Below are 115,343 nucleotides of genomic sequence, written 5' to 3'. Positions count from 1 at the left end.
GATAACAAGGATAGTCCCGCTGCTTCTCCAGCAGCAGAGCTATCCTTGTTTTCATGTGTACACATCTTATATTCAAAAGTCTTCCTGATCTTCCGTAATGTCACCTATGACTCCGTTTTCCATTAAATATTCTCGAATCGCCTTGGTGCTGTTCGGTCTGGGCCATCCATCCTCCAGCAGTCGTTTTTCCGCCCAGAATAATACAATCCCTCTGATTTCCCGTTTGAGTGCATCATCTGATACATGAATAATACTATCCTTCAATATGGTTTTCATATTTACCTTCATGTCGGTTTGCAATCTGATCTTCATGCCATCACACCCTGTTTGTATGCCTATACTACAGGATATGTCCTTGCACCCGAATAGGTTTCACATTTTTAACAGATGTAAACAGGTACTCATTTGAAATACAAGTCGTTCGGATCGGTCTTCGATCTTAAATTCGTGACATACCGACAATAATGCTGGTAATGTGCTTTATACAGCTGGCCGTTTTTGGCAGGGGAATAAGTCAGATACAGCTGGCGGCGGCTGACGTTGGCTGTATTCGGACCGCTTTGATGCGGCGTGAACGAATGGAAAATAATAATGTCTCCAGGTTCTGTCTCTACGATTTGTCCCTTGGCCGAATCGATTTCAGCGATTTCCTCCGCATTCATATTACGCAGCTCGCCCAGCGTTGAGCGGAATTTAGAGTGATAGCCCGGAAATAGCTCCAAGCCCCCGTTTATCTTCGAGGCGCCATCAATAGCGACCATGACCGAAATCAATCCTTCTATCGGAAAGCCCTGCCACCATGCGGCATCCTGATGCATCGTATACCCTGTCACACCAGGAAGCTTATAAATAAGCTTGTCTTTGAACAACGTCGGTTCATCCTGATAAATATCACGAAGCGGTGATAAAATGCGTTCATCGTTTACCAGACCGTGGAATACGGCCGAAAGATCCTGCACAGGGTCGATCTTCTCGATAATGGAACGCTCTTCGATCTTACGGTAACCAACACGCAGGTTGTTCGGATCGAGATATTCGTTCAAGCTGAGCAGTCTTTCGCTATCTTGACGCCATACGGCAGCCTCTTGTTCGGAGAATACTTTTCGCAGCACGAGATACCCATTGTCGTTGTAGCTCTTCAATTGATCGTTCGTTAAATAAGCAACCTTCTTCATGCCAACACATCCTTTTCTTTTTGACTATATAGTTTTTGCTCAATTCCTGATATCATCTTACTACGTACAAACCGAGACTTACATGCAGGAACTTCTTAACATCCATATCTTTTTTTGTGCGTAACCGAGAGGAGGACAAACGATGTTGGACACAACCTTCCAAGCATCTCTGGTGCGCTGGTACAATACTTCGATTAAAAGGTCATTTATGCTGGCAGAGGATACTTACGAGAATTGGGTGTTATTGGCGGCTGATGAAGGCAGCTTTTTGTATCGGATGGGTAATGAGGAAGGACGTGCCAAATTTGGTGAGCTCCTACTGTGTCCTCCCGGTGTGACACTGTACCGCCAGGCGCTGGAGCCAATCTCTTTCCTATTCATCGAATTCAGGTGGACAGATGCGGAAGGTTGTCCTATTGTGCCTGGACCCGACGTCTCTTCCGGCAAAGTTGCCTTTCATAGAATCGATCACTACTCAGCGACGTTTTCGCGCATTCGCGAGTTTGCTGATTCGAGCATTCAGGGGCGGTTCGCTTATAAGCAGCATTTGTTGACCGATGTGTTGTACTTATGTGCCGCAGAGCAGATGGACAAGACGACTCAAATCACTGCCGCGGATCCGGTCATCCGTACCGCGGTTCGACATATCCACAATCACGCATACGAGCCGCTTTCCTTGAAGCTTTTGTCTGATCAAGCAGCCTTGAGTCAGTCGCAATTTTCCAGACGTTTCCAGACCGCTATGGGCGTCTCACCTATCGTGTATTTGACAGCTATCCGAATGCGCAAGGCGCAGAACCTGCTGTTGAATACCGAGCTTACTTTGGAAGCGGTTGCCCAGCAATGCGGCTATCAGAACGGATTTTATTTAAGCCGGGTATTTTCCAATACCTACAACATGAGTCCTTCTGCTTTTCGCAAAGCTTACCGGATTTAAGAAAATCAGTAAAACAAAACAATAAATAACCAAACTTATTTCTATTACAATACTTTTGTTTGTGTTTGAATTTGATATATTCAAACACAAACAAATATGATAAGATGTAAACAAAATCAAATAAACATTCATACGGAGGTATAAGCATGGTACAAAGTTTGTGGGAAGCGTCTAAAGCATCAGAGCAAGTCACCGGTCTGGATCAACTCGTCTATCGTTCCAATCTGATAGGTACGGATCGTCGCGTATGCAATTATGGTGGAGGAAATACGTCCAGCAAAACCATCGTCAAGGATTTCCGTGGTCGTGACGTAGAGGTCATGTATGTCAAAGGCAGCGGTTCTGACCTGGCTTCCATGAAAGCGTCTAATTTTACAGGCTTGCGTATGGAGGATATTCGTCCTTTATTTGAGAAATCGGAAATGCCCGATGAAGAAATGGTCGCTTATTTGGCAAATTGCATGATTGACGCCAAACATCCACGCGCATCGATCGAAACGCTGCTGCACGCTTTTCTTCCATTTAAACACGTTGACCATACCCATCCTGATTCCATCATCAGTCTCTGCTGCGCCGATAATGGCAAGGAGCTGGCAAGAGAAATTTTCGGAGACCGTTTCGTGTGGGTCCCTTATATTCGTCCCGGCTTCACGCTCTCCAAAATGATCGCAGAAGGCGTGCTGAACAACCCTAAGGCTGAGCTTGTCCTTATGGAAAAACACGGCCTGGTCACTTGGGGCGAAACGTCTGAAGCGGCTTACGCCCAAACGATCAAAATCATTACCGAAGCGGAAAACTTCATCGAAGCACGCATTAAAGAAGAGCAGGTTTTTGGTGGTGTGAAGCATGCAGCACTTGCTGCAGATGTACGCAGAACCGTGGCTGCACAAGTGATGCCGACGATTCGCGGCGCAGTGAGCGATGCCAAGAAGATGATTCTTTCGTTCGACGATGCCGACGATGTTCTGCAATTTGTAGGCGGACACAACTCCGCAGCATTGTCCCAGGTTGGTGCGGCTTGCCCGGATCATCTCGTCCACACAAAGGTTGTTCCCCTGTTCATAGACTGGACGCCCAATGCAGACGATATCGAAGGTTTGAAAGCGAAGCTAAAAGAAGGCGTCGCTGCATATAAAGAAATGTACAAAGCTTACTTCGATCGTAACAAAAATGAAGGCGATGTAATGTTTGAAGCTGCGCCGCGTGTCATTCTGATTCCGGGTGTAGGTATGATCAACACGGGTAAAAGCTGGGCGATGTCACAGGTTAGCGGCGCTTTGTATCACCGTGCAATAGCTGTCATGAGAGGCGCTACCGCTCTGGGTCAATTCGTATCGCTAAGTGAAAACGAATCCTATAATGTTGAATATTGGCCATTAGAGCTTTACAAATTGTCACTCGCTCCTGCAGAAGCGGAATTTTCCCGCAAAATTGCATTTATTACCGGCGGAGCTGGCGGGATTGGCAGTGAAACGGCTCGTCGTCTTGTATCTGAAGGTGCGCATGTCGTACTGGCCGACCTTAACCTGGAGGGTGCCGAGAAGGTAGCGGCAGAAATCAATGCCAAGTATGGAGAGAACCGCGCGATTGCCGTCAAGATGGATGTAACGAGCGAAGAAATGATTCAAGCTGCTTATGCTGAGACTTCCATCACCTACGGTGGTGTCGATATTATCGTCAATAATGCCGGTCTTGCCACCTCGAGCCCCTTTGATCAGACATCGTTGAAGGAATGGAATCTGAATATGAACGTGCTCGGAACGGGATATTTCCTTGTGGCCCGTGAAGCCTTCATCCTGATGAAGGAACAAGCCATCGGCGGTAACATGGTATTCATTGGCTCCAAAAATTCCATATATGCCGGAAAAAGCGCATCCGCATACAGCTCTGTCAAAGCACTGGAAGCTCATCTCGCACGTTGTATCGCTACAGAGGGCGGAGAATTCGGTATTCGCGTCAATACGATCCTGCCGGATGCGATCCTGCAAGGCTCTGCGATCTGGAACGGAAGCTGGCGCAATGAACGTGCCGCTGCCTACGGCATTGAACCCGATCAACTGGAAGAGCATTATCGTAAACGTACCACCCTGCTCGTTAATATTTATCCGCGTGATATTGCTGAAGGAATTGCCTTCTTTGCATCTTCCAAATCCGATAAAACAACCGGCTGCATGCTAACAATTGACGGCGGCGTTCCTGCTGCATTCACTCGTTAATCATTGTCTGTGCAAGTATGTTTTTAAGTGTACTCCGATGTATACAAACCAATACAATGAAGGCATGTTTACCCCTTTGTATACATCGGATAACTCATAGATTTACTATTAAAAGGAGGCTATGACATGCCGTCTGCTACAGGGGAAAAGCTTTGGATTATTCCTGATGGTTACATTCCGGAGTTCAGCTCCGGAACGTTAACCAGCCACGAATCAATCTGCGTATTGAACACCTCTTCGGAGGATGCACACATTACCATTACGATTTTTTTCGAGGACCGTCCTCCTCTTGAGGACATTCAGGAAACGGTTGCCGGTCGCCGGACCAAGCATATCCGCACGAGCTCCCTGGCTACCAAGGAAGGAACGTCTATTCCACTTGGTGTTCCCTATGCGATTGAAGTACAAAGCCATATTCCGATTATTGTACAATACAGCCGTCTGGATACGACTCAGGCCGAGAATGCTCTGATGTCAGTCATCGCTTATCCCATCAAATCCTAAGGTAGAGGAGCTTAACCAATGGACAAAAATGTTCAAGCCAATTATGAATTAGCGAAAGAACTGTATGCAGCTCATGGCATCAACGTCGATCAAGTGCTCGAACAGCTGGAAAAAGTCAAAATTTCGATGCATTGCTGGCAAGGCGATGATGTAAAAGGATTCCTTAATCGTGATCAAGATTTGACCGGTGGTATTTCCGTAACCGGTAATTATCCTGGAGCGGCACAATCCCCTGCACAGCTTCGAGCAGACTTGGAGAAAGCGTTCTCTTTGATTCCTGGCAAGCACAAAGTAAATCTCCATGCGATCTATGCGGATACAGATGAAAAGGTCGAGCTGAATGAGCTGGAACCCAAGCATTTTCAAAAATGGGTAGACTGGTGCAAGGAGCAAGGCTTGGGTCTGGACTTCAATCCGACTTGTTTTTCCCATGAAAAATCCAAGGATGGATTTACTTTAAGCCACTCCGACCCGGAAATTCGTCAATTCTGGATCGATCACTGCAAAACCTCAAGAAAAATCGGCGCCTTTTTCGGTGAGCAATTGGGTCAAACTTGCGTCACAAATGTATGGGTTCCAGATGGCTACAAGGATGTTCCGGCAGACCGTATGGCACCAAGACAGCGCCTGAAATCAGCATTGGACGAAGTATTCGCTGAAGAGCTCAATCCAGCCTATAACCTGGACGCCGTTGAAAGCAAGCTGTTTGGACTCGGCTCAGAAGCGTACGTGGTCGGCTCCCATGAGTTCTATATGGGCTATGGCATCCAAAATAACAAGCTGATCTGCCTGGATGCAGGTCACTTCCACCCGACAGAGGTTATCTCCAACAAGCTGTCATCCCTTGCCCTCTTCACCGATGGCATTCTGCTGCACGTCAGCCGCCCGATGAGATGGGATAGCGATCACGTGGTAACGCTGGACGATGAGCTGATCGAGATCGGCAGAGAATTAGTGCGCGGCAATCTGCTTGAAAAAACACATATTGGCCTCGATTTCTTCGACGCGAGCATTAACCGTGTAGCGGCTTGGGTAATCGGCACACGCAACACGATCAAAGCACTGATGCGTGCGATGCTTGATCCTGTGGAAGCCCTGAAGAAAGCGGAGCTTGAAGGCGACTACACTACACGTCTGGCATTGACGGAAGAGTTCAAGTCCTATCCTTTCGGCGCCATCTGGGATTACTATTGCGCGTCCAAAGGCGTGCCGGTGCGTGAAGAGTGGCTGGCAGAAGTAAAAACCTATGAGCAGGAAGTATTGCTTAAACGCGGAAACTAATTAACGAATAAGGGTGATATCCTTTGGGGAACATTGTCGCTTTTGATCTGGGGGCGAGCAGCGGCAGAGCGCTGCTTGGTCGCCTTACAGATGGCAAGATCGAAATCACGGAGCTTCATCGGTTTTCCAATGATCCGGTGCAGGTGGGCGACCGCTTGCATTGGGATATTTTACGGCTGTATCATGAAATTAAGCAAGGACTGCTAATCGCCAAAAACCAGGGAATTGAAGTAAACAGCATCGGCATTGATTCATGGGCCGTTGATTTTGGCTTTATCGGCAAAAATGGTGAGCTGGTTGGGAACCCTTATCATTACCGGGATCGACATACGGAAGATATGATGGAAACCTTGTTTGCACAGATCCCGGCGTCGGTTATTTTTGGGAGAACAGGCATTCAGTTTTTGCAGTTTAATACAATATTTCAGTTGTTTGCGCTCAAACAGGCTAACTCCCCTTGGCTGCAGGCAGATAATCGGTTTTTGATGATTCCGGATTTGCTGAGGTATTTCTTGACGGGCGAGATGCACAATGAGTTTTCGAATGCTACAACGACCCAACTGTTCAATCCCGTTAAAGGTGATTGGGATGCTGAGCTCCTCCGACTGCTGGATTTCCCTGCATCGTGGTTTGGCGATGTGCTGCAGCCTGGAAGTCAAGCCGGTATGCTGCAAGCATCCGTCTGTGAAGAGCTGGGCATACCTTCGATTCCCGTTTATGCGGTTGCCGAACACGATACAGGATCTGCCGTCGCAGCGGTTCCGGCTACGGATCGATCCTTTGCTTACTTGAGCTGTGGCACCTGGTCGCTGATGGGAACCGAGGTTCACAAGCCCGTCATTAATGAAATGGCGCAGAAGCTCAATTTTACCAATGAAGGTGGCGTCGAGGGTACTTATCGCCTGCTCAAAAATATTATGGGCCTGTGGATTTTGCAGGAAAGCCGCCGCGTGTGGGAGAAAGCAGGAAAATCGTATGCTTTTCCCGAATTAGTACAATTGGCCGGAGCTGCTCAGCCATTCAAGGCGTTCATAGATCCTGATGATGCCCTGTTTCTGGCTCCTGGAGATATGCCTTCAAGAATAGCCCAATATTGCCGTCAAACTGGACAGCAAGCCCCTGAAACGGTCGGTGAAATCGTTCGCTGCATTCTCGAAAGCCTTGCTCTCAAATACCGCTACGTGTTTGAAATGACGGAACGCTTGTCCGGGCAGCGGTTTAACGGTTTGCATATGGTTGGCGGAGGCATTCAAAATACGCTGCTCTGCCAATGGTCAGCTAATGCGATTGGCAAGCCGGTATGGGCGGGTCCATCTGAAGGCAGCGCTATCGGCAATATGGCCGTTCAATGGATTGCCCAAGGGGTGTTTCAGGACATATGGGAAGCGCGTCAGGTGATCCGGGATTCCTTTAGCATTATCACTTATGAACCTGAAGCACAAGATCTGTGGGCCGACGCCTATGATCAATTTCTGAAGCTGACAGGAATGACTGAATAACATTGTTTGTGAAAAGAGGGTAAGCATGCTGGTTGCGGAGCGTTATGAAAAGATTGTAGGTTTGGTCAACGAAAGAGGCGGTATCCGAGTTTCTGAGCTGAGCGAGCTATGTCAGGTTACGGAGGAGACGATTCGCCGTGATCTGGACCGCTTGGAGCAAGCCGGACGACTGCGCCGCTCGCATGGCGGAGCGGTCAGTGTCAAGGACAATCAGCAGCCGGAAATTCCATATGCTGAACGGGAAATCACCTATGCCGATGAGAAGAAACGAATAGCTCAGGAAGCGATCAAGCGGATCGACCTGAAGGATCGTATCTTGCTGGATGCCAGTTCGACGGCTTGGTATATGGCTGCCGATCTGCCTGATCTGTCTCTCACCGTATTGACCAATGCAATCAAGGTCGCAACGGAGCTGAGCAGTAAGGAAAAGATCGAAGTCATCTCAACAGGCGGCATATTAGCGCAGCGTTCCTTGTCCTTCGTAGGGCCACTGGCCGAGCGTTCCCTGGACGCCTACCATGTCAATAAAGTGTTCCTATCGTGCAAGGGCGTTCATCTTGACCGCGGCATCAGCGAATCCAACGAGCTGCAGGCCCGTATTAAGCAAAAGATGATCGGCATGGCGGATGAGGTCATTCTATTGGCCGATTCCAGTAAATTCGGCGTGCAGGCATTCACGCATGTTGCCGATTTGTCCGAGGTCGATGTCATTATTACGGACCGTCGCATAGGCAAGGAAACGCTAGAACGACTGCAGGAGCTCGGGATTAGCGTGATTACGGTGTGAGAATAGGGTTGTTCTAAAAAATCCATAGTATCCAGCCTTTTCCGAAATGTGAAAAAAGAAGCCTACGTTTTTCCACAGTAAATGTGTGAAAAACGTAGGCTCTTGTTCTTGCATATAAACCTGCTGTTTCTTAGTTCATCTATTCATTCATAGGTTGTACTGCCGGTATCGAATTGGTCTTACAGAGTTTTACTAAAAACCTGTACTTCCTGACGATGGAAAATATAGGGCGCAATTCGTTTGTTGACAAAGCGTTGGAACTGTTGATGATAGGCATTCACATCAAAGCAACCGTAAGGTATCCCCAACGCGACCTGACGTCTGATCATCCTTTGTATGAAAGGAATACCAACATGCTTGCGGTAAACATCCTCTCTGATGAACATTGAGCTCCAGTACAAAAACTGCTCATTGGAACGCTTTGCCACGATCCATCCGACAATATCTTCACCTTGGCGAAGCCACAAGCTGGCTTGCTGATCAATAGTACCGAAGCTGTAGCTTTCGAATGGAGAAAGGGCATATGGATACCAGTCCGCCCTCTTCAGTTCCTCCCATCCCCTGACAGTGATGTCCTGCCAGTCGTGTACTGAATAGCTCTTGGGCAGCGGTATATCCCGACTCCATTTGGAATGACTATTAAGTAGCAGGCAATCAAAGTGATAATGCGTCACCTCCCCTTCATCCTTCTGCCAGTCACATGCTGTCAGGGAGCTTGGGAAACTAATACTATGCCCCGGCTGCAGGGTAATCTGTAAGCTGCGGATGCCAAGCTCCTTAAACTGCTTTACAGTAAAACGGAGCAACTCCTGCTCTAAAGCTTCACTCTGATAAGGAGGCGCGATTCCAAATGAATGCAAGATCCCCAAATCGTCGATTGTCCTGATCTCAGCCAAAACTAGAGCTGCCGGAACCCCATTGATGCTTGCTCCTATCCTGATCCGGGTAGGTAGATCATCATTCTGCATGAAATAATGAATATAATCCTGTAGTGCCAGATGTTCGTAGGGCTGAATCTCCAAAGGCTGTAGGACGTATATGTCGGTCAATGGATTCACCACTTTCATCGTGTATCTGTGTATTAGACATTAAGTTGAAAAGTGACGTTGTAGAATGGATTTCTCTTTACCAACTGCATTTTATGGACTTTTGGTTCCTGTGATACCACTAATTGTTTGTTCTCTGCCGTTATCAGTATCACGCTGTGTTACTGTAAGGGTAATAGGGCCGTTTATTAATGAGTAAACTTTGGTAGAAAAATAGATAGAATACTTGTTATCTATCTCATTTATTCCAACTGTAACTTCCTCACCAGAATTATCTATAGAATTAATTCCATCGGTAATTGTTACCTTCATTTTAAACCCGGGTTCTCCAGTTCCAGTTACTGTTTTATTTCCATTATTGAGACTGACAGGAGTATTAATCGTTGGTGATTGTAATTTATGTATTTTGAATGAAGCCGATCCTACTGCAATGCTTCCACCGTTGTAAACACTATAGGTGACGCTTTGCTCCGTATACAGTTTTTGAAGAGCTGGAACGGTATAGGTAACCGAATTATTCACAGAATCCAGCACAGAAGCTGTTGGAGTTACATTAGTAGGTGTCATTTCGTCAATCGACTGTTTGAACTTAAGATTTTGGTAAATAGCTTCACTTACTGTTTCGACTGTTGTAAATTTGACGGTCACGCTACCGTTAACCGCACTAACAATAATCTTGGTTACGGTAAAGCTCGCCGTATTGTAGGCAGTTTGATTCTGATAGGACAAGCTGTACACCACACTTTGATCTGCATCTGTAAATTGCACTTCGTTCACCTTGAAGGTAACGGTGCTACCAGATGCTTCAATCGATAAAGGTACCTCAGTCGAGACTTGCCCACCATTTATGGACCGGTTAATCTTCATGCCCTTGGTCGCTTCGGCGACAGATACAGCCTTATCGAAATTAACCGTAATGGTTCCGTTCACCGCGCTAGCTGAGTTGATAACTGCATCAGGAATCTTGGCTACGGTAAAGCCCACCGTATTGTAGGCGGTTTGATTCAAATAGGACAAGCTGTACACGACGTTTTGATCTGCATCTGTAAATTGCACTTCGTTCACCTTGAAGGTAACGGTGTTACCAGATACTTCAATCGGTAAAGGTGCCTCGGTCGAGACTTGTCCACCATTTATGGACCGAATAATCATCATGCCCTTGGTCGCTTCGGCGATAGATACAGCCTTATCGAAAATAACCGTGATGGTTCCGTTCACCGCGCTAGCTGAGTTGATAACCGCATCAGGAATCTTGGCTACGGTAAAGCCCACCGTATTGATGGTAGTTCCATTCATATAGGATAGACTGTATACCACACTTTGTTTAGCAGCCGTCTGTCCCACCTCAGCCACCTTAAAGGTAACGGTATTACCGGATGCTTGAACCAGGGAAGGTACCTCAGTTGAGCCTGTTCCACCATCTATGGACCGACTAATCTTCATACCATAGGTTGCTTCGGCGACAGATACGGGTTTATTGAAGTTCACTGTGATGGTTCCGTTCACCGCGCTTACGGTACTTATCGCTGCCTGCTCTACCGGCTGTCCCGTCGTTGGGTTGGCGGCCAATGTAAAACCTGCTGATACCGTACTGGAGAGCTTGTAAGCCACTGTGTATACAATACTTTGAGCAATATCCGTTGCAGCTATTGTGGGTACACTCAGCGATACCATGGTACCGTCTGAATTCAGCTGGAGACCCGAAGGAACGATAACCTGAGGATTACTGCCTCCATACACCGATTGTGTAACAACGAAGTCTTTAATAGTAGGTGTGACCGAAGGCGCACTACTAAAGCTAATGGTAATGAGTCCATTCTGCACACTTATTCCAGGCAGCGGTGAGTCAGGATCGCGTTCTTCTCTTCCATCAGGGCGTATGATAACGGCGTCAGCCGGAATGACTGCAGGATGCGCAGCAGCGAATGTTTTAAAAGCAGACAGATTAAGCTTACCAGGATTCGCAGCCATGAATTGGGCATAATTGAGTCGGCCCTCAGGTAAATCCGCAATAAAACTGGAAAGCCCCTTCGTATTCAAGTTATTGTTCAATTGTACGAGCAGGCTTGGGTTTGCTGCTATATCGCTAAGCAGATATTTTTGATTGCCTACATAGTAGCCCGGATTGGACGGAGCTGCGAAGGTAGGTGCGGCAGTTGCTGCCATTAGAAATACAGAGGCAGATGCAGTAATAAGCAGCTTCTTGGTTGCTTTGGACATGGGTTCTCACCTTTCATTATGCAATTTAATAACGAGCTACAAACTATGCATTTACTGAACATTCACATAAAAGGATTTGAGCAATATCGAACCGTTGTAAGCCGTCAACGTCAACGTATCCCCGCTTTGTGCTCCAATTAAATTGACCGATATACTTCCATTGACAGGAATCGCATCGTTCAATTTCACAGTATTCTTCATAATTTCAACTTTGGTTACTTGAGTATTGACAGCAGCCTCGATCTTTGTCAGTAACAGCCCATCAAATATAGCTGATGTATTCGATATCCATAAAACATTGTTAGACGAGCTTTGGCTTGAACTTGAACCAGATCCTGATCCGCCGCCTCCAGCAGCGATTGTAAAAGCTGGAGCAGCTGCAGCTGCCAATCCTTGATAGGATACACTAAATACGACAGAGCCTTGACTCACTGTAGGGACAACCAGCTTAACGGTTTTGGCAGATGCATCTACAGACAAGCTGGTTGGAGTCACAATTGTTTCTGTCTCGCCATTTACAGATTGTGTGACTTTGAAATCGGCTAGGGTTGGTTCCGTAGTCCATGCCTGGTTAAATAGGACGGTAACCAAACCGTTAGCACCATTTACATTTGAAATGTTAAACTTCCCATCCGTTGGAACCGTTACAGACAGCTGGTTCAATTCCCAAGAACGTTGAAATGCAGTTGCTGCTTCAGCACGTGAAATAGGAGCAAACGGTTTAAAGGACCCATCCTCGTAGCCATTGAATATTTGCTTGCTCAGAAGAGCTGAGACGCTACCTTTAGCCCAGCTATCGATTACTTCCGCATCTTTGACTGTGAGGGTGCTTGGAGTGCTTGTATCCAGTTTTAGAAGCCTCGCCAAAACAGCCGCTGCCTCTTCTCTTGAAATCGATTGATTCGGTTTGAAGGTTCCGTCAGGATAACCTTGGATATAACCAACAGATTGTGCAGCTGATACCTGTGGATAGAACCAATCTGCAGACTTTACATCATTAAAGTTAGTGTTTGCAGCTGTTCCAGATAAACCGAAGGTTTGGTTGGCCATATTGACGAACTCTGCTCGACTGACCTGACGATCCGGTTTAAAGGTCCCATCGGGATAACCGTTAATTCGTTTGGAAGCAGCCATCTGTTCGATACTGCTGTTGGCCCAATGATTCCCTGTATCCGAGAAGCTGGCGGCAAGTGCCGTACTACCATTAGCAAGCATCATCAAAGCAAGGACATAAGTAGTAAATTGTTTTAGCTTCATGCTGTCGTTAATCCTTCTTTCTATGCAGAATATAGTTCGACATAACTCTACAAAACCTTAATAAAAATCACATCTAACTAAAGTTATAGAAAGAAGAATATCAATTCATAATAGGACAATCTGTTCACGCTTTGTTCAATTTATGAGATCTATCATGTTTTTTTATGGAAAATAAAGGGATTATCAATATTTAAATTTTTATTAAATAATGCTCCCAAATTATTTATCTTTTAAAAATTAGTATCTATTAAATCAAGTACCTATTAGGAAAAGTATCAACAGCAGCAAAGCCAGATCAGACAAAGGTGATTATTCAGCCTGTGAATAACTTTTCAGACAAGCTATCCACTTATGTGTATAAATTCAGACTCGATGATAATTGAGTTATAGATTCAGAGATTTACGATATATCCACCTGTTAATATCTAATTCCCCCTAAGAAGGCAACATACTTATCCCCTGTCTCCCAACAATCCACAAAAGCTGTCTAATTAATTAACTATAGGTACAGCGTTATTTCTAATAAACTAACCATGACTTTTACCTATTGTCTGAATTCATAACTTTTAGTTAACAACAAAGGGCAACCAGCCGCTGATACAGCGAATCCTGTTGCCCTTTGTTGTTCAAATATGTGAGAATCCTCGATAGTTCTGTGTGGATTCTGCTTTTGGGAAAGATCGTCATTTGATTTTGGGTAAGACAAACAGCCTCCTGAAATTACAGGAAGCTACGCAGTCACTTTTCCATTCATAGATGATTTAAGCTCAAGCAGGAGATCCTCCAGGTAAAAAACCTCATGATGAAGAGCACTATCTCTGAACCTGTGCTCGTCCGCGGAAGAGATAGGTGTCTTCATCGGGTTGCTATACCGCTCTCCAAGCTCAGCGACTGCCCTGCTGCAGACCTTGGCAAATTCGCGAAGCGAGAACTTGTCCTTAATCGCGCGGAAGAACTGGAGCGGCCTTGCTTCAGCATACACGCCCTCATTTTCGAAGGCCTCTATATACCGATAAGCTCCGGTTTCCTTCATAACCTCCATATAGGCAGCGAAGGAACGGTCCTCTAGCTCAACAGTAAGCATACTGACTAAGTCCATACCATGAAAACCGTAGCGCATTACGATGTCCCGAATCCGGGCTGCTGCATAACGGAGTATGGTCATGCTTGCATGATGTAACAGTTGAGCCAAACCGAGGAACACATTGCCATTGCCAAGCTGCTCTACCTCAGAAATCCGATAGAAGCTGAACAGCTGACGCAGACGAGAGACCGTTTGCGAGTAGGGGATTTTTGCCTTCGGAACCATACGGTAATGCGCACCAGGCACATGCTGAACAACGAAGGCCGGGTTGAGCACCCAATGAACAGCCCAACGGCCCAGCGAATCCTTTTCCACCGAGCATTCGAGAAATAGCCGCTGCCCATTGATCTCCAACTCAGAAAGTGAATGTAATAATTCCCGAATCTGCGCGGGGCGTGATTTATGAGTGAGAGTATACAACCACGAATGGCGTCCGAGCAGCTCTTTATCTTTATGCTTCAGCTTTTCACCATTTTTGTTCACCATATACAAATACAGCTTTTGAGCGGCAATCGGCAAATCTGTAAACGCGGCGGTGAACACCAGAGGGTGAAACAAGACAAAACGGCCTGTCTCCCGTTTAAAGGACTCCAGCTTCCACTCATTAATAATCCCGCTGCGTGAAACGGACAGGATGCCAAGGGCAATAAGCTTGTGAGCCTCCGCGTAAAATTGCTCCTTCGTGCAGCTTTCCTCATACTCCTCGGCCATCAATTGATACAGACGGTGCAGCGGACAGCCTGCCAGCGTCCCCTCTGTATTAAAACGGCGCGAGATCGTCATCATGAAACGGATAGTCGTTCCTGTGACGTGAAATTTACGCAGTGGATGGCTGTTCTTACGAAACATGACCACCGAATCGCTGGCATAGGATTTCTCCAGATTGAATAGATCGGTGAGGAAGGTATGATCTACCGAGACGGGATAAGTGCTGCCCAGATTCTTATTATCCAGCAGCAAATAGCTCTCGCTGCGGTTTACGTCTGACTTTCGCTTGGCTTCTCCCATGGGTCGATCATACCTCCTTCCGAAGACTAACTGGTTAATTTGAAAAAAAACTTTACAGGACAAGTTCAATTCATTACAATATACGGACAATCCCTTAAAAGACAAAATTTAAGCAGACCTTCAATCGCGCCGTTTTTTTGCGGATTAAGGTTGGGTGAGGTTGCTGACTGCTGGTAACAGCTGCAACCGGTATGGATTTATCGACAATATGAGTATCCAGTGCAATCTGGTGCTCGGAGAGTAAGGTTTGGCGACCTTACTTCCCAGAGAAGCCTCCGCTGACAGCGGAGGTTTTTTGTGTGATCCCCAACACTCAGGATCGTTAAACAGGATTCCAGTATTTTCGACAATACCATTTAAGATTAAGATTGGTCAATCATAGTACAGAGGTGGTTTACTTCGTAGTGCAGAGGTGTTATTTTTCGTAGTAGAGAGGTGGTTCGTAGTGCAGAGGTGGTTACTTCGTAGTACAGAGTGGTTCGTTTTCGTAGTAGAGAGGTGGTTCGTAGTGCAGAGTGGTTTCATTTCGTAGTAGAGAGGTGTTTGTTTTGTAGTAGAGAGGTCTTTCGTAGTAGAGAGGTGTTTACTTCGTAGTACAGAGGTGGGAAAAAGATCGAGAAAAAGTTACTTTTTTTCATTTTTTCGTAGTGCAGAGGTGTTTTATTTCGTAGTAGAGAGGTGTTTGACATGGACATATTAAAAAACCTCTTCGGATGAAGAGGCTTCTCGGGTTAAATAAGCAATCGTTCCTCGATCGTATCCGTCGCTTTTTGCAGCCATTCGCTCGGTTCAAATATAACCTTAACCGGCACCCGGCCCTTCTTGACGATTTCATAATTACGGATAACATCAAAATTTTGCAGCTCATCAAACGAGTTTTTCAGCATTACATAGGCTTTGTAATTATCATTCGTGTTCAGACCCAAATGATTAATCAAGGCTTCGACCTCAAGAACAAATTCGCGATCCTTTGTTTTGTTAACGACAATCAAATACAAGTTCTTTGAGGTAGGTGTGGCAAGGTCATTAAACAGCGAAATACTGATCGACACCACGTTGCCGGCCAGAAGGTTTTTATACAAATCATCGCTTAGCCTCATAAAGACCGTATTCGTGTCTCGATCGATATCGACATCCTGAAAAGGATTATGAATTTTCGTTCTTCTGCGTTTCTTAGCTTCCGCATCATAAAACTCTTCCATTACAATCGACGTTTTACCGAGGTTATCCAGGCTCGTATGCAGGGTATCGTATTCGCCGCCGTTAATATCAGCATTCACATTATGCAGCAGCTCTTTAAAAGCGAATTCAAATTCCTTGGTCTTCCCCTTTTGCTCCCACATCTTAAAAACACCGAATAAATTACGCGCGTCATAAGGCAGCAGCAGAGTTCCATTGCTATTTTGATAAAAAAGGTTTCTGAACCCGGACTTATTCAATTCGAGAATTCCCTTTTGGTTACGTCTCAGCTTTAGCGTGGACTCATTGGGAGTCGTTGAAGAAATAAATGGATGGTCAATAAAATTCCGCTCTACGCTATGGCTGAATTGGCGGTTCTGTTCCTGCTTTCTCTGAATAGCTTTTTCCAGAATCAAAATCTGCATTTCCAAATATTCCTGCTGCTCAAACAGCTCTTCATTGGGGGTGCTATGATTTTCAAGATTCATCAGGATTTTTTGGGAAATATCATTTCGAGTCTCAACTATTTTTCCTGAGATCCGCTTGAGTTCATATATCTTCTTATTAATAAGGGATGAGCTGTATCCGTTAATCTCTTCATCAAGCTGACCCATGATCATTTTTTCGTCAGATGATACCGACTTTAGCTGTTTTTTCAGGTCAATCAGCTTTGGAGCATATTTCTCAAGCACGTTAATAATCGCTTTACTCAATTCCAATTCACCAACCTTTTATATTGCTCATCTTATTGTAGTACGAGTTCGGTAATTTAACAATAAAAAAGCTGCAAGTAAAAAGGTTCCAGCCAACTTATTGCGTCAGCGGAACCCGTCATTAACATTCGTATTTCTTGATAAGTCCCTTCAAGTGATAACGCATCAACAGAGTCTGTTCGACCGGATTCATGCCAGCTGCCTCTTCCTCGGGTCCATTCCAAAATTCCATCGCAATAATGCCCTGCCATCGAAGCCCTCTTAGCCTTTTAATAATGGCATCAAAATCAATTTCCCCATGCTCGAATGGACACTTCGGCCAACCGACTGCTGCTTGTCTTGCATGCATGTGCCCCGTATAATTCAAGAGCTCCATCGTTTCCTTCTGATCATAACCGTTCACCTGAAAATGCAGAAAGTCCAGTGTATATTTTAAGCCTTCTACGGTTTGCGCCATTAGCATAGCTTGGGAGGGTACGTTCAGCAGCGAGGCTCGGCTGGGCTCGACGTGAAAGGAAATGCTACGCTCGGCTGCTATGGCCACCATTTGGCGGAGTGTATTAGCCGCGTTGTCGAATGATCGCTCATAACCCACTTCCTTGTGTAACGCTCCGGCTGACCCCATGATGCTTCGAAAACCGGCCATTTGGGCATAAGCGCAGATCCGGGCAAAGTTATCCAGCATTTTACCCCTGAGCACAGTGTCCGGTTGACTGTTATTCACACTAATTCCATCAACAGCGACAGTTCCCAGAAAATATTCGGCCAGCTTGAGATCGTATTTGGCGGTAAGCTCTTGGACAAGCTGCGCTTGTTTCTTCGGATTCTCGATAACATCGCCCTGTCTGATCGTACCGACCGAATCAACATCAATATATTCATAGCCGAGTCTCTTAATAAATGCAAAAATTTCATCCGGTGTACCGGGACCGTAATTTCGTGAGTGGCAGCTGAGCCCTATCATCCTAATTCCCTCCGAAACCGGAGTTTGCATCCAGCCTGATCTGCAGCCCCTTATTGCGCATCGACAATTGCAGTGCGTCCAATATCTCCATCACTCTTACGCTTCTCTCTCCGCTGCTGATAGGAGATTGCTTCCCTTGACGTATGCAATCCCAAAAATGCGCGTACATCGCAGCATGGGTTCTTCCGCAGGAGATCAGCGGTGAGGATTCCATAAGCTGCCCATCCTTATGCTGGGTATAAATACGTATACAGTCATCGGATTTCTCTTTATAGCACTGGTTGACATCATAGCGGATCAAGCCTGTATCTCCTTGAATGTTAACCTCATATTCGGCAGGAGCTACGGCCGATCTCATTGCCTTATACATAAAGCTGCTCCCATTATCAAAATGAACTAGCGCCAGGGAGCAATCATCCACTTCGCCAGCTTCTCTCAGCTCAAGAGGTATCGATAGATTATCATATTTGTAATAGCCGAGACCTGTTACGGATATCGGTTTTGGATCATTCAAGAAATAGAGCGCCCACTCCACATTGTGGGATGCACTCTCCATACTGATGCCATCACCGCCGATTGTTTTGCGTTTATGGTTGCCGCTGCTTCTAGAGGATGCACGTGTAATGCTAACATTGAAAACCTCGCCCAGCTCCTTATTGTCGATCATCTGTTTAAACATGAACATCTGATTTTGCAGCATGCCATTGGAGCCAACGATAAACACCTTACCACTTTGCTTGGCAGCATCCAGCACCTGACGCATTTCCTGTTCATTCAGGGTTGCTGGCTTTTCGAGATACACGTGTTTCCCGGCCCTTAAGGCATCAATGGCAATTGCTGCGTGAGTAAACGTAGGTGTACAGATGGAAACGGCATTGATCTCTTTCATCGCAAGCAGCTCTTTATAATCCTCAAAGCTATGCGGAATATTGAATTGGCTCGCAGCTTTGTCAGCCAGTCCCGGCATGGCGTCTGCAGCGGCATAGATCTGTACATCGGGATCATTCAAGGAGTGGATGGATGGAATATGCCTCTCCACGGAAACCTTGCCCATTCCGATCATTCCGAGACGGATTTGCTGTTCTTTATGCATGGTATACCCTCCTTGACATTATATGGGTGAAGCAATGGGACTTCCTTCAGAATGGTTACAATGCAGACAAATGCCGTTGAAGCCAGTCATAAGCTATGGCACCCGATACCTCGTGTTTGCCCGGATGGATGTCTTCCTCCAGCTGATCTTCTGCATGGAGTACGTGATAAATCGATTTTAAATGGTGAAGCGCTTTAATTGCGCCTGCAATCGGGAATCCGAGATCGGCTTGACCGGATTCAATAAGCAAAGGCCGAGGAGCGATAAGACCCCATATATCGGGCATTTCAGCAATATTCAGCAGATCCGGTATGTAATTATCCGAGCAGTGGGGCTTGGCCAATATACTATCCCTGTAGGTATTGGTAAACCCGCTAATGACAGCAGCGCGAATTCGTTCATCAATAGCCGCTGTTAATGCCATAACGTTCCCGCCCCCGGAGAAGCCCATACACCCGATCCTCTCAGGAGCTACCTCACGAAGGGATAATAAATAATCGACACAGCACATCATCTCATGAACACGGTAACCGGCTAACGTTTTACCAGCCATAAGCAGATTCGTGGACAATCTGAAACAGGAGTTGGCATTCGGCTCCTTGTCCTGATCCTGCATCAATCTTCGATCACCCAAGCCCAATAATTCAGGCACGATGACGATAAACCCACGCTTTACCAGCTCAATGGGATAATCCTTGTAAATACCTGGCTCGTCCTCCCTCACACTTCCGTCTGGCATCAGCCCTATAAGCTGTTTGTACCCATACCCATGACCTGGGCAAGCGACGATCGCGGGAGTAGTACCCTCCGAACTTTCTCCAGCTTGAGGTGTTACCTGTTTAGGCAGAAGTACATAACAGGGCATTTTCAAAAAATGATCCGTCGTCAGCTCGATATGCTCGCGAATATAATCGCCGCAGTCCACTCGTTCCAGGCACACAGGGTTCAGCGGAACCACGTCTCTTTGTGGCAGCACCAGCGCTTGGATCAGCCTTTCTTGTAATGCTGTTCTCCATTCACTCCACTCGGCCTGGGTGTTCGCTTTAAAGGCGTGAACATACGTCTGACGGTCGTACAGCTGTTCAAGAAATTCATCGGGATTCCACATCACAATCAGCCTCCATTTTCGCTTAGCGATACTTCCCGGTACTGTCCGGGTGTCATGCCAGTCGTTTTCTTGAAATAACGGATAAAATTTTGTGGATTGTTATACTGCAGCTTGCGAGCCATATCGGTGATTTTCATCTCCGTTTCGGTCAGCCATTTCTTGGCAATATCCATCCGGTAGGCAAGCAGGTAATCACTAAAATTGATATTCATGCTTTTCTTGAGTGCACGCCGGATATAGCTGGAATGGTAATTGAGCCGCGAAGCGCATTCCTCCAGCGTCAGCTCACGGTCATACTCGCTCTGAATGATTCTTACCACTTCATTGGATATTTTGTGGTAAGGTGCTTCTTTACTTTGATCCATCGTTTGAATAATCGGTTCAATAATTTGCTGCATCAGCCACTGCTCGATTTCCTGAACGGTATTCAGGCGTTTTAGCTGCAGGTATAACGGAATTGCATTCGTATCCAGGGAAGAAATAGCGGCATCCTGCTGCTCTGGAATATACAGCAGATCCATCAGCAGCTTCATGAGCCAGTTCTGCATCTGATTATGGGTGAGTTCACGGTTGGACAAAATTTGCAGAAACTCCATCAACAGCACATGTGCGCGTTTATCATCGGCGAATTTGACCGCTTCGACCAGTTGCTTCTCCAGATGCTCCGGGAAAAACACCATTTGGGTTTCCGGTTCCTCATTCTCGATAAACAGAATCGTTTCGGTATCCTTCGTAATCCGGTATTTTAATGCATCAAGACCCTCCGCATATGCTTTGGACGTCAGGTCGTAGGTGATAAAAGGCCGACTGATACCCGCACTGACAGGAAGATCGAGAAATTTCAATACATTTTCCTGGACCTGCTTAATCGTTGCATACATAAAATCCTTGAAAGCATCCGGTGAATCGTGATTGCTGCTAATGACGGTCACCTGTGATTGATCGATGACGACGGGATTCAGACGATGCTCCGCTGCAACCGTTTCCTCCACAATATTGCTGATCGCAAATAATAGCAGATCACGGTCGTGCTCACTATAGCGCGTTGTCTCCAGTGTATCGATTTGTATGGCTACGACTGCCAACCAGCGAAATTGCTGCGAGTAGCCGAATAGCTGCAGCTGCTCCTCAATCTCTTTACCTGTTAGCTGACCTTGAACCAGCTTGTAGATCATAAATGGCTTTAGTTGATGTCTCAGCATTTGAACATGGCTGGTCATATGCATATTATTCTGCGACATGGTCTCCATCCGACGTTCGATCACCTTGAATTCGTCCTGCGGCACCTGAGTATCCCCGGGCTCTCCAGCGACAGCCGTCTTCTGATACAGACTGCGCAGTGGGGAATACATCTTATTGGCTCCCTGCAGGGAAAGTATAATAATCAGGATGAGAATGATCAGGCAAGCCCATATAGTTGCCCATCCGATAGCTTGTGATTCCCGTGTGATACTGTCAAGCGATACAATAGATAAATAGGTCCAGCCATTATACGACGATTTGCGGAAGGTGAAGCCATACTCCTCCTTGCCGATTTGTCCGATCCGGTAGCCGTTCAGTTCGGGGGTCTGCAGTATATTTTGCAGCAGCAGCGAATCACGAAGACCTTTATCCACTTCGGGCAACAGATCGGTCGCGAGTATATTCCCCTGCTCATCTACAACCATCAATGAACCAAGCTCACTGCTTTTGGGCAGTACCTTGAACAGCTCCTGATTGGACATTTGGGTCACCAACAGGGCGGCAGGCTTGGCCGAATAGCTCGGAAAGCGTTTCACCAAATATATATTCGTTTGCGCCTGGGCTTCGTCCTTGCTTGCTGTGGTTTCAGTCATCCATTTGAAAGGTCGATCGATACCCGTGAATAAGGCAAGCCTACCTGTGTCCGTAAATTCATCCAGCTTGGCGTAGCCCTTATTGCTGATGATCCAGTTCTGATCGATGCTGATGAGTTGAATATCGCGGATACCGAGTTCATAGATCTGAATACGCTGCAAGGTTTCCAGAACCTTATCGACAAGCGGAAAATCTCTGGCCTGAATGGGCATCTGGAGTACATCACTGACCGGCTGTGCATTGACCAGCTGAAAGATCGAGAAGTCAATAATTTTCAACGTGTTTTCCAGCTGAATTTGGGTTTGATGCAATAATTGGTCATTACCCTGCAGCACCTTGTTTTCAATAATGTTGGAGGATTTCATATACGAAAAAATACCTAATACCATAACGGGAATGGCACCAAGCAGCAAACATAACATAAATAACTTTACGTGATAGCGGGATAACTTCAGCTTCATGACGATCTCACTTTCCTAAGTCAATTCAAACGTTCAATCTGCATCCATTATCGCATTATCCTTGATGAAATCCTATAATCATTAGCGCTACAATTGATGGAAAGAAGAGGAACCTATCGGCTCCTCCCCGGAAAATCATTTATTTTTTGAGTGATTTGTCATATTCTGCCTTGTATTCAGCCATAACCTGGTCGCCGCCAATTTTTTGCCAGTTGGCAACAGCTTGCTCAAAGCCCTTTTCATCGAGCTCGCCAATAATGAATTTGGTTCTTGCGTCGGACATCACCTGATCCAGCTGCTTGCCTTTTTCCATATAGGTTTTGGAAAGAAGTGGCAATGCAGGATTCGGAACCGCAAATTTCTCATTGTCGGCAATAAGCTTGTTAAACTTGGTAACGGCCGGATCGACATTGCCCGGAAGTGCCTTGCTGCCATCAAATACCATTAATTGGAACAGCGTATTATATACTTCATCCGTATACACCTTCTCGTCGATACGAATGGCTTTACCGTTATCTACCTTGTAATGCTTGCCTTCGATCCCCCAGTTCATCAAGGTTTGAACCTTCTCGTCACCTAATTTGTCAATAAACGCCAGAACCTGCTTCAGCTCTGCTTCTGTTTTTACACTTGTTTTCGGGATCATAAATACGCTGTTATAGCCGCTTCCTGCCTGCACCTTAACACCGCCCGGACCGGTTACATTAGCAACTGTATCCAGCTTGGCGTTCGGATTGGCTTTGAACAAATCGGTAAACCGGGCATTCAAATCATCATAGGCTCCGATGTAGACGCCTGCTTTTCCTTGATTCACCAGCACGGTGCGGTCCTTCACAACAGGAAAATCACTGTTCATCACTTTGTCCTTGAACATTTGCTGAATCATTTTCAGACCATCCATATACGGCTTCGTCATAAAATCAGGTGTCATCTTACCATCCTGATAGGCCCACAAATTCGGTGTTCCCATAGCTGCCAGCAGATGAAGAATTAATGAGCTGTTGGAGTCAAAAGAGATCCCGAACGTGTCATTCTTGCCATTCTTATCGGGGTCATTATACGTGAACGCTTTGAACACATTGAGCAACTCATCGATCGTTTTGGGCTCCTGCAGTCCCAGATTGTCCAGCCAGTCCTTGCGGATAATAATCCCGTTTCGCGCAATAGCCCGCCAGCGATAAATACCGTACACTTTGCCTTCTATAGAAATATTGGATAAGCGGGCCTCATCCAGCGTTTTCAGATTGGCATAATCCTTCAGATAAGGACCCACCTCCCAGAACAGACCTGCCTTGGCCGCTTCAATAATTGCCGGATTGCGGTCGTCCTTCACAAGCAGCAGCTTCGGTAAATCACCAGCCACAGCAATGGAGGCGGTTACCTTCTCACTATAGCTGGCACTCGGGACCCAGGTTACGTTCAGCTTGGTGTTGGTATATTCCTGAAGCAGCTTCATCGGCTCGCTGTCCATTTTGGGCGGCTCTGCTGTTAAATACTGGTTCATCATCGTAATTTCAACCGGACCGGTCGCTGCCGCTCCTCCTGACTTGGACTCTCCGCCATTTGCACATGCAGAAGTAATAGCTAAGGATAAAGCTCCGGCAGCCATCAGACCTTGTTTGATGATACGTTTGGTTTGCATGAATAAATTCGCCTCCTGAAATGGTCAAGCTCATAATAGAGTTTCATTAAATAATTAACGGAAAACGTCAAGCGTCGACTCCATAAGCTCCTCGTCCAGCTCAATGCCGAGGCCTGGTCCTTGCGGCACAAGTATATAACCATCCTGTACCTCGAAAGGCTGCTTCAAGTAGCGCTCTCGTGTGCTGTTCGTTTCTATGTTGTATTCATAATAGCTGCTGCATTCCGGTGAGCTGGCAGCCAAATGGATCGCTGCAGCAAAACCGATGCCCTTGGTTGTATTATGCGGCACATAATGAATGCCGAATGCACGGCACAAGGCGGCAGCGCGTTTCGCACTGGACAGCCCTCCGCATTTGACCGGATCGGCAGCGTACAAGTGGCAGGCTCCCTTGCTTATAAAATCACGGAACGTAAAGATGCTCCAATCCTGCTCCCCGACATGAATCGGTACGGGCAGCGTGTTAGCCAGCTTGATATAGGTGTCCACATCATAATAAGGACAAGGCTCCTCAAAATGATAAATGTTATATTGCTTAATTCTGTCAAACAGCTGAACCGCCTGAATATACGTATACGAGCTGTTGCCATCGATCATCAGCTTGCAATCCGGGCCTATCGCTTCCCGTGCGGCCTTAACCTTGCGTACATCATCGTCCAGATCGACGGGCAGTCCTGTACCGTAACGCGGCCCCACCTTGATTTTGACGGCTTTTACCTGAAGACGGTCTATCGCATCACGAATCTTGACGGCTTCTTCCTCATGCGTCAGGTCGCGGCTCATACTGGACGCATAGAGAGGGATACGTTCACGATATAGACCCCCAAGCAAATTATACACGGGTTGCTTCAAATAGCGACCTTTCAGATCCCATAACGCAATTTCCAGACCACTATAAGCGGCTGCCAGCAGCTGGCCGGATATTTTGTAATTTCTCCTAAGCACAATCTCCTCAATCAGTTCTCCCTGAAAGGGGTCCATTCCAATCACATAGGGCTTGATGACGGTGTTCATAATTTGCAGCAGCACATCAGGCCGCATCGGACTGGACTCACCGAAACCGTAGACGCCTTCATCGGTATCCACTTTAACATAGAACAATCCCATCGGTTTTGTATAGCAGGTAATATTGGTGATTTTCATGATGCCCTCCCGTTGTATTGGATGATTCCCTAGCCTTTAACAGAGCCGAGCAGGACCCCTTTGGCAAAATGCTTTTGCAGAAAAGGGTACACAATCAAAATCGGAACCGTTGAGACGACGATAACCGCCATCTTGATGACCTCACCAGGGGGTGCTACGTAATCACTGCCCATCTCTTGTGAATCCCCGATCCCGCCCTGTGACAAAATAACGATTTGGCGGAGCCACACTTGAATGGGCCATTTGGAACTGTCATTGATATACAAAATCGCACTGAAAAATGTATTCCAATGGCCAACCGCATAAAATAACGAGAAGGTAGCCATAGCGGGAAGCGAAAGTGGCAGCACGATGCGCACCAATATTTGAAAATCGTTGCAGCCATCAATCTTGGCGGCCTCTTCCAGCCCATCCGGCAGCTGCTGAAAGAAGTTTCTTAATATAATCAGGTTGAAGGCACTGATCGCCCCGGGAATTAACAAGGACCAGTAGCTGTTCAGCAGGCCAAACGATTTGACGACCAGAAAGGTTGGAATCATGCCCCCACTGAACAGCATTGTGAACAACACGAGCAGCATAATTGGACCGCGACCCATAAATTCGTTTCTCGCCAACGGATAAGCCGTTAATGTCGTGAACAGCAAATTGATCAAGGTGCCTGCGACCGTTATAAAAACCGTTACGCCAAGGCTCCACATAATGGTATTCGTTGAAAAAATATAGCGATAGCCATCCAGCGAGAACTTCGTTGGAAATAACACAATCCCGCGCTGCATCAGCTCCTCTGAAGCTGTTAATGAACCTGACAATACAAACAGGAAGGGCACGATGGCAAACAATGCGAAACCAATCAGAATCACGGAATTGACAATATCAAATACGCGTGAGCTCATTGAAGGATGAATCATGACAGCAGCCTCCTTTCCGAGTTAATATACACCTTGCTCGCCTATTTTCTTGGCTGCTTTATTAGCGGCAAGCACCAGGCACAAGCCGACAAGTGATTTAAACAGACCGACAGCGGTGCTGAAGCTGAACTGCCCTTGCTGAACACCATTGACGTACACATAAGTATCGAACACTTCGCCAACTTCACGGTTCGTCGAATTGAGCATCAGGAAAACCTGCTCGAACCCGGTATCCAGAAAGCTGCCGAGCCGCAAAATGAACAAGATCACAATGGTACTGCGAATCGCTGGAAGCGTAATGTGCCACAGTTGTCTCATTCGGCCCGCGCCATCCATTTTGGCGGCTTCATAGAGCGTAGGATCGACCCCTGACAGCGCAGCTAGAAAAATAATCGTTCCCCATCCAGATTCCTTCCAGATGACCTCCAGAATGATCATAGGTCTGAACCAGTCGTTGGACATTAAAAAATTAATTTTGCCGAAGCCCGCATTGACGAGCATATTCGTAAATATCCCACCCTCGGATGAGAAAAAGGTGTACACCATGCCGACAACGACGACCCACGATACAAAATGGGGAATATAGACGGCGGTCTGAATGTATCGCTTGAACCATTCCACGCGCAGCTCGTTCAGCATCAATGCGATTAATATTGGGATTGGAAAGAAAAAGACAATATTATAAATCGCAAGCACAAACGTATTTTTTAGCAGCAGCCAAAATACCGGATCATGGAAGAAACGATCAAAATGCTTAAAGCCGACCCAAGGACTGTTCCAAAACCCCCGATAAGGCAAATAATCCTTAAAGGAAATCATGACCCCCCACATCGGTAAATATTTAAATATGGCAAAATACAGCAGGCCCGGTGTGACCATCATGTATAAATAACGACCTTTGATAAGCCGACTCCAGAACAAGCTTGCCTTATGGCTCAAGCTGTTTGCTGTACCGTTCGCCACTTGTGTTTTCAAATCCAACGCCTCCTTTCTGATACGTACAATTTAAGTTGAGGCCAATACATCCTCGATCCGAATTGGACGATTCTCCTTAACGGATCTCCATACCGCTTCTCCCGTTCCAACCGAATAGGCGCCATCTATCGAGCCTGACAAAATATCATACGGACGCTTCGGATCGGGACCGAGAAAGATATCCTCCAGGAGCGTCGGGTCCCCGCCTCCATGCCCACCCTGTCTGTGAACGACATGAATGGTTTCCTTAGAGCCAAACAATGGAAAGTAATCGATCATCTGCACAGGGACTGGGAATGGTACTCTGCCGGAGGAATGGTATTCCATCGATTCAATACGGCCTTTAGTTCCGTTAATCGCCAGCCGGTAGCCTTCATAAGGCAGTGAAAAGTTGACTGAATAGGTGAGCAGCGCTCCGCCATTATATTTGACGTTAACCGAATAGGTATCCTCGATATCAATTTGTGAATCGTAGATGCAGGCATCAGAGCGGTATTCGCTGTAAGGAGCTTGAGCATCTACGGTGCCGACAGCACCGATATGATCGTCTGCTACATGAACCTCCTTGCTACGTGAGGACCAGCGCATATAATAATTGCAATCGGGCTTCACCTCACAGGTCGCGCAATGGCGTCCATCTTCTTTTTTCGGATTAAGCTCGCCATCAGGGCCGTAATAATTAAGAGCGCCGAAGGCAAATACTTCTACCGGCTGCTGCCCTGTCCACCAATTGACCAAATCGAAGTGATGCGAGCTTTTGTGAATCGATAATCCTCCTGAATGCTCCCTGACCCGATTCCACCGTTTGAAATAGCTGGCTCCATGGTACGTATCGATGTACCAATTCAGATCGACGGATGTTACCCGCCCTACCTTTCCTTCCAGCACCAGTTCCTTGATCCGGCTGTGAATAGGAGCATACCGGTAATTGAAAGCCACCGTTACCTTCCCCTTGCTCTTGGACTCTGCATCCATAATACGCCTACAATCAGCCCCAGTGGTTGCCATCGGCTTCTCGGAAAGCACATCGAGATCGTGCTGCAGCGCCTTCAAAATATAAGTGACATGCGTATCGTCACGCCCCGTTACAATAATGACATCAGGCTTCGTTTGTGCGACCATTTTATCGAAAGCATCGGCTCCGTATTCCGGCACACCGGCAAGCTCCGGGTATTTGCTCTTACATACTTCAAACCTTCTGGAGTCAATATCGAGCAGCCCAACGATCTCTGCTTGATTGGAAAATGTCGAAAGCATCGGTCCGATGAACATTTTCAGGCTTCGATTGCTTACGCCGCAAATTGCATACTTTTTTTTCATTCAGCACCTCATTCTTGATATTGGGTTGGATGATACCGACGCCCTGTCGGTGAAGCTGACTTCTGAATTCATTATTTCGAATAACCGGATAAATAGATACAATCCCGACAGCGACAATTGTGGTGAATCCTTATAAACCGTATGGTTGTTGGTTATTTGAGCGCTTATAATCTTTAATGCCCACTTTTATAATCTTTATAGAACACGACAAAAAGAGCAGCCTTCAACGGCTGCTCCAGAAATATTGATGGATTATTCCATTATGTATTTAATATGTATACAACTGTCTAACTATCCAATTAAACTATTTAACTGATCAGAGCAGCTATAATAAGTGAGCATCCCAGACTGAGACGTGACCCGAGAATCGCGACGGATACGTTACCCATTTGTATTTCCTTGGCGACCTTAAAAGGGGTAATCCATCCAAACAAGTAATAAGTCACAATCTGGGCAACAATAGCGACCAATCCCCAGAGGATCAGCTCCATAAGATTAGCAGAATGATAAATAGCTGAGGCCAGCACGACGCACAGTCCGATCATTTTCCCACCGAGATCGTGAGCGGATGCTTGCGCTGCATTCACCTTCGTTACATCTGTACTAGTCCCTTCCTTGATCAGCTTCATTTCCTTGTATGGAGTAATAATTAGAAAAATACCCAGTCCTGCGCCAATAAGTCCCAAGGTCGTTACCAAATATAATAAAAAATTAGATACTTGCTCCCACGTGATAATCAAACTCAGATCCATATCCATGTTCCTTTCCTGTTTCAGCATCATAGCCGTTAATCCTTGAGGCCGACTGGCAAATAAAACGACTCATTCCCCGTTATTTTATTTCCTAATCGTAATAGTACAGCGGAAGGAGTCCCTCCGATAATAAAAGAACGCCATAGCGCACTTCCTGTGTAAGGGCCGTTTAACGTTTGAACTGTGATTTGGGGAAGCTCTACCCGTTTCTGATAAACCATCGGCTGATCACAGTATTCATCACTGTCGTTGTGTTCTGCGATGGTTCCGTCTGCGTCATAGAGCGTAACCGACCCGCCTTCCCTGCCGTAGATCGGCTTTTCTACATAAGCATGCTCACCGATAAAGCGATTCTCAAAATACGTCGGCAGCATATAGCGGGCAACCCATTCATGCTCTTCCTCGCTAAAAAAAACACCAGTTTCGTGAAGACTCCAGATGAGCGCCAGGAGAGCCTTCGTCTGACACAAAAATGCGCTCGGCGGGTTAATAATACCGACCTTCCCTCGTGCAATCAAATCGAGGGTATGCGCTCCTGTCGGATAACCGTCCTCATCGGTCTCAATAGCCAGCTTTTCCAAGGCATGATGGCGCAGCATCATAGGTACAGGTGTTAAATAATCGCCATCTACAAAATACAGATTATCCTCATACACCCTGAGATCGGAGAGCGGAACGAATCGGCCGTTTAGTCCTGATTGCTGCAATAAGTAGCGGGTCGTAGCCGCATCCTCTTCATGCCAGTCGAGCGAGCAAAAAGCGATAGGCTCCGTGCTGTAAGCCAACTCACCGTAGCCCTCCAGCATACGTTGAAATGCTAGTGGGAAATGCTGCTCACAGCCTTCATTCGGATTAATCACGCCGTGGTGGCGGCATACGTGCCCATTGACATAATAGGCTTCTACAATTAAAGACGGAGTGTCGGCATTAAACTCGATCAGCTTGATGCCGTCCGTTGTCCATGCCAGATCCAAAGCTCCGTAAACCGTTGCAAAAGCAGCTGGAAGCTTGATACGAACCGTCTGCAAAGCCTCAGCGGGAATTCCCATGGCCAGCAAAAAGTCATCCTCTGCCTCCTGCAGCACGGGATAACATTTGTGGAAAATACGCGCAAGGCGATCTGTCGCCTCCTGTAGCTGTTCATGTTCAACCGAGGTGATAAGATGAATGTCAGCCAGCGCGTATTCCGATTCATACATAAAGTCCCACGTAAATATGCCCTCTTCACGCAGCGGATTATAAATCGAATTTCTGAGTTCTTCGTAATTCATGCAGGCTACGCCCCACCCTTCATCTAGCTCTTAGCTGCTTGACCCTTTGGATCCTGAACTGCTGGAGGAGCTGCCAATTCCACCCTTGGCGCCGGAGGATCCGCTGGATATCCCGTTGGATGAACCGGATGACGCTTTAGGTGCTGATACTGACTTGCTTCCCGATGAAGAGCTGGAAGAAGGAGCAGTAGACGCAGAAGAGGTGAACGAGCCGGAGCGCTCAGTTGTCGTAGGCGCTGGCTTGCTGGTCGTTGCAGGTGCAGTTGTAGTCTTTGATTTGCTGTCAGCGACAGGTGTTGTGCTTTTGGCATTACTGTTGGCTGCCGTATTATTATTGGGCGACGGAGCTGCCTTGTTGGATTGCAAAGCTTTCCCGGCTTTAGCGGCTCCGATTGCTGCAGCTGCGGCACCTACGGCAAGCCCCGCCAAGGCTCCGGTAATTAATCCTGAGGATACGGCCGATTCCCGGCCATAATAAGTACTTCCATTGTAATTGTACACATAGTTTCTATCCACGCTGGCTCCTGAGTCATCGCATTGGTTATCGCCATTATCGTCCTGGCAATAATCCTCTGCGGTGCCGCCATATGGAATATCATCTGTGCTTGCTAGCTCCGGTATCTCTTGTATCTCTTCCTCGCCGGATACCACGGCCTCCTGAGCGGTCTTGTTGGCTAATGCAGCGGTGTTGGCGTTTGGGGGAGTCTGTCCACACCCCACCAAGGCCGTAACCATGAATACGGAAACCATTAGCGCCGTTTTATTCATGGGAGGAGTCTTTTCTGTGTGTGTTATCGTTTCTTTTTTTGGCTGCATCGTTGGTCACCTCAATCGTTGGTTCTCGCATAATAAACGAACATTTTTCGATCCTCATCAAGCTCGAAGGATGTTTTATTCCACTTGCGTCCATTCAGCTTGATCGTTTCCGTTTGCAGCAGCAGCAGAACCTCAAGCAAGCTGCTGTAATGCTTTACATGAAGGAGCGGATAATCAGCAGCTTCATCTGCAAATTGTCGTATTTCTACAACGAATTCTTCTTCCTGCATGCTTTCCGGTTCGGACTGCTCTACCGCTGTATCCGTTGGAATCACATAGATCAGATGAACACCGTCTTCCTCTTCCGTACGATGCCGTTCATATATCGTTCCACCGCGAATAAACCAATCGGAATCGTTGCGTACTAACAATTCATCGATTGAAATAGGATCATAATGACATATCATTTCTGCAGGATTATGTAGTAAACGATATTCCAGTCGGGCCATGCCCCGTTCCCCCTCTAATATCCTTTTCTGTAAAAAAATTAACTCGGATTTATTCTACTATAAATATCCAAAATAATCTTGAAATTATTTTAAAATGACAAGCATGAACTCACTTTTTGTCGATAGCTCATTATACGATGAAGACACCTTTCAGTTTCCAAAAAAAAGACTGTCCCAAAGTCATCATTCTGACCTTGGAAACAGCCTGTCCTTACCCAATCGATTATTTAAATACGTCACTGACATCTACGGTATAAATATGACGATTCCCTTCATGCGTGGAGTCAAACGATAGCGCGGTTCCGGCCCTGTTCCACCTTGGATGCAAATCGCAGCGGAAATCTCCGTTAATATGGGGGTAGGAATAGAACGAACCGAGCGTCACACCCTTCCTGTTGATCAAATCATATACATACAGATGACGATAGCTGTCCTCATCGGGGTAGCTATCATACAGCATAATAGTCCTGTCCGGCGAATAGGTGCAGTGGCCATCCCTCAAAAAGTACTGCTGATCCAGCAGCGTAACCTCGTGTGTTTGATCCTTCAATTCATACAATTGAACACCCGCTGTCGAGCCTTCCAAGCCGCTCGAATAAATCACGAGATGCTGTGGATCACGCCAATGATAATGGGATGCATAAGCATAATCGGACAACAGGAATAGATCAGAGCCATCATGCTTGGCTGTCAATATCGCCGTTTTCCAACTTTTACCATTTGCAGGAAAATTCCTTACCAAACAAACAAATCGGGTTCCATCTGTATTCAAATTGATGTGATTAATCATAATCTTCTGATCTTCGCCTGCAAAATAGCCCTTGGTAAAGTCCCAAATCTCCTGTAAGGACAGCACCAGCTTGCTAATGCCTGTATCCAGCTCAATCCGGAATATTCCGTCCTCCACAGGATGCGGCATATCTACGAACGGATCGGGAGTCCCCTCATAGCCATAGCCCGGGCGAAAATCATACATCCGGAAGAAATTAACGCTCAGCGCATATTTTCCCGTTGGATCGACATTCACTACAGGTCGCTCCAGAAATCTTGACTCCTTGGTGTGGACATTCATTACCACGCCTTTAATGCCGTCATCCGTCTGCTGATTGAAAATAATTTCATCATTCGGGGCCAGCGGATGCCACTGCAGCATCGTTCCCTGCTGAAAATTCCAGGCTGTCGTTTCCGCAAGCGGGATTTCCTGACCGGTCTCCACGTCAATCATGCCCAATTCAGCAATATCCTCGCTTGTCTGCAGGCGATCCCAAAATTTCACTTTTGTATACAAGTGATAACGGTCATTCCCGCTCCACGACGGATTATCATAATAACCGTAAAAGTAATGCCCTTCACCATTCGTTAATCTGTGTACATCCACCGACAAGTTTTTGATTTTCTCTATCTCCATTTGTAAAGCCTCCGTCTCCTCATGGTTCAGCATGAAACGCTGTCTATTCTTTCAAAGCTCCAATCAATACACCCTTTACAAAAAAGCGCTGCACGAACGGAAATACAAGCAATAACGGCGCTATAGCAGCCACCATAACGGCGAATTTCAGCGTAAGTGCCACCAGCACACGACCATCACTGACGTCCCCCATCATATCGGTGTTCTGATCAAGAATAAGAATTTCTCTTAAATACACCTGAAGCGGGAACAAATCACGCTGACGCAAATAAATAAGTGCGTTAAAATAGGCGTTCCAGTGCCCTGAGCCATAAAATAAAGCGATAACGGCAATAATCGGCTTCGACAGGGGCAAAGCAACCTTTTGGAAAAAAGTAAATTCGGTTGCGCCATCTACCTCGGCAGCATCGCGCAGCTCCTGGGGAATGTTCATTTCAAAAAAGGTTTTGGTAATCAGCAGATTCCAGGTCGTCACAGCACCCGTGACAATCAGCGCGAGACGTGTATCGAGCAGTCCCAGTGACTTGACGATCAAATAAGTCGGAATCATGCCGCCGTTGAAAAATAAAGTAATCACGATAAAAAACATGATCACCTTTCTTCCCGTCAACTCCTGGCGCGATAAGGCATAAGCAGCCAGCAGGGTTACCGTTACGTTCAAAGCCGTACCACAGACGGTATAAATGATGCTGTTGTAATAGCCCAGCCAAATCGTACCCGTGGACAGCAGCAGCTTGTAGGCCCCCAGCGTAAAACCGACCGGAATGATCAGCATCGGATTCGCTATGACCTGAGCCGGATCACTGAAGGAGGCTGAAATAATATACAGGAACGGATATATGAACAAGACTGCGGTCAATACCAGCAGCACATAAATGGCCACGTCCGTCCCGTTTGTTTTTTTTGATATACGACTCATCTTACATCCACCCGCTTTCAAGAGATTCGGTTACCATAGAGAATAGCCGCTGAGTCGCCGGGCCAACCGATTGCACACAATAATAAAGACGAACGTCAGGAACGAATTGAACAAACCTACGGAGGAAGCAAAGCTGTACTGCTGCTGCTCCAGACCGGCTCTATATACATAGGTGCTCAGCACATCTGCCGTTTCATAGGTAGCAGTGTTGTAGAGCAGGTATACCTTCTCGAAGCCTACATCCATCACGCGCCCCAAATCGAGCAGTAGGATCGTAATAATCGTCGGCTTGATGCCTGGAAGCGAGATATGCCAGATTTTATCCCACCTACTTGCTCCATCCATTTCTGCGGCTTCATACAGGCTCGGACTGATCCCGGTCAACGAGGCAAAATAAATGATTGAGCTCCAGCCAACCGTCTGCCATACGCCTGAAGATACATAAATCGTTCGAAACCAGCCTGGATCACGTAAAAAGTCAATTCGTGTGCCGCCCAACAGCTCAATAATTCCGTTAACAAATCCTGTCGAAGGCGACAAGAAGTTAACAATCAAGCCCGCTACAACGACCGTCGAAATAAAATGGGGCAAATAGCTGACGGATTGGATCACATTGCGAAATTTCGAATTTTTCACCTCATGCAGCAGGATTGCAAACACAATGGGAATCGTAAACCCGAACACAATCGTATATAAACCGATTAGCAGTGTATTTCGAACCAAACGGAAAAAGTAGATGGAATCGAAAAAGGCCTGAAAATGCTTGAAACCAACCCACGGACTGCTCGTCATTCCTTTAAAAGGATTATAGTCCTGAAAAGCAATTAGCGTGCCGTACATCGGCGCGTAATGAAATAATAAATAATAGATAGCAGCTGGAGCGATAAACAGATACAAGACCAGGTTCCGCTTCATTTTATTTCGCATCCACATACCGGATTTGCGCTGCACTGCGGTATTTTCCAAGATTCATGCACCTCCCAGGCTCACAGGCGTGCAGGAAGGAACGATCCGTCCTGCACTTGGCCTGATTTCACCCTATTTACGTTCGTATGGTTGCTGCATTACTTAAGCGCAGCGATGAATCGGGCATAAGCCTTGCCATACAACTCAGCCAGCTTATCCGAGCCGATCTTTTTAAGTCCCGCCTGGAAGGCGTCATATTCACTGAATGGTTTCTTCCCGCGAATAAAGGCATTCATATTTTCATCGATATACGTGTTAATATCTCTTTGAAGCGTTTGCACCTCGTTCAGCTCCTCCTGGGTAAAGTGAAGTGCAGGAACCTTCTTCTTGCCTGCGTACTGCACGGCCAGTGCGTTGCCTTTCTTTCCTTCGTCGCTGAGCGTAGCCAAATAATGCTCAGGAATTTGTGCGGAAGGCCAGCCGCTGACATACCCGACATACGTATTCAGATATCCGAGAATATCAAGCTTCGGATCGTTCGCCACCTTATCTGTATAGGTGGGTACACCGTCCTTCATCGTGTACGTATCGCCTTCTGTACCGAAGTACAGCAGCGTAGCTCCTTCCTTGGAATAGAAGTAATCCATCAGCTTCGTTAGCTCTACCGCATTTTTGGTTGTGCTGGAAATGGACACGCCACGACCAGGATCGATTTCATTATGTCTACCGAGAATATTGCGTTCCCCTGTTGGTCCTTTGGGAGCCGCTAGTGCGTTAAAGCCAGGAGTTTTGCCCGCACCCTGCAGCATTTTGTTATATTTGGTCAGGTAACCTGCATTCGAGCCGTAGATGAAGCCGGACTGCTCATTCATAATTCTGCCGTCACGCACATCACCTTTCATTTTTTCGTATTCAGGGTCCAGCAATCCCTCACTGTACAGCTTGTTCAAATATTGCAAGGCATCCTTGTAGCGCGGATCGGTCGGACCGTATTTGATTTTGCTGTCCTCTACGAAGAAATCATCGGTGCTGTTCGGACCTCGGCTGCCTACGCCAAACGCCCAGATAATCGGGTTCGGATTGTCGGTGAAGGGGATCTCATCCGCCTTGCCATTTCCGTTCGGATCCTTTTCTTTAAACGCTTTCAAAACCTGATACAATTCATCCGTCGTTTCCGGAGCCTTCATCCCAACCTTTTGCAGCCAATCCCCGCGGATCATATATCCTGCAAACGCTTGCGTACGAGGGTCCAGCAGCAGCCTCGGGAAGAAATAAATATGCCCATCAGGTGAGGTGATTTGACCTTTTACCGCTGGGGTGCTATCCAGAATCTTTTGGAGATTAGGCGCATTTTTCTTAATCAAATCCTCCAACGGCTGTAGTGCGCCTTGACGGCCGTACTGATCAGCCAGCAGTGGATCGATATGTCCGATAATATCTGGAATTTTACCTGAAGCCATGATCAGACCCAACTGCTGCTTAAATTCATCTGCTGCCGGGGCGGCTGTCGTTTCCCACTTCACGGAAATATTCGTTTTCTTCGCAATTTCCTTCCACAGGATCTGATCGCTATAGCTGCTGACTCCCGTTGAGCCCGGTGCAGGTATAAAATCAGTCCAGCCTGTAACTGTTAACGGTTTATCGGTAATCATCGTACCCGTGCCTGCTTGAGGTGCAGCAGTGTCCCCAGGCTTCGCAGCAGGCGGATTGCTGCTTGTGCATCCAGCTAACACAGTTGTAGTTGAAAATACTAGTGTCACGACTAACAGAGCAAACTTTTTAGTAGACATGTTCATCCTCCTCATAATGATTAAGCAATTCCCAATTGACCCCTGATTGTGGTTTGATTAAGATAGCGTTTACATGAAAAACTCTGTATCACTTCCCTTTGCACATTTAGACGCGTTTGAAAAAAGGTTGTATAATCACGCTGTTTCACATTGGATGTGGCGTGTCTTGATAGTTAGATTATATATGGTTTCAATCAATCCCACTATTGACAATCAGATCAATTATTTGTATATTTCGCTCATATCATTTTTTCGGGGGAGGCTGCTCAGATATATGGAAAATAATGAGAGCTTTATGGTGTATAACGTTGCGGAGCCTTATCAGGAGGTGAATTTTTACAACCGTGCCCAGAATTGGTTTATGCCCGAACACCATCACACCTACTACCAGTTTATTTGGGTAATTGATGGGACTTTATTGTTTACGATAGGTGGAGAGGAATATACCTTAACACGTGGAAAGATTTGTATTACACCTCCGCTGCAGCCGCATTCATTAAGATCGACCACCGGTTATTGTCAGTTCGGTATCAATTTGCAAACACCCAAGGATACCAAGGGTATGATTGGCCTGCTGGATGCCTACATTCCGGATTTTATCATTATCGATTACTCGCATAATCTCGATCTTCTGCCTGTACTTGAGAAGGAATCCAGAGGGTTCACCAAGCTCTCGAAAATCAAAATAGCGAATATTTTGGACGGCCTTATTGTTTCCTGCGTGGAAATGATCATGAATGGCAACGAAGTTAATTTCAAAAATCATTTGTTAACGTTTCTGAATAAAAATTTGAACCAGAAAATCACACTGAGCGATGTGTCCAAGGAGCTTGCGATTAGCCAATCCCATTTGGAGCGGCTTGTGCGGAAGGAATTTGGCTGCGGCGTGATCGATCTCTATAATCAGCTTAGAATTAATAAGGCTTGCTCTTATCTGAGTGCTTCCTACTATACGATCGAGAATATTTCTGAGCTGCTCGGCTTTTATGACACCTCCCACTTTTCCCATTTTTTCAAGCAAAAAATAAAAATGACGCCAACCGAATATCGCAAGCATAAAAACTGGACCAAATAGCTAGAGGCGTTTCAATCGAAAAAAGAGCCGATGCCATGAACGATGCATCAGCTTGTGCTGGTATAGATTCAACTAATTTAAAATCGTTTGTGTCACATATTGATTGAACTTTCGATACTGCTCCACTTCGCGCTCATGCGTGACTTTAAAATCTGAAGCTTTTTTCGTACGAGCCTTCAAGGTAATATCAAGTCCCTCCAGCTGTAAATAATAGCGGGTTGCAATATGATAATGTCTGCCCTCAAACAAGCACGAGGCACCCAGATAGTTTTGGATCAATTCGGCCTTCTCAGGCTCCTTGTCCCAATGATCTGTCAGCCATGAATACAGATTAGGCTGGAACGTCGCCAGCATACCGCTGTATCCTGCACCACCTGCTTGCATCGTTTCAAGCACATGCGGATTATTGGCGACAAACACTTTAAGAGGCGTGCCCTCTACGGCTTTAATCTTCGCTTTGATTTGTTCAATATTGTTGCTGCATTCCTTCATGAAGCCGAATCGGCCCGTTTCACCGCACCATTTCATTAATTCCGGAGACATCAGTCTATGGTAGGGATTAGGACATTCATATAAACCAAAATCCACATCTGGGAATTGCGCCAATATCTTCTCGGCATTGGCCTTCCATACTTCGTCGTCCTCATGCTCTTGAGCGAGGCGGTTCGTTACCAGCACAAAAGCGTCCACACCGGTTGCCGATATTTGTTTAATTTCCTCCAGCTGCTGCTGGAACGATTCGGATACATGCCCTGATGCCACAACAGGCACTCTTCCAGCCGCCTTCTCTTTGACAAAACGTGCAACCTCTACCCGCTCTGCCAATGAAAGCTGAACCATGTCACTGGATTGGCATACCGCAAACAATCCATGGACGCCATTTTTGATATACCAATCTATTAATTGCTCAAGTGCGATATAATCAACCTCATTGTCTTTCGTATACGGGGTTAGCATTACCGGCCAAACGCCATTAGGTACTTCCTTCGCTTTTACACTCACTTTAACTCCGCCTCTCATCTCAATTTTAATTAACCTTTAATTCCTGTTGTTGAAATACCCTCCACAAAATATTTTTGCAGCGAGAAGAAAATAATCAGGCTGGGCACAAGTGCAAGCACCGACATCGCAAACAGTGGTCCCCAAGCCGATTCTCCTGATGAATCCATGAACAGTCTTAAACCGAGTGGAACCGTGAACAGCTTGGCCGAGTTCAGATATAGCAGCTGCGTAAAAAAGTCGTCCCATGTCCAGACAAAGGTGAACAGGGCGGTCGTAATCAGCGCTGGCGTGCATAGCGGCATAATAATGCGCCAATAAATCTGGAACGGCCCACAGCCATCGATTCTTGCCGATTCATCCAGCTCCTTGGGAAGTCCACGTATGAACTGGATCATCAAAAAGATGAAAAACGCTTCGGTTCCGAGCCACTTGGGAACAAACAACGGGAAATACGTATCGATCCAATCCAGATTGCGGAACAGCACATACTGTGGAATGATCGTCACATGGTGCGGCAGCATAATCGTCATCAACATCAGACCGAACCAAAACTTTTTCAGGATGAAGCCCATTCTGCCAAAAGCAAACGCCGTCAGGGATGTTGACACCAGATTGCCGATTACACACAAGGCACATACGATAAAGGAGTTAATAAAAAAGGTGCTGAATTTGTTTTTGGCAAATCCCGCCCAACCGGTCGTGTAATTGGTTAATGTAAACTCGGTTGGCCACAGACCCGGATCAGAGAAAATCAGATTACTGGGCTTAAATGAGCTGGCAATCAGCCAGGCGATCGGATACAGCATGATGACACCGAGCGAAACAATCGCAAAATGAAGCAGCCAAGCCCGATTTCCGAGACGATCAGTCATTGTCAATTACCTCCATCCCCGTAATTTACCCAGTATTTGGATGAGAGGAAAATCAGTGCGGTGAAGATCGAAATGATAACCAGCAGCACCCACGCCATTGCAGAAGCATATCCCATTTGAAAAGAAGTAAAACCTTTCATATACAAATACAGGGTATAAAATAACGTCGAATCGATCGGTCCGCCCGTGCCTCCGCTAATGATGAACGCCTGCGTAAATGATTGAAATGCTCCGATGATCTGGATCACAATATTAAACAGCAGCACTGGTGTAAGCAGCGGGATCGTAATATTGAAGAACTGGCGAATTTTCCCTGCTCCATCCACTTTGGATGCCTCGTAATACTCATAAGGAATTTGCTTCAGCCCGGCCAGAAAAATAATCATTGAAGAGCCAAACTGCCAGGCAGCCAGCATCGAAACCGAATACAGTGCATATTTGGGATTAGCTACCCAATCCGGCCCCTGATAACCGAACAGACTGAGCATAACCTGGTTGACGGCACCGTCTGCACTGAACATCTTGCGCCACAGCACGGAGATTGCTACGCTCCCCCCAAGCAGGGTCGGGATATAATAAAGCGTACGGTATATCCCGAGTCCTCTTAGACCCATATTGAGCAGCATGGCAATCGCCAGCGCAAAAGCAAGCTTGAGTGGTACCGATGTAAATACAAAGGTGAACGTTACCTTTAAAGCATTCATATAATGGACATCATTCGTGAACATAGTCCTGTAATTGTCCATTCCGATCCATTCCGAGGGCTTCAGCATGTCATATTTGGTAAAGGATAAATACAGCGAGCTGAGCATCGGCCCGAGCGTAAGCAGGAAGATTCCAATCAACCATGGCAGGAGAAAAAGGTAAGCAGCACTATTTTCCTTCCAAAGCCTCCGCAGTTTGTGCCCTCGCCCCTTATTCGTAGCAACAATCGAATTCAACACGGTTCCTCCTCATACAGTTTTGATCATCACGCTATCGCTTATTTCTTGACCGATTTTTCAAAGGCATCTACAACTTCCTGCGCAGCCTGATCAATGGTCGCTTTTTTGAAGTAAACCTTTTGCGAGGAGCTGACAACGGCATTGCCAAACTCGGTACCGTTAGGGAGATCCTGATCCTTAGGTCCAGCTTTGGAGATATAATTTTCAAAATACGCGTAGAATTTTTTCTCTGTCGGATTCAGTGTCTGCTTCATCATGTCACGAACGGCCGATGAGTTGGGAATACCACGTTCACTGCCCAGAACCTTGGTTGCTTCCTCATCATTAATGAAGAAATTAATGAACATGGCGGCTTCCTTCGGATGCTTGGATGTTTTATTAATCGTCCAGAATTGGCTGGGGTGAACCCACAATCCATTTTTGGCTCCTGGTCCTCCGGACGGCAGTGTTGTAATCTGCAGCTCATCCTTCATCCCATTTTGAAATGCCGTTAATTGATTCAGCCAGCTCATCAGAAATACGGTTTTGCCTTTCGGGAATATGGAGGTGTCTACGGACAGATCGGTAAAAGTCGCCGATTCTTCCGGCGTTGGAAGCAATCCTTCACTGCGCATCCGGTCCCACATCGTGTACCATCTGACCACATCCGCTTTATCGAAGCCTGCCTTGCCGTCCTTGTAAATGGTTTTGCCGGTTTGGCGCAGGAAATAATTCATATAAAGCGAATATCTCGATTGATCGGCAAATGCATAATAGCCGGGTCCCAGTGCTTTAACTACTTCCTTCCCATAAGCTTCATACTCTTCCCATGACAATGTATCCTTAGGAGGCTCCATACCTGCTTTCTTAATCAGATCCGCATTGTAAAACAATCCGATTCCATTTGTACCCAAACTGATGCCATAGAACTTTCCATTGTCTTTGCCCGGCTCCAATAAAGCAGGATCGAATTTATCGAGATTGATTTCTTTGTTGGTCACATAGGGTGTAATATCCAAGGCTGCGCCACGGGCCACCAAATCGGTAATGCCCCCGACATTAATTAAATCAGGAGCGTTCCCTCCGGCAATCTGGGTATTCAGCTTGTCGGAAAACCCGTCAGTGCCTGAGTATTCCGCGTTAATTTTAATGTTCGGATATTTTTTCTCGAACAGCTCAATGACTTTCAATGTGCGCTCGTGGCGTCCTGCTGTTCCTGACCACGTTGCGCGCAGCTCCACCTTTTCATTTTTATTATCCTTGACAGGGGCAGTACCTTGACCCTCCGTCTGTGGATTCGAGCAGGCGGATAACGCAACCAACACAATGGACAACAATCCAAATACAAGCTTTTTCCCTTTCTTCACAGCTAATCCCCCTTGTCATATCGTTATTATCGATCTACGGACTTTTGTATTTCCTTCGTAATCGTCTCACCGCCCAGTTGGTTCCACTGCTGGACGAAGCTATCGAAGCTATCTAGTGGCGCACTGCCGATTATAATTCGGAGAAAGGTTTCCTTCTCCAGCTTTTCGAGCGCTGCCCACTTGGTTTCCATCGTTGTCGTCAAGCCGTAAAATTCGCTGTACACTTTATCCATCGGCGTGTCCACGATAGCCTTGGCACCGTATGCTCTCGCATGGGCGCTGACCCAAGCATCCAGGTTTTTCTTGGGGTGCTCACGGTCAATGATCATGTTTTTGTAGCTGCTCTGATATTGAGGCGCAAGCTTATCCAACTGATTCCTGCCCTCCATAACCTCCAGCACAGCCTTGTAGGAACGCTGCACGGAATCGGTATAATCCAGCAGCAAATCAAAGGGATAATAATGCCTGGGCTGTACATGGTTAGCTTCCTTGTAGGTTTTCAAGGCTTGCAGAGCAGGATCCATATCACTGCCATAATTGGCTATATAGCTGTCTACCCGCTCGTACTGCGTGAATTGATTCAGTAAGCGTACGACAGCTTCCGGATTCGGATACCCCTTCCTGACCACAAGATAACGGTCCGTAATCGGAGCCATATGGGTGACGAATTTTCCACTATTATCAAGCGGAGCGGCAAAAGCTTTCCATTCTGCTGCCATATCCTTTTTCACGGATTCCCGTAGAGGGCCGCTCGGCGCATACCAGGGGCCAAAGAAAATACCGGCCTTATTATCGGCAATCGGTTCGTTAGGGTCCTGACGCAGTACAAATTCAGGATCGATAATGCCGGCCTTATACCACCCTGCCAGCATTCCTAGTGCCTGCTTCGTTTCCGGGGCGACCGAGCCGTAATAGATGTTCCCTTTACGATCCTTTAACCAGTTTTTTGGAAATGATCGGTAGGCGCCAAATACGGAATCCAAGCCATTCATATTCGGTCTTGCACCCCATACGATCACTTTATCTACCGGAATCCCTACCGTATCCGATTTGCCATTGCCATCCGGGTCTTGTTCTATAAAAGCCTTCGCGATGGCGGCAATATCGTTTAACGTTGTGGGAGCGGGCAGCTTCAGCTTATCCAGCCAATCCTGACGTACCCAGACGAGTGACGGGCTATCCGCTTCAACCGCAATGTTGGGTAGAGCCATTAGCCTTCCACCGAATGTAGCATCTCTTGTCGCAAGTCCTTGGGATGAATCATACATTGCTTTTACAAGCGGTGATGCGTATTTGGGAAACACCTCCGTCATATCAGCCAGCATATCGCGATCAACCAGAGCACGCAGCTGTTGACGATCCACGACCATCGCATCCGGCAGATCGTTCTCGGCAATCGATACGTCCAGCTTGTACCTGTAAGCATCGCCTTCATTCCTGACCTGCCAGCTGTGCACAACCTGTATACCAGTCTTGCTCTGGAAGTAACGGGACCAGGGATTGTCATCATAGTTATCGCCCTGAGCCAGCCTTCCAGCTTCATTAGGAATCGAAAAACCGATCCTCAGCGTGATGGGTACCTTGTATTTGCCAAAGGCCAGGTCTTCTCCTTTCATTTCACCGTCTTGGCTTACCTTGTCGCTCAGTTCCGCACGGCTTGGTGTATGATCGGGGCTGCATGCCGACAAAGCCAGCATCGTCGCCAATATTAAGGAAAACGGCTTCACTTTCATATAGGTCCCCTATCTACTGTGCTGATCCTTGCTTGCTTTATCATCATACTAGATCCAACCCCAGCAGCGGGATAGAAAGCGGTATCATAACATGGATTTCTCGTCCACACTTTGTGAACGAAATTCAACCCTCATCGAACCATTTTCCCTTTCGGGCCATTCGATACTCGGTTGGCAGCAGACCTGTTTTGTCACGAAACACCCGGCTAAAATATTTATCGTCGCTAAAGCCAACAGCTGCTGCGATTTCGTAAACGGCCTTGTCACTGGATTCCAGCAGCCTTTTGGCCTGGTCTACCCGCAGGGCTCGTAAATAATCGCCAAACGATTCTCCTACCAGCTTCTTGAAGCATTGACTGAAATAGCTGCGGCTCATATTCACTTCCTTGGCAACTGCCTCCTGAGTCAGATCGCTTCCCAGATTATCGCGCATCAATTGAATAGAACGGATCAGGCTTGTCATCACTTCCGCCGTTACAGACAGCTCGTAGGTTTTCAGCTGTGCATAAGCAGACAGCTCTGCCGTCCAGCTTCTCCACTCATACCAGTACTGATTTTTCTTTATCGCCGCGATGAGCTGTGGAGCGTTCTTGTGCCAGTGAAAAAGCGGTTCCCAATCGGTTAATAACCGCTGCATGGACAGACGCAGCTGATAGAAGTCAGGGTGGACAGCTTCAGTTTCCTCCAGCAACCGCTCCCATTCGGATTTATTCAAAGCCCATCTCAGATGCACCCAGTTCGTTAAGCAGGACGCTACAGCATGAGTCCGATTACTTCCATACCGCCGCTCCAGATCGGCCAAGGTTGTTCGCATCAAGCCGGTTCCGGGTCTTACCGTATAGAAGACTCTGTTATGCAATGCCTGCGCGAGTAATCCGGACACGTTCTCAATCGATCGTCCTTCCAGGCCTGTTATGTACATCCCCTGCCATCGACGCAGCGCCATGCCTTCCACCGTTTTCACTAACTCATCATAGGAATACGACTGGCGAAGTGGCAGCGACCACAAATCCGGTGCAATCTCGATAATCCGGTTCTTACGGATAAAGGGCTGCTGAAGCAGCTCGGAACCAGGGGGTACCTCATCCAATGAGCAAAATACAATGGCGGCATGCTCAGTATAAATTTGGGGATGAACCTCTGCCTGCCGATCCAGATGGTATTTCTCCTCGGTATGAATACGCTCTACGATCCGGTCGATGGTTTGCTCCAAATTTTCCATGTCCAGCAACGTTTTGACCAAATAATCGATAGCTCCAAGCCGCAGCGCATCCTGAATGAAATTAAATTCGTGGTGGCACGTAAGGACGACCGTCCATATTCGGCGGGGCAGCAGATTCACCTGCTGAATCAGCTCGAAGCCCGACATGCCTGGCATCGTAATATCGGTAATCAGCAAATCGATATCCTGAGTTTTCAGCATGTCCAAAGCCGTCTTGCCGTCCGCCGCTTCCCCTATAATGTCAATCCCGCGGGATGACCAATCCAGCATCGAAATAAAGCCTTTGCGCACCAGTCTCTCATCATCTACGACTATCGCTTTAATCATCAAAATCCTCCTTAGACTTAATCGGAATGTCGATCCGGATAACCGTGCCTTTATCGACTACACTGTCGATCGACATCCTGCTCGCATCGCCGTAATATCGTTTAATGAGACGGCTCACATACTGCAAACCGATCCCCAAACCTCTTTTTAAATTTTCATTGCTTTCAGCCAGCAGCTTGCTGAGCGTCGCATCGTCCATGCCCTGACCGTTATCTGTTACTTTCAATATGAGCCCGTCCGTATCATTCTTATGAATCGAAACTTCAATATAATTATTTCTTTCACCATTGCCATGATAGATTGCATTTTCCACCAACGGCTGGAGCAGGAACCTTGGCATGGCTACATGATTGACATCTGAATCCACCTGCAGCCGCAAATCAAATTCATAATCATAACGAATACGCTGCAGCTCTATATAGTTGTTCAACGCATCGACCTCCTCCTGCACCGTGACAATCATACTTTGCTTACCGAGATTGTAATGCAGCACCTTGACCAAGAGCGTGACCAATCGATCAATCTCTTTTTGACCATTCATTCTGGCCAGCCATTGGACCGTGTTCAGTGTATTATGCAAAAAATGCGGGTTGATCTGGGTTAACAGCTTCTCGACCTCCAGGCGGCTTTTTTCCCTGCCACTCTCCTCAATTTCGGCGATCAGCACATTGATCTTCTGCTTCATTTCCTGAAAATTAATTAAGAGGTGGTCGAATTCCTCAACTCTGGTAAATTGGACGGGAGCATTGCGGTTCTCTGCCATATAAATAATTTCCTTATTCAGCTTTTTCATCGGCTTGTATACCGTTCTCCAAATAATGAGCGCAAGCAGCAGCGCAAACAGGGTCGTCGCTACGACAAGCAGCGCAATCTTGGTCAGCCACGCATAAATCTCATTATTGAAGGCCGTTTTCTTGACGGCAATAACGAGCTGCCAGCCCTGCTCACTCATCGTATGAAACAAAATATAGCCTTTGTATTCGCTCTCGTTATCTATCGCCTGTAGAATAGGCACACTGTCTGCTTCCGTGAACCCTTTTTCATTTTCCATGTAGGTAACCTCCCCCCGTGCATTGATCAAAAGGTGGGAAACCTCGATACCATAAGTTTCATTATTTAAAATTTTGCGAAATAAATTATAATTAGTTTCCAGATACACATATAATTCGAGGTTCTCCTTCGTTTCCAGCCTGCGGAGCGAGGAAAAAACAATATTATCGCTGCTCTTGTACATCGTTTTGTGCGGACCGTAATATACGGCACCCTGGTATTCGGTAAAATGCGGCAGCGTTGTGATGGATCGGCTCGAATCCACCTGTAAATTCTCAAATTTGTACGGCTGATCGGAACGAGGATCATAATAGAACATCATTCCCAGATTCAGATTCGTATAGCTGATCATATTGATCTTGTCTTTAATGCTTGCCCCCATGTTTGCTTTGTCATAAAAATCGCCTTGAGTAGAATACAGTTGTACATCATTTACTATTTTTCCATCTATTGCAAGCTGCTTGGAGGCAAAATCCAGATTATTCAGGACATTCTCGAGACCGATTCGTTCCTGCTTGAGGGTGGAATAAATCCCATTTTTGATTTTATTTTCAAGAATCGAATAAATACTTCCATAAGTAATAACCGTCAGCAGCAGCATAGGCATCAGGCAGGCTATAAGTAAATAAATGACCAGGCTTCGTTTGAGTGATTTTGAGGTTAAACGTGCCAGTACATGTCCTGCCTTTATCATCATATCCTTCCCTCCTATCATCTTTAATCTTATTGGACAAAGGTTCCCTTTCTATAATGGTTATCGTAGTGGTAGTTTTTTTAAATGTCAACGATAAAACCATTTCATCCTGAAACCCGTGTACATAAACAAAAAACAGCTATCATCGGATAAGAATCCGTTATGACAGCTGTCTACAATTGGTGAATCGGGTAACCGATGCTATGATCTACAATAATCCATATATCAATGGTGCCAATGCTGGCCGAGCAGCTTAAGCGCACCCAGAAGCGATGCTGTATACGGATGTTGGCTGGAATTCAGCAAAGCTGATTGTATAAGCTCCACCATCCGCCCATCCTTCATGACCAACACATCCTCACACAAGCTTGGAACCAGAGAAAGATCATGGGTAATAAATAGAAGTGATAATCGCTGCTCCGCTTGCAAGGACTGCAATAATTCGATGATGGTATGCTGATGAATCACATCCAGATTGGATACGATTTCATCACACACGAGCAGCTTTGGCCTCACGATTAATGCTTTGGCGATACAAGCCCGTTGATATTGTCCACCGCTTAAATGACTCGGAACCGAGCTTAACAAAGGTTGCGGTAGCCCGACCTTGGCTGCGTATTCGTGCACAAGCACCTTTCTATCGTTTTTCCTGAGCTTGGTCAAATGGCACAAAGGCTCCTCTATGCTTTGGAAAATGGTCATCCGTGGGTCAAGTGAGGCCGCTGTGTTTTGGAATACAAACTGGATTTGCTGATACCAGCTCTTAAATTCAGCTGTCTTTCTCTCCGGTGCTGGCACCCCATTGAAAAGAATCCGGCCGGATGTCGGACGCTCCAATCCCATAATGATTCGGGCCAGTGTGGACTTTCCGCTCCCGCTCTCGCCGACAACCGCCAGAGAACGACCTGTTTGCAAGGTGAAATGAATATCTTCAAGAATCGACTTAAACGCGATCCGCTTGCTTATATGCTGGATGTCTAGCATGACTTATAAGACCTTCTCCTTTGGTTCCTCTTATACAGCCTTAGGTTATCAAGAATTTCGAACGGTATTCCCACAGGGTTCGGGTGTACGCTTGCTGGGGGTGCTTCATTACATCCTGTGCGTTTCCTTGTTCGATAATAGTCCCTTGAACCATCACCGCAATGGTATCTGCGATATAGTTGGCGACTAGCAGATCATGCGTAACGAGAAGCAGGCTCATCTCACTCTCGGCAGCCAACCCTCGCAGCAGAGTGAGAATGTCCGCTTGTGTGGTCACATCAAGAGCACTTGTCGGTTCATCAGCGATCAACAGCTCCGGTCCAAGCAGCAGGGCCATCGCAATCATCACCCGTTGATTCATGCCTCCGCTTAATTGATGAGGATAACGCTTCATCAGTACATCCGCTGGCTTTAAACCAACCTTGTCCAGCATCCGGCAGGCTTGTCGTTCGGCCTCAAGCTTTGTAATCGAAATATGGCTTCTCAGCAGATCAACCAGCTGCCTGCCGATAGGAATAGCGGGATGTAGTGCTTGTTCCGGATGTTGAAAGATAATCCCGATATGCTTGCCTCGAATCCGCTGCCACTCCCTGCGGGTAAAGGGAACGGTATTCGTACCTTTAAATAATAGCTCTCCTGTGAGATGAAGTTGATTCGGGAGCATGCCCAACATCGCTTTGAGCGTTAATGTTTTCCCGCTGCCGCTTTCGCCAATCAGACAAAACGTCTTGCCTGTATGTAAAGAAAAGCTAATGTCCGACACCAGCGTTTGATGATCCTGACTTGTAATCGACAGCTTTTTCACTTCAGCTATAACCGCCACCTGCAGCCTCCTTTGACGTTTACTTCAGTTTAAACCGCCTGCGCAGCATTTCACCGCATAGTTGGAAGGCACAGGCTGTCAGAAAAATAACGAAGCCTGGGAAAAATCCCATCCAGGGTGCAATTTGCAAATAATTTTTCCCATCCAGCAGCATTGCTCCCCACTCGGGTGAAGGAGGCTGAGCCCCGATACCAAGAAAGGACAGACCGGATAAGGTCAGAATGACCCGGCTTACATCCAGAATTAACATCGTCAGCACTTGCGGACCGATATTGGGCAGGACATGGACGATGATGGTCACAAGACCAAAGGAGCCGCTTACCCGGCTGGACAGGATGTAGGCTTCTTTTTTCACATCGTGAACCAAACCGCGGATCAGCCGTACATATTTCGCCCACCAGGACAAAATAATAGCCAAATATACGTTCTCGATGCCAAAACCCAAAAAGCCGACAATTACAATCGTGAGCAGCAGATTCGGTAAAGCGACAAAAATGTCCGTAATACTCATCAACAGCATATCCAGCCGGTTTCCGAAATAGCCGCTTAGCGTCCCCATCAATAAGCTAATCACGATAACGATGCCTAATATGACAAACACCGGAAACACAGATTGACTAATACCCGCAAGCAATCGGCTGTATATATCCCGTCCCAAATAATCGGTTCCAAACAAGTGCTCAAGGCTCGGTGCTTGCAGCTTAGCGCTATAATTAGTTGCATAGGGATCATACGGGTACAGCCACGGTGCCCATATGCCAACGGCTATTAACAGAAAGATAAATAGGATAGCTGCTGAACCTATTTTATGATGCGTGATAAATAAGCTCAGTTTTCCCACCTCTGCTTTTCTAATTGAATTCGCGGGTCAGCCCAATAATAGCAAAGGTCGGTAAAAAAATTCAAAATAAAGATGGCAGTCGCCAGCAGCAGGGTACAGCCTTGAATGGCCGGGAAATCCCGGCGGTATATCATATCCAGCATATAGGTGCCGATTCCCGGAAAGCTGAACATATTTTCTATGATGATCGCCGCACCAAAAAAACTGGGAAAGCTGCTCCCTATTATCGTAATAATCGGCACCAGCATCGAGCGAAATAAATAGGATGGATACAAAATCCGCCTTTTCAAGCCACGGGCAGCAGCAGCTTCCATATAAAAGGCCCGTTTATATTCCAGCGTCAAGGACCGAATCATGCGGATAAAATAGACGCTTTCGATAATGCTGATTGCCGTCACAGGAAGCACATAATGGCGTAACGACCCGCTGCCCACAATGGGAAACAGCTTCCACATGACACCAAAGCCAAACATCAGCAGAATGGCCAGCCAGTACAACGGAATCGACAATCCCAGAACAGTGCCTGCGTAAGTTACCCGATCCAGCAGCGACTGTTCGCGGAGTCCGATATGAATGCCAAGCGGAACCGAAATGAACAGGGTAACAACGAAGGAGCTGAGCATTAGACGAATTGTCGGTGCAAGACGCGTAACGATCTCCTCTGTAACCGGGATACTTGATATATAGGAATTGCCAAGGTTGCCCTGTACAAGCTCATACAGCCACCTGAAATATTGAACGGCAAAGGATTGATCCAGCCCCCACTTTTGCTGTAAGGCTGCGATTAATGCCCTATCAGGGGCAGCCCCAAGGTCCTGCAGGAACAGTGCGGCCGGATCTCCTGGAGCCATATGCATGAGCGTAAATACAAACAGGGTAAACAAAAGCAGGGTGAGAATCAGCACAACGAACCGATTCAACAGATAGCAGGTCATTTATTTTCCCTCAATTTGCAGCTTATGCCATTGGACAGGATCATCTTCAATCGTACCAAAGGAGAAACCGGTGATTTTGCTGCTATGTATAAAGGTTTGCTTCATGTAAAATAGCGGGACGGTCATCGCTTCTTCGTGAATACGGGCAAAGATTTGATCAAACACAGGCTGCTGCTTCGCTTTCACATGGGTTTTGGCTATGCTGTCCAGATAACCGTTTAAGAGATCATCCTGATAAGCAACGGCTGGCACCTTGTCTGTTTTATAAAATAGCGATGACAGGAATCGATAAGGTAATTGGGCATCCGTATAAGTTCGATAAATCATCAGATCGTATTCTTTGGTTTTCCAGAGCGTGTTATAGTAAGCAGCTCTCTCCTGGTTGAGAATATCTACCTGTATGCCGATTTGTTTCATATTGTCCTGAAAAATTTCGGCCATCTCTTTCCATTCCGGGTATTCGGTCGTTTGAATGACCAGCTTAAGCTGAATCGGTCTGCCATTTTTCTCATACAGCTTCTTGCCAGCGTTCCATATATAACCTGATGCCTCGAGCAGCTGCTTGGCTTTAACGGGATTATATCCATATGCGGGCTGATTGCTGTCCGTGACAAAGGCGACATTTTTCTGAAATAAGCCTCTGACCTCAGCGCCCTTTCCATTCATCATTTTGCTTGTATCGGTTCCATAATTGATCGCTTGGCGAATGTTTTTATCTGCGAGAAACTCATTTTTTTGATTGATGACAAGAAAATAAGACATCGTACTGCTGTTGGTTTCGATTTTGAAGTTCTTGTTGTTCTCGAACAACGGGATGTTTTCAAGCGGCAGGTTGCCCATCTCACCACCAGCCAGATCAACTTCACCATTTTGCAGCGCCAGCACCCGAGCCTGCGGGTCTGTAATGACCTTCAGAACTAGCGAGTATGGCGACGGCTTATCCTTCCAGTAATGCGGATTGGCTACCAAGACAGTTTCGGTTCCTTTTTTGTAGCTGCCTACTTGCCATGGACCTGTGCCAATGGCCTTCTTGAACTCACCCTCTACAGACCCACGTGGACTAACAGCATCCAGACTCATGATCCGGAAGGGACGCGCTTGGCTCAGCTCCAGCAAGGTTTGAGGAGCGGTCTCCTTAAAGGTGAGTATGGCCGTGTACTTGTCCGGTGTTTCGATCTTAGCCAGTTTCTGTGAAATTTCTAATGGCGCATTCGCCTCCTGCTTGACGGCACGCTCTAAGGAGAATTTGACTGCTTCGGAAGTCAATTCATTACCATCCGAAAATTTCACATTTTTCCTCAAATGAAAGCTGTACGTCAAACCATCCTCAGCTATATCCCAGGATTCCGCAAGACTTGGCGATAGCTCACCCTTCCCCTGATAATCCAGTAGTGCATCATATACAGAGGCATGTGCGTGTCTGGTGCCATTATAGGTGGCCGCATCCAGCTTGTCTCCCATGGAATCCTGCGTAGTGGCGATAGTGATCGTTGTGGGGCTTTCAGCTTGTGCGCCTGCTGCCTTGGGATCAGCTATCTGGGAATTCGAGTTATCCGAGCAGCCTGATAACGCCATAAAAACCATAATTGTGAATAGCATGATGTTAAATCGTGTATACATGTGTACGCCTCCTATTATTTCTTGCCTTTATTATTAATCGTAAATAATACAATTAGCAAGTTATTTTTTAGAGAGCGATTACAAGCCATGATTCGTTATGAGCCAAATCGAAGGTGACCGCCATTCATAATATTAACGTTTGACAGTAATTATTACAATTAGTATAATGATCACCATTCGCAAGCATTTATGAACAAAGCTCATTCAATCATCGCAAAGGGGGCGAATATGTATGACTACAGCCAGTGAACAACAGTTAGCTAAAGAACACCGTGCCTATTGGGATAAGGGGGCGGATATTTATGACGGTATTATACATAACGAGTTTACGAACGGGGCCTACGAAAAGTGGGAGCTCATCATTAGCCGACTGCTTAAGGATAAAAAGGGGCTGAAGGTGCTTGATGTGGGTACCGGACCGTGCTTTTTCGGTATACTCCTATCGCGATTAGGCCATCATGTGACAGCCATCGATTCTTCACCGGAAATGATTGCAAAAGCAAAGAAAAATGCGGCACACTTTGGATGTCCTATCCAGATTATTGAAACGGATATTTTTGAATTTAATCCTGTTGAGCCGTTCGATCTGATTATCTCCCGTAATGTGACATGGTTTTTGACGAATCCAGTTAGAGCTTATCGGAATTGGCATTCCTGGCTGAATGAAGGTGGAGATGTGATCATTTTTGACGGGAATTGGAATTTGTTTTTGACCGATCCCAAAGAAGCTTACCTTCAAAAACTGGCTCAGCAGGAGGCTGTTGAACAGGGTTATATTCCTTATCGTACGGAGGATGAAATTGCCGAAGGTCACGAATTCGCCTTGGCTCTGCCGCTCAGCTATGTAAAAAGGCCAGTGTGGGATGTGGATATGCTGAAGCATATCGGCTTTAAGCAGGTTCAGGTTTGGCAGGGCTTCGATGCAGACATTCAGAGTCATGCCGAGCAGGTGCTGAATCAGCATAAGCCTATGTTTGCTATCACCGCAACCAAGTAATACAGATTTCCAAGATGACAAAAAGATCGCCAGCCTTCTATAAGGGGATGGCGATCTATGGAGTTAGGCCGCGGAAGGGAAATCGAGCGTGAACACGGCCCCGCCCTCTTTACGATTACGAGCCTTGATAAGACCGCCGCAGCGCTCAACGATGGCGCGGGAGATTGCCAAGCCTAGTCCATTCTCCCCTCCCTTGCCTTTCACAAAGCGATGAAACAGATACGGAAGCAGGTCCTCCGGTATTCCTGATCCATCATCGATAATGGAAATTTCAACTCTGTCCTGATAGATCCCGGCATGAATGCAGATATGTTTGCTTGCATACCTCGTCGCGTTCGCAACCACATTCAACAAAGCCTGCAGCAGCTTATCCCGATCAGCCGCAATCGCCATTGTATCCTGCTTACCTTCACCGTACACGATTTCCAAACTTAATCCTTTTTGCACCAGCAGCGGCGTGATCCGTTCAATCGTTTCCGTCAGCATATCCTGCACGTTAACCATTGACGTCTGGAAAATATTTTCCTCGCTATCCAGCTTCGCCAGCAGCGTCATTTCGGTGATAATGTTTTTTAACCGGCCGCTCTCACTGAGGATAATGTCGAGTCCTTTTTGAACGCTTTCCCCTTCAAATATACCGTCACGGATACCTTCCGCATATCCAGATATGGACATTAGTGGAGTTTTGAGCTCATGTGATGCATTCTGGAAAAATTGCTTCTGTACCCGGTTGTATCTATCCAGTTCTTCAGCCAGATCATATACAGTATGGGCAACGACACCGATCTCCCCACCGGCATGGATCAACTGAACCTCAGAAAATCGGCGTTCCTTCACTTTTTTTAATTCCTCTCGTAATCTCATCAACGGTTTAATCAGCTTCTTGGTAATAAATAAGCTAAGCAGGAACATCAATATGCCTCCAACCCCTAATACGATGAGCAGCCTTCCAAACAGCGCCTGTTCAATAGCTGTAATTTTACTAACCGGTGTAATGAGGGTCAATGTACCTTGGGGAATAGCGTTTACTGTGGCTATAAAGCGGGCGTCTCTCCCTTCCCATATATTTTGCAGGCTTGGGACGTTCGTAGTTTCCTGCAGGGTAGTATCAACTGTAGTGGCAGCTCTCGTTAAGCTCAACGGGCTAACCGCAGTGACTGCATTAACTGCTTTGAACCCTGTAATCGAGGTAGACGAAGCAGCTGGGAGTGTGCCGGACACTATATTTCCCATATTATCTGTGATGATAGCATCAACGCCTACTATAGGGACAGCGGCTATGGCAGCAGTGCTGCTCGATAATAGCCGAGGAGTCACGTTAACTGCTGACACACCTTCGGTCAACTGATATGCTTCTTGCTCCAGTGTCTCTTGCATTTTCCAACCCACTGCATGCATATCATCTTTTTGTGCGCCTATAAAATGGTCCAGCAGTACAAAATGAATACTGATCGCAGTAACAGTTAGCACAAGAACAAGCAATATCCCGAAAGCGAGATTAATTTGATGAACCAGCTTCATATTTCAACTCTCCTCCATCCGTTCTCAGGCGATAGCCATGTCCCCATACCGACTCGACTGGCAATTGACCGATTTTTTTGCGTAGTCGTTTGATCAAATGATCTACAGCTCGCTCGCTTCCAAAATAATCGTCTCCCCACACCATGGTCAGCAGCTCGTCTCGTGTAAAAGCGCGATTCGGATGCTCGACTAATGCTTTAAGCAGCTCAAATTCCTTCAGCGTCATTTCCACTTCTTCCCCCTGCCAAAACGCGCGTCTTTCTTCCAGCATCAGCTGCAGCTGGCCGACTATGATCTGTGGCAGCTCTGCGGCATTTTTATTTGCTTCATTCGTGTTTTTCTGTTTATGTCCTCTTTGAAGCTGCCTTTTGACGCGGGCTACCAGTTCACGTGGACTAAAGGGCTTGACCAAATAATCATCACTTCCCAGCTCCAAACCGAGAATGATATCGACTTCAGTGTCACGAGCGGAAATCATAATGATTGGCACCTCGGCTTCATTACGAATCTTTCTGCAAAATTCGTAGCCGTTCATCCCGGGAAGCATAATATCCAGCACCCACATATCCGGAGGGTTTGTTCTCCATAGCTCCCACGCCGCCTCCGCCGTTTCCAATCCAATAGTTTGGTAGTTTTCCTTTTGCAAATAGGCCTCCACAAGATTACGTATATGATGATCATCGTCTACAACGGCAATCAGATAGTTGTTCAATGATATAACCTCCTATCAAGTCTCTTCTACTATTATAACCAAGACATCGATGGATAGGGGAGAATGCCATTGTTTTTCCACAATTTAACCAATCTTCTGCCACACCTGAACACTAGAATAGAACTTGTAAGACAAAACAAACCAAGGAGTGTTGAATCTTGAATCACAAACTGATCGTTAAAAAAATTGCCCTGTCCACCCTACTGCTGTCCGTTGCTGCCAGTTCTGCCTATGCGAGTGAATCCAGTCAGACCACGACAAGCCCTTCCCAAACATTGACATCATCAACCCAATTTCAGGCTGTTACTGCTACTACTGCCGTTAAGCGCACTGATCCTGTGGAGCTGGCTGCAACTTATGCGCCGGATACGGTGAATGATTGGAAAAACACTTTAACTCAATACCATGAAGCTATTCAGAAAAAATTCGGAGCCGTACTCAGACAGGCTACCCCTCTGGATAGCACAGGGACAAACTTAAATATCAGTTCTGTTCGAGTAATTGACCCGACCGATACGAAGGAGATCGCAGATGGCCAGTTCACGGAAGTTCTGACTCTAGGCGAGCTTACGGATCCAACAGCCAGCACTGATATCAAGGCCGGGGTAGCCTTAGCTGTTGCTGCTATTCCTGCTCTTCCAACTCTTCCAGCTGATGCAGAGACATCAACTTTCTCCTCTACCGAAGCCAAGAACACTGTAAGTGTCGCTGCTATTTCTTTAGATAACCCTTTGTTTAAAGGTGAGATGGAACTGCAAAAGGCTGCTGAATCCAAGGATGCTGAAGCGATCAAAAAATCACTAGGCAAGCTTTTGGGTCTTTACAAGGAAGAAATTGTGAAATTGGGAGCTAATAAATAATAATTAAATAGAGGATTTGCACGTAATCAAGAAATGATACACATCATATGGAATACAAAGAACCATCATCTCCACTCTGAAGTAGGGATGATGGTTCTTTGACATGTAGATCAGAAATGACTTCTCATAAAATTAATAGTATCTATTTCCCAGCTCAGTCGCCTTTTGCAAATAACGATAGAACGCTACAGCAGCTTGGGCGCGAGTAACTTCCTGTTTTGGATTGAAGCTTCCATCCGAAAGCGTCATAATCCCGAGTCCAATCACAATGGCTGCTTCACCACGGTTCTTGAGCAAGCCCGCGTCACTGAATTTGTCACTGAAAATATTGGCATAGTCTGTCAGTTTTTTATAACCAAGCGCACCTACGATCAATTCAGCCATATCTTCCCTATTCATAATCTCCTGCGGATTGAAATCCTTGCCGCGCTGAATGATGCCGCGGTCAACAGCGTTCTCCACGTAGGCAAAGAGTGGTGATTCATTTTTCACATCTTTGAAGGATGCTGCGCGCTCCGCACCATAATAAATACCGGAGCGTCCCCCGTTCATGGCGATAACGAGCATTTTGACCAATTCACCGCGCGTTATGGAAGCGTTCGGACTTACTTTTCCGTCTACGACATCCAGCGCCTGGTAATCCAGCATGATTTGCAGCTCTGTTTGTGCATAATGACCTTCGATATCCGTGACATGTACCTTTTCCAAGCTCATGGCTTCACCGTTTGAGCTATTTCTCCATTGACCGGTTACGGCATCGAGAAAATAACTTTCGCCACTATATTTAGATTGCAGTACATAAACGAGCTTGGCCTCTTTATCGGTTGTATCAGAGCCTTGCGGCAGCTCTCCAGCAGCCATCATAACACGAATTTTCTCGATAGGCATAATCCCAAACCCTTGATTCGATAGCACATAATTAAGCTTGATCGTATAGGGAGACAGCAGCAGCTCCTTCGCCTTATTAAGATCAATAACACTTGGCTTCTGCTTCGGATAAGCAACGTTAGAGAAATTGAACTGATAATTCGTGATGTCTCCCGTCACTTTATCCACAGCCAGATGCACGTTTTCATAATTCACATACACACCGTCTATCATTCTCTTGAAAGGTATGTCCCAGGCGGTCATCATTTTTCTTTGCTCAGCTGGCATATTCACCAAATTGGCCATTGCTGCTGTGTCCAGCACTAACTGGTCGGTGTGCGCGGGCAGCTGCTTTTTAACGAATTCGATAGCCTTCGCCTTCGCCTCGTCCACGGTTACCTTCGGTTCAACCGGCTTTTGATCTCCATAAGGTGTATAAGTATTACGGCTAAAGTTTGTAATTTCTCCGGTTTTGCTGTTGACTGTAGCCCAAACATTGATTCCCGCTCTAATGTTGGAGTCTGCACTCTTCTCCTCATTCCAGCGAAGGTTCCAAATGGACTGCACCTCACCCGTTACCGGATTGGTCGATTCGTTATAAGAAGCGTCCTCGAGCTTGACGCCATCCGGCAGCTTAAACGTGGAGGTGACTTTTTCCAACGCCTGTTCCTTGGTCAGGTTGAGATTGCTCGCAGGCGGCGCGCTTAAAGGTGCATCCGTCAAAGGCTTTTCAGGCTCTTGGCTGACGCTGGCAGCGGGTCCTTGCTTCCATACTTCTCCTGTAGCTGCATTCAGAATTGGGAGCTCCATCGTATACGCAACGGCTGGCTTTCTCTCGCCCTTCGCTTCGTTCAGCATCAGATAATTCAGCTTGGGAGCGAGCTTGTCTCTGAAGGCTTTGGCGGCTGCTTCTTCACTGATCGGTGTTGCCTTCTCGAAGGTCGAGCTCTCATCCCAGTTAAAGCTGTATTGGGTGACAACGCCGTCCCCATTCACCTGAATATTAATACCGTTCTGCGGGAAGGGAACACCATTATGCGTGCGGTCATATCGGATTGAATATTGGTAAGAGCCATTCAGCGGCGCCTTAAGCGACTGCTCCAGAATGTCGTTATACAGCAGCTGCTCACGCTCATCCGGGTTCAGCTTGGCAATCCACTCCGCGGCAATGCCCTTCGCTTTCTGAAGGTCTACTTTAGGAGGATAACTCGGTTTATAATCGGGATCATTGCTGTACGAATAATATTCCATCAGCTTGCCGTTCAATCCGTTAATGGTAATGTTCATATTGCCGATATTTTTGTTATCAACAAGCTTGCGAAAGCTTATGTTCCAGTTAACTATTCGATTCCCGTTGAAGCTGTTGGAATTTAGATTTACCGATTCGACCGTATAGCCTTCTGGTATCGTTACATACGATTTAGCCAGCTCGATCGCCCGTTCTTTGGAGATTTTTGCATCTCCTGGACTAGCCTCGGAGCCGCCTGGCGGGATTAACATTGGTTTGGAGCTCATGGCTGCAGGCACCGCTTCATCTGCCAGTGCCAGTGGGACATTGGAAAGTAATAACATCGATACAAGTGCTGCCGTGCTTGCGTTTTTGCGTATCCTCATCATTCATTCCTCCTCAAAGTGCATTACCAATAAATGCTTAATTTTTAAGACGGATCATGGACGTAAAAGGTTGCTGCAAAAACAAGGAATTTTTTACTGCTGAAATAAAAAAAGCTCTTTCGCAAATGCTGCGAGCAGAGCCGTTTGTTTACGCGAGTTCCAAGGAAGCCCAATCGACCGTCGCGGCTGGCTTCCGTCGAATACATGCTTGCAGGATTAACGCGGTCTTTTCGTGAAAATTTGAAAGGTGACACCGAACTTGTCCGTAACCATCCCGTAAGCCGGACTAAAATAGGTCTCTTGCAGTGGCATAATGACTTGACCATCCTGCAGCAAGGCATCATAGATGGGTTTGGATTGCTCCCTCTCGTTAGCCGTAATGCAAATCGTAACCTGATTACCCAACTGACAGGCTTGATCTGGACTAAGATCAGCCACATACATTTCTGTTGTGCCGACTTGTAAGACGGAGTGTGCCACACGTTGCTTTTCTTCGATGGTCAGTGGAAATTCGGGGTTATCCGGACCTTCTCCGATTGTTTGTTTAAAAAGGACTTTGGCATCCAATGCTTTTACATAGAATTCAATAGCCTCGCTTGCTTGTCCATCCAACATAATATATGGGATTATTTGCAGCGTCATCATGAAACAGCTCCTTCGTTTCTCATTTTTTTAGCCCCGCCTGTTCAACTGGGCTTGATTTCAATGATAATCGATAATAGTGACAACTATTGTCATAATTAATTAAATAATGGAGCTTGCGTAACATAGAGACGGCTTGTTTCTTCCCATATTTGGCCCGGTGCCAATCCATAGAGGCCGATATCATGCTCTGGCAGCTTGACGTTTGGTGCATTGACGAGGTTAATCTGCGGCTCTGGGCAAAAGAAGCCTTCCTTGGCAAAGTTATTCCACACCATCCATTGCTTGTAGGAGGTTCCGACATCATAAATCAACTTAATACCCTGCTTGGCATCCGTCAGTTCCATCCGATTGCGTCCGTCCTGAGCTTCCGCTGTGTAATGATTATCCATGACCTCATTGAATGGGTAAACACCCTCATCACGCATGTGCTCTTCTTCCTGGCTGAGTGATTGGAAACGCCCTGTCGGAAGCATACGATCGTTTAGCTCCCACCGACGGCCAATCGTCAGTTTGACACAACAATCCGTGGAGGCTCCTTCCGATGTGAAAGGCGCGTTGATCGTGGTATGAAACGCAAGCAGGCAAGGCATCGCTCTATGACCATCGTTACGTATGATAACGTGTTGGAGAAGACCGTGCACGCTTAATACATAACGAAGTGTGAAAGTGAAGGTATAAGGAAAATGAGAATAGGCGGGATGGGTCTCATCCACACGAACCGAGACGACCACGTAGCTTTCATTGGCAGTACACCCATAATCGTCTACGGTCCAAGGTGTATCATACAGAAACCCATGGAGATGATTATTTCTGGATTGCTCGTTGATCGGCAGCTGAAGTGTCGAGCCTTCCCACGGAAATCGGCCATTTTCATAGCGGTTAGGCGGAAATAACACGGGGACACCGTGATTAAGCGGACGCGCTTTAAACGCAGGCATCTCCTCCTCGGAGGGCTCACGCAAAAAACGGAAGTCCCTTTTCGTATCGCGAAAAGCAACCAGGTTGCCGCCTATGTTCGGCAGCATGATCGCTGCATATTTCCCGAATTTCAGCCATATAGCGGGTTCTCCATGAAAAGTGCCTTCCCAAGCAGCGCTATCAGACATGATTATCCTCCTTTTGCTGTAAGCAAGCTGTGACAAAAATGCCACTGGTTCCGTAATCATACTATTAAGAGCTCTGCTTTCTTTCAATAGACAGAGCTTTTACGGTAGTCGCGGGGTGAAACCGCAAATTTTTGCTTGAAGGCCCGCTCAAAGTAAGGCAGCGTATTAAAGCCGGAGGCAAAACAAATATCGGTAATCGGAAGAGTTGTCGTACCAAGCAGCGATTTGGCAAATTGAAGCCGTGCTTCCTTAACATAGACTTGAAAGGGCATCCCTATCATCCTGCTGAAGCACTCACTGAAATAGTTGGTCGATAGGCCGCAATAAGAAGCAACTTCCTCCAGGGAAAGGGTTGTACGAAAATGATGCTGTATATAAATTAACGATTTGCGGACTCCCTCATGCACCGCCGTATTGCCCGCCCATTGTGGCGTATCGATAGCCTGTCGGCATTTGCGTGAGAGATCGATCAGCAAGCGCTCAATACTGCCTTGCACAATGAACTCACTATCTGATCGCCAATTGTGGGCTTCTTCCCAAATTCGTTTGTAGGCCTGCTCAATAAATTCACACTCTTCAGCTTGAAATAGACAGGAATGAACAGAAATTCCCTCGAAAATGTGGGGCATCAGCTCATCTCGAATAAACCTGTTCGTAAAAATCAAATTATAAATTTGCAGCGGTTGACTTGAGTCCGGTACGATTTCGTGAAAATCCGCCGGGGTTAACAAAAAGGAATGACCTCTTGAAATCGGAATCGGATTCCCGTTAAGTATATGTGTTCCTGCTCCGGAACGTACAAATGCCATTTCAAAAAATTCGTGCCAATGCGTCCTCACTCTATGCTCAATCAACGTTTGATAAATACGAAAGGGGGACGGCAGAATCATAAATTTTTCATTCGTCAATCGCTCTGGTCCAATGAAATCCTCATCCATCCCTATATCCCCCATTTCCAATAATTATGCTTGCTGCTTATACTGCTGCTCGAAGTAAACACGTATCCATTCATTCACGTTCCATAAATCGATGATCGGCTGTCTTGTGTAAGGCAGTGTTGGCATGTAGCCGGGAGGGCCGAATTCGGGTGTGAATGTCATAAACGAATTGCCCTCGGCCAGTCGTTGTCGGTAAATCTCCAGCCACCACCCCATGTGCGCATTAAGTTCGGCGGCATATTCGGGAGCTGCCGGGTCCGATACCTGTGGTCCATGACGATGGCCAACCCGGCCATGAATATGGATGGCTCTGGACATCGCCAACTCCAGATTGTCCAACTGATCACCCAACAGGCTTTCACAGGTACAGCACCAATGGCTGAAATCAGCATTGATTTTTAAATCAGGGAAAGCCTGAAGCAGCTCGGCCGTCGTCCAGGGTGTAAACATCGCCCGACCTCGATGGGTTTCATGCGCGAAGGAAATGCCAGCTTGCTTCTCGATGGCAAGCGCCTGCTCGAAGAAGCGGACATTTTCTGCGAATTTCAAGCCATGTACGGAGCTGTGGCAATTTATGAGAATAGGCTTAAACTCGATCGCTCTTGCCGACAGCTCGGCAAACTCGTGATAATGGTCTCCACTATAAGTGGCAACCTGGGCAATATATTCGAAGTTGTACTGCTCCAGCAGCTCGCGGAATTCCGTTTCATGGTCACGGTCAGGCGGCGGACACTCGATGCCGGCATAGCCGGCATCAGCTGATTTTGCGAATAAACTGGCTAGAGGTTCCTTATTTCCCCAAGTCGCTTTGAACATTTTAAGCAGCATGGCAATCTCCACTTCTTTTAGGCATTCTCGTAACGGTTGCCGGCCAGGTCTATTCCGCGTGCCAGCCAAATTTTGAAATCAGGTGAGTTCTTCTCTTCAATATATTTAGCATCTGTGGCAAAATAACGCATCGTGTAACCGCAACGTCGGTAAGGACTCGTGTTGGGCTTGGCGCCGTGCATAATCCGAGAATCGTGAAGCGAGCATTCACCAGCCTCCAGCTCGAAGTATATGGCATTCGAGTCATCGACTTTTTTGATCTCTGTAGCAAAGATGTTCTCGTCCTTATCCACAGCTTCATATTCCGAAAAACCATTGTTGTGTGTGCCCGGAATAACCCGCATGCAGCCATTCTCTTCCGAGCTGCGATCAATCGCCAGCCATACGGTCACCAGTTTGTCGAATCGGCTTAACCGGCCGTTCCAATAGGCGGAATCTTCATGCCATGGCGTCTGTTTGCCGATGAAAGGCTCTTTGCAAATAAAATGGCTGGACCATAGCGCGATATTGGGCCCAAGAAGCGGCTCAACCAAATCCAGCACCTCATCGCTCAGCAAAAATTTAAGCAGCCTTTCATCCCGAAAATGAGGTGTATCCAGCTCACTGTTCAATTTGCGGCCAACCAGCTCCCATTGCTCTTCAAAGATTTGTTTCAGTTCTTGCTGCTTTTCCTGACTGAATAATGGCTTCTTGTATAAATAATAGCCATTTTCTTCGTAAAAAGTAACCTCTTCTTTGGAAAGCAATGGATTCGTTTGTGCTGACATGGTTGTGATCCTCCCTAAATGTGTTGTAGTTAAGCATGACAGACCGTGAATTTCACTAGTCAGCAGTGCTTGTAGGTACAACTTTAGTATAGGTGATTGGGGGCCACAGCTTCTATTCTTATCTACGGAAAAACTATGCTTAATTTCGGCATCTGCATCAGCTCTTACTTGACGCTGCCACCTGTGAGGCCCTGCAGGAAATATTTTTGTACAAACATAAAGATGACCAGCAGCGGAACACTCGCCATCAGCGATAATGCCATCAATTGATTCCATTGTGTCGTAAACTCGCCGATCAGCATACCGATCCCCAATGTTAAAGGCCGGGAAGAAATATTTTGGGTCAGAACTACAGCGAATAAATACTCATTCCAGGCCAAAATAAACGTATACACACCCGTAGCGATCAAGCCCGGCAGGCAGGGCGGTAATATAATCTGAAAAAAAGTTCGGTAAGCACCGCAGCCATCCATCGTTGCAGCTTCATCCAGTTCACGCGGAATGCTGTTCACAAAGTCTCTCATCATCAACATCGAGAAAGGCAGTGCAAAGGAAGTATAAGCAAGAATCAACGCTGTATACGTATTGTATAGGCCCATCCGAGAAATAATAAGGAAATAAGGAATACATAACAAAACCATAGGGAACATCTGGGTCAACAAAACATATAAAATAATAAAACGTTTCCCTTTATATTGGTAGCGTGACAAACCGTATCCCGATAAAGCAGACAGGAATATGCACAGCAGCGTAACGGCAAAAGCAACAATATAGCTGTTCAGAAACAAACGGATCATGTCCGGTTTGGCAAATATTTGCTTGTAAGCATCCAGGTCGGGTGATGGCGGCAGCAAATTGAGCGGAATCGAGAACACCTGCACATTCGTTCGCAGAGAAACCGAGAGCATCCAGAGCAGCGGTACCATCACGAGGAAAGTCAGTAATGAAATTAGTGCATACAAACCAACCCTGCGCATATTCATCTTATTTGCCCTCCTTGGTTAACGAGGCTCTCAAGTAGAGACTGGAGATAGCTATCATCGCAATAAGCATGAAGATGGCAGTTGCAGAGGCATGCCCAAAATCCAGGGAACGGAAAGCGTCGGTATATACATACGTCGATAATACTTCAGTTGCATTCACCGGACCTCCGCCCGTCATCAGGAACACAAGATCAAAGGACCGGAAATGCCAAATAATTTCGAGCGTAATGATCGTAAACAGCAGATCCTTGATTTGGGGAATGACAATAAATACAAAACGTCTGAACCGATTTGCACCGTCCACTTGTGCCGCTTCTATAATATCATCAGGAACGGTTTGAAAAGCCGCCAATATCATCAGCATGGCGAAAGGGAAGCTTTTCCATGTATTAGCCAGTATTAATCCAATCATCGCGAATCTTTCGTCGCTTAACCACGCCAGACTTTCGTTAATGAGCCCTACTTTCAATAGAAACCAGTTCAGTAAACCAAATGGTGATAACAGCAGCATCCATACCGAACCGACGACAGCGCTGGATAACAGCCATGGGAACATCAGAACCGAGCGAAAAGCGCCCCGTATCTTGACATTAATTTTCTGATTGAGTAATGCAGCGAATATTAATCCGGATAACATAACCAATACTACGGTTCCAAAGGTATACACCAATGTATTTTTTAAAGAATGCCAGAATAGAGGGTCCATCAGCACATACTTGTAATTGGACATGCCTGCGTACACCGGCAGTGCCGGATTCCGATAATCAAACAAGCTCATGGTAACAACATCATATAAGGGGTATCCCGTAAGCAGAATTAAAAGGATCATCGCCGGAAAAATAAACGAGAGCCTTCGTACATAACGAATGATCGGTTGTTCTCTCATAAGGGAAACTCCTTTGTGAAAAGATAAGGGGCCATCAGGCCCCATTTATTTATACTTGTCAAATACTGCATTCCAACCCGTCGCTGCATCGTCCAACGCTTGCTGGGCTGTCTTTTTATCAGTCAGATAGTTTTGAATCTCATTGATCATGATTTTTCTCATTACCGTACTTTCCGGCAGTTGAAGATCGGGATTAATCGGCTTGAGACTCTCATTCTGATCCGCAAACACTTTAAGCAGCGGATTTTTTTGAATATAATCGTCCTTCAGGGCAGTTTTATTGTGCGGGAAGTTGTTGGTAGCTTTCGCCCACGCGATTTGTGTAGACGGTTCCATCATGTAGGTCAGTACTTTCCAGGCGGCGTCCTTGTTCTTGCTCTTGGACATCATGCCGATTGCGCCTCCACCAGCAATCGTGGCGCCAACCGCGCCTTTAGGCATCGGTACAACGCCAAAATCCAGATTCGGATTAGCGGTTTTCTGAATCGCAATTCCCCACGGCCCATCAAACATAAAGGCTGTATTCTCGGCACTGAAATTCGATCTTTTCTCTTTTTCTCCGGCCGACAGCTCACCTGGGGTAGCCACCTTGTCCGTCTTGATCAACCCTTTGTAATACTCCAGCGCTTTGACACCTTCTGGAGAGTTAAACACCGCTTTATTGTTCTCCGTCAGCTTGCCGCCAGCTTGCAGGATGAACGGCCACAGCTCGGTGTTAATCGTGGATGGCGGCTCGGATGCCATGTTGCCTGTAAAGGCAAATTTGTTTTTGCTGGCATCAGCCAGTTTGATGCTGGCACTGCGGTATTCGTCCCAGGTCGTAGGAGGCGTCAGATTGGCCTCCGCAAGCTTCTTTTTGTTGTAGAAAAGTGCCGTATTTCCTGTGATAAAACCCATACCATAATGCTTGCCCTTCCACGGACTCCAGTAAGGACCTTCATTGCTTGTCTGAAATTCCTTGGGCATCGCATTGTAGTAAGTATCGAGAGGCTCGGTAATGCCAGATGCGGCAAATTCAGCTACCCATGGGGAGGTTAGCAGAATGAGATCGGGGACATTGCCTGCGGCATGCAGCGTTACGAGTTTGTCATGCATCTGGGAGAAGGGCATGTCCTGAATATCCAATTCAATATCCGGATTCTTGGCTTCAAACCCTGCTTTTAAATCATTGAGCGGCTTTTCACCAACCTCGCTTTTCCAATACTGCAGCCAGGTGACCTTTGTTTTGGCTTTGCTGACACCAGCTGCTCCGGTGGATGGGGCTGGATTATTGTTGTTAACAACCCCGCTTGGGGCTGAACAAGCAGAAAGAATAAAAGTAGTGCAGGCAAGCATGGCAATAAGACGGCGTTGATTCTTTATAAATGTCATAGATAAAAGCTCCTCTCGTTTCTAAAGTTCCCCTTGTCATAAAACCTCATGCCATAAGTCTGAACGCGCTGCCAAAACCGAGCCGCTCACCCCCCTTCAAAATTAACGTGAGCCTAACCCGCTCCACATTGACCCTCAATTCAAGCTGAATACCAGCCCCGGCTCCTCCTGATCAATCAGTGGCAGCAGGTAATCGACAAAAGCAGGTGTCGGCATATGTCTGCTAGCATCCCAGTATGACGTTGGGAACGTTTTCTCTTTGCCTGCGAAATCGTCCAGTTGTGCCCATTGAACTCGGCTTACGTAAGGCGAGCTTGATTGCCGCTCCAGAGTGACCATCCCGCCGGAATAACCCGCCAGTGCATAATCAATGGCCTTGTCGCCAAGCAGCAGCGATTCTTGGTAATCGACTCTGGAGACAAAACCCGAAGCGATTCGAAATAATGAATTCGGTACGGTGACTCTTGTCGGAATTTTCAGCTGACGATTGATGTACTGCGACAGCCTGAAGCCGATACCTGCATTATGTCCGCGAATGGGGTCCTCTGTGGCATATGGGTCTTTGGCCAGATGGTTCACCTTCATGTGATCCGGTACAATGACGATAATGCTCCGTCCTTTACTGCTGAAGGTGTTGTCCACATCGGCTAGAAAGGCATCGGCATCAATCGGATCGTCAGGCAAATAGACCAGATCCGGGTAGTCGGTTTCCTGCTTCTTGAACAATGCACTCGCCGCAGGCAGCCATCCCCGATTCCCACCCATAACCTCGATAATTTCCACCTTGGATACTGTTTGCAGGGACAGCATATCGGCTGCAAACAGCTGCACCGTATGGGATAGGAATTTGGATGCGCTTCCATAACCGGGGCAATGATCCGTTCCGTCCAGATCATTATCGATAGTTTTCGGAACATGAACAAATCGGATATCCTTGCCCATAGCGCTCGCATACCGATGCAGCGCCAATACCGTTCTGGAGGACCCATTGCCGCCAATATAGCAGAAAATCTTGGCATTCACTCGCTCCAGCTCATCAATGATTTTGGCGTATTCTTCTTCAGCCAGCGGATGCCTTGATGTGCCCAATATGGCCCCCGGCTGCTCCGATGCCTTACAAATCTCAGGCAATTTCTCATTTAAGCGGATCAGCTTATGATTCAGAATCCCTTGCAATCCGTTAGGCGTTCCATAAACGGAGCCCACCTGATCATGCTTTAATGCCTTCTCCACTGCTCCTCGCAGCGATGCGTTGATAACAGGTGTAGGTCCCCCTGATTGACCGATAACCACATTCATTTTATTCATCTGCAGATTCCCTTTCCCGAGCTGCAATTAATAACTGGCACTGCTTTTCCAGCTGTTCTTTCGAACTAGGCTGAATACCATCATCGACAATAATAAAGTGCTCCTTGATAAATGGTGATATATGAATCGTACTAATTGAATTGACCTTGGTAGAATCTACCAGCCAATAAATCTGCTTACCGGAATTCAACAGCTGCCTCTTGACCTCTGATTCCAGAAAATCGTTTCCGGAAAAGCCTTTGGTTAGTGAAACCGCTGTTACCCCGATGAAAACCTTGTCAGCATGAATCTGCATCAGCATCCGGTCCATAATCGGATTGACGAGCGTAGTGGTTTTAGAACGAAAAATGCCGCCCGACAAAATGGTCGTAACACCTTCCCTTCCCTCCAACTCCTCTGCAATATTAACGGTTGTCACGATTGCCGTGACTCCTCTTTTTCCATGCAGGTGCTTGGCGAGCGACAGGGTTGTCGATCCGGCGTCAATCAATATCGTTTCGTCATCCTTAACAAGCGAAGCAGCCAGCTTGCCGATGGCTCTTTTCTCCTGCTTTTGAATGGCTGCCTGATTATAAAACCTCCGGTTCAGAAAATTCGTATCCTTCTCAACCTTCTCGTTCTCCAATAATTTGGCGCCCCCGCGAATGCGGATGATTTGGTTGTTATTGTCCAGAAGCTCCAAATCTCTTCTCACCGTTATTTCTGATACCTGAAGCTCAGCAGCAAAATCAGTAATACTGATCGTATTCTTCTGTTTTAGCAGCTCCAGAATTTCCTGATGCCTTTCGTTTGGAAGCATATCGATTTCACCCTCGCTCTTCAACTAATAAATGAAACAATATTGATCATTAATTTTCATGATAATAATGATAATTTATGATATCAATATTTCATGAACGTTTGTGATATGGATGATAATTTTGTAACATTTGTCTTTAAAATCGATTATATAGCCATTTACCTCAATTGTAAACGCTTTTTTAATAATTAATCTTCTTCATTTCCTTTTTTATATGGTTCAATTCAATAAATTACTGATATTATATGATAATTAATTTCGTATAAATGACTATATTTATCACGATATTATCACAACAAGAGCGATTAAATTGTAAGGCTGTGAACAACAAAACCTCCAGATTCCACTTTCAAAGTGGGTCTGGAGGTTCGCGGTCAAGAGTAGATAAATATTTTTGTCGGGCACCTCTCTCTATTGGACAAACCTTACATGAATCGCTGCAGTCACGCCCTTTCAGCGACGAGTATGCGACATAGCTTACCCAAATCCTCTTTCATTTGAGGTGAAATTCCCTGATCCGTTATCAGTGTATGGTTAGGTAAAATTTTGGATATATGAAAGGAGGCAATAAATCCGAGCTTGGAGGAATCTACAAGCCAATAGATTTCTCTCCCTGAGTTGACCAATATTTTTTTGACATCGGTTTCCAGAAGATCATTGTCCGTAAAGCCGTGCGACAACGAAACTCCGGCCACTCCGATAAACACTTTGTCAGCATATATACTTGTCAGACTTTGCTCAATGAAAGGGCTGATTAATGTCGTTGTGCTTGAACGGAACACCCCCCCGGTGATAACCGTCACTACACCTTCCTTACCCTCCAGTTCCTCGGCAACGTTGATAGCCGTCACTACTGCTGTGATCCGTTTTCTTCCATCAATATGCTTGGCCAGTTGAATCGCTGATGAACCGGCATCAATAATGATCGTTTCATCCTCCTTGATCAGCGACGCGGCCAATTTGCCAATCGCTATTTTTTCCTGCTGATTTTTGGCAAATCGGTCGGAGTAGCGATCATTCAGATAGGCTGTATTCGGCTCAGGCTGTTCTTCAACCCACTGAGCGCCACCGCGGATTCTTACTAGCAGGTTCGTATTGTTATCGAGAAATTCCAGATCTCGGCGAGCCGTAATTTCCGATATTTGCAGTTTCTCGGCGATTTCGGCAATACTCAAGGTTTTGTGTATTTTCATCATTTCAAGTATTTGATTATGTCTTTTCTTAATAATCATTACCATTCAACCTCTTCTTTGCCATTGTATTGGTATTTCTTTATTAGACATGATCACTTCACTTATCATTGTTCAATTGTAAACGATACAAACATGATATGTAAATGCTCTTATTTTGATAACTTTTGATATTTTAAACGCTATTTTTTCATTATTTTGTTGCTAAATTTGAACTGTTGAATTATTATTGAGTTGAAATTGCACATTTAGTCAAATTTTCGATCAGGATGTGATATTTTTGGTAGACAAATGATCATCATATTACCATTTTATCAAAGCAACTGTTTTTTCGAACATAAGTTATATCGAGCTGATATTAAATCAACGGAGGAATCATCCTATGACTAATCTTGTACCTATGACTCACTTCTTACCGAAAGCTAAAGAACAAAAGTTTGCCGTCGGACAATTTAACCTGATTACCTTGGAATTCGCGCATACGATAGCGGAAGTAGCCGAAGAAGAACAATCACCGGTTATATTTGGTGTGGGTGAACTGGGTATTCGCTATATGGGTCTTGAAAATGTAGTATCTATTGCGCAAAATGCAGCCCGTCAGGTAAGTGTTCCCGTGGCTCTGCATCTGGATCACGGCAGCAGCTTTGAAGTCGCGATGAAATGTATCCATGCTGGTTTTAGCTCTGTGATGTTTGATGGGTCCAAATACGATTTGGAGGAAAACATCCGCATGACCCAAAAGGTCGTAGAGGCGGCACATGCGGTTGGCGTATCTGTCGAAGCTGAATTGGGCTCTATCGGTGGTACGGAAGACGATCATACGGTATCTGAGGAGGATGCCCTGCTGGCCAAGCCCGATGAAGCGATCTATTTCTGGAAAGAAACCCGAGTCGATGCCATGGCAATGGCCGTAGGCTCTGCACATGGGATGTATAAAAAAGAGCCAAGGATTCGCTGTGATAATATTCGCACCGTTGCGGAAGCTATTGATGTATCGGTTGTGCTTCACGGAGGATCAGGTATTCCAGATCAACAGATTGTTGATGCTATTCGTTCCGGTATTGGTAAAATCAATGTCAATACAGAGAATCTGGTTGCCTACACCGCGGCAGTACGTGAATTTCTTCAATCGGACAGCGAAATCACGGATCCAAGAAAATATCAGGGGTCGGCGCGTGATGCAATGAAAAATATCGTCAGAAATAAAATCAGGCTTTTTGGCAGTAACGGTAAAGCTTAGGACGCTCCAATTCTCGATTAGCCTCCCGTGGATGCTTAGCATATCTGGAATACGTTGTGATGACATAGCGGCTCCTCAGTAAAATTTTTACGATTTATTACGAACCGATTATGACATTTGCCCATACAATAGGGACAAATGACTATATTATCATAAGCGGAGGTTAACATTATGGATGATCGTGCTTTTGGATTGGGAGGTTTCGGTGGATTGGAAAGTCTTGGTGGTTTTCGAGGAGGGTTAATTGGGCAGCCATCCTATAACCGACCAGATCCTCGTGTTCGATTGTTCCCTTTTTTCTCTCTTTCATCTTTTTCCTTTCCCTTTTTCAGAGGAGAAGATGACCGGGACGGCAACTATTATGCTCAGCATCTTAGCCAAGAAGGAGAAAGCATGGAGCAAATTGCGCAGATGTATAATGTCCCCCAGCCTATTCTTGAAGCCATGAACCCACATATTCAAAATCCTAATGATATTGCTCCAGGAAGCACTGCCTATATCCCTCGTCTGGATAAAATGCATTGCACAACCATGTATGTGCAGGAAGTAGTGCCTGTGAATGCGGCACAACCAGCCTCATTCCGGGAACCAGAGCAGCAAACCATGCCCTATCCGGGAATTCCCCATATGTACGCGCAGGGACAATATCCGAATTTGAATTATCCCCCAGCCTTCTCACAGCAGTTCTACGGGGTACACCCTCAAGCTGGAGGCTATTATGGCCCGCATGGCGTGGGTTTTCAAGCGGGTGGTCATTTGGGCGGTCATGGCGTCGGTGTGCATGCCGGTAGTAATTTTGGCAGCCATGGCCTTGGTGTGCATGCCGGTGGGCATCTCGCTGGTTATGGTACGGGTGTTCATGCTGGCACTCATTTTGGCAGCCAAGGTGTTGGCGTTCAAGCAGGTGGTCACCTGGGTAACCTTGGTGCCGGTGTTCATGCTGGCACTCATTTGGGTCATGGTACTAACGGTCATGGAGTAGGTGTGCATGCCGGTGGTCATCTGGGCGGTCATGGTGCTGGTATCCATGCTGGCAGTCATTTTGGTGGTCATGGAGTGGGTGTCCATGCTGGCGGTCATTGGGGAAACCATGAGGCAGGCGTTCATGCAGACAGCCAATTTGGCAGTCATGGCGTAGGCGGTCATGTGGGAGGCCATATGGGTGAGCACTCCAGCGGTCATCATCATGGCCATGAAGGCGGTAATCAATAATCATATACATTAAAGGCGCAGGGCAGACCGAATAGCTATTATTCGTCTGCTCTTTCGTCGATGCCTACTAATGGTTGAAAAGTCGCAGATATCCACGACTGAATCTACTCGTTATCAAAATCACCGTTAACCATTTTTTCTTTTATTAATTCTAGCGTTCTCAAGCTGCCTAACAGGTAATGCTGCTTTTCCTTCGTTTCGAGCAGGCTAACCGGTGTATCGTTAATTCGTTGGATTTTTTCCTCAAGCCAAGCTACAAATGTTTCCTTGTTCATTCTGTGTGCCTCCAGATTTGATGGGATTTATTTTATAATAATATATCACGACTGTTTTCAAATGAATAGAAAAGGCAAAAACTGCCCTCTGCGGTTGCAGGCAGGACAGTTGGTTAAGGCTTGCATGGACGCTCTTATCCTTGAGCGACTGCGTTGGCATCCATATGAAAAACTTCCCACAGATGACCGTCGATATCCTGGAAGCTCCATCCATACATAAAGCCTTGGTCCATCGGTTCCTTGGAAGGTTGTCCTCCAGAATTTAGAGCTCTGTTGACAATTTCATCCACTTGTTCCTTACTGTCAACAGATAACGCTACAATAACCTCTGTGCTTTTTGCTGTATCAGAAATTTCTTTATTCGTAAAGGTTTTAAAAAAATCTTCAACCAACAGCATGACGAATATGTGCTCACTGACGACCATACACGTTGCATTTTCATCGGTAAATTGGGCGTCGAATTCAAATCCCACTTTAGTAAAAAAATCGACGGATTTATTCAGATCTTTAACAGGTAAATTAACAAAAATTTTATCTGCCTTAACTCCCATAATGGCTCACCCCAAAGTTAAATTTTTCTGCATGTGTAAAGCCCAAGCCCGAGCATGCAGGTTATACTCGCATTCACATTATAGCATTGTAAACGGGATCTTATTTCTTATGGATTGCTATTTTGGGGTTTGCTAGAGCACTGACATACTGTCCCCCTATGGACCGTACTTCTGCTGAAGACGTCGAATTTCATCAATTAATTCCCGTCCTATTACAGCTTCATATTGTGAATAGATCGGTTCCCAGGCGTGCCTCCATTCAGTCCGTTCCGTAGGATTCAGTGTATAAATCTGGATATTCGATTCTTTCCTTATATCCTCAAGCTGCTTTTCATTGAGTTGATAAGCCATTTTATTTCCCCATAATGTCGCTTCCGTCATGGCCTCGCGAAGCGCCGCTTGCAGATCGGGCGATAGCTTGTGCCAGAAGGATTTATTCATCAATACAGCGTAGCCAAGGTAGCCATGGTCACTTATCGTCATGTACTGCTGAACCTGGAAAAATCGCTTGGAATATATATTGGAAATTGAGTTTTCTCCCCCGTCTATAGTTCCATTTTCCATCGCTTTGTAGACGTCGTTAAACGGCATTTGGGTTGTTTTGACATCAAACAGACGAAATTCGGCATCGAGCAATTTGCTTCGCATCGTTCGGAAATGCAGTCCTTTAAAATCGGATGGATGCACAAGAGGTCCCTGATTGCTCGTAATCTGCTTAAAACCATTATCCCAATAGGCCATACCAACCATATTAACCTGCTCTAGCTGGTCGAATAGCACACGTCCAATTTTACCGTTAAAAGCTTCTTGCACGGCTTCATGGGTCATAAAAGCATAGGGCAAATCAAGCGCCATCCATCCGGGCTGAAGCACGGATAAATTCGGGAAGGACGGTGCGATCATTTGGACATGACCCTCCTGTAAAGCTTTAATCTCATCAATCTCCGTATATAAGACGCTATTCGGGTATACTTCGATCTTGACCCGATTATGCGTCTTTTCTTTGACCAGCCGGGCAAACTCCTGCGCAGCCAGTCCTTTAGGCGTATTCTCCGCTACGACATGACTGAATTTAATCACGATCTGCCGGTCAAATCCGACCTGCTCGTCATCATAGACAGAAGGCCCCGCAAATAAGGTCGGGTAAAAACCGATCAGCCATGCAGCCGTCAGGCCCAATACAACAATAACTACGATTCCTGTTACCGATCTCATGCCTGTACCTGCTTTCCGGGCTGCTTGTCTTCCTCTCTATTGTATTCATTGGTATACAAAAATCAAATCATTCGTTATGTACAAGAGATCATCCAGCATTATTCTTGCTATAGCGTTTAAAAACATTTATTGTATGGGGGTAGTTGATACGAAATTGTAGGGGTGCCGGACGATGCTGCAGCGTTTGAAAATTAACTGGAAAATCGCCTTTCTTTCGTTCGGCATCGTGGTCTTCTCCCTGCTGATCGGCGGGACCATTCTCGTTGGCTCGATCATCAGTCTTAAAGAAGACGAGCTCGGACGGCGCCTGCTCGTCACAGCCCGTACCGTCGCGCAAATGCCCGAGGTAGCGGGCAGTCTATCGACTCCCCAACAGAAGGATACGTCGATGCAGGCAGCGGCCGAGCGGATCCGGATCATTAACGATGTGACCTACATCGTGGTGATGGACATGAACCGAATGCGGCTGACGCATCCGGTTGAGAGCAATATCGGGACCTATTCCAGAGGCACCGATGAAGGACCTGCCTTTGCCGAGCATACGTACATAGCGAGAGCCAAAGGAGAGCTGGGCACCGCGCTGAGGGCATTCGTGCCGGTTATGAATGCCGATGAGCATACACAGGTCGGCGTTGTGCTCGTCGGACAGCTGCTGCCCAGTGTGGGTCAGGTGCTGCTGGAGCTGAGCGGTCAGGCTTATCTGATTCTGCTCATCTCTCTGGTGTTTGGTATTTGGGGCTCCTGGCTGCTGGCGCAGCATATCAAAAAGCAAATGTTCGAGCTGGAGCCTCATGAAATCGCTCAGCTTTTAACCGAACGAACCGCAACCTTTCACGCCATGCATGAAGGGGTTATTGCTATCGATAAACATGAACGCATTACCATTTGCAATGATCCGGCCAAACAAATGCTGAACATTCAAGGCGAAGTTATCGGACGGATGATCCGCGAGGTCGTCCCCGACACAAGACTTCCGGAAATTCTGGTGCTGAATCAGCCTATATATAATAAAGAACTTCAGATCGGTCATGCAGTCATTATGAGCAACCGTGTCCCCATTACGGTCAAAGGACAAACCGTCGGAGCAGTTGCCATATTCCGAGATCGGACCGAGGTTGCGCAGATGGCGGAGGAGTTGACAGGCGTCCGGACTTTTGTCGATGCGCTGCGTGTCCAAAATCACGAATACATGAATAAGCTGCACACCATAGGTGGTTTAATCCAGCTTGGCAGTACGGATAGAGCCTTGGATTATATTTTCGAGATTACAGAGCAGCAGGTCGAACTGACTCAATATTTGACTCAGCGGATCAAGAACGATAGCTTGACAGGCTTGCTGCTAGGCAAAATCAGCCGCGGTAAAGAGCTGGGCATTACGCTTGAAATAGATCGGCAGAGCCATCTGGAGCATTTGCCGGAACGAATCGATGATCATGATTTCGTGATCCTGATCGGCAATTTGGTAGAAAACGCCTTTGATGCGCTGGGAGGCATCCGAGCGGACAAACGGATTTTCCTCAGTATTGAGCAGGATGAAGAGGTGCTGTCGATTTTAGTTGAGGATAACGGCTGCGGCATCGATAGCGCTATTCAGGAGAAGATTTTTGAACAGGGCTTTACGACCAAAGGGTCGGGCGGCAGAGGAATCGGCCTTTATTTAATTGCAAGCATCGTTCGTAAAGGGGACGGCAGCATCGTAGTCGACTCAAAACCGGCTGAGGGCACCTCGATCTTTATCTCTTTTCCTATGCGATTGTCTCAGGAAACCACCGTGCCAGGCGTTAACTAGGAAGTGCTTACAAGCCAAATAAGTAAAGGAGGCGTCATACACGATGAGTCAAAGGATCATGAAGGTGCTGCTTATTGAGGACGACCTGATGGTGCAGGAGGTCAATCGGCAGTTTGTGGAACGAGTCGATGGTTTCCGGGTTACAGGTGTTGCAGGCTCAGGATTGGAAGGGATTGAACAGCTTCGTGCGCTGCAGCCGGACCTTGTGATCCTTGATATTTTCATGCCTCTGCAGGATGGCATCGAGACACTGGCGCAAATTCGCAAGGAGCAGCTGTCCGTAGACGTCATTGTCATCAGCGCGGCCAACGATCAGCGGACGATTCAACGCATGCTGCAAAATGGAGCTGTGGACTACATCATCAAACCGTTTAAATTTGATAGGGTCAAGCAAGCGTTGGAGCATTACCGCGTGATGAAGGAACAATTCGAGGCCGAAACGACCGTATCTCAGAGTGAGCTCGATCGGCTGCTGTTCGGAACCTATAGACGAGGTAGTACGGCCAGTGACCCTGTACAGCACCAAGACGCCACCTCCGCTCTGCTTCCGAAGGGACTGCAAGCTGTTACGCTGCGCCAGATTGTTCTATTTTTGAATGAACGGTCTCGGCCCTTGTCCGCTGAAGAAGTCGCTGAAGGTGTAGGTATCGCCCGGGTTACTGCTCGACGATATCTCGAATATTTGGAAAAGAGCGGCAAGGTTCATCTTGATCTTCAGTATGGACTCGGCCGTCCGGTCAACAAATATATTTTATCCGGTTTGAAGCGTTAAGCCCTCCGATCCATAAACCGTTAGACGAAGAGCAGCAGGATGCCCATCCGCTGCTCTTTTTCGTGACCAAAAAGACCAAAACCACCAATATGGTCAAATGATTCACAAAACATTTTGTAAGCGATATCATAAAGCCACAACAACAACAGAGGATGTGATCGAATCTAATGTCTATACCTTCAGGAGCAACCACAAGCATTATTTTACGGCTGGAAATGAATAAGGAAACAACGTCTTTCGGCCAGATTGCAACAGCTATCAGCGATGCTGGAGGCGATATTATCGCCATCGACGTCAATCGCTCGGATAAAACAACGACCATTCGTGATATTACCGTCAATGTGTACGATCACAAACATACAGAGCTCATCGTGCAAGCGGTTGGCGCCGTTACAGGCGTTAAAGTTGTTCATGTATCCGATCAAACCTTTCTGCTGCACATCGGTGGCAAGATCGAAATGACTCCGAAGACACCGATTAAAAACCGCGATGATTTGTCCCGGGTCTACACGCCTGGTGTAGCCAAAATTTGTATGGCCATACACGAGAAAAAATCCCGCGCCCATTCTCTGACGATCAAGCGCAATATGATCGCGGTCGTATCTGACGGATCTGCAGTGCTCGGCTTGGGCAACATCGGACCCGAAGCAGCGATGCCGGTTATGGAAGGTAAAGCCGTGCTGTTCAAACAATTTGCCGGCGTCGACGCGTTCCCTATCTGTCTGGATACTCAAGACACGGAAGAAATTATCCAGATCGTGAAAGCGATTGCACCATCGTTTGGTGGCATTAATTTAGAGGATATCTCATCCCCGCGCTGTTTTGAAATCGAGCGTCGACTTATTGAGGAGCTCGACATTCCCGTATTTCACGACGATCAGCATGGCACCGCAGTCGTTCTGTTGGCAGGACTGCTCAATGCCGTCAAGCTGATAGGCAAACGGCTGGAGGATTGCAAGGTTGTCATCTGCGGTATCGGCGCTGCTGGAACCGCCTGCTCCAAAATGCTGCTGGCCGCCGGTGTTCGCAATCTGATCGGTGTAGATCGTGCCGGAGCTATTGTCAAGGGCGAGGTTTACGAGAATGAAGCGTGGCAGTGGTATGCAGAGCATACGAACCCCGAAAGGCTTAGCGGCTCACTGTCAGAAGTAATTCGCGGTGCGGATGTATTCATCGGCGTATCCGGGCCAGGGGTTCTCAAGGTCGAGGATATACAGCGCATGGCAGCTGATCCCATCATCTTCGCGATGGCGAATCCAACACCGGAAATTTTACCGGAGGAGGCAGAGCCTTACGTCAGAATTATGGCAACCGGTCGCTCCGACTATCCGAATCAAATCAATAACGTGCTGTGCTTTCCTGGTATATTCCGTGGAGTACTGGACTGTCGGGCTTCCCGGGTTACGGAGGAAATGAAGCTTGCTGCTGCGAAAGCGATTGCCTCGGTCGTCACGGACGAGGAATTGAACGAATATTACATCATTCCAAGTGTATTCAATCATACCGTCGTCGAACGCGTTCGTGATGCCGTCATTCAAGCCGCATATGAAAGCGGTGTAGCCCGCAAAACGGTCCGTCCTGACTCTTCAACAACAACAGCAAAACCTTACCAATAACCCTTTTAGAGAAAAGAGGCGTAATTCCATGCGAATTAATTTTAAAAACCTTACGGTCCAGGTCTTATGTGCCATCGTAATTGGTATACTAATCGGGCAATTTTTCCCCGCCACAGGCGTCGAATTGAAGGTGCTTGGAGATATTTTTGTCAAAATGATAAAAATGGTCATTGCCCCCATCGTATTCTTCACGATTGTCATCGGCTTCGCCAATATGGGCGATATGAAGAAAATAGGCCGCATTGGAGGCAAGGCATTACTTTACTTTGAGATTATTACAACCTTCGCAATGGCCATCGGCATCGCAGTGATGTATATGGTCAGCCCAGGATCAGGGATGGATATTAGTAAAGTCGGTAAAAGCGCTGCAGAAGTCGCCAAGTATACGAAGCAGGCTGCAGAAACTCCGCATGGGTTTATGGATTTTCTCGTTAGTGTCATTCCGGACAGCGCAGTTGGTGCATTAGCTAGAGGTGAGATGCTTCCTGTCTTGTTCTTCGCGGTTCTGTTCGGGTTGTCCATGGCCGGATTAGGCGAGAAAGCGAAGCCGGTAACTGTATTTTTTGAAAAAATGAATGAAATCTTTTTCCGGCTTGTCAGCTTGATCATGCGCTTCTCCCCTATTGCTGCTGGTGGCGCTATGGCTTATACAATCGGTAAATTCGGTCTCGGTTCCTTGTTCTCGTTAGGCAAAATGATGGGTTCGGTTTACATCACCATGTTTCTGTTTATCGTAGTCGTTCTAGGAACGATTGCACGAATTTATGGCTTTAGCTTATTCAATTTATTAAAATTTATTAAAGAGGAAATTTTGCTCGTACTTGGTACTTCCTCTTCCGAATCAGCACTCCCGCGTTTGATGCAGCGTCTGGAGCAATATGGCTGCTCCAAATCGGTAGTAGGTCTTGTTGTTCCTACCGGCTACTCTTTCAATCTGGATGGAACATCGATTTATCTGTCTATGGCTGCATTGTTTATCGCTCAGGCTTATGGAATCGAATTAACCTGGGTTCAAATTTTAACCGTGCTTGGCGTCCTGATGCTGACCTCCAAAGGCGCAGCAGGTGTTACCGGATCAGGCTTCATTACTTTGGCCGCTACTTTGGCCGCTGTACCGGGTAATGTGATTCCAATCGAAGGTATGGCTCTGCTGCTCGGCGTTGACCGCTTCATGTCTGAGGCCCGTGCAATCACGAATCTGATCGGTAATAGTGTAGCAACGGTCGTTATTGCCAAAAGCGAGAATCAGTTTACAAGTCCGCAAGCAGCAGCCCCTTCTCTATCCACAGATCAAACAACTTCAATGGGAATAAAAACGGAGCCTCTTTCTCATCTTAATTAAATGTATGAAACTAACTGAGCTGATACCTGTAAGTAGAGAGCTTCCATGTGGAAAGCTCTTTTTATTTCTCTGTGATATTTATCATACCTGCTTACATGTCAACATGGTAAGATATACAAATCAACTACATAAGGAGTGATTTCGATGATCTATTCAAAAATTGTTGTTGCCTATGACGGCTCTGAAATTTCCGAAAAAGCACTGGATTCCGCGATAAAGCTGGCCAAGCTTAATCATTTTTCCCACCTAGAAATCATACATGTCATCAATATTCCCAAATATGTTGTAGGTGAAGCGGTTTACATTCCACCCGTGGAAATCAATAGCGATTACTCTGAACAAATCACGACCCAAATTCAACAATTGCTGCTAAACCCCGATAATACGCATATTGAATCGGCAAGGCAGTCCAGCCCAAACCATTCTTGAATATGCCGAAGAAGTGAATGCTGATCTGATTGTTATCGGCAGCAGAGGCCTTAATGCGATTAGTGAGTTTATTCTGGGCAGCGTGAGTCACAATGTCGTGCAGCATGCCAAAATTCCAGTATTAGTTGTTAAATAAGAAGCACCGCGAGGTGCTTCTTTTTACTTATTGCTTTGAACGAGATGTAAATCCTCTTATGGTTCGCTTTACTTTGGCAATTGATCGGTGTTATCGAATTTGTTTTAATAAATCTTCTATCTCTTTTCGCGACATGGTTTGCGCACCGGCCATAGTAACCACCGCATCCAACAGCAATTCGGACCTGCGGGGATCAATTTCCTGATCATAATAGCCAAAATAATTACTCGGATCTTTTTGGATAAATTGGACATAATCATAGATCGAGGGCTTCATATGGCTAGGCGAAAGCGGCAGCTCTTTAAGTGTAGAGAGTTGGCCGCTGGCCTCGACGAACTTCTTCCTTTCCTCCATACTCAGCATATAGGAGAGTACCTCAAAGGCAGCTTGTTGATTACTGTTTTTGGAAATCGCCCAGCCGGAGGAGCCGCCATAATAAACAGTACGATCACCTTTACCGTGAACCGTCGGAAAGCGAAAATAACCGATATCAGGGTTGCTCAGCATCTCTTCGGCAGCCCAATCACCTTGCAAATACATCGCCGTTTCGCCGTTCAAAAGCATGTTCTCCGCCGTCTTCCTATCCACCCCCAGAAAACCCGGTTCAAACATTTTTTTCTTCACCAATTCTCGAAATAGCAGGGCTGCTTCAATAAAGCTGGGGTCGGTAAAATCTCCCGTACCCTTAATCGTGTGCTGATAGGAAGTAGTTCCTCCCAGCCTGTTGGACAGATAAGCGTACCAATTAAGCAGGGGCCACCTTTCCTTACCGGAGACGCTAAATGGCGAAATCCCTTTACTTAACAGATTCTCGGCAGCGAGTATCAGCTCATCCCACGTTTCCGGAGGCGTGATCCCGAATTGGGCAAACAGGCGCTTGTTATACCAAAACATGACGTGACTGGTAGTGTGAGGAAGCCCGTAAAGCCTTTCATAATAACTGGAATTCTGCAGCGCTTCCGGATAAAATTGCTTCTTATACGCGGGCTTCTCCTGTATCAAGTCAGTTAAATCGGCGACAATCTGGGAGTCGACCATATACTTAAAGGATTCCCCTGTCCAATAATAAAACAAATCCGGCATTTTCCCTGAAATGGCTGCCACTCTAAGCTTGGCTTTATAGGTTTCCCCCTCGTAAAAATACGGTACGATCTGAATATGAGGATGTGTCTGATTAAAGCTCTGAATGCTTTCCTTGACAACTTTCTGCCGCAGGTCATTGGTTTCCTGGTTCCAAAACGTAATTTTAACGGGTACTGTAGGAGCGGGAAACTCAGCTTGAGGTGTCTGGGACGCAGACGAAAGACAGCCTTTGCTCATGATGGTCAGCAGCAAGGAGACCAGTAGTACGGCTAGTACCAATAACTTAGGCTTACGCGTTCTCATCACGGTCGCTCCCGCTCTTCTCTTGAATTTTTTTTCTGTCGTTGCGATATTCCTTCGGAGTCAAGGCCTCCGCTTCACGGAATACTTTCACAAAGTATTTGGACGAACTGAATCCTGTACGCTCGGCAATTTCGTATATTCTCATATCCGTCCCAAGCAGAAGCTCTTTAGCCTTCGCTAGCCTCTGACTGGTGAGGTAGTCGCTGAAGGTTTGTCCGGTTTCTTCTTTGAAAAGTACGGATACATAGCTCGAATTCAAATGAATATGCTCGGCAACGTCCCGGATACCCAGAGAAGGATTCGACAGCTCGGAAGAAATAAAGATTAACGCTTTGCGGATTGAATCATTGTGCACCTGCGGCATGGCAAGTGCAGAATCCGTATGCGATTGTTTCCACAGCTTTCTGGTTTCAAATGCTTCTTCCACCGCTGCAATCAGGCTTTGGTATTCAACGGGCTTCAGGATGTAGTTCACGGCTCCCAGTGCCATTGCTTTGCGGGCATACTCAAACTCCGCATAACCGGTTAGCAGTATGGACGTCGTCTCCAGTCCCTCCTTTTTGAGTCTTTCGAGCAGTTGAATACCATTAAGACCCGGCATCCGTATATCCGTAATCAGTAAATCCACGGGATGAATTCTTCGGTATTGAAAAGCCTCCAGACCGTTTTCCACTGTGTGTAAATTCACTTTTCCTTGTGACCAGGTTTGTAATGCTTTTAATACACCATTTCGGGTAGGCAGCTCGTCCTCAGCAATGAGAATGCAAGGATATTCAGACATTGCGCTCAACTCCATAGGGAAGATAAAGATCTAAGATTGTACCTCGATCGGGACTGCTTTGAAATTGAATTCCGTATTCTTGACCATAATACAGCTTGATTCGTCGTTGTACGTTTAACAAGCCCATACCTGAGGAAGAGGACGATGAGTGGGGGTCTGGCTGATTATGGACCTCCAACTTTTGGGTCAAGGCTGCAAGAGTTTCTGTGTCCATGCCAACTCCATCATCCTTTACCTGAATGCCTAACAAAGACTTACCGTCCCTTTCCACATTTCGGATTGATACCAGTAGGGAGGATGCACCAACCTTTGGTTCAATACCATGCTGGATAGCGTTTTCAACGAGTGGTTGTATCAACAGCTTGGGCAGCTTGATATCGTAGGGAAGCGGATCGATATGGAATTGCCAATGCAGGCGGTGACCTATCCGGTATTTCATAATTTCCATGTAGCGTTGGCAATGTTCGATTTCGGCATTGAGGCTAACCCAATCATCATTGCTTCCTGCATTAATGGTATATCGGAACAGCTTGGATAAGGCAATAACGGTTTGAGCCCCTTCTTCCTCCTGCTTCTCTATCAACGTCCAGTATAACGATTCCAGCGTATTAAACAAAAAATGCGGATGAATTTGGGCCTGCAGCATTTTGATTTCTGCCTGATTGTTCAGACGTTCCTTTTCGTAAACCGTTTGCACAAGCTGATGCAGCTCTCTGACCAGATTGTTGTACGAGATGTTAAGCTCATTCATTTCAAAGTTAAAATAGACCTCGTCATTTTGCTGCGGCAGAGCAAATACAGGGATACGCATTTTATTTCTGAGCCTGCGGATCGGCTTCGTTATGATGCTGGACAGAATCCACAGAAGCAGGAGACACAGTACCGCACCGATAACAAGCGCCCACAGTAAAGCCTGCTTTAAAACCAAAAGGCCTTCGGTTATCGTATCAAGTGGTACGAGCATCAGAATAGACCAGTTGGTCTCTGTTGATTGACGAACGATTTTCAAATAGTCCGTACCTTGTATTTGAATAATCGAATGCGCTCCTTGCGCAGCCGTGCTTGTCAGAATCGCCGGATCGACCGAATCCAACAGTGAAGGGGCACTTGAGGCCACAAGCTGTGCATGCCGATCGAACAAATGCATCGTGCTTCCCTTGACTGTAGGAAATTCCGTATTGAAAAAGTCAAGCAGCGAATCCGTAACCCGGAATACTGCGTAACCTCCCCTTCCCAAGTAATCATCCTCCAGGCGGATCTGTCTCACGGCAAAAAGATGCCCGCTTTCCTTGCGCTGCATTTCCGCCCATATCAATTGGCCTTCTTTGATATTTGCGAAAGTAGCCGTTTCCAATCCGATCCGTTCCGAAATATTTTGGTTTTCCAGCGGATATAAGGGTTCATCCCCTGCATACAGCTCAATGCCTTGAATCAGCCACGATAAAGCCATCAAATTATTCAAAATCGGGCGGACCGACAACTTCTGATCGATCGTGAGCACCTCTCCTGTCTTCGCTTTATATAATAGCTGCTGGATTCGGGCATCCGTCACCAGCTGCAGGCTAAGCGAATCGACCTGAGCCAGAACTGCATCAAGCCGTGCACTCGCTTGCTTCGCCGTTTCCCCCACATAGGATTCGGCATTACGGATCAGCAGATCCGATATGGAGCGATATACAAGCCCCCCTGCAACGGAAAGCACGACGACCATAACCAGCAGGAAGCCAAGTAAAATTTGCACTCGGGTCCTGTTCAATTGAAGATTTGCTATCATCCTGTACATGTCCAACACATCCTTTAAACACAAAGAACCATTTCCTATATTACACTATAGGGATGGTCCGCATGCAACATATTGAATTTAACAGGTTTGTTTCTCGCAGGATCAGCCCTTTACGGCGCCGGCGGATAACCCTTTGACTACCTTTTCCTGAGCAACAAAATAAGCGATCAGCAGCGGCAAGGAGCCGAGTGTGAGTGCAGCCATAATTCCCGGAATATTGACCGAAAATTCACCGTAAAAGGCGCGTAGTCCAAGCGGCAGCGTCATCTTGGCCGGTGTTGTTATAAGAATCAGACCGAACACGAACTCATTCCATATATGAATAAAATTATAAATTCCTATCGTTGCCAGAGCCGGAGACAGCAACGGGAGAATGATTTTCCAAAATAATTGGGGCTGGGTCGTTCCATCCATAATGGCCGCTTCATCGAGCTCTCGGGGAATCTCCCGAATAAACTGTGCCAGGATGATAATGGAGATCGGTAGACTAAAGGAGATATAGGGACCTGCCAGCGCCCATAACGAATCGTACAAGCCGATTTCTTTGGTAAGAATATACACCGGAATTAGCGTTGTGTGAACCGGGATCATCATGCCAGCAAGAAACAAATAATAAATCGGACGGTTGAGCTTGAATCTCATACGAGAGAGTGGAAAGCTGACCATCGCTGACAACAGAATAACGGCGGCTACGCAAAAAATCGAAATCATCAGGCTGTTCACAAAATAACGGTCGATCCCCAGTTTAAAAACAAGTCCATAGTTTTCAAGCACAAAGTTGGTCCATAAGGACGCGGGATTCTGAAAAAAATAAGTCTGTGTTTTCAATGAGGTCGCTATCATGTATACAAACGGATATCCGGTAAAGACCAGTAATACGAGTGCAATAAGATAAAGCCCTGCACGCTTTATCATGGAAAGCATTGTGATCATCCCCTTCTTTATGCTGTATTGTCCCCGATTATCAGGCTGTCTTATCGCGGGATCTGTCGGCCGCCAGGATGATGAGTGCAACCACAAATGCGATGGCGAACATCGTAAACGAAATGGAACTGGCATAACCCATGTTAAATTTGGAAAAGGCCTGCTTGTACATATAAGTTGCCATGAGCTCCGTACTACTGGAAGGGCCGCCCGCAGTCATAACAAAAATCAGGTCGAAATATTTTAACGATCCAATTACAGATAACACCGAGGATGTGATAATTGTCGGTTTAATCAAGGGAAGCGTAATGCTCCAAAACTTTTTCCAACCGCTGCATCCATCGATTTCTGCTGCTTCGTAAATTTCATCGGGAATTCCCGAAATCGCTGCACGAAATAAGATCATATAAAACGGCGTATATTGCCAACAAATCGTCACGATTACCGCAATAAAAGCAGTCTTCGGGTCGCCCAGCCAGCCATTTTGCCACGAGCTAAGCCCGATAACCTCCAGCAGCTTGTTGACAATACCGAACATCGGATCATAGATGAATGTCCACAAAATTCCGACTGCCACGGTAGACATGAGCAGCGGCAGGAAGTATACGGTACGAAATATACGCATGCCTCGAAGTGGGGCAAATAAAATGAGCGCCATGATGAGCCCAAGTGGAATCTGCGTTACCACAGAAGCGATAACCAGCAGCATATTATTAGAAATCGTCATCCAAAATACTTTATCCGACAACAATGTACTGTAATTATGGAGAGCTATAAACGTTTTTTCAGCCTGAATGCCGTTCCAGTTAAATAGACTGTAATAAAACGTCGCAAAGATAGGATAGATTACGTAGACCAGATAAATAAGCAGCGTCGGGCCGATAAACCTTAGTAAAAACAGGTTGGTTCGAAGCTTGTTCTGTCTGCGGATCTGCTCGGTCGAAGTCGTGCCGCTCCCTGTCGGAGCAGAAGTCGCTGTAGGATTACTGCTGTTCATGGGAAGCTCCTTTCTCTTCTGGTGTGTTACCGGGAAGGGGAGGCATCCCTCCCCCTGATCAGTATTAATCACCCGATTTATTTTTTCAGGACTTCTTTGGCTTTCGTTTCCATCTCTTTGGCTGCAGCAGCCGGTGTCATCGAATTACCAAATAAATTCTGGGTTGTATCTTTGTGCAGCTCGGCAAGCTCAGCAGGCAAGGTTTGGTCATAGAAGGTCTGCATGGAGGTTGCTTTGCTCAGCATATCATTGAGTTCTTTGGCAAAAGGATCGGAATAAGTAACTCCTTTAACTGCCGAGATTGTGCTCGCCTGATCCGCCATTTGCTGTGCAAGCTCCTTGGAGGTCAAAGCTTTAACCAGCTCAATCGCTTCGGCAGGATATTTACTCTTGGCAGCTACTGAGAATACAGGAGATACGCCCCCTACCAGATCGGTAACTTTACCTTTGCCGCCAGGTATTGCAGGGAATGGGAACATGCCTACTTTTTTCTCGAAATCAGGTGATTCCGCACGAATGTTATTAATGTAGGAAGACGTTTGCATTTCCATAGCCGCTTTACCTGTGTACATCAGCTGACGGGAATTTCCAGTGTCGTACTGAATACCGTTAAATCCGGGATTGAAAGCGCCGCGTTTAACCAAATCCTGAATCATCTCTCCGGCCTTCACATAAGTTTCGTCATCAAAGGTACGTCCCTTTCTTTCGAAGGCTTCGTTGAAGATTTCCGAGCCACCTAAACGGTTAGCAAAATACATCAGGTAGAATGCCGCAGGCCATTTGGTTTGGTTGGCTAGTGCGATAGGAATGATGTTCTCTTTCTTCAGCTTATCGATGATCGTAAGCAGTTCATCATAGGTTTGTGGCGGTTGTATGTTGTATTTGGCGAAAATTTCTTTATTGTAATAAAAGGGAACGACGGACATGGCAAGTGGTGCACCATATACCTTTTTATCAAAGGTAGCTACATCCAGGCCAGCAGTCAAAAACGCATCGCTGCTGATTTTGCCAGTCAGGTCCAGCACTTGGTTAGCGCTTACAAATTGCTTCAACCAGCCGCCGCCCCAGGAGTGAAATACATCCGGTGGATTTCCGCCGCCCATTGCTACGGACAGCTTCGTCTTGTAAGGGTCGTTAGGAATTTGAACCGCTTCCACGTCTACGTCAGGATGATCCTTCATAAATTTTTGGACGGCCGCTTCAATAAGCTCCTTCCGTTTGCCTGTGTCAATATACCAGAACGATAGCTTCTTTTTCTCACCAGCTTTAGCTGCAGGAGCAGGCTGGGTCGGTTTGGCATCTGGTGCTGCCGGTGTCGCAGGTGTTGTCCCACTCCCACTGCAGGCCGAGATGACAAACAATACACACACGCAAAGCATCGCAATCCACTTTTTCATTTGTATACCCCTTTCAAACTTGTAATTTGTTTACGCTTTCATAATATCATCGATCCTGATCATTAAATAAGGCACTCTGATATGCTAAAATGCCAATTTGATTGGAAATGTAAGCGTTATTAATTAAAAAGCAAAAAATCCCCTTCGTCGACAACTACCTTCGTTATCAATCGTAAGGGGATCCTATTTACTTGAGTGCCATCCGCTTGCTGTACTCGAGATTGATTTCATCGGTAATCCGGGTATAGGTCGGATCTTTCCTAAGCGTATCTACAAAGGTATCCCATTCCTGCATGGAAATTTTCCCGATGATGGCTTGTACCTTCGTATCGGCAATTTTCTTGTTGTAGTCGGCTCCTACTTTAAGCTCAGTTTGGGAAACCAGACCAATCGCAGGGTCACCCGTAGATAACTTTGCTTTTTGTTCAGCAATTTTCATGTTGCGCTGGTATATTTCCTTGGGCATCCCTGCCGCGAACTGCCACAAATCCAGCACGGGCGTACTGAACATTTTACCCCATGTAGCCGTTCCTATGCTGTCTGCAAATGCTCTATCGTTAGCGATTTTCAGACCGTCAACCACCGTATAATGCACACCCTTGATCCCGTAAAGCGTTAAATCCAATCCTTCACCACCGGAGCCATAATCAATAAACTTGAGAATGGCTTTCATCTTCTCCTCAGGTACGGTCTTGGGAATAGCCAATACACCGTTAAAGCCGGTAGTCTGCGTTACGAATGCTTTACCTCCTGCTTTGGGTGCCAAGGAAAGCATCGGGGTCCACTCGACCGACGGGTCCTTCTTCCATTGCTCCATCGTATATCTGAACAACGCTTCCGGTGTTTCCGAGGTCAATCCGGCTCTACCGCTTGTAGCGAGCTCCCAAAACTGATTTTCCTTCAGCACAGGGAAATCGTATGGAATCAGACCCTCGACATACAACTTGTTCAGGTAAACGAGTGTCTCTCTCATTTCCGGCTCCAGTATCATATTGATCAGCTTGCCGTCTTGTTCCTTCCATTTACCAACGGTTCCCGTAAATACTTCTTCAATAACACGCCAATCCCGCATCGTATAACCAACCGTATTTTCTTTGCCGTCCGGTGCCTGGTCTTTAAAAGCCTTGAGCACGGTGTACAGCTCATCCATATGAGTTGGCATCTTGAGACCTAATTTATCCAGCCAATCCTTTCGGATCGAGGCAAAACCACCCCCATTCAAGGGACGTCCAGCCGGAACTGCAAAGGATTTTCCATCAATCTGCGTATGGTTCCAAATCTTCGGGTCCAGTGCCATCAGGTTCGGATAATTTTTGATATAAGGCGTCAAGTCCCAGAACTCACCCTGCTTCACCAATTGAAGGAACAGAGGTGTCGTGATATTCGGGATTTTGATCAAATCGGCAATATCACCGGTAGCCAAAGCCACATTGACCCGATCCGCGTAATCGCCGCTAGGCACCCAGACTACTGTAAGCTTCGTATGGGTTCTTTTCTCAAATTCCTTCAGTACCGGATTATCCGGAGATGGAGGCTGAGCTATCGTGTAGTCCGCCATGATTTTGATATCGGTCGGCTTGCCAGAGGCTTGGGACTCTTCACTGACATGGACTGCAGGAGCTTCTGACGACGGAATGGAGCAAGCAGCAAAGAAAGACAAGGCAACCCATGTGGATACTAGAAACAGGGGCCGTTTATGGAGTATCGTCGTTTCACTGAATTTCATTGTGAATTCCTCCCATAAGATGAACGCAGAACTTATAAACGGGTGACCTGCTGCCAGATTGAAGGCTCCACCGGGATTCCATGCTCCAAATTATACTGCCGTCTGACAAGTGTATCCTCACCGGGGTATCGAACCGTACTGTCCTCTTCAAGTGGCGCAGCTCCTTGTAAATCAAGAATCGCCTCATGAATCCGTTCGTTAATGTAGTCAAGGTTAGGAAATGCACCGATATCAAAAGCCATAAAGACTTGCGATACGCTATGCTCAACGGGCAGCTTGCCAATCTCATGAGTGGATTGACCATCGGCAAGCATTGCAGCCATCAGATCAAGCACAAGCGCTAAGCCCGATCCTTTCCAAAAGCCGATAGGCAGTGGCCTTCCCGACTCCAGGATAGCGGATGGATCTTTGGTCAGGTTACCAGCCGTGTCATACCCGCCATCAACAGGAAGCTGCGATCCAAGCAGCTTCTTCGTATTCAGCTGTCCATAGGAGAATTGGGAAATCGCCATGTCCAATACGATAGCTCCTTCTGCCCGTGGCACTGCAAATACAATCGGATTGTTGCCAAGCTTTCTTTCGGTGGAGCCCCACGGGGGCAGATTGGGCATCGTGTTGGTCCAGCAAATCCCTGCACAGCCTGCTTCTACAGTCTGCCAGCCATAGCTTCCGCCACGCATCCAATGATTTGTATTCCTGAGAGCCACACAACCAATGCCATGCTGCTTGGCCAGAGCAATCGCCCTGTCCATGCACAAGCTGGCATTGAGATTGCCCGGTCCAAGATGTCCATCCCACCTCTCCATAGCCCCGAAGCTATGGATGCATTCCGGTACAGCATCGATATCGATATAACCCTTATCCATATATTCGATGAAAGATGGAAATCGATTCAGCCCATGTGAGTACACCCCATCGAGACTGGCCTCGGCAAACAGCGCTGCACACTGTTGTGCCCGTTCTTCAGTGAAGCCCTTGCCAAGCAGCACGCGTACAAATTGATCCATCATCTCGGAAAAAGGAACTCTCAGCATGATCCAAAAACCACCTTTTCATCTGTATATAGGTTTCCGCTTATTTTCCTTCATTAATTTGTTTTATAAGTTCCAATGCTACCTTCGGTTTACGATCATAGGTCAGTAATCCGTTAATTTCCTGCTCGACATCGGTCAGCTGCGTGTAACAAAAACCTTGTACGACCGGCGATTGCAGCAAGGGCTCCGTAACCGATTTATAGCGTTCGATAAAATCCTCATCGCTTTTGGCTGCTGAATAGCCCCAGCCTTCCCAATCGCTTTTCTTGAATGATATGCCGCCATATTCCGACACATGGATCGGAGCGCCCTCATAAGGATAGTCAGGCACATGAATCCAACGGTTGGCTGGCTTTGCCTGAACTGCATTTTCGACGGTACGGTATCTTTCTACGAGCACTTCCCGGCTGCTTTCGTAATCATGTATCGTGCAAATATCGGATTTAATATGCTCCCAGCCATCGTTAGAAATAACAAGTCGGGTGTCATCCAAGGATTTGGTTAAATGATACAAACCAAGCGCGTGCTGCTGCTGGAACTTGTCCACCAAAATATTCGGTACGCCCCAGCTTTCATTCAATGGCACCCAAGCCACAATGCAGGGATGATTATAATCACGTTCGATAGCCTCTTGCCATTCCGAGGTGATGCGACGCACATAATTTTCCGAATATGCCGCGGCATTCGCCATCTCTCCCCACACGAGCAGTCCCAAACGGTCACACCAATACAAGTAACGCGGGTCTTCGATCTTCTGATGCTTGCGTGCTCCGTTGAAGCCCATTGCTTTAGTCAATTCAACATCCTGTTTGATCGCATCATCCGTTGGTGGTGTCATAATACCGTCCGGGAAATAACCTTGATCGAGCACAAGCTTCATATAATAAAAACGGTTATTCAGGCATACCTTGCCGTCCTCGATAGCTATTTTGCGCATTCCAAAGTAGCTGTTTACGTGATCAATAACTTGATCGCCATCTAGCAAGAGGAATTGGATATCATATAAATTCGGTTTCTCTGGCGACCACCAGCGACCTCTTCCATGATCGTTAAAATCGTGCAATCCAACACGCCGCATCAGCTCCGACTCTGTGACTTTAACGATCTCTTCAGCTACCGGAGCTCCCTTAAAGGATATAATTGTCTTCAACCAAAGATTATCGCTTAGTCGTCCTTCAATAAATGCCCTGATTTTAATCTCGTTCGAATCGATGTAAGGGGTAAGCTTTACCTTGTTCAGATACGTCTCGGCCACAGGCTCTAACCAAACAGTTTGCCAAATGCCTGTAGTTCGGGTATACCAAATACTTGCCGATTTCTCCTCCCAATATTGTTTGCCTTTGGGAAGAGTCTGATCCTGGCTGTAGTCTTGAGCCTTCACGACGATTGTGTTCTCATTACCCTGCAGATGTTCGGTAATATCTACTGAAAAAGGGGTATGCCCACCTTCATGAACCTTCACCAACTGGCCGTTTACCCAGATCCATGACATATAATCAACAGCACCAAAATGCAATACGATCCTTTTGCCGACAAAGGCGGCGGGTACAGTGAAGGCTTTACGGTACCAGACCGTATCATGAAAACCCGTATCTCCAATGCCGCTCAAGCTGCTTTGAAAGCAAAAAGGAACTTGAATTTTTTGACTAAAATCGTGCGATATATTCCATTTTTCAAGGTTCCCTACCTGATGGTCATCAAATTCAAATTCCCATTCCCCATTTAAATTAAGCCACTCAGACCGCTCAAATTGTGGACGTGGATAGTCTTGTCTATACGGCTGCACCGTCATATTTATCACCCTTATCTCATATTGTTAATACACAATGTACATTGCAATACTACAATATAAGTGTGGAAATGTAAACCATTGGACAACATCCTTTTTTTCAACCTTCCCTCTTCATAGCTGAACAGGTCTCACGGCTACCCCTGCGCATGCTTTTCCCGATACTGTCTTGGTGTCAAACCTTCGCTTTTTTTGAACATACGAATGAGGTAAGAGGGCTGATAATGCAGCAGCTCTGCGATTTCATTGATTTTCATATCGGTCTTGCACAGCAGCTCCTTACACTTTTCAATACGCAAACGAATAATCGTGTCGATAAAGTTCGTGCCGTGGATTTGTCTGAAGGCTTTACTCAGCTTGGAGGAGCTCATCTGCAATTGGTCTGCATACATCTCCAGAGAGACATCCATCAGGATTTCCTCTTTAATCTGCACGAGCAGCTTATCGATCATCTCCCGCAAATTACCGTCATAGGTCATGGACAATGTTTTGATAAAAGGGTGGATCAGCTTGTACTGGAACCAGTCTACGATCTGATCCGGCTCGGATAACAGCATCAGCTGCTCATACAGATGAACCCCCTCATACAAAGCATACATATTCACATCATGCTTGATAATCGTGTCATGCAGGGTGCCCAGCAGCTTCATCATCCCTTGATGAACCATCAATTCGGTACTGTTATCCCCTTGCAGCTCCTGTATAAACAGTCGAATTAAACGTACTGCTTCCTCCTCCAGACCGAGGCTGACCGCATGTACGATTTCTCTTTCCAGCTCGGAGGGGAAGTGCTTCGCACTGTTAGGCTCTATCATAAATTGATTCATATCGAGCATTTGATTGGACGTATGAAGATCCCGGAAGCGCAGCGCTTTACGCGTCTGCTCCAGTACATTCGGCATATCCACCAGCGAATCGGATATTTTACTCGTGACAATCGTCACCTTCATTCGCAGCACATTATTAACCGCCGCGATATAATCATGGGCAAGCTTGTTGAGTACAGCCTTGATTTCCTCATTCGTAATGCTGCGATTCAGAACAAAAAACACACCGACAGATAGATCCTGAAAATTAATCACATGTACCATATTCAGCTGCTCAGAGCACAGCTCCAATATAATGTTGGAGGCGGCGAACGTAATCAGCTGCGAATCCCGTTCCGAGAATTTGTCACCGAGCTCGGATATCCCATGCAGCTGCGCCACCATAACCGCAAATCTTTTATCCTCTGCATCCCAATCCAGCTGCTTCATCTTGTCAATGAGCTCCGATTCTGTATGCGTATACAAATTACCCTGCAAAAATTGCAGCAGGAAGCTCTCTCTTAAGGTTGGTATGGATTCCTTGATCTGCATCGCAAGGGTCTGCTGTTCCACCAGCTGCTGATTCCATTGATTCTCAATGTAGGTGACCTCATCCTTTTCATCCGATCTGGTAGGCTTGGACGATTCGAACAAGCTTTTCAAGCGATAAATCGGATCGTAAATTTTGTTGGAGGCGAACCACGATAGCAGCAAGCCGACCGTCAGGCCGAATAGGCTAATCCAGAGAATTAATCTCGACAGCGAAGTGACCGGAGCAATGATTTGCGACATCGGGGTTGCCGAGACAAACGTCCATTTGCCGCCGAGCTTGGATATTTTCCCGTAGGATACGGTGTAGCTTTGACCTTGCCAGTCAAATTTAAAGGTATGATCGCGAAGATCCTCCTGGGCGATCCGGCTTCTTACCGCATCCTCAAGCGTGAGTTCTTCCTTGGAAAGTTCATTAGTGTGGGGAGTAGTTAAATAATCACCGTTCTCATTAATTAGGAAAGCAACACCTTCTCCGGAAGCCAATTTTTGCACCATCGTATTTAATTTAGCTTGATCCAAATAAAGGATGAATGCCCCGTAGGAATCATACATTTGACCACCAGGAAGTTTGACCACAATAGCCTTGTACAGGGTATCGGAATAACCCGGTTTTCTTAACGAATAGTTCCAGTAGATAGTACGCTCTTTTTCCAATAAGGATCTTAATAGCTTCCTGTCATCCTCCGACTGAACGGATTGAAATCCAAACTCATCTCCAATAAGCTTATTGGCATCGCGTAAATATAAGCTCACTCCACCAATCAAGGAATTCGATTCCCTCATCAATGTAAACGATCTCATTAATTCATTCGTCTTTTGAAATTCCATAATAAAATCCATCTGCTTAAGCGACTCATCCATGCTTCGATCAAAAGCAAGTCGCACCACCGTATGCTCCAGGTTGGATAAATAATCCTCCATGTGCTGAATCGACTGGCTCAGCTGATTCTGATGGGCCTTATTCACTTCCATTCCAATACGATCCGTTCCGATATAGTAAAGAATAACACTGATTAATGCAATAGGGATGCATGTGATCAGCAGGACAATACTTAAATTTTTCCAATAGATTGACCCTTTATGTTTGCCCTTTGGCCTGCTCATCGGGACATTTCACATCCTTTAGTTGATGGGGCCCAATCGCCGCGCACCGATCACTGCTTCTGCAATTAATTGCGTATGTATAATATACATTGTATATTTTGTATATGAAATAATCAACAAAAGGTTATACGAATTCAAGATCGCTGACAACGCAAAAAAACTGCTGCATCCGATCAGATACAGCAGCTTCCATTAAGCGTCCCCATCCATTCCAATTGCACATTGACCACTCACCGTTGCTGCTACCAACTAAGAGGCAAGGGGTCACCCTTACCTCTGAACAAATGAACTCGTACTCAGCTTATTTTTGAGCCAACCGATTTTTGTACTCTGCATTGATTTCTTCCGTAATTTTGGTGTAGTTGGGATCTTTCTTAAGACTATCTACGTATTTATCCCAGTCATCCAATGAAATTTTGCCAATAATCGTTTGTGTCTTCATATCAGCAATTTTTTTCGTATAGTCTGCCCCCATTTTAAGCTCTGTGTCGGAAACTAAACCAATAGCCGGGTCAGGCGTGGAAATTTTCGCTTTTTCTTCAGCCAGCTTCATGTTGCGTTGATATACCTCTTTGGGCATTCCGGCTGCATACTGCCACAGATCAAGAACAGGTGTACTGAACATTTTACCCCAGGAAGCGGTTCCCACACTATCGGCTACAGCCTTATCATTCGCAATCTTTTGGCCGTCAACAATGGAATAGTGAACATCCTTGATGCCATAAAGGGTCAAATCCAGGCCCTCGCCGCCCGAGCCGTAATCCACGAATTTCAAAATCGCCTTCATTTTGTCTTCAGGTACGGTTTTGGGAATCGCCAGCACGCCATTAAAGCCTGTTGCTTGCGGTACGTAAGCTTTGCCTCCGGCTTTTGGAGCCAGTGAAAGCATCGGTGTCCATTCGACCTTCGGGTCCTTCTTCCATTGATCCATCGTGTATCTGAATAAGGCTTCCGGTGTTTCCGATGTCAGTCCCGCTCTGCCGCTTGTAGCCAGCTCCCAATACTGATTTTCCTTCAGCACAGGGAAGTCCTGCGGAATTAAACCTTCCTTGTACAATTTACTCACATAAATCAGAGCTTCCTTCATCTCCGGCTCCAGCGTCATATTGACGAGCTTGCCGTCCTTTTCCTTCCATTTGCCAACAGTTCCGGTGAATACCTCTTCAAATACACCGGAGCCGCCGCGCATAGTAAAGCCGGTTGTATCCTTTTTACCGTCAGGTGCGTTGTCCTTAAAGGCCTTCAAAACGGTATACAGCTCATCCAGATTTGTCGGCATTTTCAAGCCCAATTTGTCCAGCCAATCCTTACGAATCGAGAAGAATCCGCCGCCGTTCAAAGGGCGTCCTGCAGGAACTGCAAACGATTTTCCATCGATCTTGGTGTTATTCCATATTTTCGGATCTATGGCCATCAGGTTTGGATAGTTTTTGATATAAGGTGTCAAATCCCAGAATGCTCCTTGTTTGACCATTTGTCGGAACAACGGGGTTGTAATATTCGGAATTTTAATCAGATCGGCAATATCGCCAGCAGCCAGCGCCACGTTCACGCGATCCGCATAATCTCCACCCGGTACCCAGGTAACCGTCAGCTTCGTATTCGTTCTTTTTTCAAATTCCTTTTGTACCTGATTGTCTGGCGATGGAGGCTGCGCTATCGTGTAATCCGCCATCACTTTGATTTCCGTAGGCTTGGCTGGAGCTTTGGGTTCTTCCTTACCGGCTGCTGCTGGCGCAGACGCAGGTCCAGGTGAAGGTGCTGGTGACGAGCAAGCTGCGGCAAATGAAGAACATACGACCATCATGGATACAAATAACAGAGTCCGTTTTTTAAGTAACTGGGTTGTTGTTAATTTCACTGCAAATCATCCCCTTAAAATTAGTTTAGCTTCCTGGTTTTATCTGATGTGGATAACTCACTTGCTCTAATTCGGGAGCTTGAGTTTACACTGCCCAACCGCCGTCACGTAGCTTGCTTTCATAAAGGTCCGTATCGATGTGCAAACCGAAGCCCGGTGTAGAAGGCACAGAGATTTTGCCGTCTTGAATGGTGTAGCCGGACGTATCGATACCCTGAATTTGCGCTTCATCCCATTCCACGAACATAAAGCCTTCGATGGCTGGATATACTTGTGCCGAAGCAAAGTTTCCATAGAAGCCACCATAGTTGTGCGGGGCCGCTTTCACACCACTGGCAGCCAATCGCTTCGCCAGCTTCAACCAATTGACAATGCCGTAATCCTTCAAATCGTATTGGATGGCATCGATCAGGCCTTGCTCCGCCCATTCTACAATCGGTCCTGCCGCCAAGCCTTCACCGTCGGTGATCATCACATCGATCTCCTCCTTAGCCAACCATGCCTTCAAATCACGGTACAGCCGATCATCTTCGTGGAACGCTTCCTCCATCCACAGCAGGTTGGCATGTGCCGTTTCTTTCAGAACATGCTTCGTCAAATTCAGGTTATAGCCGTTATTCGCATCGATTGAAATGTTGCATGCCGGGCCGACAACCTCGCGGATGCCGTTTACAATCGCGATATCCCGCTTCGTGCCTTCCATCAAGTCCATGTGCATCGCACCACGGCCAACCTTGATTTTAAAGCCGCGAAATCCTTCGTTATAGCCCTGCATCGCTTCCTCCTGCAGCAGCTTCACCGCATCTGCTTCAGAGCTCAGGTGCAGATCATCAAAATACAAGGAAGTATCATAGCAAGCAACGCTCAAAGGTGTCGATTGGCCGCTCAGCAGCTGATACACCGGAATGCCTCTTACGTTCGCTAACCAGTCAAACAGCGGGAATTGGATGCTTTGAAAACGGTCCTTGATCCATTGATCCTCACAAAAGATTTCGCCTATCGGAGTCCCGATAAACGCTGCTGCCGCCTCGCGGGAAACACGGGACCAGCTATACCCCGCGATGCCGCCAATCGTAATACGTACCAAGGGAAAGCTGACCTCTTTACCATGTACCCCCAGTCTTGCATTGCAGCCCGCCGTTCTGCGGCGTTCACCTTTCATGAGTACCTGCTCAATTTTCTCAATACGCCATGTGCTGTCCAAATCCGAAAATTTTTTCATTTTCATTTGCTCCTCTGCCATTTGTATTTATATGATTGTTGGTGTGCCGGATCGAGGTGAGCCCTGCTGCCGATGCGGGATTAAGCAACGACAAGCCAGCTGCACTTAACCTTTGACAGAACCTAACATAACACCCTTCGTAAAATGCTTTTGCAAAAACGGATACACCATCAGAATCGGCAAGGTTGAGATGACGACAGCAGCCATTTTGATCGTTTGCGTAGGCAGCTGCTTGTCTGATGACATTTCCACGGCTGACGCCCCACCCATCGCGGTATCGGAATCGATCAGCATGTTGCGCAGTACAATTTGCAGCGGTACCTTCGTAAAATCATTAATGTACAACACCGCACTAAAGAAGGTGTTCCAATAAGCAACTGCGTAAAATAAACCAAATGCAGCAAGCGATGCAGCAGAAAGCGGCAAAATGATTTTGAAGAAAATGCTCAGGTCGTTACAGCCATCAATCATGGCAGCTTCCTCCAGCTCTACCGGAATACTGTCGAAGAAGCTCTTCATCAAGATGACATACCAGCCGCTGGTCAATACCGGAATAATGAGCGCCCATACACTGTTGATCAGACCCAAATCACGCACCAGCAAATATAGCGGGATAATCCCGGGATTAAACAGGATCGTGAACATGACCATGAACATCATCAGCTTTCGGCCTCTCAGCCTTTTGCGGGAAAGTCCGAATGAAAAGGCCGAGGTTACCATCAGGCTGAGCAGCGTACCCACCGTTGCCAGAAAAGCACTGACACCCGTTGCCCGAATAAAGGCGGATGTGGACATCAAATATTCATAGGAGCCCAGGCTCCACTTGCTCGGGAATAACACAAAACCGTATTTATCGATATACTCCCGTGGCTCTGTGAAGGAAACCACGAAAACGTAATACAAGGGGAACAACGTAATGATGCCGATGATGACCAGCAGCACAAGGTTTGCCATACTGAACAGGCGGTCGCCTAAGCTTTCTCTCATAAGGGGTGGCTCCTTTTTAAAATAAGATGGGATTGCGAGATGCTGGACAAAGAACAAAGGGATAAAATGCGGTGAATCGGTTGTCGCTGTGCGTCCGAAGTGTTCCTCCGATTGCTGTTGTTCCCGGATTTTATTATTGTATAAGGGATCTATCGGTGAAAATCCGGGAACAAAGGCACCGCTCCGCTATCTCCAGAACACCACGGACGCTCCGCTGCGTATTCACCGCATTTTGCGGCCCTCTAGGCCGCAGGGCGCGAGGCGCAGCTTATTTTATAAATATCGCTGAAGTTAAAGGGCATTTATTCAATGGGTTAGCATTGAATATTGATTAGAGCAATGCCGTTATGCGTTATTTGCATCATATCCGCATTAGAAGAGCACTCTTCTGCTGCATTTTCTAAGCGCGCGCTCTTGTAACGATGAAGAACATCGTTACAATTTGCGGTTTATACTCCTTATAACGATGTTTTTCATCGTTATGGAGCCGACCGGAGGTAGCAAGCAAGAGAAGCCGAATGTGATATTGAGCGATAGGGGCTGAAAAGGTGTACATCATCATCAGTTTTTTACAAATGACAGCTTCACAACTAGTAAGCTGTCATACGCTGATTATGATTCTGCGCCCTTTTTGTTCTTACCAAGATACATTACGCTTGGCGAATGTATCTCTCCCTCTACCCTCTCCTTATTTGGAGCGTGTTCAAAATGAACAGCGGAGGAGAAGGGGTGTGCTGTAGGAGCGTAGCGTTCGCCTTTGAAATCGTGAATATACCGCTGAATATAATAACCATTCACGATTTCAACAGCGACCGGAGGCATACCCCTTCTCCATAGCGATCAACATTTTGAACATACTCTTTTTGAACACGCTCCAATGTTTCAATATACACCTTCTTCTCCAAACCGCTTGGCGAGCCAGTTGGCACAAACAACAAGCGTCAAGCCAATTACCGATTTGAATAGTCCAACAGCTGTGGTATAGCTGAATTGACCCTGCTGAATACCGTTACGGTACACATAGGTTTCAAAAACATCGGCGACATTCGCTACCGCTCCATTGGCCATCAGGAACACCTGCTCAAAGCCAACATCCATAATATGACCTAAGCGGAGAATCAACAAAATTATAATGACGTTGCGAATGCCCGGCAGGGTCACATGCCACATTTGCCGAATCCGGTTGGCCCCGTCGATCTTGGCTGCTTCATACAGCTGCGAATCGATGCCTGTGATCGCTGCGAGAAAAATGATCGTCCCCCAGCCGGTATCCTTCCATATATTTTGTCCGGTCAATAGTCCCCAGAACAAGTTCTCACTGGTCAAGAAAGCAATTTTTGGAAGCCCCATGTATTCCAGCATCAGATTGATAATGCCGTTCGTCTGCGATAAGAGCAGGAACGTAATCCCCGCAATGATGACCCAGGAGAGAAAGTGCGGCAGGTACACCACAGACTGAATCACCCGCTTAAAATATTTGTTGCTCACTTCGTTCATGCAAAGGGATAGCACAATGGGCAAGGGAAAGAAGAAGACCAGACTCAGGAGACTTATCATCATCGTGTTGCGAAAGAGCAAGTAGAAGCTTGGGTTCGTGAAAAAGCGGATGAAATGCTCGACACCGACCCAAGCGCTTTTGAATATTCCCATATAAGGGGAATAATCCTGAAAGGCGATGATGATCCCCCACATGGGGTAGTATTTGAAAACAAGAAAATACAGTACGCCTGGCAGAACCAGCAGATATAAGTACTTATCTCTTTTCAGTTCGGCCCACAGCGAGGCTTTGCTTTTACTTTTGGAAAGCGATTGCGAGATTGATTTTGTCGCTTGCATATCCATGAAGCCTTCCTCCTTAAAGTGTTCTTTGGTGTGAATCGATTAGCTTATGCCCTTACTTTAGGATAGAGCTTGCCGAACGTGCAATAATAACAAATTATTACTATGCCTCTGAAAAATTTCCGGCTATAGTCTTTTTTTGAAATCACGCAGAGACTGGAGATAAAGCTGTTAAATTGAGCACTCTGCGCAATTATCTTTTTTACAAATATCAATTACAGATACAAAATATTAGTTGCAAGCATTTTGTTTTATCCCCCTGTACCTTACACTTGGAGTATAACAAAACGGAAATCGCAGCCCTTTCAGGAGAGGCGATTCGGTTTTGAACTTTAAAGGAGGGCATTACTTATGACTGTTCAAGTTCAATTCGAAAGGACCACTCCACTTACCGAAGAGCAAATTGCACAATACAAGGAGGATGGATTTATTATCATCAAAGGGGGCTGCTCCGACGATTTGATCCACACCTTCAATGCTCATATACATGCTATCCGCTCATCTGATGAGATGCCGGATTGGGCCAAGCCCAAAAAGGGCAAAGAGTTCATCGATGATAAAGACCGCTTCTCCGTTCGGTTATTTAACCCACACCTCCATGATGGATTTTCACTTCAGATGATGAAGCTGCCCATCGTTCGCGGGTCACTGGCGCAGCTGCTCGGAGACGAGGCCACAGGCGTTCAAAGTATGTATTTTTATAAGGAACCGAACTCCCCCGGGCAAGCGGCACATCAGGATTATTATTATATTCGCAATGAGCCGAATACTTTGACAGCAACGTGGATCGCGATGGAACAGGTCAATGAAGAAAATGGATGTCTATGGGTCATACCAGGATCACATAAGCTGGGGGTTCTCTCCCATGGAGCTGTCAAAAATTTGCAGGAGCACGAGGCGTGGACTGACGAGGTTGAGGACGTTGATTTAAGTAAAGAAATTCCGATCATCATGGATCAGGGGGATATCCTTATTTTTGACAGTTTGCTTATCCACTCTTCTACCCGCAATCGCTCGAATCGTTGGAGGCGTTCTTACGTGTGCCACTATATCCGGCATGATTCCAAGATTGAAAGAGAGGATTTAAAACGTAAAATATCTCTTGTATAATAGGAGGTAAATACGCTTTTACGAGGGCAGGGATCGGGATGATCGAACAATCAGGGACGGAAGCGACTCCGTCCTTTACTGTTATTAAAACATACGGAGGCAGTGTAGTTTACGGTCCCGGTGGGGCGTATGGTCCACGTATTCAGCAGGATTTGCAGCTCGTGCTGCTGCATTCAGGCGCCATGACCGTGGAAATCGACAAAGTCAAACATCAGGTGCCCCCTGGACATGTGGTGCTTCTTAAACCCGGACATATGGAAAATTTCGTGTTCGCGGAAAAACGGGAAACCTGGCATCGCTGGATCGCTGTTTCAGTTGAGCCTCTGGATGGGATGGCGATCAGCTTCATGGATTCCCTCCCTCTCTTCATTCCCTTATCCGAAAAGATGAATCAGCTAACAGACATTATACGATCCCTGCAAAGCGATGGGGTGCAGCAAGACGAGGAAGTAATCCGAACATTGGGACGACCTGCGATATTATTATATTTGGCAGAATGCAGCCAAGGGAACATCAATGACAGAAAGCATCCTTCCGTACTGATTGCCAAGGAGGAAATTCATAAGCGATATGCTGAGGATCTGACGCTAAGCAGCCTATCGAAGGTTACTAAACACACCCCAGAGCATCTGATTCGTTTATTCCGACGTGATGAAGATATGACGCCCATCCAATATTTATGGAACTACCGTGTCAAGCAGGGAATTGACTTGCTGCGCAGCACAGGCCTACAGATTGGAGCCGTTGCTGAACAGGTAGGCTTCAAAACCTCCTACCATTTTGCCCGAACGATCAAACGACACTCTGGAAAAACACCAAGTGAAATTCGAAGAGAAAGCTATAATCATGTGATCCCACCTGGTTAACCTTTTATAGCCCCGGTAGCAAGCCCACTGACAAAATATTTTCGACCCACGACACTTAACAGAATGAGCACGGGAATGGCCATCAGGCAAGCTCCTGTAATAGGTGTGGCATAGTCCTCTTTATAAGGGTTATTCATGGTCGTTATTCCTACAGCCAGAGTCATCTTTTTCTCTGATATCAAAAAGATGAGCGGACTTAAATAATCATTCCACGACCCCATAAACTGTAGTAGACCGACAATACCGATCCCACTCATCGATAGTGGAACTGCTATACGCACGAAGGTGCCCCATTCCGAGCTTCCGTCTACACGCGCACTCTCGTACAGCTCCTTAGGAATTGCATTCATAATTTGCCGAATCAGAAAAATATTTATCGCCGATATAGCACCTGGGATGATCAAAGGGTAAAAGGTATCCAGCCATCCCCAGTTACGAAACATAATAAAGGTCGGTACAAGCGTCATCTGGGATGGAATCAATATCGTGGCAATAACGATCATGAATAGAACCTGTTTACCTCTAAACTCATATCGCGAAAATCCGTATGCCACCACAGCATTAAATATCATGGCTAATACAGCCACACTGACTGCAATAAAGGCCCCATTCAAAAACTGCGTCCAGAAAGGGAGCTTCTGAAAAAGAAGAGCGAAATTATCCAGTGTAGGATTCAGTGGTATGGGATTAAGTGGACTGTTGACGATGTCATCATACGTTTTGAACGAGGTTCCCACCATGAAAAGAAAAGGTACACTAAATAGAAAACTCAGGATGATAAGCGTGGCATATATGGTTATACGATTCATTTTGGTGGTCAGCATACTATCATCCTCTTCGTGTTCACGTTGTAAATTGGCTTCATAAGCATCTGCCTTACTTCCTTTCCTGAAACATTCGTAACTGAAGCATCCCTATAGCTAACAAAATAAAGGTGAACACATATCCAATGGCTGAAGAATAACCGAAATTTTGCGAGCGGAATGCCTGTTCATACAAATACATCGTTGGAAACAGCAGTGAATTATCAGGTCCTGAGCCTCCACCGGCCAATAAATAAGCTTCAGCAAACATGTTGAACGAACCGATAATCGCTTGAAATACAATAAATGTCAGGATCGGACGAAGAAGCGGAAGCGTGATACGCCAAAATCGTTGAAATAAATTGGCCCCATCCATCTTGGCTGCCTCAATTAATTCGCTCGGGATATTTTGCAAGCCAGCCAAGAAATACAAAATATTAATACCCAAATATCTCCATGTTGAGAGAAGGATGAGGGCTGGTATCGTCCATCTCGGATTTTCAAGCCAGGCTATCGAACTCATCCCTACAAAGGAGAGGATCACATTCAAACTGCCAAACTGCTTATTGAAAATAAGGCCAAATACAATGGCAACCGCTACAGCGGACGTCATATTAGGTGTGAAGAAAAAGGTGGCAAACAGTCCCTTTCGCTTCTCGACAAACGGTTGGTTAATGAGAAGCGCTACGCCGAGTGCAATCGGAAGAATAATAAACACGCTGCCACCGGTTAGCTGAAGACCATTCCACATCGATTTCCAGAACTTTTCGTCCTGAAGGACAAAGCCATAATTTCTGAATCCCACAAAAGTCAGCTTACTGACTCCGGCATACAAGCTAACCCAGAAGCCGTACACAGTCGGATAAAGGTTGAATACCGCAAAGTGTATGAAAAATGGGCTAATAAACAAAAACGGTGCCAGCTTTAACCAATGCGATGGTTTTATAAACAACCGTTATTCCTCCTTTAAGCAGAAGCAGAAAAGGGGAGCATGGTCCCCTTTCCCAGCTTTATGTTATCAGCCGCTTGCTTCCTGTTTCTTGATTTGCTGCTTCAGCTCTTCCTCGACTTTTTGCAGGAACTGCTCTGGTGTCAATTTCCCTTCAGCATAATCGAACTTGAATTTATCCCAGGCCTGTGTGAATAAGGCTCGCCACCAGGCCTGATTTTGATTAGGTGCTACGGCAACAAGCTTTCCGTACAGCTCACCTAAATCCTGCCCATTAAAATATTTCGTATATTTACTTTGCTCATGAAGTCCTTTTTCATTAACAGAGGTGAGGAGAGCCGGAAATAAATTAACGATTTGAAAGCGTTTTACCGACATTTCAGGCGTTAATTGGGCGGTTTTCATAAACTCCCAGGCCAAATCCTTGTTTTTGGCAAATTTAGAAACCATTAGTCCCGTTCCACCCCATACGGATGTAGGGACCGACTTGGCACCACCCAATGGAATCGGGACAGCAGCCCACTTGCCGCTCAGATCAGGAACGTTATCCGCCAGCTGGTTTACCCACCAATCGGGGCCAAAGGCCGCAATGTAATTCCCCTTTTTGTATTGATCCCAGAAGGCTGGACCATCATAAAAGTTTTTATCCATGATACCGTCTTTCTCCCAGTTGTTCATGCGCTTAAGCGCGGTGACTCCTTCAGGCGAGTTAAATCCGATCTCTCCCTTGGTAGTAACAATGTCGCCGCCCTCCTGCTTAATCAGCAGCTCAAAATAGGTTTGCTCACTGTTCGTTTTCGTTGCCGGGGACGGTGGAAATATGTACTTTTTATCACCTACCAGCTTTTTTGCTTGTTCTGTAAACTGATCCCAGGTTTTCAGCTCCGCAACGTTAATACCTGCCTGGTCGAATACATCCTTGCGGTAATATAAAGCAGAAGCTGTTGCAGCATGCTCAATACCATACTGCTTGTCATTGACCGTGTATAAAGCTTGGCGGCCCTTGGACATCACTTCTGACAAATTGTCACGTTTAAGGTAAGGATCAAGCGGTTCAAATGGAATATCTCCGCGAATGAATTTGGGGAACTGCCCCTGCTCGATATCGATCAGATCGGGAGAACCTTCTCCACCGGATTTGGCAATGATGGTATACTTATCTACCAGAGCATTCCCGTCCATCAAATTAATGTCAACCTCAACATTAGGCTGTTTTTTCTTAAATTCTTCTTTTACCGCTTCATAAAAACGTTTGTGTGCCTCAGCGAAAACCCATAACGTCAACTTTTTGCTGCCTTTGTCGTCGGTCTTGGCATCTGCTTGATTACCTGCTGGTTTAACGTCGTTAGCCTCCGGGGCTCCAACATTTGGCGTACAGGCACTCAGGAATACGAGCAATCCCACTAGTACAATGAAACCTGATTTTTTCATGATTCACCCTCCATATCGTTTGCTCAAGCTGCAGCCATCCTGCGAAGTATAGGTCTACCCTCATTTTATTGTATTCGCTTCCATTTTAAAATGGACGGACTTCATCACTTTTGTATCTATAATTGATATATGACAGCCTCAGCTTGAATTCCTTACCGTACAACAAAAAGAGCAGGCGAATGATAATATTCGACCTGCCCTGACGGCTTTCCCTACATGTAACAGAATCAAGGCCGTTCACAGCCACAATGGACTGGAGAACGGCCTTGGTTCGTTTGTTAGTTCTTATCGATTTCCTTAAACTCGATCGTTGCCCCTAATTTGGCAACGGAATCAAAGTAAGCGTAACGCTCCTTACCTTTTTCCTGCTTATGGAAGGCAGGCATTCCCTTGCTCTCCATCAGCTCAATATGCTCGTCGAAGCCATCAATATGAAATGTCATAAAATGGATGCCGGGACCGTGCTTTTCTCTAAATTCCGTCCATGGGCTAAGCTCATCGTAAGGCTCGATCAATTCCAGATAAATCGGTTCCAATGGAATAATAGCCGTCCGGCATCGTGCATTCCGATATTCCCCCCTGTACCATACAAAAGGGGTATTGCCGCCCTCTGGTGCAGCAGCAGCTGCTGGTGCCTGAGATAACTCTGAATCGGTTGGTTTGGGCTTGGGTGCTCTCATCTTGGTCGGGTCAAGCTTGAACAATTCCACATAATACTGGAACGCTTCCTCCAGATTGTCCACGACAACACCCAGCTTGATGATTCGGTTATTCGATATTTGTTCCAAGTCAGACACTCCCTTTGATTAGGATTTGGCTTGCGGTGATTCAGGATCAAGCTGCATAAACTCAATACGGTTTCCATCGGGGTCTCTAACCCAACACTGCCAGTTCAAATCCGCCCCCATCTTGGGTTCCACATCCAAAGTCAATCCTTTGCTCTTCAAATGGTTGGCGATTTCGTGAATGTCGTTGACCTCCAGGCACAGATGGTTATAGCCTTTCGTAACTTTGGTGTCGTTGTCGACGCCCTGTTTGCCGTTATAAAACAGCTCGATGAATTGTAAATTAAGGACCTTTAGATAAACGATCCACGGCTCGTTTTTGTCATTTTTTAATTCGAAGCATTTTTGAAACCCAAGCACGTCACAATAAAATTGCAATGATTTTTCCATATCGATTACGTTGTAGGCTGTATGGCCGATTCCTTTAAACATGTGAATAACCTCCGCTTTTTTGAGTTTGATTTTGTGATTACAGGGTAAAGCTATGGATGGTGCTCTGTTATTTGATAACAAAGAATTCCCTTGGACGACTTATACGGCACTCACCTCCAGCAATAATAAACAGATGACTCAGCCTTTTACCGAGCCGTCGGAAAGTCCTTGTACAAAGTACTTGCTGCACAACAGGAAAATGATCAGCACAGGTACCGAAACCAACACGGAAGCCCCCATCATAGCCCCCCAATCCACTACGAATTCTCCGCTAAAATGAGTGATGCCTATTGGCAGGGTTCGCACGGTATCGGAATTCGATAAGTTTAATGCGAACAGGAACTCCTCCCATATATGCAAGAAAGCATACACGCTCACAGCGATAAGTCCGGGTGATGAGACTGGCAGAATGATCCGAAATAAGGCGCCAATCGTGGTGGTGCCATCGATTTTGGCTGCTTCCTCCAGCTCCCTCGGTACGGTCTTGAAAAACGAAGTGAGCATGATCACCGACATCGGGATCGTCAAGGCAACATTGGCAATGATGAGGCCTAGATAGGAGTCAATTATTCCGATTTTGGAGAAAGTCATATAGATCGGCATAATAATGACAACACCTGGCATCATTTGACCATAAAGCAATCCGGAAGAAAGCTTCTTCGACCCTCTGAACCTGAATCTGCTGAATCCGTAGCCCGCCAGAATGGCAATAACTAACGTGATTAGGGTTGCGCTGCAGGTTACCACGATACTGTTCAGGAATGCTCTTGGAATTCCGCTTTCAAACAACACCTTGTGATAGTTCGTTAAAGTAGGATGCTGTACCGTAATCCGTGGCGGGATCGTGAAATTTTCGTTCATCGGCTTGATGGATGTGATAAACATCCATATGGCCGGGAACAAGCCGAACATCATAAGCCCAATCAGGAACAGGTAACTTAGGATGGCTCTTCCCAATGGTCGGGGTTCACGCTTCATGATCAGCCATCCTCCCCCTTCATAAAGAGCTTCATATACACAAAGCTTAAAACGGCTGTAATGATAAATAAAATTGTACTGGCTGCTGCAGCAACACCAAAATTGTAATTTTGAAAGCCTGCTTTATAAATAAACAGGGAAAGAATTTCTGTTTGATGAGCCGGGCCGCCCTCTGTCAGCACGTATACAAAGGTAAACGCATTCATCGTCCAAATGGTGAGCAGCAGGATGACGGACATACATGTGGAGGAAATATGCGGGATCGTCACCGTTGTGAATTCCCTCCATCCGGTTGCCCCATCGACTCTGGCTGCATTCTTCAATTCCTTTGGAACCGATTGCAAAGCGGCCTCAACCATAATCATGACCAGCGGATACATCTTCCACACATTGACCAGAATTGCGGAAAACAATGCAGTATGCTCATCGGATACCCAGTTGATGCTGGTAGACAGGATACCAAGCGATTTCAATATATAATTGATAATGCCAAAATCCGCATGGTACAACCATTTCCAGACATTCACGCTAATAATGCTCGGGATCACCCATGGGACCATCAGCACGATGCGAATCACCGTTTTCCATCTGATAAAATCTTGATTAATCACAACGGCTGCAGCAAACCCAATTAAAAACTGAAAGACTACACTGCCAATCGTCCATAAAAACGTAACATAGAGCGATAGAAGAAACTCCGGATTTTTAAACAGCTCCACATACTGCGCAATACCGACGAATGTCCAGCTGTCCGTGTAGATATCACTTTTATTAAAGCTTAATACGATCGTATACAGCAGAGGAAAGATCATGATAAGAGCAATAATCAGTATGGCAGGAAAAACGAACATCGGACCCGGACTACGAATATTTTTCAAAGCTTGCACATGGTTTACCTCCTAACATCCAGCGCGTCTGCATGAATCGACCGAAGCGGAACAGTTACAATTCGATAACTATTATTTCTTTGCCAACAGATCATCGATTTCTTTGGATGCATTTTTCATCGCTTCCTCTGGTGTGATTTTACCGGAAAGGGAGCTCTGGATTTGATTAAATACACTTTGTTTAATTTGGGTCAACTCTGGAATTTGCGGTAAAGGCTGAGCAAAGGCGAGTGCGTCAACAAACGCTTTTGTTTGTGGATCCTGATACTTGGGGTCCTTGGCAGCCGATTTTCTTGCCGAGAAGGTAATGCTGTACTTAGTAGATATTTCAGGCGTTGCCAGAAAATTAATGAATTTCCACGCAGCCTCAGGATTTTTGCTCGAATTGGTAATAGACGTACCCCAACCGCTAAGAATTGTTTTACGGGTTTGATTGGCCGGAACCATCCCAATTCCGAGATCAATGTTCGCATTGGCTTGTTTAATTGGCGCTACATCATAAGCTCCCGACATGTACATACCGATTTTGCTACTGGAGAACAAGTTGCGGTTTGCGATATTATCGTTTTGCAAAATGCTGTTCGGTGTTACCTTATGTTTGGTGGACAGCTCCACATAGAGCTTAGCCATCTCAACGGCAGCAGGCTCATTCAGCATCGATTTGGTGTTGTCGGCGTTAAGAATACTGCCACCATTGGATTGGATCATGTTAAATAATTGAGTTGTTAAATTTCCGAAATTAGTCCCGACCAGGCCAATGCCAAATACGTCTCCTTTCGTTATTTTCTGTGCATCCTCAAGCACCTGTTTCCAGTTTTCCGGTGCCTTGGCGGCATCTATGCCTGCATCTGCAAATAATTTTTTGTTATACAAAAGACCATGTGTTTCGGCACGATAGGGAAGCGTATAAATTTTATCCTTCACTTTGGCCGATTGGATCGAGCCGTCAAAAAAGTCGGTTAAATCCACTTTATCGGTTTGAATATAACCATCCAACGCTTGAAGTCCGCCTATCGTCGCAAACGGAGTGACCCAATCCAGGTTAATATTAATGACATCCGGTCCGTTTTTCTGTTTGAGAGCAATCAAATATTTATCAGACATGCCGTTATCGGGGTTATACTGGGCATTGATTTTGATGTTCGGATTTTTGCTTTCAAATTCTTTGATGACACCGGGAGTAATGGCTTCATTCCAGGCTGCATCCCAGAAAGTCAATTCTACCTTCTTGTCAGCGCTTACACCATTGGCAGCATTATTATCTCCGCATCCGGCCAGAAGCGATCCTAACATACCGATGGCAGCCCCCGTCACACTTAGCTTCTTCAGATTCAACATTGTGGTTTCCCCCTTAGTTTGGTACATAAGTTTTCAAGCAGTACCTGTGGTACTTTTCAAAAATAGACTCCTATTTGATGCCAACCCTTATGCAAATCACTCCTTCCCATGCTTGCCACCTAATTAAAGCGGCATTGGTTTGCCCAGATGATTAATGAAAGCTATTTTACTTGTAACCGTAATCTTTTTTTCGATGATATTATAAATTCCTTCGGCTGCAGCTGCCGGTTCGCTGGGTGCCTCTTCTCCACCCATATCTGTCTTCATCCAACCCGGATGCACGGCATACACGGTTATTCCTTGATCCTGAACGTAATGCCGCAGCCTCTCCGTGAACATGTTCAATGCAGTCTTGGACATACTGTAAGGATAGTTCGTACTGAATGCATTAATAATGGTGCCTGCTTCCGAGGAAATATTCATTATTACTGGTTGGGTGCCTGCACCGATGAGTGGCAGCAAATGTTTGACCACCCGCATAGGCCCGAATGTGTTGATTTCAAAGCTGTGGCGAACGAGATCAAAGTCCAGCTCTTCGATAGTTTTTTCTCTTTCCAGCATAACGGCCGCATTATTGATGATGGCATCCAGAGAGTCAGTCGTTTTGCGGATCTCACTGCTTGCCTTTCTTACTGAATCTTCATCCGCGACATCGATTTCAATCAAATGAACCCGATTGGGATATTGATTATGCAACGAATCCAGCATGGCAAAGGAGTCCGCTGATCTTACGCCTGCGTAAATCGCATATCCTCTATGCAGTCCCTCCACCGCCAAGCAATACCCTAATCCCCGATTGGCTCCTGTAATAAAAATAGTTTTCATGGCTCGCTCCCGACACTTTATTTTAGATTTGGACGCGCGTTTATTTATGGACAAGAAAAACTATTACTATCGGTGCTGTCCCCTGTCTCTATGATGCGCAAATGTTCTTTGTAAACGGATATTTTCAGGATTCATCCCTTTCATTACCTAAACCTTGTGAAAGCGCGTTTATAAATGGGTGTAAAAGAATGAAGCTGTTTACTTACTCTTCTACTCTTTTACAGGATTCTCTTTCGACCAGTTCCAAATCGAGCGTTACTTTTATCGACTCGTTGGCAACACCATTTTCTACAGCCTCAATCACACTTGTAGTAATCCCAGATATAAACTCCTTAAAGTTAGAACGAAACGTAGTTAACGCAGGTTTGTAATAAGCGCTCAGCTTCTGATCATTGATTCCAATAATGGAAATATCGTCGGGAACCTTTAATTGATGATCATTAGCGGCACGAATCGCACCAAAGGCAATGCTGTCATTTGCTGCAAATATCGCTGTCGGTAAATCGGTTGAATTTCTAATCAAATTGTCCATCGCCTCATAGCCGCCGGATTCGTATTGACCATGCATGATCCAATGCTTCTTAACCTCCAAGCCGTGATGCTGCATGCGATTCATAAAACCTTTGAACTTGAAGCTAGCGGAGGCTCTGCTCATTGTACTATTGATAATCCCGATTTTGGTATGGTTTAAACGGACCAAATAATCCACAGCTTGCATAGCGGCCCCTTCATTATCGAGGTTATATACAATTCGGTTAGGCTCACTGCGTCCGGGTAGAACCTGATCTAATATCCCTACGATAAACCCTCCGGCGATCAGCTCCTCAACGATAGGCTCATGATTTTCCGCTCCAATAAATATTCCACCGGCAATACGCTCCTGATAAAACACTTCTTTGACATTTTTTATGTTCTCAGCTGTACTCAAGTCCCGAATTATATAGGCCAGTACATTATATCCAAGAATGGAAGCGTTCTCGATTATGCCTGTAATCAACAAATTGGCGGAAGAATCTTCGCTAAAGTGAGATTGATCGATAAAAAATAAACCTAAAGTTTTGGTCTTTTTGCCAGCCAGAATTTGCGCCGATATATTCGGAAAGTAATTATATTGCTCGATGACCCTCATGACCTTTTCCCTTGTTTTGGCCGGGACATTAGGGTAATTATTGATAACTCTGCTTACTGTACTTCTGGACACACCTGCAATTTCAGCGATTTCCTTGCTTTTAATATCCAAGTTTCTCAAAATGCCATCAGCCATTCCTGTTTTTTGTGGACGCGCGTTTATTCTTGGATTCAACTTATCATATCGATTCATCTCTGTCAATGGGGAACCGCTTTCGTATTTGCGGATTTGGGTGCAGCCCATTTACAGCAAAAAGGGCAGTCGAATAATCGTATTCGACCTGCCCTCGTATTCAATTGATGAGACGGCGTGCGCCCCAATAGTGCTCATCATAATAAGGTGTACCAAAAAAAGTGCTGATTTTCACTTCACGGGTGCCCATAGTTCCCGCCTGAAGAACCTGATTATTGCCAAGATAAATTGCAACGTGGGAAACGCCGCTCGTATAGGTGCCCTGCAAAAATACAAGATCGCCTTTACGAAGATCACCTTTATCTACAGGTGTTCCCATTTGACTCAGCAATGAAGAAGAATGAAGAAGGTCAAAACCGTTTTGATTAAACGCATATTGAACAAAACCGGAGCAATCAAATGCCACATACGGGGTGTCGCCGCCAAACACATAGGGGGTTCCAAGCTGCTTCATCCCTGTCGCAATGATAGCATCCGCTTGGGCTTCCCAGCCCTTTGCTTGCGATCCTGGTAGATTGATAGAAACACCGGCATGCACATTTTGTGGATCGATCTGCGGATTAGCAGCGATAAGGTCCGATACATTCATATTTAACTTCTGTGAAATGCTCCAGAATGTGTCGGAATCTGTGGCAAGGTACGGATTTGTTGATGCCGCGGAAGCTGAAGCTATACCGCCAAATAAAAGACTCCCGGCCAGTACAGTTGAAATGACAAACCTTTTCATGCAATTCCTCCTAAAATTTATTCCTGTCACATACAAAGTCTATCAAAATATAGTAATAGAAAGTATGTGTAAATTATGGAAACCAAACCATGCACAACAAAATGCCGCCAACACACCACGACCGCTGCTCCCCTATTGTGTTTAAAAATGGTATTTATTGACGATATTATTAGTTATTCTCGATGAACATACAACTCTAAGGACTGCTTGTCCGTCTATATTAAATAATGTCTACAAATCGAGTCTGAGAGCCTTTACATATGAACATAGTTTGGTATGATCGGATAAAGGGAGTGTCTATTTGCTATGAAGCTTATGAATAACAAATTTACTTTTCTGCTGGTGCTAGTAAACATGGTATGGTTGGGTGGTTGTTTCTACCATTCGTCAGAACCCTCCATCGCGTCCCTTCCTTCCATACCTTCCCTCCCAACCAAATCTTCCGAGGTGGCCGCGCCTATCATTGCTTCTGCTGTCTTGAGCATACCTGCAGCTGAAACTGCTTTACCCGTACCTGAAGAAGCCCCGGCTCGACCCGAGCCTGAACCTCCAGAGTATATGCTTGAAATTAAAGGGAAGTCCAACCAGCTAACTCCCAAAGCTTTAAAAAGCATGACAGAGTGGCGTGAGAACATAATTACTTTTGCCCGGAAACATCGTGACAGCGTCTACATCAATGGGCCTGACCGAAATAGGGTCGCTCTGACCTTTGATGATGGTCCTGATAACGTCAATACGCCTGCTATTATCGATTCATTGAAGAAATATGGGGTTAAAGGAAGCTTCTTTTTTGTAGGCGAAATGGCCAAAATCTACCCGGGGGTTGTGCGCCATGCATTCGATAATGGAAACCTGGTGTTAAACCACAGCTACAAGCATGACAATTTAACCCAAAAAACCAATCATCAAATTCAAGCGGATCTCAATCAAACTGACAAAATCATTGAGGATATAATCGGCAAGAAGCCTGCTCTGATGCGTTCCCCGTATGGGGATACCGATGAGAAAGTAGTCGCCGCTGCAACCGAAACAGGTCATAAGATCGTTCTATGGTCGATAGATACATTGGATTGGTCTCAGCGAGAAAGTGATAATATTGTTCATAATGTCATCGATAATATTCGAAATGGCGACATTATTCTCATGCATTCCACTTCAAGAACAAACGAAACCGCCAAGGCCGTGCCGATTATGATTGAAGAGCTGCAAAAACGAAATTACGATATCGTTGATCTCGAAACCTTGCTAAATGTGCAAGCATACCAATAATCATCTGGTTATGCATACAGATACAATAAAAACGAGCCTGCTGAAAGACTGCGAGGCTCGTTTCGTATGCAATGGATTCAGCCGCTCCGGTTTCACCCGTACTTATAGGTAATGCCATAGCCGCCTTTTGGATATACCCAAGCGATATTATCGGATGGACAAGCAATCCGACAGGTGCCGCATTCAATACAGTTCTCAAAGGCTACTGTCGTAATCTTTAGCTTTTTCTCCCACTCATAGACGTCAGACGGACAAAAATAATTACAGTCCTTGGTCTTGCAGCTCAAACAGGTTTCCGTTTCTTTAATGACCAAATGGGACTCCGTATCGCATTTATAACGGATCGTAAATAGCTTTTCAGAAACATTACAGCTCATCCGTTCATCGCCCTCCAACCTTTATAGCCTAATTTCATCAGATTCATGGTGCCGCCGGCTGCATCTTTAATTAAATTAACAGCCATTTTCTGTTTATCCGCTTTAGGGATGCCGTCAACTAAAAACATATTATATGCCGCTTCATTTAATGCCCGGGGCAGCTTATCGAATAACAGCTCGGGATTTTGTTCTTTGAGAAATTGGTGCATGCCTTTGTACTTTTTCAAATCCTTGTGTACAAAAGAGCTGCGGATTTTCTGGTCATAAGCGTTCAACGAAGCTGCCGAGAAATCACCTCTGCCTTTAGCTTCAATAATAGCCTCGCCTGCCAGGCGACCCGAAGTCATCGCCAGATTCGTGCCTTCCCGATTTACAAAGTTGACAAGTTGAGCCGCGTCTCCACATACACACCAGCCATTTCCAGAAAGTGGAGGTATCGAATGAAAGCCTCCTTCGGGGATCAGGTGACCCGAATACTCCTTGGTTTCCCCGCCCTGAATTAATTTGCGGATCATCGGATGCTGCTTCACGGCATCCAGGATGGCATAAGGCTTAACCTTTTTGTCCCGCAGATGATTGACCATGACCCCAACGCCTAACGAAATGGTTTCCTTGTTCGTGTACAAGAATCCCATCCCCGCCATGCCAAGCGAGGTTTCACCCATAAATTCAATGGTGACGCCTTCGTCTCCTTCAAGACCGAAGCGATCCTCGATCTTTTCCTTGGGCAAGGAGATGATTTCTTTAACCGCCAGAGAAACCTCATCGGGCTTCCATTCCTTGTGAATGCCCATCGCCTTACCGAGCAGCGAATTTACACCATCCGCTATGACTACGACATCCGCATACAAATTGCCGTCATCCCGATCGGTCTTAACTCCCACTACCCGGTCGCCCTCGCGAATGACATCCAGTGCAACTGTTTCATAGACGGGCAGAGCCCCCGCAGCAAC

The 115,343-nt window shown here is 46.2% G+C and carries 100 protein-coding genes (1 of these 100 running past the window's edge); 20 read left to right on the top strand and 80 right to left on the bottom strand.

Features of this window, described 5'->3' with window-relative positions; genetic code table 11:
- Positions 1 to 72 precede the first annotated feature (72 nt).
- Together BK127_RS08105 and BK127_RS08100 are read right to left on the bottom strand one after the other, a co-directional pair.
- Positions 73 to 312 carry a hypothetical protein gene (locus BK127_RS08105; RefSeq protein ID WP_076229510.1) on the bottom strand — a complete coding sequence of 80 codons (240 nt, stop codon included), beginning with the start codon at positions 310 to 312 and terminating at the stop codon, positions 73 to 75.
- 89 nt (positions 313 to 401) lie between these two features.
- On the bottom strand, positions 402 to 1,175 hold the full coding sequence (locus BK127_RS08100; RefSeq protein WP_076229509.1) for a phytanoyl-CoA dioxygenase family protein: 774 nt from the start codon (positions 1,173 to 1,175) through the stop codon (positions 402 to 404).
- 142 nt (positions 1,176 to 1,317) lie between these two features.
- On the opposite strand from BK127_RS08100, the gene BK127_RS08095 reads away from it, so the two are divergent.
- The 6 genes from BK127_RS08095 to BK127_RS08070 all read left to right on the top strand — a co-directional run bounded on the left by BK127_RS08095 (position 1,318) and on the right by BK127_RS08070 (position 8,399).
- Positions 1,318 to 2,112, top strand: coding sequence for an AraC family transcriptional regulator (locus BK127_RS08095; protein ID WP_076229508.1), 795 nt, complete (start codon positions 1,318 to 1,320; stop codon positions 2,110 to 2,112).
- 146 nt (positions 2,113 to 2,258) lie between these two features.
- Positions 2,259 to 4,328 carry a bifunctional aldolase/short-chain dehydrogenase gene (locus BK127_RS08090; protein WP_076229507.1) on the top strand — a complete coding sequence of 690 codons (2,070 nt, stop codon included), beginning with the start codon at positions 2,259 to 2,261 and terminating at the stop codon, positions 4,326 to 4,328.
- A 126-nt stretch (positions 4,329 to 4,454) separates the two neighbouring features.
- On the top strand, positions 4,455 to 4,832 hold the full coding sequence (locus tag BK127_RS08085; RefSeq protein ID WP_076229506.1) for a sensory rhodopsin transducer: 378 nt from the start codon (positions 4,455 to 4,457) through the stop codon (positions 4,830 to 4,832).
- 18 nt (positions 4,833 to 4,850) lie between these two features.
- Complete coding sequence (gene rhaA, locus BK127_RS08080) at positions 4,851 to 6,113, top strand: L-rhamnose isomerase (RefSeq protein ID WP_076229505.1); 1,263 nt, start codon at positions 4,851 to 4,853, stop codon at positions 6,111 to 6,113.
- A gap of 23 nt (positions 6,114 to 6,136) precedes the next feature.
- Complete coding sequence (locus BK127_RS08075; protein ID WP_076229504.1) at positions 6,137 to 7,612, top strand: rhamnulokinase; 1,476 nt, start codon at positions 6,137 to 6,139, stop codon at positions 7,610 to 7,612.
- 25 nt (positions 7,613 to 7,637) lie between these two features.
- Positions 7,638 to 8,399, top strand: a complete 762-nt coding sequence (locus BK127_RS08070; protein ID WP_076229503.1) for a DeoR/GlpR family DNA-binding transcription regulator — start codon at positions 7,638 to 7,640, stop codon at positions 8,397 to 8,399.
- A 179-nt stretch (positions 8,400 to 8,578) separates the two neighbouring features.
- On the opposite strand, the gene BK127_RS08065 is transcribed toward BK127_RS08070, so the two are convergent.
- From BK127_RS08065 to BK127_RS07960, 22 genes are all read right to left on the bottom strand, one after another.
- Positions 8,579 to 9,448: a hypothetical protein gene (locus tag BK127_RS08065; protein WP_076229502.1), complete on the bottom strand. Its 870-nt coding sequence runs from the start codon at positions 9,446 to 9,448 to the stop codon at positions 8,579 to 8,581.
- A gap of 90 nt (positions 9,449 to 9,538) precedes the next feature.
- Complete coding sequence (locus BK127_RS08060) at positions 9,539 to 11,665, bottom strand: hypothetical protein (protein WP_076229501.1); 2,127 nt, start codon at positions 11,663 to 11,665, stop codon at positions 9,539 to 9,541.
- A 51-nt stretch (positions 11,666 to 11,716) separates the two neighbouring features.
- Positions 11,717 to 12,922: an S-layer homology domain-containing protein gene (locus BK127_RS08055; RefSeq protein WP_076229500.1), complete on the bottom strand. Its 1,206-nt coding sequence runs from the start codon at positions 12,920 to 12,922 to the stop codon at positions 11,717 to 11,719.
- A gap of 730 nt (positions 12,923 to 13,652) precedes the next feature.
- Positions 13,653 to 15,014, bottom strand: a complete 1,362-nt coding sequence (locus BK127_RS08050; RefSeq protein WP_076229499.1) for a hypothetical protein — start codon at positions 15,012 to 15,014, stop codon at positions 13,653 to 13,655.
- 731 nt (positions 15,015 to 15,745) lie between these two features.
- Entirely contained in the window at positions 15,746 to 16,906 is a 1,161-nt protein-coding gene (locus BK127_RS08045) for a replication initiator protein A (RefSeq protein WP_076229498.1), read from the bottom strand.
- Positions 16,907 to 17,027: 121 nt separating this feature from the next.
- The gene (locus BK127_RS08040) at positions 17,028 to 17,870 is read right to left on the bottom strand and encodes a sugar phosphate isomerase/epimerase family protein (protein WP_076229497.1); all 843 of its coding nucleotides are present in this window, start codon (positions 17,868 to 17,870) and stop codon (positions 17,028 to 17,030) included.
- Between the two features lies 1 nt (position 17,871).
- The gene (locus BK127_RS08035) at positions 17,872 to 18,963 is read right to left on the bottom strand and encodes a Gfo/Idh/MocA family protein (RefSeq protein ID WP_076229496.1); all 1,092 of its coding nucleotides are present in this window, start codon (positions 18,961 to 18,963) and stop codon (positions 17,872 to 17,874) included.
- A gap of 55 nt (positions 18,964 to 19,018) precedes the next feature.
- Complete coding sequence (locus BK127_RS08030) at positions 19,019 to 20,071, bottom strand: alpha/beta hydrolase family protein (RefSeq protein WP_076229495.1); 1,053 nt, start codon at positions 20,069 to 20,071, stop codon at positions 19,019 to 19,021.
- A gap of 5 nt (positions 20,072 to 20,076) precedes the next feature.
- On the bottom strand, positions 20,077 to 22,368 hold the full coding sequence (locus tag BK127_RS08025) for a helix-turn-helix domain-containing protein (RefSeq protein WP_076229494.1): 2,292 nt from the start codon (positions 22,366 to 22,368) through the stop codon (positions 20,077 to 20,079).
- Positions 22,369 to 22,507: 139 nt separating this feature from the next.
- Positions 22,508 to 24,010, bottom strand: a complete 1,503-nt coding sequence (locus BK127_RS08020; protein ID WP_076229493.1) for an extracellular solute-binding protein — start codon at positions 24,008 to 24,010, stop codon at positions 22,508 to 22,510.
- Positions 24,011 to 24,064: 54 nt separating this feature from the next.
- Entirely contained in the window at positions 24,065 to 25,153 is a 1,089-nt protein-coding gene (locus BK127_RS08015; RefSeq protein ID WP_076229492.1) for a mandelate racemase/muconate lactonizing enzyme family protein, read from the bottom strand.
- A 29-nt stretch (positions 25,154 to 25,182) separates the two neighbouring features.
- Positions 25,183 to 26,061: a carbohydrate ABC transporter permease gene (locus BK127_RS08010; protein WP_076229491.1), complete on the bottom strand. Its 879-nt coding sequence runs from the start codon at positions 26,059 to 26,061 to the stop codon at positions 25,183 to 25,185.
- A 21-nt stretch (positions 26,062 to 26,082) separates the two neighbouring features.
- On the bottom strand, positions 26,083 to 27,000 hold the full coding sequence (locus BK127_RS08005) for an ABC transporter permease (RefSeq protein ID WP_372237348.1): 918 nt from the start codon (positions 26,998 to 27,000) through the stop codon (positions 26,083 to 26,085).
- 66 nt (positions 27,001 to 27,066) lie between these two features.
- Positions 27,067 to 28,356 carry a Gfo/Idh/MocA family protein gene (locus BK127_RS08000; protein WP_076229490.1) on the bottom strand — a complete coding sequence of 430 codons (1,290 nt, stop codon included), beginning with the start codon at positions 28,354 to 28,356 and terminating at the stop codon, positions 27,067 to 27,069.
- A 308-nt stretch (positions 28,357 to 28,664) separates the two neighbouring features.
- Positions 28,665 to 29,138, bottom strand: a complete 474-nt coding sequence (locus BK127_RS07995) for a DUF350 domain-containing protein (protein ID WP_256711224.1) — start codon at positions 29,136 to 29,138, stop codon at positions 28,665 to 28,667.
- Between the two features lie 5 nt (positions 29,139 to 29,143).
- Positions 29,144 to 30,379 (bottom strand): glutathionylspermidine synthase family protein, encoded by a 1,236-nt coding sequence (locus BK127_RS07990; RefSeq protein ID WP_076229489.1) that lies wholly within the window; start codon positions 30,377 to 30,379, stop codon positions 29,144 to 29,146.
- 30 nt (positions 30,380 to 30,409) lie between these two features.
- Positions 30,410 to 31,195: a hypothetical protein gene (locus BK127_RS42955; protein WP_144026404.1), complete on the bottom strand. Its 786-nt coding sequence runs from the start codon at positions 31,193 to 31,195 to the stop codon at positions 30,410 to 30,412.
- Positions 31,196 to 31,206: 11 nt separating this feature from the next.
- Positions 31,207 to 31,644: a hypothetical protein gene (locus BK127_RS07980; protein WP_076229487.1), complete on the bottom strand. Its 438-nt coding sequence runs from the start codon at positions 31,642 to 31,644 to the stop codon at positions 31,207 to 31,209.
- Between the two features lie 223 nt (positions 31,645 to 31,867).
- Complete coding sequence (locus tag BK127_RS07975; protein WP_076229486.1) at positions 31,868 to 33,052, bottom strand: TolB-like translocation protein; 1,185 nt, start codon at positions 33,050 to 33,052, stop codon at positions 31,868 to 31,870.
- Positions 33,053 to 33,095: 43 nt separating this feature from the next.
- A complete protein-coding gene (locus BK127_RS07970) occupies positions 33,096 to 33,971 on the bottom strand; it encodes a carbohydrate ABC transporter permease (RefSeq protein ID WP_076229485.1) in 876 nt (291 codons plus the stop codon).
- Between the two features lie 30 nt (positions 33,972 to 34,001).
- Positions 34,002 to 34,937, bottom strand: a complete 936-nt coding sequence (locus tag BK127_RS07965) for an ABC transporter permease (RefSeq protein WP_256711223.1) — start codon at positions 34,935 to 34,937, stop codon at positions 34,002 to 34,004.
- Between the two features lie 98 nt (positions 34,938 to 35,035).
- Entirely contained in the window at positions 35,036 to 36,667 is a 1,632-nt protein-coding gene (locus tag BK127_RS07960) for an extracellular solute-binding protein (RefSeq protein WP_076229483.1), read from the bottom strand.
- A 274-nt stretch (positions 36,668 to 36,941) separates the two neighbouring features.
- Here BK127_RS07960 and BK127_RS07955 point away from each other — a divergent pair, with 274 nt between their 5' ends.
- Positions 36,942 to 37,742, top strand: coding sequence for a helix-turn-helix domain-containing protein (locus tag BK127_RS07955; RefSeq protein ID WP_076229482.1), 801 nt, complete (start codon positions 36,942 to 36,944; stop codon positions 37,740 to 37,742).
- A gap of 72 nt (positions 37,743 to 37,814) precedes the next feature.
- On the opposite strand, the gene BK127_RS07950 is transcribed toward BK127_RS07955, so the two are convergent.
- The 12 genes from BK127_RS07950 to BK127_RS07895 form a co-directional block, all read right to left on the bottom strand.
- Positions 37,815 to 38,744 (bottom strand): dihydrodipicolinate synthase family protein, encoded by a 930-nt coding sequence (locus BK127_RS07950; protein ID WP_256711222.1) that lies wholly within the window; start codon positions 38,742 to 38,744, stop codon positions 37,815 to 37,817.
- Between the two features lie 29 nt (positions 38,745 to 38,773).
- Positions 38,774 to 39,616, bottom strand: a complete 843-nt coding sequence (locus tag BK127_RS07945; RefSeq protein WP_076229480.1) for a carbohydrate ABC transporter permease — start codon at positions 39,614 to 39,616, stop codon at positions 38,774 to 38,776.
- 2 nt (positions 39,617 to 39,618) lie between these two features.
- Entirely contained in the window at positions 39,619 to 40,557 is a 939-nt protein-coding gene (locus BK127_RS07940; protein ID WP_256711221.1) for a carbohydrate ABC transporter permease, read from the bottom strand.
- A gap of 41 nt (positions 40,558 to 40,598) precedes the next feature.
- Positions 40,599 to 41,906: an ABC transporter substrate-binding protein gene (locus tag BK127_RS07935; RefSeq protein ID WP_076229479.1), complete on the bottom strand. Its 1,308-nt coding sequence runs from the start codon at positions 41,904 to 41,906 to the stop codon at positions 40,599 to 40,601.
- Between the two features lie 26 nt (positions 41,907 to 41,932).
- Positions 41,933 to 43,639: a type 2 periplasmic-binding domain-containing protein gene (locus tag BK127_RS07930; protein WP_076229478.1), complete on the bottom strand. Its 1,707-nt coding sequence runs from the start codon at positions 43,637 to 43,639 to the stop codon at positions 41,933 to 41,935.
- 124 nt (positions 43,640 to 43,763) lie between these two features.
- Positions 43,764 to 45,188 carry a helix-turn-helix domain-containing protein gene (locus BK127_RS07925; protein ID WP_076229477.1) on the bottom strand — a complete coding sequence of 475 codons (1,425 nt, stop codon included), beginning with the start codon at positions 45,186 to 45,188 and terminating at the stop codon, positions 43,764 to 43,766.
- Positions 45,181 to 46,935 carry a sensor histidine kinase gene (locus BK127_RS07920; RefSeq protein ID WP_076229476.1) on the bottom strand — a complete coding sequence of 585 codons (1,755 nt, stop codon included), beginning with the start codon at positions 46,933 to 46,935 and terminating at the stop codon, positions 45,181 to 45,183. Before BK127_RS07920 ends, BK127_RS07925 begins: the two co-directional genes overlap by 8 nt.
- 222 nt (positions 46,936 to 47,157) lie before the next feature.
- Positions 47,158 to 47,916: an ABC transporter ATP-binding protein gene (locus BK127_RS07915; protein WP_076229475.1), complete on the bottom strand. Its 759-nt coding sequence runs from the start codon at positions 47,914 to 47,916 to the stop codon at positions 47,158 to 47,160.
- 40 nt (positions 47,917 to 47,956) lie between these two features.
- Positions 47,957 to 48,739 (bottom strand): ABC transporter ATP-binding protein, encoded by a 783-nt coding sequence (locus tag BK127_RS07910; protein ID WP_076229474.1) that lies wholly within the window; start codon positions 48,737 to 48,739, stop codon positions 47,957 to 47,959.
- Positions 48,740 to 48,758: 19 nt separating this feature from the next.
- A complete protein-coding gene (locus tag BK127_RS07905; RefSeq protein ID WP_083689159.1) occupies positions 48,759 to 49,580 on the bottom strand; it encodes an ABC transporter permease in 822 nt (273 codons plus the stop codon).
- Positions 49,568 to 50,515, bottom strand: coding sequence for an ABC transporter permease (locus tag BK127_RS07900; RefSeq protein WP_076229473.1), 948 nt, complete (start codon positions 50,513 to 50,515; stop codon positions 49,568 to 49,570). Before BK127_RS07900 ends, BK127_RS07905 begins: the two co-directional genes overlap by 13 nt.
- Positions 50,516 to 52,135 carry an ABC transporter substrate-binding protein gene (locus BK127_RS07895; protein WP_076229472.1) on the bottom strand — a complete coding sequence of 540 codons (1,620 nt, stop codon included), beginning with the start codon at positions 52,133 to 52,135 and terminating at the stop codon, positions 50,516 to 50,518. It lies immediately after the preceding gene.
- A gap of 232 nt (positions 52,136 to 52,367) precedes the next feature.
- Between BK127_RS07895 and BK127_RS07890 the strand changes: the two genes are divergently transcribed.
- On the top strand, positions 52,368 to 53,132 hold the full coding sequence (locus BK127_RS07890; RefSeq protein WP_076229471.1) for a class I SAM-dependent methyltransferase: 765 nt from the start codon (positions 52,368 to 52,370) through the stop codon (positions 53,130 to 53,132).
- Positions 53,133 to 53,195: 63 nt separating this feature from the next.
- On the opposite strand, the gene BK127_RS07885 is transcribed toward BK127_RS07890, so the two are convergent.
- Both BK127_RS07885 and BK127_RS07880 read right to left on the bottom strand, forming a co-directional pair.
- A complete protein-coding gene (locus tag BK127_RS07885) occupies positions 53,196 to 54,653 on the bottom strand; it encodes a sensor histidine kinase (RefSeq protein ID WP_076229470.1) in 1,458 nt (485 codons plus the stop codon).
- Complete coding sequence (locus BK127_RS07880; protein ID WP_076229469.1) at positions 54,631 to 55,365, bottom strand: response regulator transcription factor; 735 nt, start codon at positions 55,363 to 55,365, stop codon at positions 54,631 to 54,633. Before BK127_RS07880 ends, BK127_RS07885 begins: the two co-directional genes overlap by 23 nt.
- 158 nt (positions 55,366 to 55,523) lie before the next feature.
- Here BK127_RS07880 and BK127_RS07875 point away from each other — a divergent pair, with 158 nt between their 5' ends.
- Positions 55,524 to 56,225, top strand: a complete 702-nt coding sequence (locus BK127_RS07875; RefSeq protein WP_076229468.1) for a hypothetical protein — start codon at positions 55,524 to 55,526, stop codon at positions 56,223 to 56,225.
- Positions 56,226 to 56,357: 132 nt separating this feature from the next.
- On the opposite strand, the gene BK127_RS07870 is transcribed toward BK127_RS07875, so the two are convergent.
- The 12 genes from BK127_RS07870 to BK127_RS07815 all read right to left on the bottom strand — a co-directional run bounded on the left by BK127_RS07870 (position 56,358) and on the right by BK127_RS07815 (position 69,569).
- Positions 56,358 to 58,706, bottom strand: coding sequence for a YcdB/YcdC domain-containing protein (locus BK127_RS07870; protein ID WP_076229467.1), 2,349 nt, complete (start codon positions 58,704 to 58,706; stop codon positions 56,358 to 56,360).
- Positions 58,707 to 58,922: 216 nt separating this feature from the next.
- On the bottom strand, positions 58,923 to 59,348 hold the full coding sequence (locus BK127_RS07865; RefSeq protein WP_076229639.1) for a VOC family protein: 426 nt from the start codon (positions 59,346 to 59,348) through the stop codon (positions 58,923 to 58,925).
- Positions 59,349 to 59,446: 98 nt separating this feature from the next.
- Complete coding sequence (locus BK127_RS07860; protein WP_076229466.1) at positions 59,447 to 60,457, bottom strand: aldose 1-epimerase; 1,011 nt, start codon at positions 60,455 to 60,457, stop codon at positions 59,447 to 59,449.
- An 83-nt stretch (positions 60,458 to 60,540) separates the two neighbouring features.
- Positions 60,541 to 61,395 carry a helix-turn-helix domain-containing protein gene (locus tag BK127_RS07855; RefSeq protein WP_076229465.1) on the bottom strand — a complete coding sequence of 285 codons (855 nt, stop codon included), beginning with the start codon at positions 61,393 to 61,395 and terminating at the stop codon, positions 60,541 to 60,543.
- 24 nt (positions 61,396 to 61,419) lie between these two features.
- Complete coding sequence (locus tag BK127_RS07850; RefSeq protein WP_076229464.1) at positions 61,420 to 62,223, bottom strand: sugar phosphate isomerase/epimerase family protein; 804 nt, start codon at positions 62,221 to 62,223, stop codon at positions 61,420 to 61,422.
- Positions 62,224 to 62,240: 17 nt separating this feature from the next.
- Complete coding sequence (locus tag BK127_RS07845) at positions 62,241 to 62,990, bottom strand: phytanoyl-CoA dioxygenase family protein (protein WP_076229463.1); 750 nt, start codon at positions 62,988 to 62,990, stop codon at positions 62,241 to 62,243.
- A 164-nt stretch (positions 62,991 to 63,154) separates the two neighbouring features.
- Entirely contained in the window at positions 63,155 to 63,973 is an 819-nt protein-coding gene (locus BK127_RS07840) for a carbohydrate ABC transporter permease (RefSeq protein ID WP_083689156.1), read from the bottom strand.
- Between the two features lies 1 nt (position 63,974).
- Positions 63,975 to 64,859, bottom strand: a complete 885-nt coding sequence (locus BK127_RS07835) for a carbohydrate ABC transporter permease (protein ID WP_076229462.1) — start codon at positions 64,857 to 64,859, stop codon at positions 63,975 to 63,977.
- Between the two features lie 45 nt (positions 64,860 to 64,904).
- Positions 64,905 to 66,230, bottom strand: a complete 1,326-nt coding sequence (locus BK127_RS07830; protein ID WP_076229461.1) for an ABC transporter substrate-binding protein — start codon at positions 66,228 to 66,230, stop codon at positions 64,905 to 64,907.
- 135 nt (positions 66,231 to 66,365) lie between these two features.
- The gene (locus BK127_RS07825) at positions 66,366 to 67,538 is read right to left on the bottom strand and encodes a diphosphate--fructose-6-phosphate 1-phosphotransferase (protein ID WP_076229460.1); all 1,173 of its coding nucleotides are present in this window, start codon (positions 67,536 to 67,538) and stop codon (positions 66,366 to 66,368) included.
- On the bottom strand, positions 67,531 to 68,337 hold the full coding sequence (locus BK127_RS07820) for a DeoR/GlpR family DNA-binding transcription regulator (RefSeq protein ID WP_076229459.1): 807 nt from the start codon (positions 68,335 to 68,337) through the stop codon (positions 67,531 to 67,533). Before BK127_RS07820 ends, BK127_RS07825 begins: the two co-directional genes overlap by 8 nt.
- Positions 68,338 to 68,780: 443 nt before the next feature.
- Entirely contained in the window at positions 68,781 to 69,569 is a 789-nt protein-coding gene (locus BK127_RS07815) for a DeoR/GlpR family DNA-binding transcription regulator (protein ID WP_076229458.1), read from the bottom strand.
- Positions 69,570 to 69,909: 340 nt separating this feature from the next.
- Between BK127_RS07815 and fba the strand changes: the two genes are divergently transcribed.
- Positions 69,910 to 70,767 (top strand): class II fructose-1,6-bisphosphate aldolase, encoded by an 858-nt coding sequence (gene fba, locus BK127_RS07810; RefSeq protein ID WP_076229457.1) that lies wholly within the window; start codon positions 69,910 to 69,912, stop codon positions 70,765 to 70,767.
- 171 nt (positions 70,768 to 70,938) lie between these two features.
- The gene (locus BK127_RS07805) at positions 70,939 to 71,979 is read left to right on the top strand and encodes a LysM peptidoglycan-binding domain-containing protein (protein WP_076229456.1); all 1,041 of its coding nucleotides are present in this window, start codon (positions 70,939 to 70,941) and stop codon (positions 71,977 to 71,979) included.
- Positions 71,980 to 72,083: 104 nt separating this feature from the next.
- On the opposite strand, the gene BK127_RS43615 is transcribed toward BK127_RS07805, so the two are convergent.
- The 3 genes from BK127_RS43615 to BK127_RS07795 form a co-directional block, all read right to left on the bottom strand.
- Positions 72,084 to 72,254, bottom strand: a complete 171-nt coding sequence (locus BK127_RS43615) for a hypothetical protein (RefSeq protein ID WP_179097418.1) — start codon at positions 72,252 to 72,254, stop codon at positions 72,084 to 72,086.
- A 134-nt stretch (positions 72,255 to 72,388) separates the two neighbouring features.
- Positions 72,389 to 72,805, bottom strand: coding sequence for a VOC family protein (locus BK127_RS07800; protein WP_076229455.1), 417 nt, complete (start codon positions 72,803 to 72,805; stop codon positions 72,389 to 72,391).
- A gap of 156 nt (positions 72,806 to 72,961) precedes the next feature.
- Positions 72,962 to 74,020 (bottom strand): DctP family TRAP transporter solute-binding subunit, encoded by a 1,059-nt coding sequence (locus BK127_RS07795; RefSeq protein WP_076229454.1) that lies wholly within the window; start codon positions 74,018 to 74,020, stop codon positions 72,962 to 72,964.
- Positions 74,021 to 74,192: 172 nt separating this feature from the next.
- On the opposite strand from BK127_RS07795, the gene BK127_RS07790 reads away from it, so the two are divergent.
- The 6 genes from BK127_RS07790 (at position 74,193) to BK127_RS44695 (ending at position 80,104) form a co-directional block, all read left to right on the top strand.
- Positions 74,193 to 75,809, top strand: coding sequence for an ATP-binding protein (locus BK127_RS07790; RefSeq protein WP_076229453.1), 1,617 nt, complete (start codon positions 74,193 to 74,195; stop codon positions 75,807 to 75,809).
- A 43-nt stretch (positions 75,810 to 75,852) separates the two neighbouring features.
- Positions 75,853 to 76,581: a response regulator gene (locus BK127_RS07785; protein ID WP_076229452.1), complete on the top strand. Its 729-nt coding sequence runs from the start codon at positions 75,853 to 75,855 to the stop codon at positions 76,579 to 76,581.
- Positions 76,582 to 76,748: 167 nt separating this feature from the next.
- Entirely contained in the window at positions 76,749 to 78,197 is a 1,449-nt protein-coding gene (locus BK127_RS07780) for an NAD-dependent malic enzyme (protein ID WP_076229451.1), read from the top strand.
- A gap of 28 nt (positions 78,198 to 78,225) precedes the next feature.
- A complete protein-coding gene (locus tag BK127_RS07775) occupies positions 78,226 to 79,539 on the top strand; it encodes a dicarboxylate/amino acid:cation symporter (RefSeq protein ID WP_076229450.1) in 1,314 nt (437 codons plus the stop codon).
- 144 nt (positions 79,540 to 79,683) lie between these two features.
- On the top strand, positions 79,684 to 79,968 hold the full coding sequence (locus BK127_RS07770; RefSeq protein ID WP_256711220.1) for a universal stress protein: 285 nt from the start codon (positions 79,684 to 79,686) through the stop codon (positions 79,966 to 79,968).
- A 13-nt stretch (positions 79,969 to 79,981) separates the two neighbouring features.
- Entirely contained in the window at positions 79,982 to 80,104 is a 123-nt protein-coding gene (locus tag BK127_RS44695) for a universal stress protein (RefSeq protein WP_256711219.1), read from the top strand.
- 90 nt (positions 80,105 to 80,194) lie between these two features.
- Here the strand turns inward: BK127_RS44695 and BK127_RS07765 are convergent, their stop codons facing one another.
- The 14 genes from BK127_RS07765 to BK127_RS07695 all read right to left on the bottom strand — a co-directional run bounded on the left by BK127_RS07765 (position 80,195) and on the right by BK127_RS07695 (position 100,289).
- Positions 80,195 to 81,490 (bottom strand): ABC transporter substrate-binding protein, encoded by a 1,296-nt coding sequence (locus tag BK127_RS07765; protein WP_076229449.1) that lies wholly within the window; start codon positions 81,488 to 81,490, stop codon positions 80,195 to 80,197.
- Positions 81,477 to 82,271 carry a response regulator transcription factor gene (locus BK127_RS07760; RefSeq protein WP_076229448.1) on the bottom strand — a complete coding sequence of 265 codons (795 nt, stop codon included), beginning with the start codon at positions 82,269 to 82,271 and terminating at the stop codon, positions 81,477 to 81,479. Before BK127_RS07760 ends, BK127_RS07765 begins: the two co-directional genes overlap by 14 nt.
- Entirely contained in the window at positions 82,264 to 84,027 is a 1,764-nt protein-coding gene (locus BK127_RS07755; RefSeq protein WP_179097417.1) for a cache domain-containing sensor histidine kinase, read from the bottom strand. Before BK127_RS07755 ends, BK127_RS07760 begins: the two co-directional genes overlap by 8 nt.
- A gap of 129 nt (positions 84,028 to 84,156) precedes the next feature.
- Positions 84,157 to 84,969, bottom strand: a complete 813-nt coding sequence (locus tag BK127_RS07750) for a carbohydrate ABC transporter permease (RefSeq protein WP_305954286.1) — start codon at positions 84,967 to 84,969, stop codon at positions 84,157 to 84,159.
- 49 nt (positions 84,970 to 85,018) lie between these two features.
- Positions 85,019 to 85,975 carry a carbohydrate ABC transporter permease gene (locus BK127_RS07745; RefSeq protein WP_083689152.1) on the bottom strand — a complete coding sequence of 319 codons (957 nt, stop codon included), beginning with the start codon at positions 85,973 to 85,975 and terminating at the stop codon, positions 85,019 to 85,021.
- Between the two features lie 77 nt (positions 85,976 to 86,052).
- Positions 86,053 to 87,372 carry an extracellular solute-binding protein gene (locus BK127_RS07740; RefSeq protein WP_076229445.1) on the bottom strand — a complete coding sequence of 440 codons (1,320 nt, stop codon included), beginning with the start codon at positions 87,370 to 87,372 and terminating at the stop codon, positions 86,053 to 86,055.
- A 187-nt stretch (positions 87,373 to 87,559) separates the two neighbouring features.
- Positions 87,560 to 89,098, bottom strand: coding sequence for an extracellular solute-binding protein (locus BK127_RS07735; RefSeq protein WP_076229444.1), 1,539 nt, complete (start codon positions 89,096 to 89,098; stop codon positions 87,560 to 87,562).
- 32 nt (positions 89,099 to 89,130) lie between these two features.
- Positions 89,131 to 90,132 carry a 3-dehydro-L-gulonate 2-dehydrogenase gene (yiaK, locus tag BK127_RS07730; protein ID WP_179097416.1) on the bottom strand — a complete coding sequence of 334 codons (1,002 nt, stop codon included), beginning with the start codon at positions 90,130 to 90,132 and terminating at the stop codon, positions 89,131 to 89,133.
- 40 nt (positions 90,133 to 90,172) lie between these two features.
- Positions 90,173 to 91,924, bottom strand: a complete 1,752-nt coding sequence (locus tag BK127_RS07725) for a glycoside hydrolase family 2 protein (protein ID WP_076229443.1) — start codon at positions 91,922 to 91,924, stop codon at positions 90,173 to 90,175.
- 134 nt (positions 91,925 to 92,058) lie between these two features.
- Entirely contained in the window at positions 92,059 to 94,383 is a 2,325-nt protein-coding gene (locus BK127_RS07720; RefSeq protein WP_076229442.1) for an AraC family transcriptional regulator, read from the bottom strand.
- Between the two features lie 301 nt (positions 94,384 to 94,684).
- Positions 94,685 to 96,244, bottom strand: coding sequence for an extracellular solute-binding protein (locus BK127_RS07715; protein WP_083689151.1), 1,560 nt, complete (start codon positions 96,242 to 96,244; stop codon positions 94,685 to 94,687).
- 85 nt (positions 96,245 to 96,329) lie between these two features.
- Entirely contained in the window at positions 96,330 to 97,466 is a 1,137-nt protein-coding gene (locus BK127_RS07710) for an enolase C-terminal domain-like protein (protein WP_083689150.1), read from the bottom strand.
- Positions 97,467 to 97,571: 105 nt separating this feature from the next.
- Positions 97,572 to 98,453: a carbohydrate ABC transporter permease gene (locus BK127_RS07705; RefSeq protein ID WP_076229440.1), complete on the bottom strand. Its 882-nt coding sequence runs from the start codon at positions 98,451 to 98,453 to the stop codon at positions 97,572 to 97,574.
- An 882-nt stretch (positions 98,454 to 99,335) separates the two neighbouring features.
- Positions 99,336 to 100,289, bottom strand: a complete 954-nt coding sequence (locus BK127_RS07695; protein WP_076229634.1) for an ABC transporter permease — start codon at positions 100,287 to 100,289, stop codon at positions 99,336 to 99,338.
- Between the two features lie 354 nt (positions 100,290 to 100,643).
- On the opposite strand from BK127_RS07695, the gene BK127_RS07690 reads away from it, so the two are divergent.
- Positions 100,644 to 101,402, top strand: a complete 759-nt coding sequence (locus tag BK127_RS07690; RefSeq protein WP_076229438.1) for a phytanoyl-CoA dioxygenase family protein — start codon at positions 100,644 to 100,646, stop codon at positions 101,400 to 101,402.
- A 38-nt stretch (positions 101,403 to 101,440) separates the two neighbouring features.
- Complete coding sequence (locus BK127_RS07685) at positions 101,441 to 102,268, top strand: AraC family transcriptional regulator (RefSeq protein WP_076229437.1); 828 nt, start codon at positions 101,441 to 101,443, stop codon at positions 102,266 to 102,268.
- Here BK127_RS07685 and BK127_RS07680 read toward each other — a convergent pair.
- The 11 genes from BK127_RS07680 to BK127_RS07630 all read right to left on the bottom strand — a co-directional run bounded on the left by BK127_RS07680 (position 102,265) and on the right by BK127_RS07630 (position 112,744).
- Positions 102,265 to 103,092 carry a carbohydrate ABC transporter permease gene (locus tag BK127_RS07680; protein ID WP_076229436.1) on the bottom strand — a complete coding sequence of 276 codons (828 nt, stop codon included), beginning with the start codon at positions 103,090 to 103,092 and terminating at the stop codon, positions 102,265 to 102,267. The genes BK127_RS07685 and BK127_RS07680 overlap by 4 nt on opposite strands.
- A gap of 52 nt (positions 103,093 to 103,144) precedes the next feature.
- The gene (locus BK127_RS07675) at positions 103,145 to 104,023 is read right to left on the bottom strand and encodes a carbohydrate ABC transporter permease (RefSeq protein WP_076229435.1); all 879 of its coding nucleotides are present in this window, start codon (positions 104,021 to 104,023) and stop codon (positions 103,145 to 103,147) included.
- Between the two features lie 66 nt (positions 104,024 to 104,089).
- Positions 104,090 to 105,451, bottom strand: coding sequence for an ABC transporter substrate-binding protein (locus BK127_RS07670; protein WP_076229434.1), 1,362 nt, complete (start codon positions 105,449 to 105,451; stop codon positions 104,090 to 104,092).
- A gap of 278 nt (positions 105,452 to 105,729) precedes the next feature.
- Positions 105,730 to 106,239: a VOC family protein gene (locus BK127_RS07665; protein WP_076229433.1), complete on the bottom strand. Its 510-nt coding sequence runs from the start codon at positions 106,237 to 106,239 to the stop codon at positions 105,730 to 105,732.
- A gap of 18 nt (positions 106,240 to 106,257) precedes the next feature.
- Entirely contained in the window at positions 106,258 to 106,668 is a 411-nt protein-coding gene (locus tag BK127_RS07660; protein ID WP_076229432.1) for a VOC family protein, read from the bottom strand.
- Between the two features lie 138 nt (positions 106,669 to 106,806).
- Positions 106,807 to 107,646, bottom strand: coding sequence for a carbohydrate ABC transporter permease (locus tag BK127_RS07655; protein WP_076229431.1), 840 nt, complete (start codon positions 107,644 to 107,646; stop codon positions 106,807 to 106,809).
- Positions 107,647 to 107,648: 2 nt separating this feature from the next.
- Positions 107,649 to 108,533, bottom strand: coding sequence for a carbohydrate ABC transporter permease (locus BK127_RS07650; RefSeq protein ID WP_218639003.1), 885 nt, complete (start codon positions 108,531 to 108,533; stop codon positions 107,649 to 107,651).
- A 72-nt stretch (positions 108,534 to 108,605) separates the two neighbouring features.
- The gene (locus BK127_RS07645) at positions 108,606 to 109,871 is read right to left on the bottom strand and encodes an ABC transporter substrate-binding protein (RefSeq protein ID WP_076229430.1); all 1,266 of its coding nucleotides are present in this window, start codon (positions 109,869 to 109,871) and stop codon (positions 108,606 to 108,608) included.
- A 123-nt stretch (positions 109,872 to 109,994) separates the two neighbouring features.
- Complete coding sequence (locus tag BK127_RS07640) at positions 109,995 to 110,696, bottom strand: SDR family NAD(P)-dependent oxidoreductase (protein WP_076229429.1); 702 nt, start codon at positions 110,694 to 110,696, stop codon at positions 109,995 to 109,997.
- 202 nt (positions 110,697 to 110,898) lie between these two features.
- Entirely contained in the window at positions 110,899 to 112,068 is a 1,170-nt protein-coding gene (locus BK127_RS07635) for a LacI family DNA-binding transcriptional regulator (RefSeq protein ID WP_256711218.1), read from the bottom strand.
- A 49-nt stretch (positions 112,069 to 112,117) separates the two neighbouring features.
- Positions 112,118 to 112,744, bottom strand: a complete 627-nt coding sequence (locus tag BK127_RS07630; RefSeq protein ID WP_076229428.1) for a C40 family peptidase — start codon at positions 112,742 to 112,744, stop codon at positions 112,118 to 112,120.
- Positions 112,745 to 113,050: 306 nt separating this feature from the next.
- Between BK127_RS07630 and BK127_RS07625 the strand changes: the two genes are divergently transcribed.
- Complete coding sequence (locus BK127_RS07625) at positions 113,051 to 114,013, top strand: polysaccharide deacetylase family protein (protein ID WP_076229427.1); 963 nt, start codon at positions 113,051 to 113,053, stop codon at positions 114,011 to 114,013.
- A gap of 92 nt (positions 114,014 to 114,105) precedes the next feature.
- Here the strand turns inward: BK127_RS07625 and BK127_RS07620 are convergent, their stop codons facing one another.
- Positions 114,106 to 114,390 carry a ferredoxin family protein gene (locus BK127_RS07620; RefSeq protein ID WP_076229426.1) on the bottom strand — a complete coding sequence of 95 codons (285 nt, stop codon included), beginning with the start codon at positions 114,388 to 114,390 and terminating at the stop codon, positions 114,106 to 114,108.
- Positions 114,387 to 115,343 carry the 3' portion of an FAD-dependent oxidoreductase gene (locus BK127_RS07615; protein ID WP_076229425.1) on the bottom strand. The gene runs 354 nt beyond the window's last position, so the window shows 957 of its 1,311 coding nt (coding positions 355-1,311); the start codon falls outside the window, past its right edge; it ends in the stop codon at positions 114,387 to 114,389. Before BK127_RS07615 ends, BK127_RS07620 begins: the two co-directional genes overlap by 4 nt.

This window comes from Paenibacillus sp. FSL H7-0331 (genome assembly GCF_001956045.1).
The sequence above is the reverse complement of the archived record's forward strand: the minus strand, read 5'-3'. Positions and strand labels throughout refer to the sequence as shown.

Bases quoted from the DNA above. Each gene is read 5' to 3' on its own strand.
- BK127_RS08105 (WP_076229510.1), bottom strand. From the start codon at position 312: ATGAAGATCAGATTGCAAACCGACATGAAGGTAAATATGAAAACCATA.
- BK127_RS08100 (WP_076229509.1), bottom strand. From the start codon at position 1,175: ATGAAGAAGGTTGCTTATTTAACGAACGATCAATTGAAGAGCTACAAC.
- BK127_RS08095 (WP_076229508.1), top strand. From the start codon at position 1,318: ATGTTGGACACAACCTTCCAAGCATCTCTGGTGCGCTGGTACAATACT.
- BK127_RS08090 (WP_076229507.1), top strand. From the start codon at position 2,259: ATGGTACAAAGTTTGTGGGAAGCGTCTAAAGCATCAGAGCAAGTCACC.
- BK127_RS08085 (WP_076229506.1), top strand. From the start codon at position 4,455: ATGCCGTCTGCTACAGGGGAAAAGCTTTGGATTATTCCTGATGGTTAC.
- rhaA (WP_076229505.1), top strand. From the start codon at position 4,851: ATGGACAAAAATGTTCAAGCCAATTATGAATTAGCGAAAGAACTGTAT.
- BK127_RS08070 (WP_076229503.1), top strand. From the start codon at position 7,638: ATGCTGGTTGCGGAGCGTTATGAAAAGATTGTAGGTTTGGTCAACGAA.
- BK127_RS08060 (WP_076229501.1), bottom strand. From the start codon at position 11,665: ATGTCCAAAGCAACCAAGAAGCTGCTTATTACTGCATCTGCCTCTGTA.
- BK127_RS08055 (WP_076229500.1), bottom strand. From the start codon at position 12,922: ATGAAGCTAAAACAATTTACTACTTATGTCCTTGCTTTGATGATGCTT.
- BK127_RS08050 (WP_076229499.1), bottom strand. From the start codon at position 15,014: ATGGGAGAAGCCAAGCGAAAGTCAGACGTAAACCGCAGCGAGAGCTAT.
- BK127_RS08040 (WP_076229497.1), bottom strand. From the start codon at position 17,870: ATGATAGGGCTCAGCTGCCACTCACGAAATTACGGTCCCGGTACACCG.
- BK127_RS08035 (WP_076229496.1), bottom strand. From the start codon at position 18,963: ATGCATAAAGAACAGCAAATCCGTCTCGGAATGATCGGAATGGGCAAG.
- BK127_RS08030 (WP_076229495.1), bottom strand. From the start codon at position 20,071: ATGTGGAATCCCGATGAATTTCTTGAACAGCTGTACGACCGTCAGACG.
- BK127_RS08025 (WP_076229494.1), bottom strand. From the start codon at position 22,368: ATGAAGCTGAAGTTATCCCGCTATCACGTAAAGTTATTTATGTTATGT.
- BK127_RS08020 (WP_076229493.1), bottom strand. From the start codon at position 24,010: ATGCAAACCAAACGTATCATCAAACAAGGTCTGATGGCTGCCGGAGCT.
- BK127_RS08015 (WP_076229492.1), bottom strand. From the start codon at position 25,153: ATGAAAATCACCAATATTACCTGCTATACAAAACCGATGGGATTGTTC.
- BK127_RS08010 (WP_076229491.1), bottom strand. From the start codon at position 26,061: ATGATTCATCCTTCAATGAGCTCACGCGTATTTGATATTGTCAATTCC.
- BK127_RS08000 (WP_076229490.1), bottom strand. From the start codon at position 28,356: ATGAAAAAAAAGTATGCAATTTGCGGCGTAAGCAATCGAAGCCTGAAA.
- BK127_RS07995 (WP_256711224.1), bottom strand. From the start codon at position 29,138: ATGATGCTGAAACAGGAAAGGAACATGGATATGGATCTGAGTTTGATT.
- BK127_RS07990 (WP_076229489.1), bottom strand. From the start codon at position 30,379: ATGAATTACGAAGAACTCAGAAATTCGATTTATAATCCGCTGCGTGAA.
- BK127_RS42955 (WP_144026404.1), bottom strand. From the start codon at position 31,195: ATGCAGCCAAAAAAAGAAACGATAACACACACAGAAAAGACTCCTCCC.
- BK127_RS07980 (WP_076229487.1), bottom strand. From the start codon at position 31,644: ATGGCCCGACTGGAATATCGTTTACTACATAATCCTGCAGAAATGATA.
- BK127_RS07975 (WP_076229486.1), bottom strand. From the start codon at position 33,052: ATGGAGATAGAGAAAATCAAAAACTTGTCGGTGGATGTACACAGATTA.
- BK127_RS07970 (WP_076229485.1), bottom strand. From the start codon at position 33,971: ATGAGTCGTATATCAAAAAAAACAAACGGGACGGACGTGGCCATTTAT.
- BK127_RS07960 (WP_076229483.1), bottom strand. From the start codon at position 36,667: ATGTCTACTAAAAAGTTTGCTCTGTTAGTCGTGACACTAGTATTTTCA.
- BK127_RS07955 (WP_076229482.1), top strand. From the start codon at position 36,942: ATGGAAAATAATGAGAGCTTTATGGTGTATAACGTTGCGGAGCCTTAT.
- BK127_RS07945 (WP_076229480.1), bottom strand. From the start codon at position 39,616: ATGACTGATCGTCTCGGAAATCGGGCTTGGCTGCTTCATTTTGCGATT.
- BK127_RS07930 (WP_076229478.1), bottom strand. From the start codon at position 43,639: ATGAAAGTGAAGCCGTTTTCCTTAATATTGGCGACGATGCTGGCTTTG.
- BK127_RS07925 (WP_076229477.1), bottom strand. From the start codon at position 45,188: ATGATTAAAGCGATAGTCGTAGATGATGAGAGACTGGTGCGCAAAGGC.
- BK127_RS07920 (WP_076229476.1), bottom strand. From the start codon at position 46,935: ATGATGATAAAGGCAGGACATGTACTGGCACGTTTAACCTCAAAATCA.
- BK127_RS07915 (WP_076229475.1), bottom strand. From the start codon at position 47,916: ATGCTAGACATCCAGCATATAAGCAAGCGGATCGCGTTTAAGTCGATT.
- BK127_RS07900 (WP_076229473.1), bottom strand. From the start codon at position 50,515: ATGACCTGCTATCTGTTGAATCGGTTCGTTGTGCTGATTCTCACCCTG.
- BK127_RS07895 (WP_076229472.1), bottom strand. From the start codon at position 52,135: ATGTATACACGATTTAACATCATGCTATTCACAATTATGGTTTTTATG.
- BK127_RS07890 (WP_076229471.1), top strand. From the start codon at position 52,368: ATGACTACAGCCAGTGAACAACAGTTAGCTAAAGAACACCGTGCCTAT.
- BK127_RS07885 (WP_076229470.1), bottom strand. From the start codon at position 54,653: ATGAAGCTGGTTCATCAAATTAATCTCGCTTTCGGGATATTGCTTGTT.
- BK127_RS07870 (WP_076229467.1), bottom strand. From the start codon at position 58,706: ATGAGGATACGCAAAAACGCAAGCACGGCAGCACTTGTATCGATGTTA.
- BK127_RS07865 (WP_076229639.1), bottom strand. From the start codon at position 59,348: ATGACGCTGCAAATAATCCCATATATTATGTTGGATGGACAAGCAAGC.
- BK127_RS07860 (WP_076229466.1), bottom strand. From the start codon at position 60,457: ATGTCTGATAGCGCTGCTTGGGAAGGCACTTTTCATGGAGAACCCGCT.
- BK127_RS07855 (WP_076229465.1), bottom strand. From the start codon at position 61,395: ATGGATGAGGATTTCATTGGACCAGAGCGATTGACGAATGAAAAATTT.
- BK127_RS07850 (WP_076229464.1), bottom strand. From the start codon at position 62,223: ATGCTGCTTAAAATGTTCAAAGCGACTTGGGGAAATAAGGAACCTCTA.
- BK127_RS07845 (WP_076229463.1), bottom strand. From the start codon at position 62,990: ATGTCAGCACAAACGAATCCATTGCTTTCCAAAGAAGAGGTTACTTTT.
- BK127_RS07840 (WP_083689156.1), bottom strand. From the start codon at position 63,973: ATGAATATGCGCAGGGTTGGTTTGTATGCACTAATTTCATTACTGACT.
- BK127_RS07835 (WP_076229462.1), bottom strand. From the start codon at position 64,859: ATGAGAGAACAACCGATCATTCGTTATGTACGAAGGCTCTCGTTTATT.
- BK127_RS07830 (WP_076229461.1), bottom strand. From the start codon at position 66,230: ATGACATTTATAAAGAATCAACGCCGTCTTATTGCCATGCTTGCCTGC.
- BK127_RS07825 (WP_076229460.1), bottom strand. From the start codon at position 67,538: ATGAATAAAATGAATGTGGTTATCGGTCAATCAGGGGGACCTACACCT.
- BK127_RS07820 (WP_076229459.1), bottom strand. From the start codon at position 68,337: ATGCTTCCAAACGAAAGGCATCAGGAAATTCTGGAGCTGCTAAAACAG.
- BK127_RS07815 (WP_076229458.1), bottom strand. From the start codon at position 69,569: ATGATTATTAAGAAAAGACATAATCAAATACTTGAAATGATGAAAATA.
- fba (WP_076229457.1), top strand. From the start codon at position 69,910: ATGACTAATCTTGTACCTATGACTCACTTCTTACCGAAAGCTAAAGAA.
- BK127_RS07805 (WP_076229456.1), top strand. From the start codon at position 70,939: ATGGATGATCGTGCTTTTGGATTGGGAGGTTTCGGTGGATTGGAAAGT.
- BK127_RS43615 (WP_179097418.1), bottom strand. From the start codon at position 72,254: ATGAACAAGGAAACATTTGTAGCTTGGCTTGAGGAAAAAATCCAACGA.
- BK127_RS07800 (WP_076229455.1), bottom strand. From the start codon at position 72,805: ATGGGAGTTAAGGCAGATAAAATTTTTGTTAATTTACCTGTTAAAGAT.
- BK127_RS07795 (WP_076229454.1), bottom strand. From the start codon at position 74,020: ATGAGATCGGTAACAGGAATCGTAGTTATTGTTGTATTGGGCCTGACG.
- BK127_RS07790 (WP_076229453.1), top strand. From the start codon at position 74,193: ATGCTGCAGCGTTTGAAAATTAACTGGAAAATCGCCTTTCTTTCGTTC.
- BK127_RS07785 (WP_076229452.1), top strand. From the start codon at position 75,853: ATGAGTCAAAGGATCATGAAGGTGCTGCTTATTGAGGACGACCTGATG.
- BK127_RS07780 (WP_076229451.1), top strand. From the start codon at position 76,749: ATGTCTATACCTTCAGGAGCAACCACAAGCATTATTTTACGGCTGGAA.
- BK127_RS07775 (WP_076229450.1), top strand. From the start codon at position 78,226: ATGCGAATTAATTTTAAAAACCTTACGGTCCAGGTCTTATGTGCCATC.
- BK127_RS07770 (WP_256711220.1), top strand. From the start codon at position 79,684: ATGATCTATTCAAAAATTGTTGTTGCCTATGACGGCTCTGAAATTTCC.
- BK127_RS07765 (WP_076229449.1), bottom strand. From the start codon at position 81,490: ATGAGAACGCGTAAGCCTAAGTTATTGGTACTAGCCGTACTACTGGTC.
- BK127_RS07760 (WP_076229448.1), bottom strand. From the start codon at position 82,271: ATGTCTGAATATCCTTGCATTCTCATTGCTGAGGACGAGCTGCCTACC.
- BK127_RS07750 (WP_305954286.1), bottom strand. From the start codon at position 84,969: ATGATAAAGCGTGCAGGGCTTTATCTTATTGCACTCGTATTACTGGTC.
- BK127_RS07745 (WP_083689152.1), bottom strand. From the start codon at position 85,975: ATGAACAGCAGTAATCCTACAGCGACTTCTGCTCCGACAGGGAGCGGC.
- BK127_RS07740 (WP_076229445.1), bottom strand. From the start codon at position 87,372: ATGAAAAAGTGGATTGCGATGCTTTGCGTGTGTGTATTGTTTGTCATC.
- BK127_RS07735 (WP_076229444.1), bottom strand. From the start codon at position 89,098: ATGAAATTCAGTGAAACGACGATACTCCATAAACGGCCCCTGTTTCTA.
- yiaK (WP_179097416.1), bottom strand. From the start codon at position 90,132: ATGCTGAGAGTTCCTTTTTCCGAGATGATGGATCAATTTGTACGCGTG.
- BK127_RS07725 (WP_076229443.1), bottom strand. From the start codon at position 91,924: ATGACGGTGCAGCCGTATAGACAAGACTATCCACGTCCACAATTTGAG.
- BK127_RS07720 (WP_076229442.1), bottom strand. From the start codon at position 94,383: ATGAGCAGGCCAAAGGGCAAACATAAAGGGTCAATCTATTGGAAAAAT.
- BK127_RS07710 (WP_083689150.1), bottom strand. From the start codon at position 97,466: ATGAAAAAATTTTCGGATTTGGACAGCACATGGCGTATTGAGAAAATT.
- BK127_RS07705 (WP_076229440.1), bottom strand. From the start codon at position 98,453: ATGAGAGAAAGCTTAGGCGACCGCCTGTTCAGTATGGCAAACCTTGTG.
- BK127_RS07695 (WP_076229634.1), bottom strand. From the start codon at position 100,289: ATGCAAGCGACAAAATCAATCTCGCAATCGCTTTCCAAAAGTAAAAGC.
- BK127_RS07690 (WP_076229438.1), top strand. From the start codon at position 100,644: ATGACTGTTCAAGTTCAATTCGAAAGGACCACTCCACTTACCGAAGAG.
- BK127_RS07685 (WP_076229437.1), top strand. From the start codon at position 101,441: ATGATCGAACAATCAGGGACGGAAGCGACTCCGTCCTTTACTGTTATT.
- BK127_RS07680 (WP_076229436.1), bottom strand. From the start codon at position 103,092: ATGCTGACCACCAAAATGAATCGTATAACCATATATGCCACGCTTATC.
- BK127_RS07670 (WP_076229434.1), bottom strand. From the start codon at position 105,451: ATGAAAAAATCAGGTTTCATTGTACTAGTGGGATTGCTCGTATTCCTG.
- BK127_RS07660 (WP_076229432.1), bottom strand. From the start codon at position 106,668: ATGTTTAAAGGAATCGGCCATACAGCCTACAACGTAATCGATATGGAA.
- BK127_RS07655 (WP_076229431.1), bottom strand. From the start codon at position 107,646: ATGAAGCGTGAACCCCGACCATTGGGAAGAGCCATCCTAAGTTACCTG.
- BK127_RS07645 (WP_076229430.1), bottom strand. From the start codon at position 109,871: ATGTTGAATCTGAAGAAGCTAAGTGTGACGGGGGCTGCCATCGGTATG.
- BK127_RS07640 (WP_076229429.1), bottom strand. From the start codon at position 110,696: ATGAAAACTATTTTTATTACAGGAGCCAATCGGGGATTAGGGTATTGC.
- BK127_RS07635 (WP_256711218.1), bottom strand. From the start codon at position 112,068: ATGGGCTGCACCCAAATCCGCAAATACGAAAGCGGTTCCCCATTGACA.
- BK127_RS07630 (WP_076229428.1), bottom strand. From the start codon at position 112,744: ATGAAAAGGTTTGTCATTTCAACTGTACTGGCCGGGAGTCTTTTATTT.
- BK127_RS07625 (WP_076229427.1), top strand. From the start codon at position 113,051: ATGAAGCTTATGAATAACAAATTTACTTTTCTGCTGGTGCTAGTAAAC.
- BK127_RS07620 (WP_076229426.1), bottom strand. From the start codon at position 114,390: ATGAGCTGTAATGTTTCTGAAAAGCTATTTACGATCCGTTATAAATGC.